Below are 88,040 nucleotides of genomic sequence, written 5' to 3'. Positions count from 1 at the left end.
GCACTGACAGGACACCCCGCCCCGACGTCGGCCACGCCGTGGAAGCCACCAGCATGAGGCTGGTCTGCTTTGACTCCCAGTACGGCAAGCTCAGGTCCTGAGGTGACCCGCGAAATGAATGGACGTACCGCCATGCAGGTGGCTAGGTTCCGTCTGGCCATTCGTCGTCTAGCGGCCTAGGACACGGCACGCGGGTTCGCCCGATGCGGAAACCCCGGTTCGAATCCGGGCGATGGCCACCTCAGCCACACCGCATGTACCGGGGCCGTCTCGCGTGCTGCTCAGCCCGACCCCGGCGGTTCACGGCTCAGCAGTCGTAGCGGTGGGTTGTGGGCCACGTGGGGCAGCTGCGGCAGACGAAGACATAGACGCCTCCACAGTCCCCCATGATCATTTCGTGGCTGCGGTGCTGCAGTTCCAGGTCGTCGGAGGTTTCCCAGCCGCAGCCGGGCCGGGTGCGCTCCTCGACCGGGAGCCAGCGGCCACACGATTCGCTCGCCGAGATGGTCAGCAAGTGTTCCATCCGGGAACCGCACGCACAGTGCGGCCAGTTCGGCGGCTGTGTCCAGCCGGGGTATCCGCCGACCTTGCTCTGCCGGGTGGTGAAGGCGTCGTAGTAGGAGATGCCACAGGACTCCGCCATCTCCTCGCTCAACTCGCCCACGCGCTCGGACAACTCCGCGGGCATGTCCCAGTTGGGGTACTCCACGGTCTCGGTGGGGTGTATCACGCAGGGGCGTGGGACGTACTCGTCATAGAACTCATAAGGCCGCGGCGCCTCGTCCAGCAGTGGCCGATCCGCCAGGTCAGCAACGGATCGCCAACGCAGCACCGGAACCGGCGAGTGCTGGTCGTGTTCGGAATGGATCAGCGGGCACCAGAGCACTTGGAGCACGTCGGCGCCGACCGGGAACACCAGTGCCGGAACGTCGTGGGCGATGAGCTGCAGCACGGGCACCAGGGAGACAGGGGCCGGCCCGACCACCGCGCAACCGCGGGCAGGGTTGTAGTGGTCGGGAGCCGTACACGTCGGCCAGGGCTCATCGGCGGGCCACAAGAGCGGCCCACCCAGCGAGCTCTCATCCCGTTCGGGGCTACCGGCGCGCGGGTACAGGAGTGTGGTTGCCCTCGCATACGGCACGAGGTCTGGAAACACTTCCGCGATCTCGTACGGAGCTGGCGGAACGGTAAGACTCATGATCACCTCCGGGGCGCGCATCGTAACGCGACTGGAGTCAGCCGACACCGCCCGTGCCACCTCGATGCGAACTATGGGCGCCACGGTCGCTGGGGTCTGCTTGGCTGGTCATATGGTCATGCGGGACTGGTGGCGGTTGGGTCCGGTCGCGATGGTTGCTGTACCTCGCCGCTGTACAGCCAGATCACCGGCTCACGATCCCCGCTTTGAAGGACGGCATTGACAGGGCACCCCGCGCCGACGTTGGCCACGCCATGGAGGCCCCCGCAGCTCCCGTGGGACAGGCCAGCACCTCACCGAGAGGCACTGGCTGAGGCCCGGATCCATGCCTGGCGATGGCGAGCAACGCCGTACACCTGCTCGACCTGCTCGGCCGTCAGCACCCCTGAGAGCGGCGCCAATGCCGCCACCTGCCGCTCCTGGTACACGCGCACGCTGAGCTGCGTAGCGACCACCTTCAAGTCGGTCACGCCGACGAAAACGAGCACCGGTTCCACCAGTACAGGAAAGCCGCAATAGCGCTCAAGCACTCGGGCCACCCGCTTGGCCTCCGCCCGGCTCTTGCGCGCGTAGGGCTCCGGCTTTCCGTGATCGACCTTCACGGAGTCGTCGCCGACCCATACAGCCCTTTTGTGGTGGTGCTTTGTATTGATGCTGAACACTCCACCGGGCCCGATCAGCAAGTGATCGACATCCACGTTGTCGGCCAAGGGAATGGAGTGCAGGACCCGCCAACCGCGACGCGCCAAGCGGTTCAGCTCGGCTCCCACCCTCTGCTCCCCCGCCAGGCCCTTCCGCCAGGAGTCCCACTCTGTGGGGCGCCGCAGGACCTGTGCGACGACTCGCTTGATCAGGCCTGGCCCGGATTTGTCGCGGAGAGACTCGCCGGGACGGTTGGCAGACAGGTCGTCGGCTGCCGTCAGAGGCGGCAGCAATGGGGGCGCCGCAGCCTCGGGCATCCTGGGCACCTTCTGTGGCGGGACCGGTTCGGGGTTGTTCCGTAAGTGGTCTGTCAGTACGGCGATCACGTCGTCGCGATACGCGGCGACCAGGACCGTGATGTCCCCCGTCTTCACATCTGCCCAGCCGACCGCTGTGCCATCAGGCAGGTTGGCGTACAGGCGATCATGTCCGTACCGCTTCCAGCGCGTGACCTTCAGCTCCACGAGTCCCCCTCGTCCGCTCTCGGCTCGAAGCGTCGCAGCAGGTAGGGCACAAAACGAGAGAGGCCCCGGACAAGTTGCCCGGGACCTCAGTGGGGTGCAGCGTGTCTCACTCGTACTCGCGAAGCAGGTCCTCAATCCGCCGGTTGGCGACGTCCTGTCGTCCATCGAGGCACTTCGCGTAGCGGGTCAGCAGGACCTCGACGCTGTTGCCGGCACGCTCGGCCACCTCGGTCGGGTCGACACCCGCGTTGAGCCACGTCGACAGTGCCGAGTGCCGGAGGTCGTACGGCCGACTCGCTAGCGGCGAGGAGGCCACGGACGGCGGGAGCGCTAGGAGTCGGGCTTCCTGCCAGACCCGGTAGTAGGTCGAGGAGGGGACGACCGATCCCCTCTCGCTGAAGAAGAGCCGTCCGTCGTCCGCCGTGCCGAAGGTCGCCAGGTGCTCGCGGAGTGCGGCGACCAGGTGGGGCGGGATCGGCACCCGCCGGACGTCCTCGACGGGCCGGTTCTTCAGACCGCGGTCGTCGTGGGTCTCCCCCGAGTCGGTCCACTGCTTGCCGACCGACGGACGCGTCCGGTGGAGCAGCGCCGATCCCCAGCCCTGTCCGGGGAGTTTCAGGTCCGTCTCGACGAGGCCGACCGCTTCAGCCGGCCGGAGACCGCCGAAGTACATGGCCGCGAAGAGACCCACCAGGCGCCGCCCACGGGCCCGCCGGTAGCCGCCCACGTAGGAGACGGCAGCCAAGAGATTGCGAGCCTGCTCGGGGTTCGCGACAACGCGAGGGTCGACCTGGCTGGAGACCTTCGGCTTCTGCCAGCGAACGGCCGTGATCGGGTTCTCGCGCAGCTCCCCCAGGTCGACCGCATAGTTCGCTGCGTTGACGAGGGTCCGCCGCTTACGCCGCACGGTTTCGGCTGCCGCGGCCGTACCGTCGAGCTTGAGTTTCAGTGAGTCCAGCACCGCACGGGCCGTCGCCGGTTCAGCGAGATCGGCTAGTGGCCGCGAGGCCTTCGACACCCAGTGAAGGACGTTCCGCACGTCGTCCGGGACGTCTCGGTCGTCGGGCCCCGGCAGGACGAAGGCCCAGTTGCGCAGCGCCTTGCGGATGGCTTGGTCGGACGGCCGTCCCGCCCGCTCGTCGAGGAGTTCCACCGTCACGCTGGTGAGGGATTCGTTGATGCCGTCGCGCGTATTGGGGGCGGCATGGGGCCACTTCATGGCGAGGTACCTGAGGGCGAAGTCGTACCAGGTCACAGCCGACTTCTTCGGTTCCATCGAGTCCGGAAGCCCGGACGCCTGGTCGAACTCCTCTCCGTCGCGCATCGCCCGCATGAGCTTCGCGCGGTAGTGATCGGCCAGTGCCTTCGTGCGGAAGGAGTCGGAGAAGACGTTGCCTGCCACGGACCACCGGACGCCGTACGAGGGCGTTTTCGTATCTCGTTTCCGTACGGCCCAGACCTTCACGTCGAGAGACTTCACGCGGCGGCCTCCAGCTGCCGCAGCCACGTGGTGAAGTCGCTCCGCCACACCCGGAGCTCCCCATTGGGCAGCTTGAACGCGGCCGGCCCGTACCCTAACTCCCGCCAGCGGTAGAACGTCCGGCGAGAGACCCCACCCAGCTCATCCAAGATCTGGGGAACGGTCATCAGCTCGTCGCGATGAGAGTTCACGTCGGTTCTCCTTCCGTTCCGAGGGCAGGTTCAAGGGACGCGGACAGCCAGGCTTCAGCGGCCGAGAGGCCGATTCCGGCGAAGACCCAGTGCGCGAGGACGTACGTCGTCTCGGGCTCCCGTTCGGGCAGCGCGGCGGCCGCTTGAGCTCGGCGCCAGTCGGCGCGGGCGGTGCGGAGGGCGCCGAGGGTGGTGGAGTAGCGGCGGGACTTGGTGGAGAAGTGGCCGCGGAAGCCGAGCATGTGCGCCCAGGCACGTAAGCGGAGGTGCTCCAGGTCCTTACGGGCGCCGAGGGCCCACGCGGTGCGGATCAGCCGGCTGGCGTGTTCGCTCAGCCTGGCTTGGGCCAGCTCGGCAAGGAACCGGAGCGGGCGGTCGAGGGTGCCGGTCGTGGTCTCGGCGCCCTTGGTGGCGTACTTCGCGATGTACGAGGCGACGGCCCGCTCGGTGAGTTCCTGGCCGTTGTCGAAGTCGGCGGAGCGGATCGGCCGGACGTCGAGCTGTCGGCCGAAGACGAAGGAGTGCCGACGGCCGTCGACCTCCGGACCGTCGACGCGCACGGCCGTCGCGGCGGCGCGTATGGCGTCGGCCAGCAGCTCGACGGTTGCCCAGGTCGGGGGTGGAGTGTCACCGCCCTCGGGGCCGTCCAGGCGGATGACCGCGTGGAAGTGGACCGCGCCGCGCTTCTGGTACTCGGCCACCTTCGCGAAGGAGAGACGGGCGTGATGGCGGAAGGCGCGTTGGGTGAGGCCGGCGCGCTTGGCAACCTCCCGACGGAGATAGATCGAGAAGCGCCGCCAGAGGAGCCCCGCGTGTGCGTTCCAGAGGACGGCGGCCTCGTAGTCGTAGGAGTCGGGAGTGAGTGGTGTTCCCAGGGCGGGGTCCTGCTCGTCGTGGTGGGTGCCGCAGCGGCAGGCACGACCGCCCGCGGGGCGGTTGTGGACCGGGCCGAAGCCGGGAGCGGTGAAGGTGGCGAAGACGCGCGGGTGGGTGGCTACCTGGTCCGAGGTGCCTTTGCCGCCGCGGAGTCCGGCAGTGATCAGGTGGAAGGTGTCGCGGCGGTAGGTCTCGGCGCAGGCCGGGCAGCGGGTCGCGCGTCGGTTGTTGCAGCGGACGAGGAGGTTGCCAGCCGGGAGGGCGGTGGAGTCGAGGTGGTGCAGGGCGCGGCCGATCTCGCCGGTCGCGATGTCGACCTCGTACTCGGTGCGGTGGCCGTCGAGGCGGATGGGGCGGGTGCAGCCGCCCAGGGTGGAGAGTTGGCGGGCCAGCTCGGGCAGGGCGCCCATGGAGGCCAGGGTGGAGAGTTCCGCCAGTGGGGGCGGAGTCTGCCGGGTGATGATGGGAGTTCCTTTCGGCTGTTTCGGCGGTGGGAGGGACGGCCCCGGGGCGGCGGGATGCTTGGCGGCTTGTTGCCGCCCCGGCGGCCGGTCAGCGTTTGTTGGCGCCGGTGACGAGGGAGCGCAGAACCACGGCGGCGATGGCCACCGACACGGCCGTGACGGCTACAGCGGCGAGCAGCGCGGTCAGGACGACTCCGACGACGACCACCGCGGCGATCGCGCCCACGTACGGGCTGAGGGAGTGGTGGCCGGCGGCGGGCGCCGGGGTGTGGGCGTGGTGGGTGCTGAGGGCGTTCGAGCTGGGCAAGGTCGGGACGTCGGGCAGCTTGGGGCGGAACACGGCGTGCCTCCTCCTCAGTCGTGGGTGCCGTTGACGACGTCGACGCCGGAGCGGGTGCCGGAGTCGATGGCCGGGGCGAGGAAGGTCCGGGAGAGCAGGAAGCCGAACAGCGCGATCACGACGACGATCCAGACGCGGACGCCGAGGAACTTGATCGCGGCCCATGCGATGAGCCCCAGGACGAGGACGAGCGGTAGTGAGACGGTCATGGGAGCTCCCTCAGCGGGCGGCACAGCGGTGGGTGCGGGCGGCGAGTTCGGCGGCGGCACGGCTGTCGTAGTCGGTGGAGAAGCCGCAGCGTGGGGCGGTGCAGGCGGCGGTGTGCTTCTCACGGCCGCGACCGTCGTAGTACGTGGCGACCTGGACGGGGCCGATGCGGACGACTCGGCGGAAGCGCGGGTTGGCGGGCATCAACCGGTTTCCTCCTGGTTGTCCGCGGTCTCGTTCGCTGCGGTCTCGTTCCCTCCGGTGAAGTCGGTGACGTGGTCGGCGAGCCAGCGCAAGATCTCGTCACCCTCGTAGCTGTCGGCGGCGAGGATGACGGGCTCGGCGATCAACATGGCTTCGGTGAGGCGGTTCTGTCGGGTCAGCTCAGCGGCGCGGTTCAGCGCGCGGAGCGTGGACGGGCGCAAGGTGGGATGTCCTCCGGGTCAGGCGATTTGGGCGGCGATGGCTTCGGCGAGCGGCAGCGGGACGCCGAGACGGACTCGAAGGGTCGAGGTGTCGATGGCCGTCCCGGTCCGGGTGTGGTGTTCGTCGGCGACCTTGCGGGCCAAGGCGACGAGGGCGGGCGGCACTGCGGAAGTGACGGGTGTGGCGGCCGGTAGCTCAGGGACCGGGGCGATCGGCTCTTCCGAGTCGAGCGGAGTCGGAGTCGTATCCGGTTCCGGGTCCGGTGTTGTCGTAGGGCCGCGGTGGGCGAGCAGGGTTCCGCCGAGGAAGGCGACCGCGGGCCATCCGGCGACGAGGATCCGCAGCCAGCCGGGCACGTCGCCCAGGTCGAGGAGGCCGGCGGTCGCGACGTTGGCGCCGAGCGAGGCCATCAAGGCGACGAGGAACCAGCACCACGCGGCGGCTTTCGATCCCCCGGCGCGGAGCCGGTGCCAGGCGGCGACGAGCAGAAGGTCGACCGAGACCGGATAGGCCCAGGCCTTCCATCCGCTCTGTCCGGCAGCGGCGGCGAGGTCGTGCAGGTGGGCGAAGGACAGGGCCCCGGCGATGACGGCCTGGACGAGGACCGCGTCCGCGCGGAGGGCGGGGCGGGACATCAGTCCGGCTCGCCGGGGTAGTCCGGGCCGTCGTTGGGGTCGTAGCCGGGCGGGAAGATGCCGGGCGGCGGCTCCGGGAGGGACGCGGCCAGAGACACGCCCACGGCTTCGACGAAGGTCTCGTCGGCGTTCGACTTGCCTGCGTACAGGGTGAGTTGTCCCATCAGAACGACGGTTCTGACGAAGTCCTCGCAGTCGGCGCACATGGTGGGTGCTCTCCTCCTTTCGAGCATGGCGGGGTAGGGACTCGGCGCGATGGCACGTCGAGTCAGGAGATGGGTGGGCTTATTCGGTGACCGGCTGCGGGTGGTTCACGGGCCCGGCAGGCTTCGCGGTCGGCGCGGGCGGGACGTAGGGCCGGAAGGGCGCGAGCGCCGGTACGTCGGGGGCGACGTGGGCCGTGTCGCGGCAGGTGGCCGCGGCGTCGGCGAGCGAGATGTACGGGGTACGGATGCGAGACCAGCCGCCGGAGGTGTCGCCTGCGACGGCGAGTCCGGGGCGTTCCGCGGGGATGGAGCAGGCGGCGTACACAGCCTCGGGGGCGATGTCGCCGAGTGCCATCTTGGCGGAGGCTTCGTCGTTGACGCGGTGGGAGACGCGGCCGGTGAGCTGTGCGCGGAGCATGGTGGCGCCCTTACCCAGCTCGGCGCCGAAGCGCTGTCCGCAGACCTCCAGGTAGATGCCGGCCGCGCGGCCGAGCTGGGCGAGCCGGATGAGCTGGGTAACCATCTCGTCCCGCCGTTCCTCTTCCTTGCGCGTCGCGACGAGGAAGAGTTCCGCCACTTCGTCGACGAACAGCACGATGGGTGAGGGCCGTTCGTCTTCCGGCAGGCCCCAGACGTCGGAGGTGATCAGTTCGTCCAGAGTGCCCGGGGCGATTCCCTGCCGGGCCTTGATCAGGTCGTATCGGTCCTCCATTTCCTTCACGAGCACCGGCAGCAGTTCGGCCGCCTGCTCGGGGTCGGTCGCCAGGGCGGAGAGCCGTGCGGCGAACGGCGAGAGTTCGACGCCGCGCTTGCAGTCGATACCGACCAGGACGACGGGCTGTGCGGCCAGGCCGGTGATCAGGTTGCGCAGGTACATGGACTTGCCCGACAGCGTGGCGCCGAGGACGAGTTCGTGAGGTACGGCCCGGTAGTCGCGGACGAACGCGGTCGCGTCCTCCCGCAGCGCCACCGGCACCCGTAAGAGATCGCCCTCTGCCCCGGTCCGGCGCGGCATCCGCACCGTCCGCAGGACGTCGAAGCCGACGAGCCGCAGTTCGACGACTCCGGGCTTGATGTCCCGTACGTACACGGCGTGGACACCCCAGGCGTGCCGGAGACGTTCGGCCGAGGCCGCCACGTCCGCCGGTTCCTGGCCTGGGGCGAGCCGGAGCCGCATACGCAGACCGGTCGAGGTGGGCCGGATGATGCCCCGACGGGGCGGCACCGGCCGGACTTCCCGTCGGGTGGTCGCCCTGATGGCCAGGGCCCGCCAGCGGGGAGGCGCGACAGTCAGGCCGCAGGCCTCCATGGTCGAGGAGTACGAGCCCAGCAGCCGGGCCACCGAGACCGGCAGCCCGACCGTGGACCAGTACGCAGCGGGGTGAGCGTGCCGAAGGTAGGCCGCGCCGCCTATCGCGGCGAGCGACCCGCCCAGCTCGGCCACCGTGACCAGGTCCGTCATGCGATCAGCCCGCCTCAGCCATCGAGAAGGCCCCCGGCATGACGGCGGTGGCCCGGTAGGCGATGCCGTGGCGCTGCTGGCCGTTGAACACGCTCTGCCAGGGGCGAGCCACGAGGCCCGGCAGTGCGACCGGCGCACCGACGGTCAGCCCGTCCGCCACCCCGCTTTCGGGAATAGTGACCTGGATCAGGGCCGACTCGCCCTCGTCGATGTAGACGACGCCCACGGTCATCAGGGCCTCGCCGCTCACGGCGTCCTTTGCGATCTCACCGGTCTGTCGGTCACGCACCTTCGGTGCCGGCGCTTCGGTGAGCAGGATCGTGGCGGCCGAGGCGTCGATACGGATCACACGCACAGAGAGTTCTCCTTCTGAGATCGATCAACCCATCACCTGACAGGTTGACTTAGCAAGTTCGAAATTAGAGTTGCCAGGTTGACTTGTCAAGTGCGAACGGTCATCAACTGCCCCTGTATTTAGCTCAGTTCAGGCGGTACGTGTCTTCGAGCTCCCGCCCATCGGCAGGAAGCAGCACGTCGGACACCTGTAGCGCCTGGCCCGACGCGTCAAAGGCGATGACCAGCACACTGAGGACGGGAACCCCGTCCGGCAGGCCGAGGAGTTCAGCTTCGTCGGCAGCGGGCAACCGAGCGGAGACCCGCTCCGTCACATGGTCGTAGCGGACCTTTTTCCGCCCCTCCAGGTGTTCCCGGACCCCGGAGCCCAGCGGCTCGGAGCTCCCGAGCTCGGTGCCGTCGACGAGGCCGGCGGGGAAGTACGACGAGACGAGCTCGACCGCATCCCCCTCCTCCTCGACCAGGAAGCGGCGCATCAGGACTTCGGCTCGCTTCGGCAGCCCGAGCGTGGAGGCGACACGCGCCGGAACGGGCACTCGATCCACCGCGACCAGCCGTCCCGGAGTCCGCAACTCATCACGCTCCAGCGCTTCACGCCCGCGCCGGTTCTTCTGCTCGACGGCAGCCGGCCGACCGCGCACGATGGTGCCGAAACCCTGCCGGGACTCCAGCCAGCCGTCACGCTTCAGCAGCTCCAGAGCGCGGACCACGGTAGGTCGGGACATCCCGAACGCCTGGACCAGCTGATTTTCACTGGGCACACGAGTACCCGGCGCGTACGTGCCATCCTCGATGCGGCGCTGGATCGTCTGGGCGAGGCGGACGTACTTAGGTGCCTCCACTTCATACGCCATGAACGCCGCCCGTCGAGATTGGCCAAGTCAACTGGTCAACCAGACTAGCGATAAATCCAATTACGCAATACCGCACCACCAAGCCGGCCTCAGTCGGGCCAGGCATCGGCCATCACGAAGGAGACGACTGTGCCACCGAAGCGGCTGGGCCCGGACCGCCAGGACTCCGCGATGGAGTCGACGAGCAGCAACCCACGCCCGTGCGCGTCATTGGCCTCGGGGCACCGCAGTCGCACGTTCGCCGGATACCCCGGATTGTGCACGTCGACTCGGAGGGAGGCTCCTTCACGGAACCACTCGACCTGGACGATCCACGGGTCGTCCAACCGGCCATAGACGACGGCGTTGGTCACCAGCTCGGAGAGCATCAGTACGCAGTCGTCGACCGAGCAGGCCGGGTTGTACGGAGCGATGAACTTCCGGAACCAGCGCCGGGCCCGGGGTACGGACTCCGCAACGGGGTGCAAGGTCATCGCACCGAGCCGCGGTGAGTCCGCAGAGGGATAGCGGTCGATCGTGTAACCCATCCGCGTTCACTCCCTGCCGCTGCCGTCGCAGTCGAGGCAGCGCCGTTTCGATGTGGGACGGACACGGTCGTTGACGGTGGAGAGCGCCAGGGACGTACGTGAGCCGACGCGCTTCCAGCCACGCCCACGACATCCCTGGCAAGGTAAGTGCGCGCCCTGATCCGGCCGCCGACTCGTCACACCGTGCCCCCTTCATGAAGTGGCCTTAGCCACTTACTGGATAGTGGCATTAGCCACCTGTGGCACGCAAGCGGTTCGCCGAAATGGCGAACCGTCAGCCGTCAGGTGAGGGGGTACCCCTGCTCGAACGCCCAGCGATGCGGCGGGTAGGTAGCCTCGGCAAACTCCAACGGCCGGTCCTGGAGATCGAACACCACATGGTTCACGATCAAGACCGCCGACCCCGAGTCCAGTTGGAGGTCCTGCGCCTCCTCGTCCGTCGCCTGCCGAGCGCACATGCGGTCCTCGGCGTAACTCCCCTGCCGTCCCGTCATGTTCTCGACGTACATCAAGGTGCCTTCTTGGATCCGTTCAGGTTCCAGGAGCTTGGGCGCCCGCTGCCCGACGTCCGGCGCGAACCACGAAGTGGACAGAGTGATGGGCCCGTCCTGGTTGTTGGTCACGCGCCGGCGGTGCACGGCCCGACGATCCTTCACCAGGCCCAGCGCCTCAGCGACGTGATCCGGAGCCTCCAGCCAGCCCGCCGAGGTGATCACCGCATACTCGCCAGAGGTGTAAATCTTCCCGGTCTGCCGCGCCCGCCCGTACAACTCTCGCGCCCGCCGGTTGACTTCGAGGCTGCGCACGTACGTGCCCGACCCCTGCCGCTTCTCGACGAGCCCCTGATGGCTCAGCGCCTCCAGAGACCGCGCTGCCGTCGGCCGGGACACCTTCCAGGTGGCCGCGAGTTGCCGTTCCGAGGGGACCTCGTCCCCCGGCCGCAGGTCACCCCGAAGGATCTGATCGCGGATGAAGTGAGCGATCTGGAGATACTTCGGCTGCGCCTCCTCGATCTGAGGCATGTCCCCTCCTCGTTCAAGTGGCTATGGCCTCTAGCCACTATAGGGTGAGTGGCCAGGGGTCGAACCCGTAATGTGGGGCGCATGACGCGGTTGATCGTCGCAGCAGGAGGAGGGGGCGACGCAGTCGCCGCCGCAATGCTTGACGCCGCTCTGTACGGCGACGAGCCCGAGCATGCAGTGATCCTCACGTACGCGTGGGACCGCTTGCTGATCGACCCGGTACCGGGCCCACGAGGCCCCGACAACTTCACGGACCTCGAACCCGTCACCCCCGCAGTCTGGTCGGTACCGGCCGACGCCCACCCGATCCCTCCCGCGGGATCCACACTCCCCCGCCTCGCGGCAGAGCTCCCGCACACCTTCGCCCTGATCGACCCGCGCCACGGCGCCGAGGGCATCACCCGCCAATTGGAAGAGCTGGTCGGCCACTTCAAGCCGACCACGATCGACCTGCTGGACGTGGGCGGCGACATCCTCGCGCGAGGCGACGAGCCGACGCTCAAGAGCCCTCTTGCCGACGCTCTGACGCTGGCAGCGTGCTGCCAGGTAGACGCTCCCATCCGGCTACTGGTCGCCGGCCCCGGCCTGGACGGCGAAGTCCCCGTCGACGACATACGCAGCCTGTTCGGCCCGCTCGTCTACAAGTTCACCGCGGAGAACACGGACCCGATCAGCTCGGTCCTGGAATGGCATCCCTCTGAGGCAACCGGGATGCTCGCCGCAACAGCGCGAGGTGTCCGAGGCATCTGCGAAGTCAGGGACGCCGGCATCCCCATCCCGCTCACAGACGAGGGCCCGACAGTCCACGAAGTGGACCTGGACGACGCCCTGAGCCGCAACGAGTTGGCTCGCGCGGTCCTGTCGACGACCACCCTGGACGAAGTCGAGACACTCAGCCGGGAAGTCTGCGGCTATTCAGAGATCGACTACGAGCGCAACAAGGCAGCGTGGCTCAAGGATCAGCAGGCAGCGAAGCTCGATCCCGACACGGCGCTGTCCCAGCTCGACGCGTTCGAGAGCGAAGCCCGAAGCCGCGGAGTCAGCCACACGACATTCCGCCGCCTCACTGAGGTACTGAACCTCAGCGGGTCACAACGTGGCGATCTGCGCCAACTGCTGATCAGCAACCGCCCGGAGCGATACGCAGCACCTCTGTGGCGAATTGCATGAGGAACGACCAAGTGCCTCCTTCCGCCGCTGATCTACCCGACCCACAACGAACACTCGCCCAAACCACGCGGGCAGGACAGACCGGCATGGCAGAGACAGGAAGATCCAGGAGGCCGCCCAGGCCGCTGAGCGAGCTGGCCAATGTCTATGACGTCCTGGAGGAGGTGCGGCTGCGCCCCGGCATGTGGGTCCGTCGCAGCTCGCTGCAACATCTGGACTCCATCCTGACCGGGTACCGCGTCGCCCTGGAGATCCACGGGGTGGACGAAGAGTTCGACTTCGTGCACACCGGTCCCTTCGCCCAATGGCTGTGGAAGCGGTTGGACATGGCGTATCCCAGCGCCCTGGGCTGGGCAGTCGAGATCGAGCGAGCCGCGGAAGCAGCCGACGTGCCCGCGATGGACCTGTTCTTCGACCTGCTGGACGAGTTCCGAGCCGCCCACCACGGCGCCCTGCCTTCAGCAGCGCAAGCGCATCAAGCGTCTCCCGAGGCCGAGCAACCTCACGCCACCGAGTGAGTTACAACCTTCTCTACTGGTTCAAGGCGGCTCGCTCCGCTCCCCGCGCGCAGCCCGACCCCCGGCCGGACCTGCGCTCCTGTCTCCGCCCCGCTCCAGCCCGGCCGGCGCCCGTGCCGCGCTCAAGGCGATCAGCCACCTGATGCCAGAGAAGGGGTACGTCGTGGCTGGGGCGGTCGGCTCCGCGGCTTTAGGCAGCCACTTTGGGGCGAGCCTCTAAGATCTTGGCCCCAACGTCGTGCTTTACCGGGCAGGTCCGCAGACTGCCCGACGCGCCGGAAGCTTACGGGGCCAAGATCACTCGCCCCAAAGCAGCTCCAGCCCAAAGCCGCTCCACCGACCTTGCACATAGAAGGAACCCGTACGATCAGCGAAACGCGCTTCAGGTCGCCACCTACTCAGAAAGCCAGCAAGCGTCAATGATGCGCTCTCGTATTCGTCTCTCGCTCGGCTTATCGATCTTTGGAGCGCTATATCGGATCGATGAGTGAGCGGGACCCAATTCTTCGTCTTCGTCGTCCGGCGAGTCCACGACACCAGCACCAGATTCCCGCACATCAGACACAAAGATACCGAAGACGTGATCGTCGGCATTCCTTTTAATGTCCTCGGGAGTCAGACTCAAAGACTTGAGCAACTCGTCCCGATAGACGGAAATACCGTCTGCGTCACACTTGAAAGCTCCAGGCGCTGGCGTGGGCGGCCCACCCTCCAGATTGGGCACTATGAAATTCGGCCTCGCCAACACCTTACGGAATACTGCACTTTCACCCGGGATAGCAGGATCATCCCACTGCCACTCTTCCGGCATATTTCACTCAAAGAGAGAGCGCCAGGCGGGATTCACTCTCTCAACCCGCGACGACATCTCGGAGAGTTCACGCCCAAACGTTCTGATCAGCGCGTATGCGTCCTGACTCGCAATCACCCGTTCCGCCAGCACCTGGTCCCCCCTGCAATCGGTGACGTAAAGGTAAGCCTCTCCGCCAGCGTCAACCTCAATAGCAGCCTTCTGTTTTCCCGCTCGCCACTCGGCAGAAATTCCACCCTCATAGTCGGTCACAAGAGTGGGGTAGACCGACGCGCCATCCGTGACCGCACGAAGAAGGCGCATCATGCGCTTGCAGGCCGCCGACGTTGTTGGTGGAGCATCATCGCCATCCCAACCGACAGGAAGAGCGGATAGCTCGTGCATTTTCTGCTCGGCGTACTGCAGCACTTGAGGAGTCGGCAAAACTTCCAGACCGACAGAAGCGCTGGCCGCCCTAAGCGTTGTATCTTCCAAATCTTGGTTCCCACCGGAGAACCGAAGGGTGCGCTCAATCAGTGAGTGCAGCTCTGGCGAAAAGGCTTCGGGCTTATCTACCTCGACTGGGCGCAACACCTCTTCGGACCTAGAAAATAGCGTCGCAAGGATCGACCCTAGGCTCGGGAATCGTTCTTTCGACGAGCGCGCGGAGTAGAGAACCGAGGCACTAGCGGCTTGCATCGAACGCCTCCCTCAGCTTGTCTTGGATCAGCGACTCAAAGGCGACCCTCTGGCGCTCCCTCAGATCGTCAAGGAATGAGGCGACATCCGCATTCCTGATCTCCCCGCGACGGTGCAGGTCGAAGTCCATAATGAAAGCAGCTTGATCAGCCACTTGATCGTCACTCGCCCACGTGAACGCAATCTTCACTGGCGCGTCAGTGTAGTTCACTTCCATTCGATCAAAGAAGGAGGTGAGTTGGCCAGGAAACCCTTCACCTGGCAGACCTTGCACGATAGTGAAGTAGTCCGAGAGGTTCACTGTGGTCTCCGGAAGAATGATCCGGTTCACATACCGCAATCCGAGCCCAGAAATCTCGGCTTCACCAATAACGTCACTGTACGAGCGGAGCGCATCTAGACACCTTCGCCGGAAGGACTCCCACCCTTCGTAAGGCGCAAGCGCGTGAATTCCAAGATTCCTTGGCGCTATCGTGAGAACCTGAGATTTATTTCGAAAGGCAACGCGCGATCCAGTCGAACCCAAACTAACCTGCTCAACACGAGATTCAGGAATCGTGTTGATACTGGCCTGCATGACCGAGCGTTCCTCTGGCTCTTCCGGATATTCGTCACGAACGAGCTCGTAAAAGCGTCCAGGAACTGTCACATTCCAATGCGACTCCGAGGCGAAGGAGAAAGTGCAAACAGCCTCTACGATAGGCGGGTTCTTATAAGTGCGCCGAGGTGTGTCGCCCCCCATGCCTGACCTCCCGGTCGCCTGTTGTCCTTAGTGCAATGCAGTCTGCGCGTAAGGTACAGCAAGCGTACGGCCTCCTCCCTGGGAGGACCATCGTGTTGACCCGATTGATGCCTTGGCTTCAAGTCCTCGAACACCAGCGCCGGCGGCGTGTCCCCGACTCGGTGCAGCTGCAGTCCAGAACAGCTAGCGAGGCCGACTGCGCAAGAGCAACAGGCATCCACGTTCCCAGGCTCTAGCACCGCCCGGAGCTCAGGGCCGCCCTGCCTGAGACCTGAGCAACATCGGCCGACAGTCCAGTGTGCCCTGGTGCGCCCCTCTCGCGCTGCTCCCCCACTTGACCATGTGCCCTCATAAAGGGATTCGGTATCGCAACAACAGCCACGGCGCACTGATGGGCTGCCCGTCAGCACAAATGGCTGAAGATGATCTTCTGGAGCGCTCGGTGGGGACGGCTTCGACAGGAGCTCTTCCAGAACGCGACCACCACTCTGGCGAGCTTGGGCGGCATTCTCGCCGTGACATCCGGGGTCGCGGCGACCCTCCAAGCGTTGTTCGGCGGCGGCTGGTAGTGCAGCACTGAGCGTCCAACTGCGTAAGGACACCAACACACAGGAGCAGGCACCCGAGGTCGCCAGCGGACCGGTACCGCAGGTGAAGCACGCACTAGGTCAGAACCCCGGCGGCACCCACAGTTGCCTCGGGGCGGAGCCGTTGCTCCGTCAACGTTTCCCGCATGACCGCCGAAGCCTCAGCCTGCCCTGAGTACAGCTAGCCCATGAAGTCCGGCGGCTTAGTTGTTTCTCAGGGGGAGGCGATGGCTGGCGGACCTGCCGGACCCTGTGGAGGTGTGCTGGTCGGCATGTCTGGTGACGCTGGGCTGACCGACCGCATGAGCCTTTGCAGGCCTGCCCGGTGCCGGAGCGGGGTGAGTGGTGGACTGCGGTTAGCCGCAGAACTCCTTCAATCGCCCCCATAGCCCAGCCGCGTCCTCGACGTCCTGCTCACCGGCCAGGAGGTACTTCCACGTGACCCCTTGGACCTGCGGGGAGGAGTTGGCTGTGTTGGCCCACTTCTTCGCTGCGCGCCGTTTGGCCTGGACTTCCGCAGTGGGCATGTCCTTGTCGCTCTTCGTCTCTACGAGCCAGCCGAAGCGTTTCCCTTGGATCTCCTCAATGACGACGAAGTCCGGGTTGTAGTTCCGACGGTCCGTGGTCCACTGGATCGGCACGTCGTTGTTGTGCAAGCGTGCCCAGACGACGACGGTGTCGCTGCTGTCGATCAGCCCCGCCGCCTGGAACTCGGGAGTGCTGTCGAACCAGGCGTGGCTGTACAGGTTCTTCTGCCATCCGTTGAACGCCAAGGCCTTGTCGAAGGTGCCGTCTGCGTGTCCGGCTTCCTGTTTCCGCTGCGCTTTGCGGATCTTGTCGATCGCCAGCCATTCGACATCGTCGGTGTACGTGATCTGGGTGGGGTTGAAGTCCCGGAGTGTCTTGCTGATCTGCCTGGCGAGTCGCTGCCCGCATACCTCGACGAAGGCCGACAGCAATTCCTGGGCCTCATCGCCCATAGCCTCGATGACGCAGTCGACGATCCTCTCTGCAGCCCCGAGTTCGTTCTTACGGTTCGGTACATCCTTGGTCGACATGACCCGGCGGATGAGTTCCTTGCGGGTCTCCGAGAGCGGGATATCCAGGGGCAGAGCGGCCTTTATCGAGTCTTGGGCTGTCTCTGCGCGGACCTGGGCCTTTTGCCAGTTGTGGCTCGCGGACAACTTAGTGCGGCGCAGATCATCGGAGTGCTCGGTGGCCAGAGCCCGCCCGAGGCGCTGGAACGGCCCGTACTCCTCAGGGTCGATGTCGTTCAGGCTGACCGTTGTCGGCTGGGATACGGAAATGAGCCGAGGAATCACGATCGGCTCCCGGTCCGGCAGCGGCGGGTACTCGATGATCGTGTCGGACTGCGCGTCCTTCCTCGCCTGGCGTGCCCGGCTCTCCTGATCCACGATCTCAACGATGGGAGGTGCGGTTACTGATCCCGGGGCTGACTTGAGATCGCCCGGCTCTGGCGACAGCAAGAACCCTTCGCTGATTACAGAATCTCCGGTCCGGGCCGGCGCGGAAGGCCGAGCAGCCGGAATGACCGGGCCGGGCGAAGGGATTACCGTCTGGCGGACCTCCAAGCTACCGTCGGCCGCTCTCCGGAGGTGCGCGTAGGTGCCGTAGTCGATGAACGCCTCGTTGAGGACGCTGCGCTTCTTCAGCAGGTCGCCGTACTTCTCGTGAGCCAGGACCTCGAGGGTGTCGAGGAACTCAACCTGTGTATAGCGTCCGAAGGGAAGCCGCATGCCGCGGCCAAGGGTCTGTTCGGTGAGCACCGTGGATACCGAGGCACGCATGGATGCGATGACGTAAACGTTCTTGACGTCCCAGCCCTCCTTGAGCATCCCTATGCTGATGATAATCCGCACGGGCGAGTCGGGTTCCTCCACCGCTTGCAGGTCAGCGAGGGCCTTCTCCTTCTCGTCGCCTTTCAGCTTCGAGTGCACGAGCAATGTCTTGCCGACCCAGGCGCCGGCGTCGAAGGAGCTGGAGTCAAGGACGTCTTGGTACTCCCTCGCCTCTTCAATTGTCCCAGCGATGACCAGCATGACCGGGTTCACCGGCGCCAGGTCATGCTCAGTGCAGTACGCGTCGGCCGCTGCGCCCTTGTACCGCAGAAGGTTGACGCCATCGAGGAGCTTGGTCTCCGTGTCGGCGCGGTCGTCACGGCGCGCAACCATCACCGGGGTCTTGACCAGTTCGTCCGCGATGGCTGCAGCGAGCGGATACCTGAATGCGACCAAGTCCTCGTCGGCCCTTGCCGGTGTGGCGGTCAGGCCGACCACGAGTTCCGGCTTGAGGTCGGTGATGGTCTGGGAGAACGCCGGTCCGCGGTAGCAGTGGTGCTCATCGGCGAGGATCACCAGGTCCTCGAGACGGGCGAGGCGTTCGAAGAACGAGGCGCCTAGGTTCTCGGAGTGGACATGGGTGGCGCGTCCCTCGCCCGTGGACGTGGTCAGTGCCTGAACGGTGAAAATGTACAGCTTGGTGACACTCGCGTCGTCCATGGCAACCCTAGTGGCAGGCGCGTTGAAATTGTCAGCTGTGACGACGTAGGGGGCCGTGCGCATCACGGTTCGCAGTGACTTGGGTTTACCGGGCGTGAAGTTCTGCACCGACTTGTCGCGGATGGTGCGGCCAGGCGCCAGCAGAAGGAAGTTCCTTACCGGACTCTCGGCGCCTGCCAGGTACTCCATGAGCCCAGCCATCACGTAGGTCTTTCCGACACCGGTCGCCGAATCGACGATGCATTCGAAGGGGTCGGAGCTCTCCTGGACGTCGTAGTGATCGGAGGCGCGGAGGATCACCGACTCGATGGCCTTGCGGTTGGGTTCACGCAGGTCGAGACGGTGTGCTACCTCGTCGAGGAGATCGGCCTGGAACCGCAGCTCGCCCATCAGACACTCTCCCTCTCGGCCCCTGCGGGAGCGGATTCCCCCGTCTCCGTGGTGATACGGGGTGGCGGTACGGCTCGGCCAGCCCCGAACGGGGCCTTCGAGGCGGACTTGCGGCGGTAGTTGTCCAAGACCTTGTCTGGGATCAGTTCGAGCTTGGATCCGGGTCGGTCGACCCTCAGTGTCTCGGATGCGTCGCTGTCGATCTGGGTGGCCCAGATCTCGACGACCTCGCCCTCGGGGAGCCGGTCTAGGACGGACGCGATGGTCCCTTTCCCGACCATCCCGTCGATCACGAGATAGCGGGTGCGGCCCTGGCGGCCAGCGAAGATGTCGTCGGGTTCGTAGGGCACGGATAGTTGAGCACACATCGCCTCGGCGAGCGCCCCCTGGGTTGCCCAGTCGGCGAGCACGACAATGCCGGCGACCTCCTCAAACATGGACTCTCCGACGCGCAGGTGCGTGAAGCCGCCACCCCCATGCCAGTTAAGGGTTGTGACGTTCTTGGTCTTGGTGGCGGCCTTCAATACCTTGATGGTCTTTTCGTCGAGTTCGACCGAGTTCGCCTTGGCCAGTTTGCTGAGCACCCGATTGAACTCCTGCGCGTCCTCTGGAGAGACCCCCTCGGGTAGCTCCATGTCGTCTTCGCCGTCACCGGTAACCGCGGCTATTCGCTCGGTGATGGTGGTGACGCCTCCGGGATCCTCTCCGTTAACGACCTTCGTCAGGCGAGGAAGCAGGAACCGGCTCACGTTGGAGGAGGCCAGCTCACAGGTCACCCACCGGCGTCCCATCTTGTGGGCGACCGCCGCCGTCGTGCCGGATCCACCAAAGCAGTCCAGAACGATGTCGCCTGGGAGCGACCCGATATGAACAATACGGGCGATCAGCTGCTCCGGCTTGGGGGTGGCGAACGGGTGCTCGTCCGGGAAGAGGTTCCTGATCTCGTTCTTCCCGCGCAGATTGCCGCCGACCTCGCTGCCCAGCCACAAGGTTTCCGGTACCCGGCCGTTGTCCTCGAGGTGCTTCTTGCGCTGGATCTGCTCCCGAAGGCCGAGCATGACCAGGTCCGGCCAGTGACCGGCGTCGAAGCGCGCTCGGGCTTTCACGGCGGCTTCTTCGAGCGGAACGGACAGCGCGATCGCGGGGACCCCGGGCTTCACCTTGTCCGGTGTCGTTCCGCATATCCGGGCCCGCTCGGCCTCGTCGCCGATGTCACGAAGCTCATATGGGGCATATTCGGACATTTGCTCGAACATCCATGACTGCGCCTTGCCCCAGCAACGACCCGGCGACGGATACATCCGTTTCCCGGTGACCGGGTGCTCGATCGCGTAAACCATCGGCTGGTGCGTAGCGGCGCCGCCCGCAGTTGCGTCACCGTCGCGCCAAGGGACTGGGTCTCCGTCCCGAGACTTGTAGCGGGACGTGTTCGAAACGGCGAGCCTCGGCATGCGGTTCGGGGTCCAGGACTCACTCTTGCGGTAGACGAGAATGGTGTCCTGCGACGTCGAGAGCCCCTTTGTATCGTTCCGGGGCGAGTCAGCCTTCTGCCAGGCGACTTCGGCGACGAAATTGTGCTCGCCCAGCTCCTCATCCAAGACCACGCGGCACCGGTGGGACTCCGTGTGGTCCAGATGAACCCACACGGAGCCGTCCTCGGCCAGCAGCGGCCTGATCTGGCGGATGCGGTCTCTGAGCAGGGTGAGCCAGATCGAGTGCGCGATGCTGTCCTCGTACTGCGAGAACGCCTGACCGGTGTTGAACGGCGGATCGATGTAGACCAGCTTCACCTTGCCGAGATACCTGTCGGCGTAGGCCGGAATCTTCGCCAGGGCGTCAAGGACGTGCATGGCGTCGCCAGTGACGAGGAGATTGCCTTCGGTCGGCTCCGGCAGCTCAGCTGGCCGCTCCTGGGGCGTGGCGGCCGCGACCCGACTGACCTCGTGGAACAACCGGACCTCGGAGACGCGGTAGTCCGACGAGTCGACGAATGAGTAGTCATACCTGCCGTCACCCGTGGACAGGAGAGTCTTGTCCTTGTCCGTCCAGGTGAGTTCAAGCCGTCCCTGGTGACGGGACGTCAATTTTGATGCCATGCAGCGTCCTTGAGGATCGAGTCTTGATCTTATCCTCGCGTACAGATCGTGCTGGGTATACAGGAATCATCGCTTCCTCTCGACGATCTCCGTTCTGCTGATCCGAGTGACCTGTCTCTCGCGTCGAACGTGACTCCGCGCTCAGGTGGGGCGGTTGCACTTCACCAGGACGCTTCTGAGGCTCATCGGCGTCCTTCGAGGCGGTTGTCGACGAGGAGCCTGCGGCCGGTGGCGAGCTGATCGGAGTCGGCGAGTTCGAAGCGGTCATCGGCAAGGCGCCCGTTCCGCACTGGATGCAGTGCGCGACGCTTGCAAGTCCCGGACCGTCTAACGTGAGGCGTCGAAGAGGCCGGCCAACGACGTGAGCCAGGCGAAGCGTTAAGCGGTCTTGGTCCAGGAGACCTACACGCTGTTCAGCGGCACCCCGCACGACGACGCGGGTGCCATCCAACACTTCACCTGGTCGCGGACGGGCGCCGTTATCGCTGTAGCGACAGCTGTCGGGCTACGCGCCCGCGCGGAGGACCTGCCCTAACGGGCACTGCCGCCACCAGGCAACCTGGGACAGGAGCCGCCCTGAACTGTCTGGCGTGCCGCGGACCATCTGTGGACGAGGAGTCACTCGAGAGGCCATGGGGAGACCCGTGACCTGCGAAAATGCTGAACAGTGAAGGGCCCTCCGGAGCCGTGTGCGCAGGTTCGAATCCTGCCGGGGGCACTCTCCTAGGAACAGCAGCAATCAGGTGCTGACCAGGGCGGATGTCGACATGGAAGAGCGGGAGACAGTGTCACTGTCTCCCGCTCTTTCTCGTTGTTGCGCACGGATCCCGGATGAGGGGCGTATGAGTGGCACAAGGGGCCGGTGCGGCAAGGGGAACTTCCTCATAGGGCACCACGCGTGGGGTCGGTTGCCGTACACCTGCTGGGGGTAACCGGTCGAGACGAGAACTGCTCGAACCTCTGCCGGTCGGCAGCGACGATGCGGCGGCCCGCTCTGGCTGCAGTCCGCGCTGGAGGCTCCTACGTGTTCTGGGGCAGCACTACCCCGGCTTAGCCGCTACTGAGGTTTTCGGTTCGGGGTGACTTCACGACGGAGCAGGGATCAGATCAGTCCGGTTTCGGTGATGAAGCCGTCCAGCAGGCCTCGAGTTCGTCGGCGGTGCGCGGGGCGAGGTTGCCCAGACCGTTCTTCAGGTGTGCCCATACGCCGTCAGCCGGGTGCGGATCGGGCGTGTACGGCGGGAAGCGGAAGACGGTCAGGCGTCTGCGGGCTACGAGCAGCTTGCGCATTGCGGCGTCGACGTGATGGGTGCAGTTGTCCCGCACCAGCACAACGGGCCCGCCGAGCTGCTGGTGAGCCGCGTCCAGCGGTCAGGCGGAGTCCTTCCCCCGAAAGCCATTCTTCGCGCCCTTGCCGCCGTGGTGGGCCGGCATCCGGTCCGGGACGACTGCGGGAGCGACGAGGGAGGCCAAGGTGTCGGCGGTGATGCATGTGCGCTGTCCGGACCGGCTGCCGGAGGAGACTCGCCGGCAAGTACTGGAGCGGCTCACGCAGTTGTCGCCGGTGGTCCAGGCGCTGCCGCAGCCGGCGCACCGGGGCGAGCTGCTCGCGGAGGAGGCGGCCGAGGTGGCCGAGGCGTCGCTCACCTCGCCGCTCGACAGCCTCGCCCACGAGCCGGCCGACGTCGGCTGCATCGCGTACGGCACCGCCCTCGTGCACGGCATCGACCTCGACGGGCCTGACGGCCAGGTCGCGCGGCGTGCGGATGGCCAGGTACTCAAGGGCGGGTACTACGAGGCGCTCGACGTGTCGACGGTGCCGCGCCGCCAGGGCTGGGTGCCCGACGGCGCGGCCTGACGCCTGCCGGCTACGGTGTGCCGCCGCCCGCCAGCTTCCACTCCCGGTGCAACGTGCCCAGGGGCAGGTCCCGCTGGAGGACGGGGGTGCCGAAGACGGACAGCTGCAGGCGCAGGGTGCCGCTGAGGTCGACACCTCCGTACACGGCCCATACGGCTTTCGCGTCGAGCCTGCCGTCGCTGCCGGTGACCGTGCCGGTGGCCTCGCCGCGCAGGTAGGGCGCGAGGTCGGCGGCGACGCCCACGGCGCCGTACAGGCCGACGGTCGCCTGTGCGCCGAGCGCCGCCCGTACGGAGCCCGCCGTGGTGACCGAGGTCCGTACCGGCGTGGCCGTCATGTCGGAGGAGCTGACCGGGGTCCACCCCTTGGCGGGGGAGAAGGTGCCGCCCGCCCGGAAACCGCCCTTGACGTCCTGCTCCACGTCGACGGTGACGGTGCCGTCGCCGCTGATCTGGACGTAGCAGGTGAGGTCCAGGTTGACCACGACCGGGACGGGGCCGACCTGGAGCACGGGGTCCGCGTGCAGCTTGGCGAACGGGATGCGCACCGGCGTGGTGGCGCCCGCCGCCCGGCCCTTGAGCGCCCAGCCCGAGGTCCAGTCGCCGGACACGCCCAGGTAGGCGGAGGCGGGCGCGGTCCCGTAGCCCGCGCCGCCGTAACGGAAGTCGACCTGCGGGGCGACCTGGACGTAGCCGGAGACCGAGGCGGCGGCGGAGACGGGTGCGCCCGCGGCGGTGGGCACCTCGGCCCGTACGTCCAGCCGCAGGCTGCCGAGCGGGACCTCGGCGCCCTGCGGGCCCACGTGGACGTCGCCCGCCTTGGTCCAGGAGAGGTCGACGTCGGGCAGCAACTTCTCGACGTCGAAGGCGGCCGGGTCGACCGGCACGGTGCCGCGTGCCGTGTCGTCGCCGAGCAGCGCGTCGAGGGTGGCGGGTTCGGTCTGCACCTCCGTGCCCGCGTCCGTCTCGCCGACCACCTCGGTGACCTTGGCGAGCAGTCCGTGCGGCGCGCCGGGCGCGGGGGCGCTGGCGATCACGTCGCCGACGGCGGCGCGGTGGGGCGTTCCGGAGGGGGAGGGGGTCGACGAGGGCGACGGGCGGTGCGCGGCCTTCGGCGCGATGACCGCGCGTCGGGTTTTGCTGTCGTACGAACTGACGGCGAGCGTCGTGTCGTGGACCGTCTCCGCACCGGAACGTCCCGGGTGGGCGGTGGCGGTCGCGGCGTCCGCCGGGGCCGCGGCGACGGCGAGCGACCGTTCGGAGGAGGAGGCGGTGCCGGTGGTGGCGGTGGCCTGTCCGCCGGCCGCAGCGGCGGGCGGGTCGGCGGACCGCGACGGCGAGGAGCAGCCGGCGGCGAGGAGGAGGGCGGCCGTGGTCAGTAAGGGCATGAGGGCACGCGTGTGCCCACGCCTCGTGCGTCTGCGCAAGGTCAAGTCCTGAGGGGGGTGGTGGGGGGTGGCAAAGGGAAAACCGTCACCGGCGAGTCCTACTGACGAGTACTACCGGTCGGTAATGAGGCATGAGCATGGCATGGGAAGTACATGGGCACTCCACGATCCGGCCACAGGCGGTTGTGATCTGCGCCACGGGATTCGTGTCAGTTCGCCCCCGTGCCCACCGCCCTCCGGCGGTCGCGGCGTCCGACATCAGCCGCGCCCGGCGCAGTCCTGGCGCATCCATTTCCACAAAGTCATCGGGTGGACCCCGAAGTCGGTGACCACCTGCTCCACCGCCACATCCGGACGCGGTTCCTCGCGCCCCGCACGACGTCGTGCAGCGGACCCGACTTCCTCGCCGGCGAACTGTCCGCGTGGGACGTGCAGGCCATCCGTCCAGACGCATTCATCGAGGCGCAGGTCGGTCGCTTCCCCGACCTCTCAGGGCAACGCGACGTCGTACCGCGCTCGGGTGCTGTTTGGATCGTCGGTATGACGGACTGGGCTCGGCTCCACCACGCTCATGGCACCGCAGAAGACATTCCCGGGCTGCTCGACGCAGTGCGTCCGGACCCGAAGGATCCCGGCTGGGACGCACTCTGGTCCCGGCTGTGCCATCAGGGCAGCGTCGGGACGGCGAGTTACGCGGCCTTGCCCGCTCTGACCGAGATGGCGCGCCGGTGGTCGGTCGCGGACCGGCAGATGCCGCTGGCCCTGGCCGGCTCCATCGTGGCCAGCACGGATCATCCCTTCGGCGACGACGATCCCCAAGTGGCCTACGCCTCCCAGATATCCGAACTGGCGCAGCTGACCGAGGAAGCCCTTGGGGCTCCGGAGCACACCGGCGATCCCAGCACTTACGTCCATCTGCTCGGCATGCTGCTCAGTTTCCAGGGCGTCGAGGTCTGGGGCGAGGAGCTCGACGGGCTGAGCGACGAGGAGTACGAGGTGCCCTGCCCCTCGTGCGAGACGGAGAACTTCATCGTCTTCGGCGAACACGGCTTCTTCTCGACCACCGACGGCATGTACATGAAGCCGTCCTCCGCTGCGAAGCAGGTGCCGCTGCGCCCGCGGGACCCCGCGGCTCTGGAAGGAATCGGCCGGAAACTCCACTGCCGCGCGCTCACGGACGGCTACCCGGACGTCGCGCACCAATTGACCTACGTTTTCGGGGACGCCCAGTGCGCCGAGTGCGACGTGACCTTCAGCGTCGAGGAAGCGATCATCTCCCGGCAGTACTGATGGCGCCTTCCTCGAAGACGAAGAACGGCTTGGCGCCGCGGGCGGGGGTTTCGGCCAGCGCGATGGCTTCGGTGAAGCGTTCCAGCGGGAACGGGCGGCCCTCCGGGATGGTCAGGACGCCGTCGGTGACGAGGGTGCGGACCTCGGACAGGGCGTCCAGGGCGTCCGCGGGCGAGGCGGTGCCGAACCAGCGGTTCAGCCAGAAGCCACGGACCGTCTTGGTCTCGTAGATGACCGAGCGTGCGGGCAACGGGATCGTCAGCGCTGCCGGGTCGGTCTGCCGGTGGGTGGAGAGCGCGCCGTAGACCACGACCTCTCCTCCCGGAGCCAGCGCCTGGGACACCTGGGCGCCCACGTCGCCCGCGACACAGTCGAGGGCCTTGTGCACGCCGGCCGGTCCCGCGATCTCGGCCACGCGCTGCACCAGGTCCTCGTCCGCCGTGCAGACGACCTCGTCACCGCCGAGCGCCTTGATCTCCTCGACGGCGTCGCGCCGTCGGACGACATTGATCGTGGGAATGCCCAGATGCCGGGCCAGCTGGATGACGAGCCGGCCGACGGTGGAGCCCGCGGCCGTCTGCAACAGCCACTCCCCCGGCTGTACGTCGAGTTCGCGGGCCACCAGGAGCAGTGCGGTCAACGGGTTGACGGCGAGTTGGCAGGCGTCGGAGTCGCTCAGGCGGCCGGACACCGGCAGGAGCCTTCGCGTGTCGGCGACGAGGTACTCCTGCCAGGTACCGGTCGCGCGTGCCCCGGGTACCGCCGGGATCGCGGCGTGCACCACGCGCTCGCCGATGCTCAGCGCGCCGGCGTCCGGGCCGAGGGCCTCGATCCGGCCCACGCACTCCATGTGGCCGCCGACAGCGGGAAACTCCGGGGAGAAACCGTAGCGGCCACGCAGCACGTGCAGATCGCTGGCGTGGACCGGAGTCGCCTTCACCCGGATCAACGCCTGACCGGCTTCCGGTGTGGGGACAGGACGGGATTCCAGTCGCAGGACATCGCCCGGTTCGCCGACCTTCTCGGCCACGAGCGCGCTCATGGTGGGGGGCATGGGCATGGGATCTCTCCTTCAGCCGGGCTCGGCGTCCGCCGGACAGGGCAGCGGAAGAGTGCTCCTCGGGGCACGATCCCGTTCGGAGCCGAGTCCTCTCGATCGGAGCCGAGTCCTCTCGATCGGAGCCGATTCCTTTCGGTCGGAGCAGGGTCCCTTCGGTCGGAACAGGGTCCTTCCGTTCGGAGCCGGGTCCTCTGTCGTCCCGTCGTCGGTAGCGCCGTACCGCCGATGCCGGTGGCGGGCCGGGGCCTGCCGCGTCGTGTCGCCGCCGCCCGGAGACGTCGGCGTCGTCCTTCAGCCATTATCCGGCCGCTCCGTCCAAGGGCCGACTCCAGCGGCCGGCCCCCTATGCGTCCATGTGTGCTCCGGGGATGGGAATCGCACAGGTTCTCGGCCACAGTGGACGTGCTCGGCCGAGGAGAAGCCGTGGCGGGGGAGGTGGACCGATGACGCAGCCCGGTCTGTTCGAGCGGGAAGCCGTCGTGGTGGAGCAGCCGAGGCGTTCCTGGTGGCGCAGATACACGGGCCCCGACCTGACCGTGTCCTCACTGGACGGGATCCCGCTCGCCCTGGTCACGCACATCGACGACACGCTCTCCGTCCTCACCGAGGTCTCCGGGGAGTACGTCGTCCGTATCGACAGGCGCTCGCGGTCGGGACTGCTGGAGCAGTTCGCGCCGACGCGGTTCCACTTCGTCGACGCGGCAGGCCGGGAGGTCGGAACCGCCGGTGCCCGTGGGCTGGTCAAGACCCGACAGTTGAGCCTGCGGACGGAGCAGGGGCGCCGGCTCTTCCTCACCCGGCTGGGAAATCTGGGCCTCCAATGGCATCTCACGGAGACGGAGACGGATGAGGGTCCGGCGGCGGGGATTCTCGGCCGGGTCACGGTGAGCACCGTCGACAGATGGTTCGGGCTGCAGCGGTACGTGGTCGAAACGGACCCTGGCCTGGACGTCTCCGAACGGCGGACCGTCGTCGCCTCGGTCGTCTGTCTGCACCTGCTCCGCCGGCCACCGGGCGGCAACGGGCCCGCTTGAGGCGCAGGCGGAGGCGGAGACAGAGGCGTAGACAGAGGCGAAAGGGTCGCTGTGTGTGCTTGACCGATCACCCGGCGGGCTCGGGGCGCCTGCCTCGCTCCCCTCAAGAGCGTTGCGGGGCAGGGCGATTGGGTTTTCGGTCCGGGCTGGACTGTCCAAGGGCGTGCGCATGCGCCAAAAGCTGCGATGTGGGGCCCGGTTCCGGTGGACATGCCCGACAGGGCGTCGGAGCATGGAGGAGAGGGACAGCACACCGGTTCACCTGTGACCGCGTGGCCGACGTGCCCTGGACGCATGCGGTGGTGGCCTCCGAGCCCCTGGGCAGTGTGCTCGGGCGCATCCGGGTTCGTACGTATCCCGGTTCGTACGTATCCCGGTTCGTACGTATCCCGGTTCGTCCGCATTCCGGGTCGTCCGCATTCCGGGTCGTACGTATCCCGGTTCGTACGCATTCACCTCGCCCCCGGGGCCGCCACCGCATCCGGCGTGCCCCTTCCCGTTCTGGGAGGAATGAACGATGATCCGCACCCGCCGTCTCGCGCTGCTCGCCCCGATGGTCCTGTCGGCACTGGCCCTCGGGCCGGCCGTCACCGCTCACGGAGCGACAGGGCAGGCACCTGCCCCTGCCCCGGCAAAGGCCAGGTGTCTGCTCACGCAGGACACCGCCAACTCGAAGCCGGACAAGCCGAGGTTCACCCTCTCCGCATCCGGTTTCCGGTCCAAGACGGTGTCGTTCTTCGGCGGCAACGGCGGTGGCGCGGCGACGACCACGAACGGGTCCTTCACCGTCAACAACCTCGGGGCAGGCCGCTACCTGACCGTCGGCAACATGGACGGCAGGGTGAACTGCGGCCGCACGCCCAAGGTCCCGAACGATCAGCAGGACGCCAAGGCCCAGTACAAGCAGGGGTTCATCGACGGCTTCAACGCGATCAAGCAGAGCTGTAGCGGGCCGATGCTGAGGAGCCTCACCGCGGTGAACCCGAACTACGCGGAAGGCTTCAAGGACGGAGCCGCACTGGCTGCCGACAAGTTCTGCGACTAGGAACATGACCTGGCAGTCTCGGGCATACGCGGACACGTCGGGAGTGTGAGGCGGCCTCGTCGGCCGTGGCCCGGTCGGGCCGCGGCCGGCTTCCCGTGCGCCCGCATCCCTGTGAACCCGTACGTGGGGTGCCGTGTTGGTGTCGCGGCGGCCACGGATTGGTTGCGACCGGGACTTCTCGCTGTAAGCCCTTTCCCTCGCGGGCAGCATGACGGTCCATGAGTGATGGGCGGCTGAGGGACGGCAGGGACCGGTACGTCGACTTCCTGCGGGCGTGGGCCATTCTCCTTGTCGTGGGCGGCCATTGGCTGATCACGGCGCTCGTCCGCGAGCCGGGCGGGGAGATCCGTGCGCCCGAGTTGCTGGCCACCGTCCCCTGGACGCAGTGGCTGACCCTGCTGTTCCAGATCATGCCGCTCTTCTTCCTGGCCGGAGGGTACGCGGCGAGCGGCTCCTGGGGGCGGGCCCGGACGGCGGGCGGGACCGTCGGGGGGTGGGTACGGCAGCGGGTGTTGCGGCTGTTGCTGCCGGCCGCCGTCTACAGCGCGATGGTGTTGTGCGCCCTGGGTGTCTGCGAGGCCGTCGGGGTGGACCGGGGCACGCTCGCGCTCGTGGGGTGGGCGATGGCCATGCAGTTCTGGTTCCTTCCGGTGTATCTGCTGCTCAGCGCCCTCACCCCGGCGCTGCACGCGGCGCATCGGCGGTGGGGACTGCTCGTGCCCGTGGGACTGGGGGCGTCGGCTGTGGTGGCCGACGTGCTGGCGGCCGGGCTTCACGTGCCGGTGGTCGGGCTGTTGGACTATCTGCTGGTGTGGGGTGTGGCGTACCAGCTCGGGTTCTGCTGGCGGGACGAGGGGACGGGCGGGGCGCGAAGCGCGGTGCGGGGTGGCCTGTCGGACGGGCGTCGCGGGGTACCGGCGGTCATGGCCGTCTGCGGCACGCTGGCGTTCGTCGCGCTGGTCCGGTTCGGACCGTTCCCGGTCAGTCTGATCCTGGTGACCGGGCAGACGCCCAACAACACCGACCCTCCGTCGGTGGCGATGCTCGCCTGGGCGGTCGCCCAGGTCGGGTGGTGCCTGCTCGCGGCGCCCGCGGTACGGCGGGTGCTGGAGCGCGAGCGGGTGTGGCGGGTGGTGCGGCCCCTGGGTGCTGTCGGGATGACGCTGTATCTCTGGCACATGCTGCCGGTGCTGGTCGCCGCCGCGGCCTTCTATCTGACCGGGATCGCGCCCCAGCCCGCGATCGGGTCGGTGGCGTGGTGGGGGTGGCGGGTGCCCTGGCTGCTGGTGCTCGGGGTGGTGCTGGTGGGGGTGGTGTGGGCGTTGCGGCCGCTGGATCGGGGGCTGGGTCGGGGGCTGGTGACACTCCGCGCTCGGGCCACCACCTCGTACGGCGGTCCCGGCGGAAGTCCGGGCGGCGGTCCCGGCGGAAGTCCAGGCGGAAGTCCCGGCGGTGGTCCGGGAGGAAGTCCAGGCGGCGGCTCCGGCGGCGGCTCGCGTGGGACGGCCTGGCTGCTGTGGCCCGGCCTCGGTGCCGCTGTCGCCGCCCTGGGTTACTTCGCCGGGCATGGCTTCGCGTACGACGGACGGTTCCCGGTGCTGCCCGCGCTGGGACTGGCGGCGGGGGTGGCGCTGGTGACGGCGGCCGGCGGGGCGGAGCCGCAGCGGGGACATGGAAAGGAACGGGAGCCGGACGGCGGGATCCCGATGGGTGCCCGGGGTGCGGCGGGTACGGCGGGTGCGCCGGATCCACAGGGTGCCGTGGACGGAGCTCCCGGCGCGGGACGGGCTCCGACCGGCTGACCGCGCGGCGGGGGCCAGTGCCGCTGGGCGAGAACCTCGGGGCGAAGCTCACGATCGAGCACGTCATGCCCCAGAGCTGGCGCGACAACTGGCCGGCGCCTGCGGACGATCCGTCCGACGGTGCCGACCGCGACGAGCTGGTGCACACCCTCGGCAACCTGACCCTGGTCACCGCGAAGCCGAACCCCGCTCTGGGCAACATGGCCTGGCCGGACAAGAGCCGGTGGCTGAGCGAGCACAGCCTGATGCGCCTCACCCACGGCACGCTGCTCAACCCGCCCCCGGGTACGGACATCGACGACTGGAGGTCCGCCTGGGACGAGGAGCGGATCAGGGCCCGGGGCAGCCACCTCGCGCGGCTGGCCTGCCGTATCTCTGAACCCTGAGCCCTGAGCTCGGCGTCCGGCGGGTCCGGGAAGCGTCAGGCCGTACGTTTGCGGGCTGTCGTCTTCCTGGACGCCGACTTCCCGGCGGTCGCCTTGTCGGCCGACGCCTTGTCGGCCGCCTTCGCAGCGGTCTTGGCGGTCGACTTCCCACTCGATCCCGCGGTCGACTTCCCGCTCGATCCCGCGGTCGATTTCGATGTCGTCCTGGCGGCGGTGGACTTGGCTGCCGCCTTCTTCGCCGGCTGGGCCGACTTGGATGTCGACTTCCTTGCCGGGGCAGAGGTTCCGGACGCCTTCTTCGATGCCGCCGTCGACTTCTTCCCCCCGGTCTCCTTGGGCTGGGACCGTGCCGTCCTGCGGGCTGTCGGAAGCTGTCTGACCTCCGCGTCCGCCGTCTCCTCCGTCTCGCCCCCGGTCTCCCCGGTCCTCGACTCCCGGGCCGCGCGCACGCTCTTCTCCAGTGCCGCCATCAGGTCGAGGACCTTGCCGCCCGTCGCCGGCTCCGGGGATTCCGGTGGCGCCTCCCCGGCCGCCTTCGCCGCGATGACCTGTTCCAGAGCCTCGCGGTACTCGTCGTGCAGGTCCGCCATGTCGACCTCGCCGAGGGTGTCCATGAGGGCGTCCGCCAGGTCGAGCTCCTTGTCGTTGACGGTGACCGCGGTCTCCGGAGCGACGCCTTCCGGGGCGCGTACCTCGTCGGGCCAGAGCAGGCCGTGCATGGCGATGGCGTCCTCGACCACGCGCAGCATGCCCAGGCGCTCACGGCCCCGCAGCGCGAACTTGGCGATGGCCACCTTGTTGCTGCGTTTGAGCGCCTCGCGCAGCAGGGTGTACGGCTTGGCGGCCGGGGCTCCGCTCGCCGCGAGGTAGTACGCGCTTTCGAGGTGAAGGGGATCGATCCGGTCCGCCGGGACGAAGGCCACGATCTCGATCGTCCGCGCGGTGGGGATCGGCAGGCGGGACAGGTCGTCGTCGGTGATCGGGATGATCGTGCCGTCGGTGTCCTCGTACCCCTTGCCGATCTCCGCCGAGGCGACCTCACGGTCCTCCAGCTCGCAGATCTTGCGGTACCGGATGCGGCCGCCGTCCTCGATGTGGAACTGACGGAAGGAGATCGAATGGCTCTCGGTGGCGTTCACCAGCTTGATGGGGATGCTCACCAGGCCGAACGAGATGGCTCCGTTCCAGATGGATCGCACGCGCCACGCCCTTTCGATCACTTCTGTCTCGACGATCGGTCCTGTATCGACGACGGGTCCTGTTTCGGCGACCGGTTCTTCTTCGACTTCGATTTGGCATGGTCTGTCATGAGATGCCAGGTCTCCATGGGATTCTCATCGTATGACGCCAATCACAGAGGTGGAGGGGCGGCGGCTCGCGCTCAGCAATCTCGACAAGGTGCTGTATCCGGCGTCCGGGTTCACCAAGGGCGAGGTGCTGCACTACTACGCGACGATCGCCGACGTCCTGTTGCCCCATCTGCGTGACCGGCCGGTCTCCTTCCTGCGGTACCCGGACGGGCCCGACGGGCAGGTCTTCTTCACCAAGAACGTGCCGCCGGGTACGCCCGAGTGGGTCACCACCGCCGAGGTGCCCAGGTCGGAGGGGCCCGCCCGGATGGTGCTCGTGCAGGACCTGGCCAGCCTGATGTGGGCCGCCAACCTCGTCACGGAGTTCCACACGCCGCAGTGGGTCGTCCAGGAGGCCGAGGCCGCCGACCGGATCGTCTTCGATCTCGATCCTGGCCCGCCGGCCACCGTCGTGGAGTGCTGCGAAGTCGCGCTGTGGCTGCGGGAGCGGCTGGCCGCCGACGGGATCGAGGCGTGCGCGAAGACCTCCGGGTCGAAGGGGCTGCACCTGGTGGCGGGGGTGCGGGGGGCGTCGTCCGGGCGGGTGTCGGAGTACGCCAAGGAGCTCGCCGTCGAAGCGGAGCGGGCGATGCCGCAGTTGGTCGTCCACCGGATGACGCGGAGCCTGCGGCCCGGGAAGGTGTTCGTCGACTGGAGCCAGAACGCGGCGCGGAAGACGACGGCGGCTCCTTACACGCTGCGGGCGCGGGCGGAGCCACTGGCTTCGGCGCCCGTGACATGGGGCGAGGTCGAGGGGTGCGAGGCGCCGGCGCAGCTGACGTTCCGGGCGCCGGACATCGCGCCTCGCGTGCAGGACCACGGTGATCTGCTGGCCCCCGTGCTGGATGCGGAGCGGGCGGGTCCGCTGCCGTGACCTCCCCGTCCGCTGCCGTGACCTCCCCGTCCGCTGCCGTGACCGCCCAGTCCGCTGCCGTGACCGCCGCGTCCGCTGCCTTGACCTCCCGGTCCGTGCTGACTACCCCGTCCGCTGCCCGACCCCCCGGTCCGTTCTGACCTGGGGCCCCTGGAACCCCCTCAGACCCGCGCCCATGTGCGCCGGTCCCGTGCCATCGCGTGCAGGGCCTCCACGTCCGCCGGTTTCAGCACCCCGCCCAGGCGGGCCAGGTTCGCGACTTCGGGGTCCGTCAGGACACGGACCTCGCGGGGCGTGGTGGTGAAGCGCAGGCCGGCCGGACCCACCAGGGCCAGTACCGGGCGGACCTCGGCGGTCAGTGCGTAGGACGCCCGGTCGGCGTCGGCGCGCAGGCGGCGCAGCAGGGGCTGCGGCTCGCGCCGGCCCAGCGCGACCATGGGGTCGGCGACGAGCACCCGCTGCTTGCGGGCGTGCACCGCGTGGACCACGAACAGGCCCGCGGGGCCGATGGTCAGGTGGTGGACCCGGTCGCCGCCGGGCAGCGGGACGGAGTGCAGGGTGCGCCAGCCCGCGCCGTCGAGGTCGTCCAGGATGTCGCCGATCGTCTGTTCCGCCTCCAGCTCGCGGCGGCGCGGGTCCGGGCGCAGCCGGTGGGAGACGGCCGGGCTCCGGTCGAGGGCGATCAGCAGGGCCTCGCCCGGGCGGTTGGGGGCGAGGTCGTCGTCCGGGGGCAGGGAGAGCCGGGCCAGTTCGGCGGGGGTGGGCACCGGGGGCGGGCCCATCGCGACGGGCCCGGTCAGGAAGGGCGCGAGGACATGGAGCACGTCGTCCCTGCGGTCCTCGCTGAGCAGGTTGACCCGGGCCGCCTCGCGGTCGTACCAGGCGATGTTCCGGCCGTCGGGGAGACGGACGTACAGCTGTTCCCGGCCGTGTCGCCAGATCGGTACGACGCGCAGTCCGCTCATGCACCATCACCCCTCGACCATGGGAACAGGCGGGGTGCTCCAGGGGCAAGAACCCGGATACCTTTGAGGGAGTTGGCCTGGCGGTCGGGAGGGCACTGTTGCGGACTCGCGGCAAGCAACCCGGTGTGCCCGCGCCGCAGAACCCGTGGAGCGAGATCGTACCGGGGCTGTGGATGGGCGGGCACGAGTTCCGGAACCGTTCCGGGCACCTGGAACTCGCGGTCGTACGGGACGAGTTCGACCTCGTGCAGACGCTGCTGCGGCTGCCGGGGCACGGTCCCGACGCCGGGGTCGAGCACCATGTGTGGCCCATCCCGGACGGCCCTCTGGACGGGACGCAGCTCGCGGGCGTGATGCGGCTGGCGCAGGCCGCGAGCGAGGCGCTGGACCAGGGGCGCAGGGTCCTCGTCCGCTGCTACCACGGCTACAACCGCTCGGGGCTCGTCGTGGCGCACGCGCTGGTCCGCCGGGGACACTCGGCCGACGAGGCGATACGGCTGATACGTTCCCGGCGCTCGCCCTGGGCGCTGCACAACGAACTGTTCGTCGCGTATCTGCGAGCCGGGCTGCCGACGGCCCGCCTGCTGGAGGACCTCGCCGAGTGAGCACCTCGCGGACGGACCGCAGCGCCGGCGGAGCAGCGCGGGCTCGCTCGGGCCACCGGCCGCGCAAGATGAATTTTCATATGAATAAGGTGTACGCGGCCTCGCCGTCATCAGCCGCAGGAGTGCCGTGCGCCTCAGCCGACCCACCCGTACCGCCCTCGCCGTCCTGGCCGTCGCTCTGTCGGCGACCACGACGGCCTGTGGCGACGCCGGCGGGCTGCGTGCTGCCGGGGCGACCCCGACCGCGAACAGCCCGGCCCGGCTCTGGCCGGATCTGCCGCCGGCCTCGTCGCCCGCGTTCGACTTCGACGAGGCGGAGACGAAGACCGTGAAGGGCGTCGCCGTGCCGGGTGACGACATCCGCAGGGTGGATCCGGTGGCGGTCGTACGGGCGGAGATCACGTCCGACTCCGGCGACTACGCGGGCGCCGGGGCGCGCTACCACGGGACGGCGAGCGCGCTGGCCGACTGCGTCGAGGGCAGGCAGAAGGCGACCTGGGCACAGCCGAAGGGCTGCCCCGTGCTCCAGCCGTACTACCGGGACCTGACCGGCGACGGGCACGACGACCTGACGCTGGGCTTCCGGCTGCTGCCCGGCGAGCTGACCGCCGTACGCGTCTACACCGTCGAGAAGCACCGTCTGGTGCAGGTGATGTCGTACGAGGACGCACTGAGCGCGGTCGAGCTGGCGGGACGGTCCGTGATCGTCCGTTCGCCGTCGGAGGTCGCCGGGTACGAGTACCGCCTCCAGTGGACCTGGGACGCGCAGCAGAAGGCGATGCTGCTGACCCACGACGAGATGCTGCGCACCGGCGGGAGGTCGCCGTCCCCCCGGCACTCCTCGGCCTCGCGGTCCGCCCGGCCGTCGTCCGCCGCGCCGTCCGCCACCCCGCCGGCCTCGCCGTCCACCACCCGCTCCGCCGCCCTGTCGTCGAGTACGCCATGAGTGTGCTGAGCTCGGTGCGGCTTCCGCAGTGGGCCGGGACCCTGGCGGTGAAGGCCGCGGTGTTCATCATCGTGATGTGCTGCGCGCTCGCCGCGCTGCTCGGCGTCCTGGTGCACGTCCAGGTGACGGACCAGACCGTCGGCCAGGCCCGTGAGCTCGCGCTGTCCCGGCTGACGGACGCGACACAGGCGTACGAGGCCGGGGACTCGCTGCTGCCGGGCGCCGCCGTCGACCCCGAGGGGCTGCCCGCGCCGCTGCGGGCGCTGGCGGCGCACGGGGAGCGCGGCACGATGGTCGCCGATCACCGTGGCCGTCCGTCGATGTGGGCGGCGGGGCCCGCCGACGGCGGCCGGGCGCTGGCCGTCGAGGTCGACTACGCCCAGCAGGCGCGCACCATCGAGGGCCTGGACCGGGCGATCCTGTGGTCGTCGGGGCTGGCGATCGGGGCGACGGTGCTGGTGGGGGCGTTCGCGGTGACGCGGGTGGCACGGCGGCTGCATGCCACGGCGCGGGTGGCCCGCCGGATCAGCGCGGGCGACCTGGACGCGCGGGTGGACGACCCCCGGGTGAAGGACCTGACGCGTCCCCAGGACGAGGTGGCCGCGGTCGCCGTCGCGCTGGACACCATGGCGTCGTCGTTGCAGAGCAAGCTGCTGAGCGAGCAGCGGTTCACCGCGGACGTGGCGCACGAGCTGCGCACCCCGCTGACGGGGCTGCACGCGGCGGCCGAGCTGCTGCCCCCCGGACGGCCTACGGAGCTGGTGCGCGACCGGGTGGCGGCGCTGCGCACGCTCACCGAGGACCTGCTGGAGATCTCGCGGCTGGACACCGGGCGCGAGCGACTGGAGGCGGACACCGAGGACCTGGGCGCGCTGGCGGAGCGGGTGGTGCGCGGCTCCGGCACGGTCACGGAGGTCAGGATCGTGCGGGACGCGCGTGTGGAGACCGACCGGCGGCGGCTGGAGCGGGTGCTGGGCAACCTCGTGGCGAACGGGCACCGGCACGGGCGGACGCCGGTAGTGCTGATCGTGGACGGGCCGGTCGTCACCGTGCGGGACCACGGCGACGGCTATCCGGAGTACCTCGTGGCCCATGGGCCCCAGCGGTTCCGTACGGAGGGCGGGGCGAAGGGGCACGGCCTCGGCCTGACCATCGCTCTGGGCCAGTCCGAGGTGCTGGGTGCCCGGCTGGAGTTCACCAACGCCCCGGACGGCGGGGCGCTCGCCCGGCTGACCCTTCCCTGGGCACCGGCACCGGCACCGGCACCGGAGGGCACCGGCCAGGACTGAGCGGACCGGTCAGGACCGGGCGGACCGGCCAGGACCGCATGGGCCCCGGACCGGACGGACCGGGCGGACCAGGCGCATCAGGCAGACCGGCCAGGACGAGGCGGACCGATCAGGACCGGGCTGACCGGTTCGGGGCTCCGAGAGGTCACGCTCATGCGCGCTCCCCGATGGCGCATCGTGACGGGCGCCGACGACACGCCGCTCCTAGTGTGGCGATCAGCGAGTTTCGCGCCTTTTCCCCGCCCTCTCACGGAGGTACCCGGATGTCCGTGCGCCGCGCCCTCGTCCATCCCGCCCTCGTCCGCCCCGCCACGGTCCCCGCAGTCGGCACCCGGGCCGCGGGCCCGGCCCGCCGCATCGGCGACACCGGGTCCGCAGCACGCTGGTGCTGACTCCAGACAAGCCGGGAATCACGTTGCACATAGATATGTTCCGGGCATGACTTCGGCCGGAACAGCGACCGCCGCGCCCACCCGGGACCCCGCCCGCATGGTGCGCCTCCCCCGGCGCCGCGGCATCGAGCTGACCCTCATCGTCGTCGCCGTACTGCTGTCCGTGTACGGCTACTGCGCCGTCGGCCTGGCCCGCAACGGCGCCGTCCCGCCCGGGGCCGCGGGGTACGGCGCCGGACTCGGCGTGCTCGCCCTGCTGGCGCATGTGGCGGTGCGGCTGCGGGCGCCGTACGCCGATCCCCTGCTCCTGCCGATCGGCGTGCTGCTCAACGGGCTGGGGCTGGTGCTGATCTACCGGCTCGACCTGGAGACCCCGGGTGACCGGGCCGCGCCGACCCAGCTGGTGTGGTCGACGCTCGGCGTGGCGCTGTTCATCGCGGTCGCCTTGCTCCTGCGCGACCACCGCGTGCTCCAGCGGTACGCCTACGTCTGTGTCGTCGCCGCTCTCGCCCTGCTCACGCTCCCGATCTTCTTCCCGGCCGTCAACGGCGCCCGCATCTGGATCCGGATCGCCGGATTCTCCATCCAGCCGAGCGAGTTCGCGAAGGTGCTGCTGGCGGTGTTCTTCGCCGCGTACCTGGCCGACAACCGCAACGCCCTCGCCTACACGGGCCGTCCGGTGTGGCGGTTCCGCAGGATCCAGCTGCCCACCGGGCGGGTGCTCGGCCCGATCCTGGCCATCTGGCTGCTGAGCGTGGGCGTGCTGGTCCTGGAGCGCGATCTCGGGACCTCGCTGCTGTTCTTCGGCCTGTTCGTCGTCCTGCTGTACGTCGCCACCGGCCGTACCGGCTGGATCGCGGTCGGTCTGCTGCTCGCGTCGCTCGGCGCGGTCGCCGTCGGCCGGCTGGAGCCGCACGTGCACGGCAGGATCGAGGACTGGCTGGACCCGTTCGCGACGATCGAGGCGGGCCAGGGGCCGAACCAGCTGGCGCAGTCCCTGTTCGCCTTCGCGGCCGGCGGGGTGCTCGGTTCGGGCCTGGGCCTCGGGCACTCCATACTGATCGGCTTCGCGGCCAAGTCGGACTTCATCCTGGCCACGGCGGGCGAGGAGCTGGGCCTGGTGGGACTCTCCGCGATCTTCCTCCTCTACGGACTCCTGGTGGAGCGCGGCTACCGGGCCGGGCTCGCCCTGCGCGAGCCGTTCGGGCGGCTGCTCGCGGTCGGCCTGGCCTCGATCGTGGCGCTCCAGGTGTTCGTCATCGCGGGCGGGGTGACCGGCCTGATACCGCTGACCGGCATGGCGATGCCGTTCCTGGCGCAGGGTGGCTCGTCGGTGGTGACCAACTGGGCGATCGTGGCGCTGCTGATCCGGATCAGCGACTCGGCCCGCAGCCAGTACGACGGCCAGGTGGCGCCATGACCAGGTACATCCGGCACGCTGCCGTCTTCTGCGTGCTGCTGCTGGCCGCGCTGCTCGTCAACGCCCTGCGCGTCCAGGTCTTCCAGGCCGGTCCCTACGACGGCAGCACGGCCAACCGCCGTGCCACGATCGCCCGTTACGGACAGCCGCGCGGTGACATCCTGGTCGGCGGCAAGCCGGTCACCGGCTCCCGGGACACCAGGGAGCAGCTCCGCTACGAACGCACGTACAGCGACGGCCCGTTGTACGCGTCCGTCACCGGCTTCGCCTCCCAGGAGTACGGCACGACACTGCTGGAGCACGCCGAGGACGGGGTGCTGGCGGGCACCGACCCGCTGCTCGCGCCGTTCCCGCTGTGGAGCGACCTGACCCGCGGCCTGCCGCCCGGTGGCAAGGTCGTCACCACCATCGACCCGGCGGCACAGCGGGCGGCGTACGCGGGACTGGCCGGGCGCAAGGGCGCGGTGGCGGCGATCGAGCCGTCGACCGGGCGGATCCTGGCACTGGTCTCCGCACCCTCGTACGACCCGGCGGAGCTGTCGGGCAACCGGCAGGCGACGAAGGCGGCCTGGGAGCGGCTGAACCGCGACCCGGACAAGCCGATGCTCAACCGGGCGGTGCGCCAGACGTATCCGCCGGGTTCGACCTTCAAGGTGGTCACCGCGGCGGCGGCGCTGGACGCGGGCGTGGTCACCGACATGGACGCGTCGACCGACTCCCCCGACCCGTACACCCTGCCCGGGACGCGGACGTGGCTGACGAACGAGGGCGACGGCTGCCAGGACGCCCCGCTGCGGGAGGCCTTCAAGTGGTCGTGCAACACGGTCTTCGCGAAACTCGGGGTGGACGTGGGGGCGCGCGACATGGTGGCGACCGCGCAGGCCTTCGGCTTCAACGACACCGGGCTGCGGGTCCCGTTCTCGGCGGCGACCAGCACCTTCGACACCAGCGTGGACCGGGCGCAGCTCGCGCTGTCGTCGATCGGCCAGTACAACACGCGGGCCACGCCGCTCCAGATGGCGATGGTCGCGGCGGCGGTGGCGAACGGGGGGCTGCTGCGGCCGCCGTATCTGGTGGAGCGGACCACCAGCCGCGGCGGCGGCACGGTGGCGTCGGCGGGTTCGCGCCCGGCACGGCAGGTGATGCAGCCGTCGACCGCGGTACGGATGCGGGAGCTGATGACCGACGTGGTCGAGGACGGCACGGGTACGAACGCGGCGATCCCCGGCGCGACGGTCGGGGGAAAGACCGGCACCGCGCAGCACGGCCTCGGCAACTCCGGTGTCCCGTATGCCTGGTTCGTGTCGTGGGCGCAGGGCGATCGGGATCTGGAGCCGAAGGTCGCGGTGGCGGTGGTGGTGGAGGACGCGTCGGCGAACCGCGGGGAGATCAGCGGGGGCGGGGACGCGGCACCGATCGCGCGGGAGGTCATGCGCGCGGTGCTGTCCGGGTGAGCGGAGTCGGTGAGCGGAGTCGGGATGGGCGGTGTTCGGTGGGTGAGACGGGGGTACTGGCCCGGTACAGGTCCGTCCTACCTTTCGCTCATGACTGAAGCCGCCCGTAACACCGTGTACGAACTCGCCCAGGTCAACATCGCCCGCCTCAAATTCCCGCTGGACTCCCCCGAGTTGAAGGACTTCGCCGACGCCCTCGACCCGGTGAACGCCGTCGCCGACGCAGCCGGCGGGTTCGTCTGGCGACTGGCGAGCGACTCGGGGAACGCGACGGACATCCCGTTCTTCGGGGACGACTGGCTGATCGTCAACATGTCCGTGTGGCGTGACACCGACGCACTGACCGCCTTCATGTACCAGGGGCAGCACCGGGAGCTGCTGGCCCGGCGCCGCGAGTGGTTCGAGCGGGTCGAGGAGGCCATGACGACCCTGTGGTGGGTCCCGTCGGGCCACCGGCCGACCGTCGCGGAGGCGGAGGACCGGCTGCGGCACCTGCGGGCGCACGGGGAGACGCCGTACGCGTTCACCCTGCGGACGACGTTCCCTCCACAGGCGGCGGCACCGCTGCCGGAGCCGGAGGCGGAGCCGGCGGAGCGGGCCCGCACGTAGACACGGAGTCAACAAGTACTGCGCAAGGGATTGACGACCTTGCTGACAGGCAGTCTCATAAGTTCGGTAGACGTGACTCCGGGCAACGAGGTGGGACAGCCATGACGACCCTGACGGAAGCCGACGCGCTCGAGGGTGTGCGCGATGCGCTCGGGCTCCTCAAGGACCGCGAGCAGGTGGCCGAACGCCTGCTCGCGTCGTCCGCCAAGCACTCCTTCGACCCGGACCGGGAACTGGACTGGGACGCGCCCTTCGAGGAGGGCAAGTGGTACTGGCCGCCGGAGCTGCTGTCGCTGTACGACACCCCGCTGTGGAAGCGGATGGGCGAGGAACAGCGGATCCTGCTCTCGCAGCACGAGGCGGCCGCGCTGGCCTCGCTCGGCATCTGGTTCGAGATCATCCTCATGCAGCTGCTGGTCCGGCACATCTACGACAAGGCGGCGACGAGCGCGCACGTGCGGTACGCGCTGACCGAGATCGAGGACGAGTGCCGGCACTCGAAGATGTTCGCCCGGCTGATCGAGCGCGGCGACGCGCCCTGGTACCCGGTCAGCCGGGGGCATCAGCAGCTCGGACGGGTGTTCAAGACGATCTCCACCACACCCGGATCGTTCACGGCGACGCTGCTGGGCGAGGAGGTCCTCGACTGGATGCAGCGGCTGACCTTCCCCGACGAGCGGGTGCAGCCGCTGGTCCGGGGCGTGACGCGGATCCACGTGGTGGAGGAGGCGCGGCACGTGCGGTACGCCCGCGAGGAGCTGCGCCGGCAGATGGTGACCGCGCCGAAGTGGTCCCAGGAGTTCACCCGGGTCACCTCCGGTGAGTTCGCCCGGGTGTTCTCGGTCGCCTTCGTCAATCCCGAGGTCTACACGAATGTGGGGCTCGACAAGCGGGAGGCGATCGCCCAGGTGAAGGCCAGCGGGCACCGACGGGAGATCATGCAGACGGGGGCGAAGCGGCTGACGGACTTCCTCGACGACATCGGGGTGCTGCGGGGCGTGGGACGCCGGCTGTGGAAGTCCTCGGGGCTGCTGGCGTAACGGACGGCCGGCCCGGTGGCCGGTGGCCGGTCCCTGGACGTCGGGGACCGGTGGCCGGGCCGGGAACCGGTGGCCGGGCCGGGCAGCGATTACCCTGCCGGTCATGACCCCCTCAGCGCCCACCCCCGCCTACCGCCGCCTGAGCGTCGAGGAGCGTCGCAGCCAGCTGCTCGACTCCGCCCTGTCCCTCTTCGCGCACCGGGCACCGGAGGAGGTGTCGCTGGACGACGTGGCGGAGGCGGCCGGGGTCTCGCGCCCGCTGGTGTACCGGTACTTCCCGGGCGGCAAACAGCAGCTCTACGAGGCCGCCCTCAGGTCCGCCGCGGACGAGCTGCAACTCTGCTTCGACGAGCCCCGGCAGGGCCCGCTGCTGCCCCGGCTGTCCCGTGCCCTGGACCGCTATCTCACCTTCGTCGACCAGCACGACGCCGGGTTCAGCGCGCTGCTCCAGGGCGGGAGCGTGGTGGAGACGTCCCGTACCACCGCCATCGTGGACGGGGTGCGCCGGGCCGCCGCCGAGCACATCCTCAGCCACCTCGGCGTCGGCGACCCCGGACCCCGGCTGCGGATGACCGTCCGGATGTGGATCACCGCGGTGGAGGCGGCCTCGCTCATCTGGCTCGACGAGAACAAGGAGCCGCCCGCCGACGAGCTGCGGGACTGGCTCGTGGAGCAGTTCGTCGCCGTACTGGCGGTCACCGCCCGGCGGGACCCGCAGACCGAGGCGCTCGTGTCAGCCGTCCTCGGGGCGGATGGCTGACACTGGTGCCGTGAAGAGCCAAGACACCCCCTTCGAGGGCGGCCCCATGGACGGGCGCGTCCTGCCCGTGCTGCTCGGGCCCACCGGGCATCCGCCGAAGACGTACCGCATCCCCGTGCCGGACGCGGCCGGCGGCGCGCCCACCGTGCTGGTGTACCGGCGCGCGCCCCGGGGGCAGGGCAAGCTGCTCGGGCTGCACCAGGGGTGGAAGTACACGTTCGACCCGGAGGGGAAGAAGAGCGGCCGGCCGAAGTGGCCCTGGTCCAAGCCGGACACCGCCCAGGACACCCGGCCGGACACCACCCCGGACGCCTAGGACCTGCGGCTCGCGCGCCGGGCGGGACACTCCACTCCGCCGTGCGCGCCCGCGGCCGTACGCCCGCCCGGCGGCGATCCACACACCACGCCGGACGGCAAGCCGGACGACCCGTACGGGTGACCTCGTTGCGCCGGTCCGCGCATACTCCGTACCGGAAACACGCAGAGTTATCTGATCATCACGGTACGGAAGCGGGCGGATCGGCCGCCTGCCCCGCGCCGGAGGTGATGAGGTGTCAGGAAGGTTTCTGCGCTTGGCCTGTACGGCGGCGGTCGCCGCCCAGCTCGCCCTCGTACCCCAGTCCGCGGCGGCCCTCCCCGGCCCCGGGACAGCCACCGCAGGCACTGGGGCCACCGCCGTAGGTCCCGGAACGACAGCCGCGGGCCCCGGGGCGACCACCGTAGGTCCCGGGACGGCCACCACAAGTCCCGGTGCGGCCACCGCGGCGCCCGGGACGGCCGCCGCAAGCCCCGGGACAGCCACCGCAAGTCCCGGGGCCGCCACCGCAAGTCCCGAGAAGCGTTCCGTCGCCGAGCTGCTGACGGACCTTCAGCAGCTCTACCTTGCGACGGAGAAGGCCACCGAGACCTACAACGCCACCGAGGAGCAGCTGAAGAAGCAGCGCACCCGGGCCGACCGGCTGGACGCCGAGCTGGACCGGGTGCGGCTGTCGCTGGACGAGAGCAGGGACGAGGCGGCACGGCTGGCCCGTCAGCAGTACCAGGGCAGCGCCGGCATCTCCCCGTACCTGCGCCTGCTGCTCGCCCGCGACCCGCAGCACGCGCTCGACGAGGGCCATGTGCTCGCACGGCTGGCCCGCGAGCAGACGCGGACCGTGGGGCGGCTGACCGGGAACGAGCACAGAAGCCGTGAGCTGGCCCGCAAGGCCCGTACCGCCTTCTACACCCAGCGCACCCTCACCGAACGGCGCAAGAAGGAGCGCGACGACGTGCACGACCGGCTCGCGGCCGTCGAGCAACTGCTCGCCTCGCTCAGCGCCGAACAGCTGTCCTCGCTGGCCGAGTTCGAGCGGACCGGGATCGCGAAGGCGCAGGACGAACTGATCACCTCCGGCGCGCTCGGCACCGGCGTCGAGCGGAAGCCGACGCCGGCGGGCGAGGAGGCGGTGCGCTATGCCGTGCGGCAGCTCGGGAAGCCGTACGAGTGGGGCGCGGAGGGTCCGAAGTCGTACGACTGCTCGGGGCTGACCTCGCGCGCCTGGCAGGACGCCGGGACGGTGATTCCGCGCACCAGCCAGGAGCAGTGGGCGCGGCTGCCCCGGATCCCGCTCACCGAGCTGCGCCCCGGCGACCTCGTGGTCTACTTCCCCGAGGCGACCCATGTGGCGATGTATCTCGGCCACGGCATGGTGGTCCAGGCGCCCCGCCCCGGCGCGCGGGTGAAGGTCTCCCCGCTGGCCGCCAACCCGGTGCTGGGCGCCGTACGGCCCGATCCCGCGGGCAGGCCGCTGGTGAGCTACACACCACCGGAACTCCCCGACCACGCCCTCGACGGCACGAACGACGGATACGCCCCGGCAACGGCCCCGCAGCCCTCGGCCTCGCAGCCGGCCGCACCCCGGCCGTCCACCGCGCAGCTGGCCGCAGGACCGCCGGCCGCAGCACCGCCGGTCGCACCCCGGCCATCCGTCTCACAGCCGCCCGCGCCGCAGCCGTCCGTCCCGTAGGCGGCCGAGCGCGGCCGCCCGGGGAGGTGTCGCACAGGTGCGGGTCCCCGACAGCACGTCGGGGACCCGCGGCCGGTGCGTCCGCCGGTCAGGCCCCGGCCACCGAGGCGAGGTATGCGCCCGTCTTCTCCGGGTCGTAGAAGAAGTTCTCGAAGTCGGCCGGGTTGTCGAAGCCGTTGGCGAAGCGGTCGGCGACCGGCTGGAGCTGGCCGGCGGCGCCGATGAGGTTCAGGATGTGCTCCGGCGGCGGGGCGAGCATCGCGTTGGTCCACTTGGTGACGTGCTGGGCGGTGTTCCAGTAGCGGTCGAAGGCCGACTGCATCCACGTCTCGTCGAACGGCTTGTCCTCGTGTTCGAGGATCGCGGCGAGGTACGCGGCCGCGCACTTGGACGCCGAGTTGGAGCCCTGGCCGGTGATCGGGTCGTTGGCGACCACCACGTCGGCCACGCCCAGGACCAGACCGCCGCCGGGGAGGCGGCCGATGGGGTTGCGGACGGTCGGGGCGTACCGGCCGGCGAGCGTGCCGCCCGCGTCGGTGAGCTCGGCCTTGGTGGCCCGCGCGTACTCCCAGGGCGTGAACTTCTCCATCAGCGCCAGGGTCAGGGCGAGGTGCTCGGCCGGGTCCTTGACGTCGGCGAAGGCGTCGAGCGGACCGCCGGGGATGCCCTCCCAGAACAGGATGTCCGCGCGGCCGGAGGTGGTCAGCGTCGGCATGACGAACAGCTCGCCGACGCCGGGGACCAGGTTGCAGCGGACCGCGTCGAACTCCGGGTGCTCCGGGCGCGGGCCCAGGCCGTGGACGTACGACACGGCGAGGGCGCGCTGCGGCGCGCTGTAGGGGGAGCGGGAGGCGTCCCGGCCGAACATCGAGACCAGTTCGCCCTTGCCCGCCGAGACGAGCACGAGGTCGTAGGCGCGGGAGAAGTAGTCGAGGTCGCCGACCGCCACGCCGTGGATGACCAGCTGGCCGCCGCGCTGGACGAACGTCTCCATCCAGCCGGCCATCTTCACCCGCTGGTCGACCGACTGGGCGTAGCCGTCCAGCTTGCCCACCCAGTCGATCGCCCGCTGCGACGGGCCCGGGTCGAACGAGCCGGGGGCCGCGACCGAGACGCCGAGGCCCTCGATCTTCGGGGCCTGCGACTCCCAGAAGTTCAGCTGGAGGTCGCGCTCGTGCTGCAGTGCCGTGTGGAACATGCACTGGGTGGACATGACCCGGCCGGAACGGATCTCGTCCGCGGTCCGGTTGGACATCAGGGTGACCTCGTACCCGTGCGACTGGAGTCCGAGGGCGAGCTGGAGACCGGACTGGCCGGCTCCGACGACGAGTATCTTCCGCATGCGAGTGGTGGCTCCTCTATCACGACTGCTCAGGACTCGGGACGCACGGAACCGGTGTCGGTGCCGTTCGATACTGCGCACAGCGACCGGACGGCCGGACCGTCGGGGGCCGGCCGTCGGGCCGCGAAGAACTGCTCGGGACCGGTCCGGGACCAGTCCGGGACTGTCCGGACCGCTCGGGGCTACTCGGGGGTCTCTTCGAGTGCGTGGCCCACCAGCGCCAGCAGGGTCTCGATCACCGACACCCGGCGGCGCGCGTCCATGATCAGCACGGGGATGTGCTCGGGGACCGTCAACGCCTCCCGGACGTCCTCCGGTTCAAAGCTCTCCGTGTCGTCGAAGTGGTTGACCGCGACGACGTACGGCAGCCCGCAGCTCTCGAAGTAGTCCAGCGCCGGGAAGCAGTCCTTCAGGCGGCGGGTGTCGGCCAGCACGACCGCGCCGATCGCGCCCCGCACCAGGTCGTCCCACATGAACCAGAACCGCTGCTGGCCCGGCGTGCCGAACAGGTAGAGCACCAGGTCGTCGTCGAGCGTGATGCGGCCGAAGTCCATGGCCACGGTGGTGGTCAGCTTGCCGGGCGTGCCGGTGAGGTCGTCGGTCTCCTCGCTCGCCTCGGTCATCAGCGCCTCCGTCTGGAGGGGCGTGATCTCCGAGACGGCGGTGACCAGCGTGGTCTTGCCGACCCCGAACCCGCCCGCGATCACGATCTTCGTCGCGATCGGGGCGCGGGTCCGGTCCGTCTGCCAGGGCTGCGACGGTTCGTCGGGCTCGGCGAACGAGGTGACGCCCGAGGCGGCGGCGTCAGAGACGACGGAGTCCACTCAGCACCCTTTCCAGCAGAGCGCGGTCAGGCCGGCCGACGCCGTGACCGGTTCCGGTTCCGTACACACGGATCTTTCCCTGGTCCGCGAGGTCGCTCAGCAGGACCCGGACCACACCGAGCGGCATGCTCAGCAGTGCGGCGATCTCGGCCACCGTACGCATCCGGCGGCACAGTTCGACGATGGCCAGCATCTCCGGCATGACCCGGGCGCTGAGGGGGCCCGCCCCGAGGCTCAGCGCGTGCGGGGTGCCGCTCGTCAGTTCCTTGCGCTCCTGCGGAGCCTCGATCGCGGCGGTGCTCGCCACGAACGTCTCGACGAGGAGGACATGTCCGAAGCGGGTACGGCCGCCGGTCAGCGAGTAGGGGCGTACGCGGGCGACCTTGCGGTCGCCGCCGCGGACCGGGAGATGCGGCCTGGAGTTACGGGGCGCGGTGCTCATCGGCCACTCCCCGTCGGCTCGCTCTCCAGGGATTTCCGCAACTCGCTGCGGAGTTCGGGGGTCAGGACGTGTCCGGCCCGGCCGACGAAGAGCGCCATGTGGTACGCCACCACGCTCATGTCGCACTCCGCGGCTCCGTGGACGCCGAGCAGCGAGCCGTCGCTGATCGACATCACGAACAGGCTGCCCTCCTCCATGGCGATCATGGAGTGCTTGACCGTGCCGAAGTCCATCAGCTTGGCGGCGCCGACGGTGAGGCTGCCGATGCCGGAGACGATGGTGGCGAGGTCGGCGGAGGAGCCGCGTGGCCCCTTGGGCCTGTCGTCGAAGGCCTCGCGGGCCTCGGCGTTGCGGCCGGGGTCGGAGGACAGCAACAGCAGGCCGTCGGAGGAGACCACCGCGACCGACTGGATGCCTGGCACCTCCTCCACGAGGTTCGTCAGCAGCCAGTGCAGGTTCCGGGCCTCACTGCTCAGGCCGAAGGTACTGGTCGCGGTCAACTGCGTGCCTCCTCGACTGTGCCCCCCGTGGCGTCATCGCCAACTGCGTTCCGTGCGGGTGTCGCTGGTGTCGCTGGTGCGGCCGGTGCTGCTGGTCGGGCAGGCGCTGCCGGTTCCGCGGGTTGCGCGGCCGCCGCGGTCGGGACCTCGTTGCGGCCCGTCTGCTCCGCGATCTCCGCCGCCACCTCGCGGTGGCCGGCCTCCGCCCCCCGGCGGAAGCCACCGAGGCGGCGACGCAGCGCCTCGGCGTCGACGGATCCGCTGCGCTGCCTCGGTCCCGAGACGGGTGCGGTGATCTTCGGGGTGCGCTTGGGCAGCCCCTTGCTGGTGACAGGCTCCTCGGTCTCGTCCGGGGTGCGCTGGTGGCTGTCGGGGCCGATGGCGTAGGGGTCGGCGGGCGGACCCGCGGCGGGCGCCGCCGGGACGGCGGGCGCCGCCGGGACGGCGGGCGCCGCCGGGACGGCGGGCGCCGCCGGGACGGCGGGCGCCGCCGGGACGGCGGGCGCGACGGGCGCGGGCCGCTCGGGTGCCGGTGCCGGCTCCGGCTCGGCCGCGGGAGCCGGGATGAACAGCTCCATCGTGGTCTCGGCGGGGGACTCGGCAGGCATGCCGGGTCGCGCCTGCGCGGGAGCCGGTACCTGCGCGGGAGCCGGTGCGGGCTCCTCCGCCGGGGCGGGCGACGCGTCGGCCTCCGGTGCGGCCGCCTCCGGTACGGCCGCCTCCGGTACGTCGGTGTCGGCGGCCGGGTCGGCGTCCGTGGCGGGTGCGACCGACGTCGGTACGCCCGCCTGCGGTACGCCCGCCTGCGGTGCGTCCGCCGCCGGTGCCTCGGCCTGCGGTGCGGCTGTCTGCGGTACGTCCGTCTGCGGTACGTCCGTCTCGTCGTCCGTGGAGGCTCGTACCGCCTGCTCCGCCAGGCTCACCAGCGGGTCGCGGCCGGCCGAACGGCCGCGCAGGACGTTGGAGTTGGCCTCCGCGTCGGCGCCCGGCAGCGCGTAGCCCTGCGCACCGCCGGCCGATGACCCGGCCGACGGGACGGCGGCCGCCGGGGCCGCGGCGAACAGGGTCTGCGGGAGGGCCACCACGGCCGCGATGCCGCCCTGCTTCTGCGCCCGCAGCTGCACGCGTACGTGGTGCCGGTGGGCCAGGCGGGCCACGACGTACAGGCCGAGCCCGAGACCGTCCGCGCCCTCCTGCTCGTAGGGGGAGGCCGGGTCGAAGTCGGCGAGCCGGGCGTTGAGGCGGGTCAGCCGCTCCTCGGTGGTGCCGATGCCCTCGTCCTGGACGGAGAGCATGACCTCGCCGTTCTCCAGGAGCCAGGCGGAGACCTCCACGGGCACGTCCGGCGGGGAGAACGAGGTGGCGTTCTCCATGAGTTCGGCCAGCAGGTGCGAGAGGTCGTCGGCCGCGAAGCCGGCGACGTGCGCGTTCGGCGGCACCGCGGCGATGCGGACGCGCTCGTAGCGTTCGATCTCGCTGACCGCCGCCCGTACGACGTCCACGAGCGGGACGGGCCCGGCGTGCTGCTGGACGTGTTCGGTGCCGGCCAGCACCAGGAGGTTCTCGCTGTGCCGGCGCATGACCGTGGCGAAGTGGTCGAGCTTGAAGAGGGTGGCCAGCCGGTCGGGGTCCTGCTCGCGCTCCTCCAGGCCCTCGATGACGGCCAGCTGCCGCTCGACGAGGCCGAGGGTGCGCAGCGCGAGGTTGACGAAGGAGCCGCCGATGCTGGTGCGCAGCCGCTCCAGCTGGGCGGCGGAGCCGGTGAGCTCGGAGCGCAGCTCCTCGCGGGCGTCGGCCATCTTCTGGCGCTGGCCGACGAGGTGCTTGCGGTCGGTCTCCAGGGTGGTGATGCGCTCCTGGAGGGCGACCGCGTGCGCGTGCAGGGCGTTGACGGACCGCACGACCTGGGCGAACTCGTCGTTGCGGCCGGTGAACTTGACGGGTTCCTCGGCGGCCGGCTCGGCCGCCCCCGCCAGCCGGGCCGAGCCGCGGCGCAGCACGGACAGCGGCCGGGTCAGGGAGCGTGCCATGCCGGTGGCGATACCGACGGCGACCAGCATCAGCACGCCGAGCGCGGCGACGCGGATCTCCAGCGCGGTGACGTCGTCGTCGCGCAGCAGGCCGAGGTCCTTGGTGCGGTGGTCGTAGAGCGAGGACTCCGCGCCGCGCATCAGCTCGATCCGGGCGGTGAGCGCCGCGTCGAGCTTCTTGATGCTGGTGTTGAGCTCGCTGTCGGACAGCTCCGGCCGGTCGGTGAGGCGGGCGAGGTACTTGTCGGCGCTGTCGACCTCGGGTCCGGTGACCGTCGAGTCGTAGGTGTCGACGGTGGCCTTCGGCGCGGTCTCGTGGAAGTCGGCGAGGGCCGCGTCGGAGCGCACCCGGGCCTGCTGGGCGGCGGCGGTGAGGGCGTCGCGCTGCTTGGTGTCGGCGCCGGAGGAGACCGGGACCGTGTCCGTCAGGCCGGTGGTGGGGTTGTAGACCGACTCGGTGCTGGTCGGCACGTTCAGCGCGGCCAGGAGCAGCCCGCGGGCCGCCGCGGCCTGCTGTACGGCGGAGTCGAGCTCGGCGAGGGCGTGGGCGCCGGAGCCCGCGCGGGTGGGCATCCGGTCGGCGAGGCGCTCGGCGAGACGGTGGAGTTCGGTGATGGCGGCGGAGTACGCCCCATGCGTTTCGAGAGCGCTGCTCTTGCCGGTGAGCGCCGCTCTGCGTACGGCCGCGACATCGTCGAGGTCCGCGCGCAGCGAGGCGGGCACGTCCGGATCGGCGCGCAGTTCCTCCACCAGCCGGTCGACCCGGGCGCTGCGGTCCTCGGCGGGCGCCTTGGACTTGGGCCGCCCGGCCGCGACGTAGGAGGTGATCTCGTCCCGTTCGTCGGCGAGCGAGTGGGCCAGCACCAGGGCGTCCTGGGTCTGGCCGGCCAGCGTCACCAGATCCTGGGAGTCCTTGAGCCGCCCCGAGGCGGCCAGCACCGTCGGGGCTCCGGCGGCGGCTATGGCCGCGGCCACGACGGCCACCGCGACGATCAGCCGGTTACGTACGTGGGTGGGACGGCCCTTGCCGACGGAGGAGCTCTGCGCGCCCCCTTCGGAGGCCGACTTCTTGTCTGCGCGCCGAGGCCGCGTCTTCTGCACCGGTGCTCGCATTCCTGACTCGTGTACCCATGGGTCCGGATGACGTTCCGTCAATCGGCTCGTACAACGTCCCCCGCATTCTCGGCTTCACCCGAACCGGGGGGGCACTCCTCAATCGGCTCCCGACCCTCCCAGTGCCGGTGGGCAGCGGCCCGGCATCACCTGACCCGCCACCCGAAGGAGTGAACATCGGAGGGGAGTTGGTGGGCAAGTTCCCCCGGCGCCCGCGACAGCGGTGGGCGGCGGGCCGGTTGGACGTGGGCGGCGGGCTTTGGCAGTATTCGCCGCCGCACCTTCCCGGAACGTGTCATTCCGCCGCAAATCAGGCGGCTGACCTGCACCGGTGCGCCGATCCGGCGGCCGATGCCCCCCTTTCGCGCAAGTTGTGAAGAGGTGGTGCAGACTGGCTGAATGCGTACGGAACTTGTCTCGGAGCCCGGTCAACCCGACCGCCCCAACGAGGACTTCGCGAGCATCGGACTACCCGCATCCGGGCAAGGTGGCGCACTCGTCGTCCTGGACGGCGTGACACCACCACGGAGCGCGACGGGCTGTCTGCATTCGGTCCCCTGGTACACGGCGCGCCTCGGGGGCGCCCTGACCGAAATGATCATTTCCCTCACCGATGTCCCGCTGACCGGGATTCTCGCCCGCGCCATCGCCCGTACCGCCTCGGCCCACGCGGACACCTGTGACCTTTCTCACCCGCGTACGCCGCAGGCAACCGTGGTCCTCGCCCGCTGGTCGCCGGAGGCGGTCGCGTACCTGGTGCTCTCCGACTCGGCGCTGCTGCTCCGGGCCCCCGACGGGACGGTCACCCCGGTGCTGGACGACCGCATCGCCCGGCTGCCGCGCGCCTCTCTGACCACCGACGCCGTGGTGGACGCGACCGTCCGCAACAAGGAGGGCGGCTTCTTCACCGCGGCGGCCGATCCGTCCGTGGCCGCCCGTGCCGTGACCGGCAGCGTGCCCCGCGCCCAGGTCGGGGCGCTCGCCGCGCTGACGGACGGCGCGACGCGCTGGGTGGAGAAGTTCCGGGAGGGCGACTGGGCGGACTGCCTCGCCCTCGTACGGAAGGAGGGGCCGGGGGCCCTGGTGGACCGGGTGCGGACGCTGGAGAGCGCGGACGTCGACCGCCGCTTCCTGGGCCGCAGCAAGACACACGACGACGCGACGGTCGTGTACGTGGAGTTCTAGACCGTCACAGGGTGGAGCGCAGGGGCGGGCGCGCGGTGGGGCGGGGCCCGCGCGCCCCCGGGCGGGGCACGGCGGCCGTCAGCGCTCCATACCCCGGTTCAGCTGCTGGAGCAGTCGGGCCAGTTCGGCGACCTCGCCGCGGTCCCAGTGCGCGAGCTGGTTCACGTACCGCGCCCGGCGGGCCTCGCGCACCTTGCCGACCCTGCTGCGGCCCTCCGGGGTGAGGTCCACCAGCCAGGCACGGCCGTCCGCCGGGTCGGGTTCGCGGGCGACCAGGCCGAGCTCCTCCAGGGCACGCAGCTGACGGGACATGGTGGCCTTGCCCACGCCGATGTAGCCGGCGAGCTCCGTGGCGCGCAGCCGGCCGCACTCCTCCAGCCGTACGAGGAGTCCGTACGCGGCGGGTTCGAGGTCCGGGTGGACCTCACGGGCCATCTCGCCCTGGTTGGCCCTGGCGCGCCGGAACAGCACCGTCAACTCGCGCTCCAGGGACAGGAATTCCTGGTCCACACCAATTCGCGACGTCTGCGCGTCATCTCGACGCGCGTTGCCGTTTCCGTGCTCATGCACGTCAGCACCCCTGATCCGGTTTCCCGTTCCTGAAAGTTATCGCCAGAATCCGTCATCGCCGCAGCTCCGTCAGTATTTCGCAGGCGTAGACCAACGGCGTCACCCAGACCCCCTTCCAGTACCTCTTCTACGTGCGTAGCGTCTTCGTCAGGCAACGCATGGCATGCCCACGCCACAACTGTGGGTGATCCGGCTCCTCCCCCCGCACCGCCAAGCCTCGGAGGCACGTCATGCCCGTGCACAGACCCGGCTCCATCCCCCCGCGCGCCGCCACCGCCGCCGTCGCGCTCCTGCTCGCAGCCTTCTCCCTCACCGTCCCCGTCTCCGCGCAGGCGGCCGACGTCCCGGCCCGCGGCTCCGCCTACATGGGCATCGGCGTCCTCGGCCACGACGGCGCGCACGGCTCCCCCGCGCCCGGCCTCGCCACCCAGACGGAGGGCGTGGACGTCTCCGGCCACCAGGGCAACGTCGCCTGGTCGACCCTGTGGAGCAGCGGGGTCAAGTGGGCGTACACCAAGGCCACGGAAGGCACGTACTACACGAATCCGTACTTCGCCCAGCAGTACAACGGCTCCTACAACGTCGGCATGATCCGCGGCGCGTACCACTTCGCCACCCCCGACACCACCAGCGGCGCCGCCCAGGCCAACTACTTCGTCGACCACGGCGGCGGCTGGTCCAAGGACGGCAGGACGCTGCCGGGCGCCCTCGACATCGAGTGGAACCCCTACGGCGCCGCCTGCTACGGCAAGACGACCAGCGCAATGGTGAGCTGGATCGCGGACTTCCTGAACACCTACAAGGCCCGCACCGGCCGGGACGCCGTGATCTACACGGCCACCAGCTGGTGGACCCAGTGCACCGGCAACTACGGCGGCTTCGCCTCGGCCGACCCGCTGTGGATCGCCCGGTACGCCTCGGACGTCGGGACGCTGCCCGCCGGCTGGTCGTACTACACGATGTGGCAGTACACGTCGTCCGGCCCGACGGTCGGCGACCACGACAAGTTCAACGGAGCCCTGGACCGGGTGGTCGCGCTCGCCAACGGCTGACCCGCACCCGTGACCGTCCGCACCCGCGCAGGGCGAAGGCCCGGGTCACCCGCACGGTGACCCGGGCCTTCCCCGTCCGGTGCCCGCCGACCGGCGCCCGAGGTCAGGCGGCCACCGGCACCTCCGGCGACGCGCTGCTCGTGGCCGGCGCCAGCGCCAGCTCCAGGACCTGGCGGACATCGGTGACGGCGTGGACGTCGAGCCGGTCCAGCACCTCCGCCGGGACGTCGTCCAGGTCGGGCTCGTTGCGCTTCGGGATGATCACCGTGGTGACCCCCGCCCGGTGCGCGGCGAGCAGCTTCTGCTTCACCCCGCCGATCGGCAGCACCCGCCCGGTCAGCGAGACCTCGCCGGTCATCGCCACGTCCGTACGGACCAGCCGGCCGGACAGCAGCGACGCGAGGGCCGTCGTCATCGTGATGCCGGCGCTCGGGCCGTCCTTGGGGACCGCGCCCGCCGGGAAGTGGATGTGCACACCCCGGTCCTTCAGATCGGCGACGGGCAGTTCCAGCTCGGCGCCGTGCGAGCGCAGGAAGCTCAGCGCGATCTGCGCCGACTCCTTCATCACGTCGCCCAGCTGACCGGTGAGGGTCAGGCCCGCCGCGCCCGTCTCCGGGTCGGCCAGCGACGCCTCGACGAAGAGGACGTCGCCGCCCGCGCCGGTGACCGCGAGCCCGGTGGCGACACCGGGGACGGCCGTGCGGCGCTCGGCCGGGTCCTGCGCGGACTCCGGCACATGGTGCGGTCGCCCGATCAGCGCGCGCAGGTCGGCGTCGGTGACGGTGAGCGGAAGCTCCCGCTCGCCCAGTTCGTGCTGGGCCGCGACCTTGCGCAGCAGCCGGGCCAGGGACCGCTCCAGGGTGCGTACGCCCGCCTCACGGGTGTACTCGCCGGCGAGCTTGCGCAGCGCGCTCTCGTCCAGGGTCACCTCGTCGGCGCCGAGTCCGGCCCGCTCCAGCTGGCGCGGCAGCAGGTGGTCCCGGGCGATGACGACCTTCTCGTCCTCGGTGTAGCCGTCCAGGCGGACCAGCTCCATCCGGTCCAGCAGCGCCTCCGGGATGGCTTCCAGCACGTTGGCGGTGGCCAGGAACACCACGTCGGAGAGGTCGAGTTCGACCTCCAGGTAGTGGTCGCGGAAGGTGTGGTTCTGGGCCGGGTCGAGGACTTCGAGCAGGGCCGCGGCCGGGTCGCCGCGGAAGTCGGAGCCCACCTTGTCGATCTCGTCCAGCAGGACCACCGGGTTCATGGACCCGGCCTCCTTGACCGCCCGCACGATCCGGCCGGGCAGCGCGCCGACGTACGTACGCCGGTGGCCGCGGATCTCGGCCTCGTCGCGGACGCCGCCGAGGGCGACCCGGACGAACTTGCGGCCCATGGCATGGGCGACCGATTCACCCAGACTGGTCTTTCCGACACCGGGCGGGCCCACCAGGGCGAGCACGGCACCGCCGCGCCGGCCGCCGACGACACCCAGGCCGCGGTCCGTACGGCGCTTGCGCACCGCCAGGTACTCGGTGATCCGCTCCTTCACGTCGTCAAGACCGGCGTGCTCGGCGTCCAGGACCGCCTTGGCGCCCTGGATGTCGTAGGCGTCCTCGGTCCGCTCGTTCCAGGGCAGTTCGAGGACGGTGTCGAGCCAGGTGCGGATCCAGGAACCCTCGGGCGACTGGTCGCTGGAGCGCTCCAGCTTGTCGACCTCCTTCAGGGCCGCCTCGCGGACCTTCTCGGGCAGGTCGGCGGCCTCGACCCGGGCGCGGTAGTCGTCGGACTCCTCGCCCTCCTTCTCGCCGTTCAGCTCGCGCAGTTCCTTGCGCACGGCCTCCAGCTGGCGCCGCAGCAGGAACTCGCGCTGTTGCTTGTCGACGCCCTCCTGGACGTCCTTCGCGATCGTCTCGGCCACGTCCTGCTCGGCGAGGTGGTCGCGCAGCTGCTGGGTGGCGAGCTTCAGCCGGGCCACCGGGTCGGTGGTCTCCAGCAGCTCCACCTTCTGGTCGGTGGTCAGGAACGGCGAGTAGCCGGAGTTGTCGGCGAGCGCGGAGACGTCCTCGATGGCCTGCACCCGGTCCACCACCTGCCAGGCGCCGCGCTTGCGCAGCCAGGCGGTCGCCAGGGCCTTGTACTCCTTGACGAGTTCGGTGACATGGCCGGGCAGCGGCTCGGGCACGCTCTCGTCGATGCGGGTCGCCTCGACCCACAGGGCCGCGCCCGGTCCGGTGGTGCCGGCGCCGATGCGCACGCGGCCGCGGCCGCGGATCAGCGCGCCCGGGTCGCCGTCGGCCAGCCGCCCCACCTGCTCGACGGTGCCGAGCACACCGGTACCCGCGTACGCCCCGTCGATCCGTGGCACCAGCAGCACCCTGGGCTTGCCGGGCTCCGAGCGCGCGGCGGCCTGGGCGGCCTCCACCGCGGCCCGCACGTCGGCGTCGTTCAGATCGAGCGGCACCACCATTCCGGGCAGCACGACCTCGTCGTCGAGCGGCAGCACAGGCAGAGTGAGCGGTGTGGACGTCGAAGCCATGATCTCCCCTTCGGCATTCAAGTTGAGCTATGCCGACTCAATGCACCTGAGCCTCCGAATGTTCCCCACCGGGTGTTCGCTCTGAGCGATCGGCTGTGCCGCAACGGGTGACACCCGGCACAACACCACCGGCCTCCGTCTCCTTCCGTCCTCACCTCCCCGTTCCCCCTCCTCCCCGCCGCGGCTCCGCCCGCCTTCCGCTCCCCCGCCCCGCACGCCCCGCGAAAAGGTGTTGCCCGTGCCCGGTCCCCCGCCCGTACGTTCTTTCCCATGACGGAGACCCAGAGCCTGCTCGACGCCTACGACGCCCAGTTGCGCTGCGCCCCGCCGCCCGGAGTCGCGTACGAGTACGACGGCCCGCTGCTCCGCCTCGACCTGGGCTTCCGCGGCTTCGTCAGCGGACCGCGCGATCTGGGCGGCCTGCGAGGGCGCGAGGTCGACGAGCTGATCGCGCGACAGCGGGACCTCTTCGCGGCCCGCGGGCAGGCAGTGGAGTGGAAGGTGCGCGGGCACGACAGCCCGGCCGATCTCACGGACCGGCTGCGCGCGGCGGGCTTCGAGCCCGAGGCTCAGGAGACGGTCCTCATCGGATCCGTGACGCGGCTGGCGGCGGAATCACCCGCCGCACCGGACGGCGTCACCGTGCGCCAGGTCACCGCGGACGCCGACCTGCGCCGGGTGGCGGCCCTGGAGACGGCGGTCTGGGGCCTGGACCTGAGCTCGATCGCCGACGACCTGATCGGACGCGTGGCCCGCGCTCCGGAGGAGATCGCCGTCCTGGTCGCCGAGGCGCGGGGCGAGGTGGTCTGCGCGGCCTGGCTGACCTTCCGCCCCGGCAGCGAGTTCGCCTCGCTGGCGGGCGGCTCGACGCTGCCCGAGTGGCGCGGCCGGGGGATCTACCGCGCCCTGCTGGCCGCCCGCGCCGAGATCGCCGCCGCCCGGGGCGTCCCCTATCTGCACGTGGACGCCTCCGACGACAGCGAGCCCATCCTGCGCCGGCTCGGCTTCCGGGCGGTGACCACGACGACTCCTTACGTCTGGTCACCGCGGTAGGCGGGTCCTTGCGTGCGGCCACCGCGACAGGCGGGTCCTTACGCGCGGCCACCGCGACAGGCAGGGCCTTACGCGCGGCCACCGCGACAGGCAGGGCGGCGGGAGGTCACCGCGACAGGCGGGTCCTCACGCGCGGCCACCGCGACAGGCAGGTCCTCACGCGCGGCCACCGCGACAGGAAGGGCGGCTGGAGGTCAGCGCGCCGCCACCGTGGCGGCGCGGCCGTGGTGCCAGCGGCGCGTCACCGGCCAGGTGGCGCAGCCGACCGCCAGGGACAGCAGGTGCCCCCAGTTCGTCATCGGGTCCGCGAACCCGATCAGGTCGCGCACCAGCATCGCGGCGAACACCACGAGCAACGGCCGGCCCAGCCACGGGGCGAGCAGACCCGTCAGGGCGCCGACACCGGCGGCGACCCCGAAGCTGATGCCGTAGTCGAGGCGGTGCAGGGAACTGGCGGGGAGACGGCCGGCCAGGACGGCCAGTCCCACCGGAACCTCGGTCGCGAGGGTCGCCGTGACATGCCCGAGCAGGAAGACACCTGCCGTGCGCAGTCCTCCTATCCGCCGCTCCAGGGCGGTGAGGACGAGCAGACAGCAGATCGCGTAGACGGACAGGACCCCGCCCGCGATCCACAGCGCGCTGGCCAGCAGGACCAGCACGGGGGTGCGCACAAGGTGCGCCACGTCGGTGCTGGAGCCCTGGTGGAGGGTGTGCACCAGGGCGGGATCGGCGTAGGACGTGATCAGTGAGGTGACGGCCAGCACGGCCGTGAAGGCGAAGGCGAACGGCGTTCCGGTGGGGGTGGGGAGCAGCCGCCAGGGACGCGGGCGCAGCCGCACCCCCGCGGCCGGACCTGCCGCCGAACCCGCCGAACCCGCCGAACCCCTGGCCGGACCCGCCGCCGGACGCGCTTCGGGCACCGCCTCGGGCGCCGCCGCGTACGGGGTCTCGGACGTGGTCGCCACGGCCGGGATCCACTGCCTGGGCATCCCGCCCAGCAGACCGGAGGTGTCCGCGAGCGCCGGGCCCGAAGCCGCGGCATCCGCATCCGGGGCGTTCGGGAGGGAGTCGTCCGGATCCGCCGGGGAGGCGGCGGTCGCAGTCCGTTCCACGGTGAGGCGCTCCTTCCGGTTCGCCCCCACCCTTCGCGCACCACGGGGTCACTGTCTATGACCGGCGCCACGCACACGCCGATTCACAGCAACCTCCAATACAGCCTCCCGCGTCCGGCACGGCGCGGTACGGCACAGGAGCGGTACCCGGTGGCGGCGCCCGCGTACCGAGATGACTCCACGCGGGTGTGCCGCTGCGCCGGAGCAAATCCGTCAACGATCCGTCAGCAAAGTGCCAGGATGGGCCGATGCCCACGTCATACGACACTCCCGAAGTCCTGGACCGCCGCGAGGGCCCGTACGGCGAGGTCGTACTGCGCCGCCAGGGCGGGCTGTTGCAGATCATCGCCAACGGCTGCTTCCTGATGGACACCTCGGACGGCCGCTCGGAGCGGCTGCTCGTCGACGCGGCGCTCGCCGCGCTCGACGGCTCGCGCCGGCCGTCCGTCACCCGCGGTCACGACCGGCCGGCCGTGCTGGTCGGCGGTCTGGGGGTCGGTCTCTCGCTCGCGCACGCCGCGGCGAACCCGCGCTGGGGCCGGATCACCGTCGTGGAGCGCGAGCCGGCCGTCATCGACTGGCATCGCTCGGGCCCTCTGTCCGAAACCACCCGCGAGGCGCTCGCGGACCCGCGCACGGAGATCGTCCAGGCGGATCTGCTCGACTACATCGATGAGGCATTCGACACATTCGACGCACTGTGTCTCGACATCGACAACGGGCCGGACTGGACCGTCACCGAGGGCAACCAGGGCCTCTACGGCCCGGCCGGGCTGGCGAGTTGTGCGAGCGCGCTGAGATCCGGCGGGGTGCTGGCGGTGTGGTCGGCGCAGCCGTCTGCCGAATTCGAGGAAACCTTGCGAAATACCGGGTTCACACAAGTACGTAGCGAAGAGGTACCAGTTGCCCGGGGTGTTCCGGACGTCGTCCACCTCGCCGTCCGACCTGGATAGCAAAGCCGCGGTGACTCCCCGTACGCTGCATCCCTGACGCGGATCATTCAAGCGTCAATCGCAAGCAGGCGCAGACCGAGGAATCACCCCACTGATTCCGGAGAGCACACTCAGGGGCGGGCGATGGAGCAGACACATACCTCCCACAACGGGACGGCCACGGCGACTCAGGGCGCCCAGCGGCGGGTCCTGGTGGTCGAGGACGACTCGACGATCGTCGACGCCATCGCGGCCCGACTTCGCGCCGAGGGATTCCTGGTGCAAACCGCGGGAGACGGCCCGGCGGCCGTCGACACCGCCGAGGCATGGCAGCCCGACCTGCTGATCCTCGACATCATGCTGCCCGGTTTCGACGGTCTGGAGGTCTGCCGTCGTGTGCAGGCCCAGCGGCCGGTGCCGGTGCTGATGCTGACCGCGCGTGACGACGAGACCGACATGCTGGTCGGGCTCGGCGTGGGCGCCGACGACTACATGACCAAGCCGTTCTCGATGCGGGAGCTGGCCGCGCGGGTGCATGTGCTGCTGCGCCGGGTCGAGCGGGCCGTCGTGGCCGCCTCGACACCGCGCAGCGGCATACTGCGCCTCGGCGAGCTGGAGATCGACCACGCGCAGCGCCGGGTGCGGGTGCGCAGCGAGGACGTCCATCTGACGCCCACCGAGTTCGACCTGCTGGTGTGCCTGGCGAACACCCCGCGCGCGGTGCTCTCCCGTGAGCAGCTGCTGGCGGAGGTGTGGGACTGGGCGGACGCCTCCGGCACCCGTACGGTCGACAGCCACATCAAGGCGCTGCGCCGGAAGATCGGCGCCGAGCGGATCCGCACCGTGCACGGTGTGGGCTACGCGCTGGAGACCCCGACGCCATGAGCGACGGACGGTCGGCCGCACGGAAGAGCCCCAGGGGCGAGCCCTGGGGTGGCGTACGCCCGTTCTCGATCAAGACCAAGCTGGGTGCGCTGGTCGTCATATCCGTGCTGATCACGACCGGGCTGTCGATGATCGCGGTGCACACCAAGACCGAGCTGCGCTTCATCACGGTCTTCTCGATGATCGCCACACTGCTCATCACGCAGTTCGTGGCGCACTCGCTCACCGCGCCGCTGGACGAGATGAATACGGTCGCCCGGTCCATCTCGCACGGCGACTACACCCGCCGGGTGAGCGAGAAGCGCCGGGACGAGCTCGGCCACCTGGCGCAGACGATCAACGTCATGGCCGACGAGCTGGAAGCGCAGGACCTGCAACGCAAGGAGCTGGTGGCCAACGTCTCGCACGAGCTGCGGACGCCCATCGCGGGGCTGCGCGCGGTGCTGGAGAACGTCGTGGACGGCATCTCGGTGGCGGACACCGAGACGATGCGCACCGCCCTGAAGCAGACCGAGCGGCTCGGGCGGCTGGTGGAGACGCTGCTGGACCTGTCCCGGCTCGACAACGGGGTCGTACCGCTGCGCCAACGGCGTTTCGAGGTCTGGCCGTATCTGTCCGGGGTGCTGAAGGAGGCCAACATGGTCGCCTCCGCGCGCGCGAGCATGGCCTCCGGCTCCGGCAGCCACACCCGTACGGACGTCCATCTCCACCTGGACGTGTCCCCGCCGGAGCTGACCGCGCACGCGGACCCCGAGCGCATCCACCAGGTCGTGGCCAACCTCATCGACAACGCGGTCAAGCACAGCCCGCCGCACGGCCGGGTGACGGTCCGGGCGCGCCGCGGGGCGCTGCCGGAGTCGCTGGAGCTGGAGGTCCTGGACGAGGGGCCCGGCATCCCCCGCTCGGAGTGGCACCGCGTCTTCGAGCGGTTCAACCGGGGAGCCGTCCGCCGGCCGCACGGTCCGGGCAGCGACGGCGGTACGGGACTGGGGCTGGCGATCGCCCGGTGGGCGGTGGATCTGCACGGCGGCCGCATCGGCGTGGCCGAATCCGACCGGGGGTGCAGGATTATCGTCACTCTCCCGGGACTGTCATCTGTGCCAAGTTGACGTAAAGTGCGAACCGGAGCCACAAGATCCACGGGCGTCCGCGCTGACGGACACGTGTGATCAGGCACAGGCCCACGTCAACGGCGTGCGAGGCCTCCTTCGACGAACCCTGACGCATCACCCACGTAGCGGAACCACATGTGTTTCCCGCCATTTCCAGGGCCGAAACACACTTTCTGATGTGACTTACGCGACGTTGAACCGGCCCGACCTGACCTTCCCGGCCACGGGGGCGTAGCCTTTATTTCCGCTGTCCATCACCTTGTGAAGCGGAAGAGGGCGGTTGCCGCCGTGTCGCCACAGTCCCCCAGTAACGCATCGAGCCTCTCGACCGACGCAGACCAAGCGGGCAAGAACCCCGCTGCCGCGTTCGGCCCCAACGAGTGGCTCGTCGACGAGATCTATCAGCAGTACCTCCAGGACCCGAATTCGGTAGACCGTGCCTGGTGGGACTTCTTCGCCGACTACAAGCCGGGGACGGCTACCTCCCCGGCGCCGGCGGGCACTGCGGCCGCGGGGGCCGCAGGAGCCACCGCCCCGGCACCCGCCGCCCCGGCCCAGGCCGCGCCCGCCGCCGCTCCGGCGGCCCCGGCCGTGCCCGCGCCGGCCCAGGCTCCCGCGAAGCCCGCCGCCGCCGCTCCGGCGCCCGCGGCCGCTCCGGCGAAGCCCGCCGCCGCGGCCCCGGCCGCCAAGGCGAAGGCCGCTCCGGCCGCCGAGGCCCCGGAGGGTCCCGAGTTCGTGACGCTGCGCGGTCCCTCCGCCGCGGTCGCCAAGAACATGAACGCCTCCCTGGAGCTGCCCACGGCCACGTCCGTGCGCGCGGTCCCGGTGAAGCTGCTGTTCGACAACCGCATCGTCATCAACAACCACCTCAAGCGCGCCCGGGGCGGGAAGATCTCCTTCACGCACCTGATCGGCTTCGCGATGGTGCAGGCCATCAAGGCCATGCCGTCGATGAACTGGCACTACGCGGAGAAGGACGGGAAGCCCACCCTCGTCAAGCCCGCGCACGTCAACTTCGGTCTCGCCATCGACCTGGTGAAGCCGAACGGCGACCGCCAGCTCGTCGTCGCCGGCATCAAGAAGGCCGAGACGCTGAACTTCTTCGAGTTCTGGCAGGCCTACGAGGACATCGTCCGCCGCGCCCGCGACGGCAAGCTGACGATGGACGACTTCACCGGTGTCACGGTCTCCCTGACCAACCCCGGCGGCCTCGGCACCGTCCACTCGGTCCCGCGTCTGATGCCCGGCCAGTCGGTCATCATGGGCGTCGGCTCCATGGACTACCCCGCGGAGTTCCAGGGCACCTCCCAGGACACCCTGAACAAGCTCGGCATCTCGAAGGTCATGACGCTCACGTCGACCTACGACCACCGGGTGATCCAGGGCGCGGCCTCCGGCGAGTTCCTCCGGATCGTCGCGAACTTCCTGCTCGGCGAGCAGGGCTTCTACGACGGCATCTTCGCCTCGCTGCGCATCCCCTACGAGCCGGTCCGCTGGCTCAAGGACATCGACGCCAGCCACGACGACGACGTCACCAAGGCCGCCCGCGTCTTCGAGCTGATCCACTCCTACCGGGTCCGCGGCCACGTCATGGCCGACACCGACCCGCTGGAGTACCGCCAGCGCAAGCACCCCGACCTGGACATCACCGAGCACGGGCTCACCCTGTGGGACCTGGAGCGCGAGTTCGCCGTCGGCGGTTTCTCGGGCAAGTCCCTGATGAAGCTGCGCGACATCCTCGGCGTGCTGCGCGACTCGTACTGCCGCACCACCGGCATCGAGTTCATGCACATCCAGGACCCCAAGCAGCGCAAGTGGATCCAGGACCGCGTCGAGCGCCCCCACGCACGCGTGGAGCGCGAGGAGCAGCTGCGCATCCTGCGCCGGCTGAACGCGGCGGAGGCTTTCGAGACCTTCCTCCAGACGAAGTACGTCGGCCAGAAGCGCTTCTCCCTGGAGGGCGGCGAGTCCGTCATCCCGCTGCTCGACGCGGTGATCGACTCCGCGGCCGAGTCGCGCCTCGACGAGGTCGTCATCGGCATGGCCCACCGCGGCCGTCTGAACGTCCTCGCCAACATCGTCGGCAAGTCGTACGCGCAGATCTTCCGCGAGTTCGAGGGCAACCTCGACCCGAAGTCGATGCACGGCTCCGGCGACGTGAAGTACCACCTGGGCGCCGAGGGCACCTTCACCGGCCTGGACGGCGAGCAGATCAAGGTCTCGCTGGCCGCGAACCCGTCCCACCTGGAGACGGTCGACCCGATCATCGAGGGCATCGCGCGCGCCAAGCAGGACGTCATCAACAAGGGCGGCACGGACTTCACGGTGCTGCCGGTGGCGATCCACGGCGACGCGGCCTTCGCGGGCCAGGGCGTGGTGGCCGAGACCCTGAACATGTCGCAGCTGCGGGGCTACCGCACCGGCGGCACGGTCCACGTCGTCATCAACAACCAGGTCGGCTTCACCGCGGCCCCCGAGTCCTCGCGTTCCTCCATGTACGCGACGGACGTGGCCCGCATGATCGAGGCCCCGATCTTCCACGTGAACGGCGACGACCCGGAGGCCGTGGTCCGCGTCGCGCGGCTGGCCTTCGAGTTCCGCCAGGCGTTCAACAAGGACGTGGTGATCGACCTCCTGTGCTACCGCCGCCGCGGTCACAACGAGTCGGACAACCCGGCCTTCACCCAGCCGCTGATGTACGACCTGATCGACAAGAAGCGCTCGGTGCGCAAGCTCTACACCGAGTCCCTCATCGGTCGCGGCGACATCACCCTGGAAGAGGCCGAGCAGGCGCTCCAGGACTACCAGGGCCAGCTGGAGAAGGTCTTCACGGAGGTCCGCGAGGCCACCGCGCAGCCGACCGCCACCGCCCCGTCCGACCCGCAGGCCGAGTTCCCGGTCGCGGTGAACACGGCGGTGTCCGCGGAGACCGTCAAGCGGATCGCCGAGTCCCAGGTCAACATCCCCGACCACGTCACCGTCCACCCGCGTCTGCTGCCGCAGCTCCAGCGCCGGGCGGCCATGGTCGAGGACGGCACCATCGACTGGGGCATGGGCGAGACCCTCGCCTTCGGCTCCCTCCTGCTGGAGGGCGTCCCGGTGCGCCTGGCCGGCCAGGACTCGCAGCGCGGTACGTTCGGCCAGCGCCACGCGGTGATCATCGACCGTCAGACGGGCGAGGACTTCACGCCGCTGCTGTACCTGTCCGAGGACCAGGCCCGCCTGAACGTCTACAACTCCCTGCTGTCCGAGTACGCGGCGATGGGCTTCGAGTACGGCTACTCGCTGGCCCGCCCCGACGCGCTCGTGATGTGGGAGGCGCAGTTCGGCGACTTCGTCAACGGCGCTCAGACGGTCGTCGACGAGTACATCTCCGCGTCGGAGCAGAAGTGGGGCCAGACCTCCGGCGTCACCCTGCTCCTCCCGCACGGCTACGAGGGCCAGGGCCCGGACCACTCGTCCGCCCGCCCGGAGCGTTTCCTCCAGCTGTGCGCGCAGAACAACATGACGGTCGCGATGCCCACGCTCCCGTCGAACTACTTCCACCTCCTGCGGTGGCAGGTGCACAACCCGCACCACAAGCCGCTGGTCGTCTTCACCCCGAAGTCGATGCTGCGCCTGAAGGCCGCGGCCTCGAAGGCGGAGGAGTTCACGAGCGGCCAGTTCCGCCCGGTCATCGGCGACGCGAAGGCCGACCCGGCCGCGGTGAAGAAGGTCGTCTTCTGCGCCGGCAAGGTCTACTACGACCTGGAGGCCGAGCGTCAGAAGCGTGGCGCCTCGGACCCCGCGGTCGCCGAGACGGCGATCATCCGGCTGGAGCGCCTGTACCCGCTGCCGGGTGCCGAGCTCCAGGCCGAGATCGCCAAGTACCCGAACGCGGAGAAGTACCTCTGGGCCCAGGAGGAGCCGGCCAACCAGGGTGCCTGGCCGTTCATCGCCCTGAACCTGATCGACCACCTGGACCTGGCCGTCGGCGCGGACGTGCCGCACGGCGAGCGTCTGCGCCGTATCTCGCGTCCGCACTCGTCGTCCCCGGCGGTGGGCTCGGCGAAGCGGCACCAGGCTGAGCAGGAGCAGCTGGTGCGTGAGGTGTTCGAGGCCTAGGCCCCGCGCATCCGGTCGTCCCGCGGCCCCGTCCCCGGCCCTCGTGGCCAGGGGCGGGGCCGCGTTCGTTCCCCCACCGGGCGGGATAGCCTGGAGGGGTCGTTGACGCCCAGTTCTTTGCGGAGCATTCGTGTACTTCACCGACCGCGGCATCGAGGAGCTCGAGAAGCGCCGGGGCGAGGAGGAGGTCACCTTCGAGTGGCTCGCCGAGCAGCTGCGTACGTTCGTCGACCTCAACCCGGACTTCGAGGTGCCGGTGGAGCGTCTGGCGACCTGGCTGGCCCGGCTGGACGACGAGGACGAGGACGAGTAGACGTCCGTAGGGCTTCTGCCGCTGCCGGGCGGCTGCTTCCGGGTGCCGTAGGGCTTTCCCAGCCGCCGAGCGGCTTCCGCCCGCTGACGTGCGGCTGCTTCCGGGTGTCGTAGGGCTTCCCCAGCCGCCGAGCGGCTTCTGCCTCTGCCGAGCGGCTTCCGCCCGCTGCCGGGCGGCTGCTTCCGGCTGCCGTACGGCTTCTCCCACTGCCGTCCCGGTGAGGCGGCGGGCCGTCCCGCCGGGGGTGCCGGACCGGCGCCCCGCCCTGCGGCCGTCGGCCGTCAGTCGCGTGGCCTGCCCAGGTCGTACAGCAGCCCCAGCGCCCCGTGGGCCAGGAGCAACGTGCCCGAGGTGACCCAGCCGCCGTTGCGGCGCCGCAGGCCCCAGGCGGTGAGCGGGAGGCCCGCCGCCACCTGGGCGAGGGCGAGGACCTGGGCTCCGGGACTGCCCGCATAGGGGAGCAAGGGGCCCGGAAGACCGCGCCCGTCCTCGAGCCCGGCGGTACCGGGCACCCTCGGCTCGGGTTCTGTGACGGTGGCCGCCGGGCGAGGGGTGTCCGGCAGGCCGGGCTCCTGGATCTCCTGTGCGCCGGGGCAGGACCGGGCGGCCTCCCGAAGACGGTCGACGGACTCACCGGGAGTGAGGCCCGGCGGCAGGGCGACCCCCGCCCGGGCGAGAACCGCCAGCAGGCCGCCCAGCCGGGCACGGGCGTCGCCCCCGAAGCCGGGACCGAAGCCGGGGCCGGAGCAGGTCAGGGCTTCCAGGAACGGCAGGTCGGCGACCGGGTCGAGGCCCAGGCGGGCCGCGAAGGTGCGCATGGCCTCCTCCTCGCCGGCCGGGGTGCCGTCCGCGAGCCAGACGTAGCCGACGGGACGGCGGTACCCGGACGCGAGGGTGTAGCCGGCCCGGTCGGCGTCCCACCACAGCGCCAGTACGGGCCAGGGTGCACCGACGGCCAGAGCGGTCGCCCAGCCGGTGGCGACGCGGTCGACCGGTTCGCCCTCCTGCCGCCACGGCCTGCCCTCGGGTACGAGGACGCTCCACGCCTCACCGGCCGACGTGAGCAGGACACGGTCGCGCACCGGACGGGCGGTGGGGGCGACGGAGCCGGGGTCCGCCCGGCAGAGCAGCAGGACTCCCTGGGCGGGGCGGCCCGGCCGGGCACGCGACCCGAAGTCTTCCGTCGGCATGTTCACACGCTATGTCCACGCGTCGGCTCTGTGTGATCGGTGATCGCCAGAACGGGTGCCTTGACATTCGACGGCCGCGATATATCGTGATTGAAGGAGACGCGATATGGCGCGTTCTTGCCGTCCTGGAGGTCCGCACCATGTCCGAGTGGTCCGTCGCAGAGCCGAGGAAGCTCACCTTCGACGAGCCGGTGAGCGAACTGCACGTGCGCATCGTCAACGGAACAGTGAACGTCGTGGGCACGGACGAAGGTTCCGCCCGGCTCGAGGTGTCCGAGGTCGAGGGCCCGCCCCTGATCGTCACCCAGCGCAACGGCACCCTGACGGTGGCGTACGAGGACCTGCCGTGGAAGGGCTTCCTGAAGTGGCTCGACCACAAGGGCTGGCGGCGCAGTGCCGTCGTCTCCCTGGCGGTGCCCGCCCGCACCCGTGTCGAGGTCGGTGTCGTCGGAGCCACGGCCATGGTCTCCGGCATCGACGGGGACGCCGCGGTGAAGGGGGTCAGCGGCGACACCACGCTGGTGGGACTGGCGGGCCCGGTCCGCGCGGACACCGTCTCGGGGAACGTGGAGGCCCAGGCCCTCAGCGGGGATCTCCGCTTCCACTCCGTCTCGGGCGACCTGACCGTGGTCGAGGCCGCCGGGTCCTGTGTGAAGGCCGACTCGGTGAGCGGCTCGATGATCGTCGACGTCGACTCGAAGAACAGCCCCGCGGAGATCAGCCTGACCAGCGTCTCCGGTGAGATCGCCATCCGGCTGCCGCACCCGGCGGACGCGCAGGTGGAGGCGAACACCGCGAGCGGCACCGTCTCCAACGCCTTCGAGGACCTCCGGGTCAGCGGTCAGTGGGGCGCCAAGCGGATCACCGGACGGCTCGGCGCGGGCAACGGCCGGCTGAAGGCGACGACGGTCTCCGGGTCCATCGCCCTGCTGCGCCGGCCCCCCGCGGAGGACGAACCGTGGGAGGGGCGGACGGAGGCGGCACCTTCGCCCGGCGGCCCGGACGAGGACCCTCGCCCGGCCGACGGCACGACCGGTGCCCCCGCGGACGGCACGACCGACGGCTCGACCGACAAGAAGGTGCTCTGACATGCCTCCCGTCTTCGCCCATGGCCGTCTGCGCCTCTATTTGCTGAAGCTGCTGGACGAGGCCCCGCGCCACGGCTACGAGGTGATCCGCCTCCTCGAGGAGCGCTTCCAGGGTCTGTACGCCCCGTCGGCGGGCACGGTCTACCCCCGGCTGGCGAAGCTGGAGGCGGAGGGCCTGGTCACGCACACCACCGAGGGCGGCCGCAAGGTGTACGCCATCACGGACGCCGGCCGCGCCGAACTGGCCGACCGCAGCGGCGAACTGGCCGATCTGGAACTGGAGATCCGGGAGTCGGTCGCGGAACTGGCCGCCGAGATCCGCGCCGATGTGCGTGGCGCCGCCGGTGATCTGCGACGTGAGATGCGGGCGGCGGCCTCGGAGGCCCGGCGGGACGGCTCGGCATCCGGGGAGCACCGGACCGGCGGCGACCACGGCGACTTCGGGGACTTCGGGGACAAGGAGGCGTGGCGGGCCGCCAAGGAGGAGATGCGCCGGGCCAAGCAGGAGTGGAAGGAGCAGGCCCGCCGCGCCAAGGACGAGAGCCGCCGGGCCCGCGAGGAGGCCCAGCGGGCCCGGCGCCAGGCGAAGGAGGCGCAGGACAGGGCCAGGAGCCAGGCGCAGGAGGAGTTGCAGCGCATCTCCCGGCGGGTCCAGGAGCAGGTGCAGGACCACTTCGAGCGGGGCGACTGGCCCACGGGCCTGCGGGAGGGCCTGACCGAACTCGCCAAGGAGTTCGGCGATTTCGGGAAGGAATTCGGTAAGGAGTTCGGCAGGGACCTCGGCTTCGGCCGCACCGGTGGGGGCGGTGGGGGTGCCGGCTCCGAGAAGGCGGCGCCCGGACCCGAGTACGGCCGCACACCGGAGGACTTCCCGGCCGGCTACGAACCGGCCTGGGCCCACGAGGACCTCACCGGCGATCCGGCCCGCGATCTGGACCGGCTGCTCGACCGCTTCCGGGACGACATCCGGGACGCGGCCCGCGACCACGGCGTCACCGCGGACCAGCTCCATGACGCCCGCGGCCATCTCTCCGCGGCGGCGGCCCTCATCGGCTCGGTGCTGCGCACACCGAAGGCATGACAGCGGGCGAGCGCCGCACCGGCGCTCGCCCGCTCTCGCCTTCTCGCCTTCTCGCCTTCTCGCCCTCTCGCCCTCTCGCCCTCTCGCCGGGCGACATTCGCCCTCAGCCGGCCCCTGCCTCAGCCGGCCTTCGCCTCGCCGGTTCCGGCGTCCGTCGCGGGGCCGGGGCCGTACAGCACCCGGGTGAGGGACTCATGGGTCACGCCGTGGTCGGCGAGGACCTCCGCCGGCACACCGGGACGTGCCGTGAGGGCGAGCAGCAGATGCTCGTCGCCGATCCGGCGGTCGCGCCGGCCGAGGGTGATGCGCAGCGACTCGGTGAGCAGATCCCTGGCGCCGCGGTCGAACAGCCGCCGTCCGGTCCTGCGGCCGATGGCACCGCCCCGGCCGGAATCCGCCAACACCCCTTCCCCGTGCTCCTCCTCGATCCGCGCGACGATCTCCGCCAGATCGATCCCCAGCCCGGACAGGGCGTCCGCGTCGGCGCGGGAGAGCCCGCCACGACGGCGGGCCTCGCCCAGTTCGCGTACGACACCGTCCCGGCCCCCCGGCGGAAGGCCGAGCGCCGCCAGCGCGAAGGACCCGCGGCTGCCCTCGCGGTCGAGGAGGGCGAGCAGGACGTGGGTCTCCTCGACCCTTTCCGCGCCTGCCCGTTCCGCATGGGCCACCGCCCCCACCACCACCGCGCGGGCGTCCTGGGTGAAGCGTTCGAACATCACTGCCTCCCGTACTTCTTGTGCACGGCCTGCCTGCTGACTCCGAGTTCCGCGGCGATCTCCTGCCACGACCAGCCCTGATGGCGCGCACTGCGCACCTGCACCGCCTCCAGCTGCTCCAGCAGCCGGCGCAGCGCGGCCACCGCCCGCAGTCCGACCCGCGGATCGCGGTCGCCGGCGCGCTGGGCGAGATCCGTTGCTTCGGTCATGACGTCAACTTACGTTGACACGCGGATGATGTCAACCGAAGTTGACATGCGAACGGCCGGCCCGGGAGCCGGGCCGGCCGTCGGGAGCGCGCGGTCGGAAGATCAGGAGGCGGTCAGCACGATCTTGCCGAACTGGTCGCCCGACTCCAGCCGCTCGAAGCCCTCCCGGGCACGGTCGAGCGGAAACACCTCGTCGATGACGGGGCGCACCCCGGTCGCGGCGCAGAAGGAGAGCAGGTCCTCCAGTTCGTCCTTGGTGCCCATCGTCGAGCCGACGACCTTGAGTTCGAGGAAGAAGATCCGGGTCAGCTCGGCGTGCGAGGGCCGGTCGCCGCTGGTCGCTCCGGAGATCACCAGAGTGCCGCCGGGCCGCAGGGACTTCACCGAGTGCGACCAGGTCGCGGCGCCCACGGTCTCGATCACGGCGTCCACCCGCTGGGGCAGCCGCGCGCCCGACTCCAGTGCCTCCACGGCCCCGAGCTCCAGGGCCCGCTTGCGCTTGGCCTCGTCCCGGCTGGTGGCGAAGACCCGCAGCCCGGCCGCCTTCCCCAGCACGATGGCCGCGGTGGCGACCCCGCCGCCCGCGCCCTGGACGAGCACCGAGTCGCCGGGGCGCACACCCGCGTTCGTGAAGAGCATGCGGTACGCCGTCAGCCAGGCCGTGGGCAGACAGGCGGCCTCCTCGAAGGAGAGCTCCTTGGGCTTGGGCAGCACGTTCCAGGTGGGCACGGCGACCTGCTCGGCGAAGGTGCCCTGGTAGCGCTCGGTGAGGATGGAGCGGGGCTCCTCGGGACCCACTCCGTGGCCGCTCTGGCCGATCACGGAGTGCAGGACGACCTCGTTGCCGTCCTCGTCGACACCGGCGGCGTCGCAGCCGAGGATCATGGGCAGCTTGTCCTCGGACAGGCCGACACCCCGCAGGGACCAGAGGTCGTGGTGGTTGAGGGAGGCGGCTCTGACGTTGACGACGCTCCAGCCGGAGCGGGCCACGGGGGCCGGACGCTCCCCCAACTCCAGGCCGGAGAGCGGCTGGTCACGGTCGATTCGGGCGGCGTAGGCAGCGAACATGAAGCCGACGATAGGTTCCGGGGGCGGCAGGGGGAACCAGGACGCGTTGTGACACACGCCCTCTTGCGCGGAACACGTCGGACGTAGCGGCTGCGGGAACGCGGGCCGGCGTCAGAAGTACGTAGCGGCGGCGCGTACGCGGGCCACCCGGACGCCAGGGCGCAGCAGAACGGCCGGAGACGGAAGAACGACCGGAGACAGAGAAACGGCCTCGCCCGTGCGGGCGAGGCCGTTGTGTGGAACCCGGGGAGGGGCTCAGCGGCGAGCCACGCCCTCCGCCCGCGCCGCCGCCGCGACCGCGGCGGTCACCGCGGGGGCGACCCGCTCGTCGAACGGCGAGGGGATGACGTAGTCGGGGGCGAGGTCGTCGCCGACGACCGCCGCCAGCGCCTCGGCCGCAGCGATCTTCATGCCCTCGGTGATCCGGGAGGCCCGCACCTGGAGCGCGCCCGCGAAGATGCCCGGGAACGCCAGCACGTTGTTGATCTGGTTCGGGAAGTCCGAGCGCCCGGTCGCGACGACCGCGGCGTACTTGTGCGCCACCTCGGGGTGCACCTCGGGGTTCGGGTTCGCCATGGCGAAGACGAAGGCACCCTTCGCCATCGAGGCCACGGCCTCCTCCGGGACCGTACCGCCGGAGACGCCGATGAAGACGTCGGCGCCGTCCAGCGCGGTCTCCAGCGTTCCGGAGATCCCGGCCTTGTTGGTGAACTCGGCCAACTCCCGCTTGACCGGCGTCAGGTCGTCACGGTCCCGGGAGACGACGCCCTTGCGGTCCGCGACCGCGACGTCCCCGATGCCTGCTTCGACGAGCATCTTCGCGATGGCGACACCGGCCGCGCCGGCGCCCGAGATGACGGCGCGCAGGTCCCCGACCGCCCGTCCGCTCAGCCGCGCCGCGTTGCGCAGCGCCGCCAGCGTCACGACGGCGGTGCCGTGCTGGTCGTCGTGGAAGACCGGGATGTCCAGGCGCTCCTGGAGCCGACGCTCGATCTCGAAGCACCGGGGCGCCGAGATGTCCTCCAGGTTCACCCCGCCGAACGACGGCGCGAGGCGCACCACGGTCTCGATGATCTCGTCCACGTCCGTGCAGGCGAGGGCGATCGGAACCGCGTCCACGCCGCCGAACTGCTTGAACAGGATCGCCTTGCCCTCCATCACGGGCAGGGAAGCCTCGGGACCGATGTCCCCGAGGCCGAGCACGGCCGTACCGTCCGTCACGACGGCGACCACGGACGACTTCCAGGTGTAGTCGTCGACGAGTTCCGGGTTCTCCGCGATCGCGGTGCACACGCGAGCGACGCCGGGGGTGTAGGCCAGGGACAGGTCGTCCTTGTCCCGGATCGGCACGGTGGCCTGCACAGCCATCTTGCCGCCGCGATGCAGAGCGAACGCGGGGTCGAAGGAATCGAGGGGCTCCGCACTGTCCCCTTGGTCCGTATTGTTCTTGCTGCGAGGATTGACGATCTCCGCTGCCACTGTGTCTTACCCCTTAGGTGTACATGGTTGAGGGTGGCCACTCCTGGTGAGGGGTGGGCGGGCATCGCGCACGGCCCAATGAGGTGAGGCGTACGGGCACATACGCGTCGGGCGCGCCGCACACGCGCCCTGAGCCCCGGATGAGGGGTGTGAGGATCCTTCTTACCGGACGGACGCGGCCGAGGACGAGTCCATAACGCGAAGGTCACATGTGGTCTCGCGCCAGTGAGATGACTCATGCTCGAAAAAGGGGGCAAATCCTGGACAAAGGGTTGAGGGTGAATCAAGCGTCCGCAACGGGCGCGCCGAGACCGGCCACATGGCGAGACACGCCGCAAATCTTCCGGCCGGAAGCAGAGATTCCCGTAGAAGGTCCGGTCGTGATGTCCGGCCTGATCCAGTTCGAGGGTGTCTCGTTATCCGATTTTGACATGCCGACTCACCTGAATGACTGAATCCGAATGGCAGGATGCCGTAACCACACGAGGTCGCGACACCCGATGGTGTGTGTTCTCGTCGACCCATCGGCAACTCCATCCACCCGCCGGAGGAACCCACCATGACCGCAAGCACCACCCGTCGTACCACCGCCGCGCACACCCGGCTAGCAGCGGTCGGCGCGATCGCGGTCGCCGGCGCCCTGCTGCTCACCGGCTGCGGTGACCAGACCAAGGACAACGGCTCCGGAAGCGGCTCGACCGCCGCGGCCTCGGCCCCGCTGGCCGACAAGCTGCCGCAGGCCGTCCGGGACGCCGGCGTCATCAAGGTCGGCTCCGACATCGCTTACGCGCCGGTCGAGTTCAAGGACAGCTCCGGCAAGACGGTCGGCATCGACCCCGACCTGGCCGACGCGATGGGCAAGCAGCTGGGCGTGAAGTTCGACTTCCAGAACGGCACGTTCGACACCCTGATCACCGGTCTGCGCTCCAAGCGCTACGACATCGCCATGTCCGCGATGACCGACACGAAGGACCGTCAGGACGGCGTCGACTCCGACACCGGCAAGAAGGTCGGCGAGGGCGTCGACTTCGTCGACTACTTCACCGCCGGCGTCTCGATCTACACCCCCAAGGGCAAGGACCAGGGCATCAAGACCTGGGCGGACCTGTGCGGCAAGAAGCTCGTGGTGCAGCGCGGCACGGTCTCCGAGGACCTCGCCAAGGCCGAGACGAAGAAGTGCACCGGCGGCAAGGCGATCGCCATCCAGGCCTTCGACAACGACCAGCAGGCCCAGACCCGGCTCCGCGCGGGCGGCGCCGACGCCGGCTCCTCCGACTTCCCGGTCGCCGCGTACGCGGTGAAGACCTCCGGCGGCGGCAACGACTTCCAGATCGTCGGCGAGCAGGTCGAGGCCGCGCCGTACGGCATCGCGGTGGCCAAGAGCAACACCCAGCTGCGCGACGCCATCCAGGCCGCGCTGGACGCCATCGTCAAGAACGGCGAGTACGCCAAGATCATCCAGAAGTGGGGCGTCGACGCCGGCGCCGTCACCACGGCCGCCGTCAACGGCGGCAAGTGACCGCGCGCGGCCACTGAAAGGCAACACCCGTGACTGTTGAAGACACCACGACGGACGGGCCGGTGGCAGCCCCACCGGCCGCCCCGGAGGCCATCAAGGCCATCCCGGTCCGTCACTACGGGCGGTACGTCTCCGCCGTCATCGCGCTGGCCCTGATGGCCGGTGTGGTCTACGCGTTCTCCCAGGGCAAGATCAACTGGGGTGCGATCCCGGACTACTTCTTCGACGACCGCGTCCTGCAGGGCGTGGGCAAGACGCTCCTGATAACGGTGCTGTCGATGACGATCGGCATCGGCGGCGGCATCCTGCTCGCCGTGATGCGCCTGTCGAAGAACCCGGTGACCTCGTCCATCGCGTGGTTCTACATCTGGTTCTTCCGCGGCACCCCGGTCCTGGTGCAGCTCGTGGTCTGGTTCAACCTGGGCCTGGTCTTCGAGTACATCAACCTCGGTCCGTTCTACAAGGACCAGTGGTCGGACTTCATGACCCCGTTCCTGACCGCGCTGCTCGGCCTGGGCCTGAACGAGGCCGCGTACATGGCCGAGATCTGCCGCGCCGGTCTGCTCGCGGTCGACGAGGGCCAGACCGAGGCCGCGCACGCGCTGGGCATGAGCCACGCCAGGACGCTGCGCCGGATCGTCATCCCGCAGGCGATGCGCGTGATCGTGCCGCCGACGGGCAACGAGGTCATCAACATGCTGAAGACGACCTCGCTGGTGTCGGTCGTCCAGTACTCCGAGCTGTTCCGCGTCGCCCAGGACATCGGCCAGACCTCCGGCGCACCCGCCGAGATGCTGTTCCTGGCGGCGGCCTGGTACCTGCTGCTGACCTCGGTCTTCAGCGTCGGCCAGTACTACCTGGAGCGGTACTACGCCCGGGGCTCCAGCCGCTCGCTGCCGCCCACGGTGTTCCAGAAGGTCAAGAGCAACATGCTGTCCCTGAGCCGTCCGAAGGGAGGCCTGGCATGACCGAGACGCTGAGCGGGGCGGACACGCCCGCGCGCTCCTCCGCCGTCCCGATGGTCAAGGCCGAGGACGTCCACAAGTCCTTCGGCCACGTCGAGGTCCTCAAGGGGATCGACCTGGAGGTGAAGACCGGCGAGGTGTTCTGCCTCATCGGCCCCTCCGGCTCCGGCAAGTCGACCTTCCTGCGGTGCATCAACCACCTGGAGAAGGTCAACGCCGGGCGGCTGTACGTCGACGGCGAGCTGGTCGGCTACCGCCAGAAGGGCGACAAGCTCTACGAGCTCAAGGACAGCGAGGTCGCGCTGAAGCGCCGGGACATCGGCATGGTCTTCCAGCGCTTCAACCTGTTCCCGCACATGACGGCCGTCGAGAACGTCATCGAGGCGCCGGTCCAGGTCAAGGGCATCGGCAAGGCCCAGGCCAGGGAGCGTGCGATGCAGCTCCTGGAGCGGGTGGGCCTGGCCGACAAGGCCGGGAACTACCCCTCCCAGCTCTCCGGCGGCCAGCAGCAGCGGGTGGCCATCGCCCGGGCCCTGGCCATGGACCCGAAGCTGATGCTCTTCGACGAGCCGACCTCGGCCCTCGACCCGGAGCTGGTCGGTGACGTCCTGGACGTCATGCGCGACCTCGCCGAGTCCGGCATGACGATGGTCGTCGTCACCCACGAGATGGGCTTCGCCCGTGAGGTCGGCGACAGCCTGGTCTTCATGGACGGCGGTGTGGTCGTCGAGTCCGGCAACCCGCGCGAGGTGCTGACGAACCCGCAGCACGAGCGGACCCAGGCGTTCCTGTCCAAGGTGCTGTAGCCCGGCGCCGAGGCACGACGGAAGAGGGGCGGTACGGAATCCCGTACCGCCCCTCTCCACGTCCTGCCGCCTGCCGACGGCTGCCTGCTGCCTGCTACTTGAGCGCGAGCAGCAGGGTGTCCGAGGGCGAGCACCACACCGGGCGGGCCTCCCCGAAGCCCTTCTCGCGCAGCACGCGCGCGTGCCATGCGGGGGACGGCATCTCGCCGTCGGCGTGCTCGCCGTAGATCTCGAAGCGGCGGGCGGTCGGCACGGCGAGGACCGGGTCCTGGGCGGCCACCTGCCACCACGCGGCCCAGTCGAGGGCACCGGCGTCCCTGGCCCGCTCCCTGCGGGCGTGGCTCCAGGCGCGCTCCGCCGCGTTGAGCCGGGGTGTGCTCTCGTCGATCATGTGGTCCGCGTTCATGAAGACACCGCCGTCCCGGACGAGTTCCGCGATCCGGCCGTAGAGGACCGCGAGGGGTTCCCGGTGCAGCCAGTGCAGGGCGGTGGCGGTCAGCACGGCGTCGTACGAGTCGTACGGCAGCCGCGCCGGCCAGTCGGGGTCCTTGAGGTCTGCGGTGACGAAGGAGACCCGCTCGTCACCCGCGAAGGTGCCCTCGGCGATGGCGAGGAGGGCCGGGTCGAGATCGACACCGGTGCTGACGGCTCCGGGGAAGCGGGCGAGCAGCCGCGCGGTGATGCTGCCCGTGCCGCAGGCCAGGTCCAGCACGCGCGGGGTGGTGCCGACGAGCGCCTCCACCATGTCCAGCATGATCCGGAAGCGCTCCTCGCGATCCGGCATGTACCACTCCTGCTGCCGGTCCCAGCTCTCCTGCCAGGCCGGCCAGTCCGCGCCGTTCGTCCCGGTGGTACCCGTCGTGGTCGTGTCCGCGTTCGTCACCGCATCCTCCGCCGCGCGCTCCAACGTAATACCCTGCATGCACGACCGGCTGTTACCCCGACCGCATCCAAGACCATAGAGCGCCCCCGTAAGGACTACAAGTGGAACTGGCCTATTACTCGGATTACGCCGTCCGTCTCGTCAACAGCGAGGAACCGGCCCGGGGCAACGACTCGCTGACCTCGGTCGGGGCCGTCCGCGACCTCTTCGGCGGCAACCAGTCGGCGGCACGGCGCGCCACCGACGCGGACGTCACGCGGTTCCGCTCGGTACGCGCCCGGCTGCGCGCGGTCTTCGAGGCGGCGGACGGCGGCGACGAGACCCTCGCGGTGGACCTGCTGAACTCGCTGCTCCTGGAGTTCCCGGTGAGCCCGCAGATCTCCGGGCACGACTTCCGGGACGACGACGGCCGCCCGCTGTGGCACATGCACCTGGCGGACCATCCGTCGAACGCGACCGCCGGCTATGCCGCGATCGCCGCGATGGGGCTCGCCTTCCACCTCACCGAGTACGGCGTCGACCGGCTCGGCCTGTGCGAGGCCGCCCCCTGCCGCAACGCCTACCTGGACACCTCGACCAACCGGTCGCGGCGCTACTGCTCCGACCGCTGCGCGACCCGCGCCAACGTGGCCGCCTACCGCGCCCGCAAGCGCCAGGAGGCGGACCGGTCGGAGAAGACCGGCCTGGCGGCCGACAGCGCCCACCGCAGCAGCGCGAAGGGCGCCCGCTGATCGGGCCTGCGCGGCCGGAAGCGGAAACAGACCCGGCCCAGGATCAGGTCGTCGGGCACCACGCCGTAGTCGTTGCTGTCGTTGCCGGCGAACGAGTTGTCCGCGAGCACCCACCAGCCGCCCTCGCGCCGCTGGGTGGCGCGCTTGACGATGAGCAGGTCCTGCTGGAGGGGATGCCGCAGGACGACGATGTCACCGGGCCTGATCCGGCCCCGGTGACGCACCACCAGCTGGTCGCCGTGGTACAGCGTCGGCACCATCGACGGCCCGGTCACCTCGGCCAGCCCGAACGGCTGCCCCGTCCGCCCGCGCTCGGTCTCCTGCGACAGCTCCGGCATCACCCGGCACCTCCCCGGTCGGTCCTCCACCAGTCCCAGTGTGACTCCGGACTTTTGCCCTAAGCCCACAGGGGCACTCGCGAAAACCCCTCCCTCAGGGAGTAATGTCCCACCTGAGAAGACGATCACGAGGAAGGAACGCTCCATGCTTTCCCGCCTGTTTGCCCCCAAGGTCAAGGTCAGCGCGCACTGCGACCTGCCCTGCGGCGTGTACGACCCGGCCCAGGCCCGCATCGAGGCGGAGTCGGTGAAGGCTGTCCAGGAGAAGATGGCCGCCAACGACGACCCGCACTTCCAGGCCCGCGCCACGGTCATCAAGGAGCAGCGCGCCGAGCTCGCGAAGCACCACGTGTCCGTGCTGTGGAGCGACTACTTCAAGCCCCCGCACTTCGAGAAGTACCCGCAGCTGCACCAGCTGGTCAACGACACCCTGAAGGCCCTGTCGGCCGCCAAGGCCTCGACGGACCCGAAGACCGGTGAGAAGGCTCTCGAGCTCATCGCCGAGATCGACAAGATCTTCTGGGAGACCAAGAAGGCCTGATCCCGTATCAAGCCTCCTGGCCCGCGGCCCACTTGACCGCGGCGCCTCCCCTCCGCACCCGGTCCGCCCGGGACGCCCTGTCAGGCGTCCGGGGCGGACCGGGTGCGGTGCTTCATGGGCCGTGCGCGATGTCGCTCACGGTGCATGTGGTGCGTGAGGTGCGCGAGGTGTCGCAACTGCCACGCACATGACGATTCGGGCACCCCGCTCCTTCGTTGGTTGAACTCTCATATAGCTTTTGTCTGCGTCATACATGTGATGCACACGAGGGGATACGAGGGGACAGGGGCAGGGGCGGGGCATGAGACGTCGTGGGTGGGGTGCGGCCGTTGTGGCGGTCGCGGCAGTGACCGGAACGCTGGTCTTCCAGTGGATCGGAGACGGAGACGGTTCGGGGGACGAGGGGAAGTCCGGGCCGATCCGGACCAGTACGACGACGGCCGCGTTGACGGTGTCCGGAGACGGCACGTCGGCCCGGCTGGACCGGCGCGACACCGCGCCCTTCAGCCTGCTCGGGGTCAGCTGGACCGACCCGGCCACACACGTGACCGGCACCGTCGAGGCCCGGGCCCGGAGCACGGCGAACGGCACGTGGTCCAAGTGGCAGCGGCTCGACGGCAACAGCGGGGACGGCGCGCAGGACGCGTCCCGCGGCGGCACCGCCCCGACGTGGTTCGGCCCGTCCGACGGGGTGGAGGTGCGGATGTCCGGCGGGTCGTCCCGGCGGCTCCCCGAGGGCCTGCGGGTGGCCATGGTCGATCCCGGCAGCAGTACGACCTCTCGGCTGGAGCCGGCGGGCTTCGTGATGGACCCGGTCGATCCCACCGACATCGCGGCCTCGGTCACCCCGGACCCGCCGTCGGAGCCGGCCTCCGCCGATCCGTCCGCGCCCGAGTCCGCCGAGCCCCCGCCGGCCGAGACGACCTCCGCCGCGCCCACGGAGACGGCGGCCCCGGCCCAGAGCCCGAGCGTCTCCCCCACTGTCTCCGCGCCGGCCTCGGCCACGCCGAGCGTGTCGGCGTCGTCGGTGCCCCCGGCCCCGGCGTCCACCGCGCCGCGCCCGCCGATCACCTCACGGCAGGACTGGGGCGCGGACGAGTCCATCAGCCCCGAGGAGCCCGGCTATCTGCCCGGCGGGAAGATCAAGGCGGTGGTGCTCCACCACACCGCCACCTCCAACGACTACACCTGCGCCCAGGCACCGGCCGTCATCCGGTCCGTCTACGCCTACGACGTGCAGGAGCTGACCTGGAAGGACATCGGCTACAACTTCCTCGTCGACAAGTGCGGCACGATCTACGAGGGCCGCAAGGGCGGGGTGGACCGGCCGGTGATGGGCGCGCACGCCTACGGCTTCAACTCCGAGACCACCGGTATCGCGATCATCGGTGACTACAGCACCCTCGCCCCGTCGAAGGAGGCGATGACCTCGGTCGCCCGGCTCGCCGCGTGGAAGCTCGGCCAGTACGGCGTCGACCCGACCGGCACCACCACCCTCACCGCGGGCGCGGCCGGTCCGAACTACTTCCGCCAGACGTGGACCGCGGGCACCAAGATGACCTTCCCGGTCATCCACGGCCACCGGGACGGCTACAACACGGTGTGCCCGGGTGACGCCTACTACAACCTGCTGCCCACGATCCGCGCCTGGGCGGGCGGACCGGTCGAAGGACTCACGCTGGACTCGGTCACCGGCGACGGCATGTCCGGCACCACCGTGCTCACCGGCTCGGCGGTCGCCCTGAAGTGGTCGGCCACCACTCCGGCCGTACTGGTCAGGCAGTACGACGTGCTGGTCGACGGCAAGGTCGCGGCCACCGTCGCCGGCTCCGCGACCTCCGCCCGGGTGGACCTGACGCCGGGCACCCACAAGGTCGCCGTACAGGGCGTCCACCAGTCCGGCTGGGCCGCGGTCAGCACGGACGTCACCGTGCTCGCCGAGCCCGCCCCGGCCACCACGGATGCCACCACCCCGACCGCCACACCCACCACCCCGGTACCGACGACCACACCCACCACGCCGGCGCCGGCCACCACGCCCACCACGAAGCCCAGCGCCACCGCCGACAAGACCCCGCCCGCCTTCTCCACCAAGCCGAACCTCGCCCTGGGGCTCGGCACGGTGAACACCACGGCCGTCCCCCTCGCCCTGAAGTGGAAGGCCACCGACGCGGGCGGCCTGAAGGAGGTCCGTCTCACCGCGCCGGTCGCGAAGACGTACGGCCCGACGGTCCTGAGCGCGAACCTCACCGCCAAGCCCGGTGTGGCGACGACCTGGAAGATGACCGCGTACGACCGGGCGGGCAACACCGCCTCGGCCTCCGTGAGCGGCACCCCCGTGCTCCTGCAGGAGACCTCGGCCACGAGGACGGGCACCTGGACGGCCAAGTCGTCGACCAGCTACCTGGGCGGCAAGTCGTACGGCAGCTCCGCCAAGAACGCGTCGCTGACCTGGACCTTCACCGGCCGTTCGGCGGCCCTGGTGGTCTCGCGCGCCGCGACCTCCGGACAGGTCTACGTCTACGTGGACGGCGTGAAGACCGCCACCGTGGACCTGAAGTCGACGACGACGAAGTACCGCGACGCGATCTGGACGAAGACCTGGTCCGCCAGTGCCAGGCACACGGTGAAGATCGTGGTCGTCGGCACCGCGGGCCGCCCGACGGTCACCACCGACGGGCTGGTCTACCTGAAGTAGCCCGACCCGCGGCCCTTCGGGGGCCACCGTGCCATGCTGGTGCGGTGGCCCTCGAAGATCTGGTCCGGTTGCGGCAGGCGCGCGACCGCATGGACCGTGAGTACGCCGAGCCGCTCGACATCGCCGCGCTCGCGCATACCGCGCTGATGTCCCCCGGGCACTTCCAGCGCAGCTTCCGGGAGGCGTACGGCGAGACGCCGTACGCCTACCTCATGACCCGCCGGGTCGAGCGCGCCAAGACCCTGCTGCGCCGCGGCGACCTCAGCGTGACCGAGGTGTGCCTCGCGGTCGGCTGTACGTCGCTGGGCTCCTTCAGCTCCCGGTTCACCGAGCTGGTCGGCGAGACCCCGAGCGCCTACCGGGCCCGCTCGCACGGCTCGCAAGAGGACCTCGCGGCGATCCCGCCCTGCGTGGCGCGGACCTTCACCCGCCCGAGACGATCGTTAGGTTCGAGACCATGGACCTGAAACTCAAGCAGTGCTTCATCGCCGTGGACGACCACGACAAAGCGCTCGCGTTCTACCGCGACGTCCTCGGCATGGAGGTGCGCAACGACGTCGGCTTCGAGAACATGCGCTGGGTGACCGTCGGCTCGCCGCTCCAGCCGGACGTGGAGATCGTGCTGGAGCCGCCGGGCGCGAGCCCGGACGCCTCCCCGGCCGACAAGGAGGCGATGGCCCGGCTGCTGGCCAAGGGCATGCTGCGCGGGGTCATCTTCACCACCACCGACTGCGAGGCGCTGTGCGAGCGCGTCCAGGACGCCGGTTACGACCTGCTCCAGGAGCCGATGGACCAGCCCTACGGGGTGCGCGACTGCGCGTTCCGGGACCCGGCGGGGAACATGCTGCGGTTCATCCAGCGAAACGACTGACCTGCGCCGTGGGGCCGTTGCCTACGATCCCCGCATGGACATCCGCTGGACGTACGCCTTCGTGGACCGGCCCGCCGCGCACCTGGACCGGGCCCACGCCTTCTGGACCGCCGTCACCGGCACCGAACTGTCGCAACCAAGGGGCGAGCACGGCGAGTTCACGACCCTGCTGCCGAAGGGGGCCGACGCCTGCGTGAAGGTGCAGGGGGTCGCCGGCGGGGACGGCGGCGCGCACTTCTGCCTCTGCGTCGAGGACGTGGCCCGGTTCGCGGCCGAGGCGCTGCGGCTCGGCGCGCGGACGGTCGCCGAGCACGCGGGCTGGACCGTACTGCGTTCGCCCGGCGGGCCGTTGTTCTGCGTGGTGCCGTGGCACGGCGAGGCGGTCCGGCCTCCCGTGGTGCGGGGCAGCCGTCTCGACCAGGTCAGCCTCGACCTGCCGCCGTCGGCGTACGAGGCCGAGATCGCCTTCTGGAGCGCCCTGTTGCCCGGCTGGGAGGCACGGCCCGGTTCGCTCCCCGAGTTCCATGTGATCGCGCCGCCGGCCGGGCTGCCGGTGCGCATCCTCCTGCACCGCCTGGACGAGGAGCGCCCCGCCTCCGCCCATCTGGACCTGGCCTGCGCGGACATCGAGGCGACCGCCGCCGGGCACGAGCGGCTGGGCGCGGTGGTGATCTCCCGTCACCGGCACTGGACGGTGATGCGGGACCCGGCCGGCGGCACGTACTGCCTCACCGGCCGCGACCCGGAGACCGGCGGCCTGCCCCGCAGCGCGGGCTAGGACCCGTCCGGTCTCAGAACTCCGTCACTTCCAGGTCTCCACGTCCACCACGGCGTCCACCGGGATGGGCCCGTACACGTGCGGGAACTCCTCGCCGCCGGGCTCCGGCGCCTCGTACTTCACCGGGGCGCCGAGCCGGTCGGGGTCCACGACCAGGACCACCAGGTCGTCGGGGGCGTCCGGCGCGCCGTACAGGAACGCGGCCACCCGCGGGAGCTGGGCGCGGGTCGAGCAGTGGATGAAGCCCTCCTCGGCGAGGGTGCGGCCACGGGTCGACATGGCGTACGCGCCGGCTTCACGGGCCGCGTCCCACAGGGCGCGTTCGGTGATGTGCAGGAGGTACGGGTACGGGTGTTCGGCCATGGGAGCACGCTAGCCCTTCGAACGGGCCTCGTACGACCGCGTACGGCCGCCCACGGGTCCCGGTACGGCCGCGCACGGGTCCGGTACGGCCGGGGTTTTCTCGCGACCGGTCCGGCACGTCCCGGCCGACGGGTTCAGGGGCCCTCCGCGCGCCGGTTCGTACGGCCGGCCGGGCCGGTCGCCTGGCCCGTCACGGGGTCCGTCGCGGAACGGGTAGCGGGGCCGGTCGCCGGATCGGTGGCGACACCGGCCGGGGCACCGGGTGCCGGGCCCCTCGCGGAGCCGGCCGGGGAACCGGTCGCGGTGCCAGTCGTGGAGCCGGCCGGGGAACCGGTCGCGGTGCCGGGTTCGTCCGCCGGGACGGCGCCGCCACCGGCGTACGCCTCGCAGGCGCGGTTGCGGCACGGGCCGGGGCCCCACACCGGAACCCAGACGCCCAGCGTCTTGTACCGCCGGGCGGCCGTCCGGACGGGCTGTCCACAGACGGGACAGACATGTTCGTCTCTGTCCATGTCATCAGCGTAGGACGGACGCGCGCTCGGCGCTCCCGGCCGCGACCGCCCCACCGGCGGACCGCGGGCCCCGCACCCCGTGGGGAAGTGCGGGACCCGCGGCACCGGAGCCCCCGTGACCGCCTCGGCCCGGCGGGATCGGGAGCCGCGTGACCCGGCCGACTCCGGGTCACCGGACCCGCGCTCAGTCGCTGCGCCGGGTCACGTACTCGGCCAGGGCGAGCAGGCCGCCCGCGCACTCCGGTTCCGGAATCACCCGGGCCAGTTCACCCATCGCCCGGGACATCCGGTCGGCCGCCTGGCTCTGCGCCCAGTCCCGGCCGCCGGCCCGCTCCACGGCGAGCGCGATACGCGCCGTCCCCGCACCGTCCGCCTTCCCGCCCGGCACCGCGTACAGCTCGGCCAGCTCGGCGGCGGCCGGTGTGCCGGAGGTCAGCGCGGCGACCACGGGCAGCGACTTCTTGCGGGCGGTCAGGTCCGCTCCGGCGGGCTTGCCGGTGCGGTTCGGGTCGCCCCAGATGCCGATCACGTCGTCGATGAGCTGGAAGGCCAGCCCGGCCTGGCGGCCGAACGTGTCCAGCGCGTCGACGTCGTCCTCGGCGGCCCCCGCGTACAGCGCGCCCAGGGCGCAGGCACACCCCAGGAGCGCTCCCGTCTTGGCCTCGGCCATGGCGAGCACCTCGTCGAGGGTGACGTCGGCCGGGTCGCGCCCCTCCAGGGCCGTGTCCGCCTGCTGTCCGGCACACAGTTCGACCACACACGCGGCGAGCCGGGCGGCAGCCGCCCCGGCCGCCGGGTGCGGGTCCTCGGCGAGCAGCCCGAGCGCCAGCGCCTGGACGGCGTCACCGGCGAGGATGGCGTCGGGGTCGCCGAACACGGTCCAGGCGGTGGGCCGGTGCCGACGTGTGGTGTCGCGGTCCATCACGTCGTCGTGCAGCAGCGTGAAGTTGTGGATCAGCTCCACCGCGGCGGCCGCCCGCACGGCGCTCTCCCGTGCGCCCGGCCCGCCGAGCGCGGCGGCCGCGGTGAGCACGAGCGCGGGGCGTATCGCCTTGCCCGCGTGGGCCGCCGCCGGTGTGCCGTCGGCGTGCTCCCAGCCGAAGTGGTAGAGCGCGACCCGGCGCATGGAACCCGGCAGCGAGTCGAGAGCCGCGCGCAGCTCGGGGTCGACCGAGGCCCGCGCCCGCTCCAGGATCACCGCCGCCTCGTGCCCGTCGGCCGGAGCGGGCCGCCCGCGCCCCGGGGTCGCGATGGTCGTCCGCTGTTCGAGCGTCTCGGTTCTCCCCTGTGTCGTGAACTCGGTCATGGAATCCCCTTCGAAGCAGCGGCGCACGGCGGCGCGTCGGACGCTTCCGCCCCGGCCGGGCGCACCCCCCTGGCGTGCGCCCGGCCGTACGCGCCGGAACCCGAGGTCCCGGCAGGCGAGTTCACCGCCAGCGGCCGATCTCGACGTTCTCCAGGACGCCGAGGGCGTCCGGCACCAGGACCGCGGCCGAGTAGTAGGCCGTCACCAGGTAGTTGATGACCGACTGTTCGTTGATGCCCATGAACCGCACCGACAGGCTCGGCTCGATCTCGTCCGGGATGCCGGACTGGCGCAGGCCGACGACACCCTGCTCCTCCTGGCCCAGGCGCATCGCGATGATGGAACTGGTCCGGGCCTCGGTGACCGGGATCTTGTTGCACGGGTAGATCGGGACGCCGCGCCAGGTGGGAATGCGGTTCCCGCCGACGTCGATCGTCTCGGGGACGAGTCCGCGCTTGTTGAGTTCGCGGCCGAACGCGGAGATCGCGCGCGGGTGGGCGAGGAACAGCTTCGTGCCGCGCCGCCTGCTGAGCAGTTCGTCCATGTCGTCCGGGCTGGGGACGCCGTCGTGCGGCTGGAGCCGCTGGTCGTACTCGCAGTTGTGGAGCAGCCCGAACTGCCGGTTGTTGACCAGTTCGTGCTCCTGGCGTTCCTTCAGCGCCTCGACGGTGAGCCTCAACTGCTGCTCGGTCTGGTTCATCGGCTGGTTGTAGAGGTCCGCCACGCGCGTGTGGATGCGCAGGACGGTCTGGGCGATGCTCAGTTCGTACTCGCGCGGCCTGGCGTCGTAGTCGACGAAGGTGTGCGGGATCTCGGTCTCGCCGGAGTGGCCGGCCGCGAGGTCGACCGCCTTCTCGCCGTACTTGTTGGTCCGCTGCTCGGGGATGGCGCGCAGCCGCCCGATGTGCTCGCCGAGCGTCTCGGCGCGCTCCGCGATCTGGTCGAGGTCCTGGCGGGACAGGATCAGGACCGTGCAGGCGGTGTCCGCGCGGGCGGTGTACTCCCAGATGGCCTCCGGGTCGACCAGCGCCGCCTCCCCGAAGTAGGCGCCGTCGGCGAGGACGCCCAGCACGGCGTCGTCGCCGTAGGGCCCGGTGCCGACCTTCTCCACCCTGCCGTGCGCCAGCAGGTACACCTCGTCCGTGCGGCTGCCGAACGAGGCGATCAGCTCGCCCGGGGCGTACTCCCGCTGCCGGCAGCGCTGGGCCAGCTCGGCGAGCACCTCCTCGTCCTCGTAGTCCCGCAGGGCGGGCAGTTCGCCCAGCTCGGCGGGGATGACCTCCACCCGGTCCCCCGTCTTCACGAACGTGATGCGGCCGTCACCGACCGCGTAGGTCAGGCGCCGGTTCACCCGGTACGTGCCGCCCTGCACATCCACCCAGGGCAGCATGCGCAGCAGCCAGCGCGAGCTGATCTCCTGCATCTGGGGAGCGGACTTGGTGGTGGTGGCCAGGTTCCGCGCTGCGGCCGTGCCGAGGCTCTGCTGCGGCTTGCCCTGATCCGTGCGGACCTCTTCGCCTACCGACATTCTGAATTGCCCTCCCGTCATGCACCGGTGCCGTTCGCACCGGGCACCGATCTCGCGGACCAGCCTTCCATCACGGAGCGTGGCGGTGCTATTACCCGAAAGAGCGGGAATGGATCACCGGGCGGCGGGGCACGAAGCGCGATCCCGGGCGGCCGCCGCGCCGCCGTGCCCGTGGGGCGGCAGCCCCGATCAGGACAGGTGTCCGACAATGGCGGGGTGACCGGCTCCGATCTCCTCGCCCCCCTGCGGCCCCGGCTGCCCTCGCCGCTCCAGGAGGTCGAGGACGCCCGGTTCGCCCGGCACGGCGTCCGGCTGCTGCTCAAGCGCGACGATCTGATCCACCCGGAGCTGATCGGCAACAAGTGGCGCAAGCTGGCGCCGAACCTCGAAACGGCGGCGGGACGGCCGATCGTCACCTTCGGGGGCGCGTACTCCAACCATCTGCGCGCCACCGCCGCGGCCGGCCGCCTCCTGGGGCTGCGCACGACCGGTGTGGTCCGGGGGCAGGAGCTGGCCGACCGTCCCCTCAACCCCTGTCTGGCCCGCTGTGCGGCCGACGGGATGCGGCTGCACTTCGTCGACAGGTCGACGTACCGTGCGAAGGCGGAGCCGCGGACCCTGGCCGCGATTCTGCGGGCGGTCCACGCCGAAGACGCCCTTGTCGTGCCCGAGGGCGGCAGCAACGCCGAGGCGGTCCGGGGCTGTGTGTCCCTCGGCGGCGAGCTGAGCGGCCTCGCCGACGTGGTCGCCGTCGCCTGCGGCACCGGCGGCACCCTGGCCGGTCTGGCCGCCGGGCTCGCCCCCGGCCAGCGCGCCCTGGGCATACCGGTGCTCAAGGGCGGCTTCCTGACCGCCGAGACACAGGCGCTCCAGGAGCGGGCGTTCGGCCGCCGCCGCGGCGCCTGGTCCCTCGACGACCGCTTCCACTTCGGCGGCTACGCCCGCACCACCCCCGAACTCGACGCCTTCGCGACGGACTTCGAACAGCGCCATGGGCTGCCCGTCGAGCGTCTCTATGTCGCCAAGTTGCTGTACGGACTTGTCGCCCTCGCCGACGAGGGCCGGCTGGCACCGGGAAGCACCCTCGCGGCGGTGATCACCGGCCGCCCGTGACCGGTGGGCGCACGCCCCTCACCGGGCGGCCGACCGAAGCCCCCGTACGTCGCGCACACCCGCTCCCGCCCTTCACGGGCGGCTGCTCACGCCGCCTCCCGGTAGGCCGCCGCCTCCTCCAGGTCCAGCCGGCGCAGCAGGGTGCGCAGCATCTCGTCGTCGATGTAGCGGCCGTCGCGCAGCCTCACGAAGACCTCGCGCTCGGTGCCGATCATCTCCCTCGACAGCCGGCGGTAGGTGTCGTCGACGGTCTCGCCGGTGACGGGGTTGGCCTGGCCGAGCCGTTCCCAGACGGCGTTGCGGCGGCGCTCCAGGACCATGCGCAGACGGTCGGCGAGCGGGGGCGGGAGGGCGTTGCGTTCGTCGGCGAGGAGTTCCTCCAGGTGCCGTTCGGCGGCCCGGGAGGCCTGCGCCTGCGCGTTGGCCTCGGCGAGGGTGGCGGCCTGCGGGTCGGGCGTGGGGAGCTTCAGCAGCCGGATCAGCGGGGGCAGGGTCAGGCCCTGCACCACCAGGGTGCCGATGACGGTGGTGAAGGTCAGGAAGAGGATCATGTTGCGCTGCGGGAACGGCGCGCCGCCGCCGTGCATGGTCATCGGGATCGAGAAGGCGATGGCCAGGGAGACCACGCCGCGCATCCCGGCCCAGGAGGTGATCATCGCCCCCTTCCAGGTGGGGTTCTC

Annotated in this window: 84 protein-coding genes, 1 tRNA gene and 1 pseudogene (1 of these 86 cut by a window edge); 41 read left to right on the top strand and 45 right to left on the bottom strand. The window is 70.3% G+C overall.

What is annotated here, in order from left to right:
* The first annotated feature begins 155 nt into the window (after positions 1-155).
* Positions 156-239, top strand: a tRNA-OTHER gene (locus ACZ7OY_RS27000).
* 68 nt (positions 240-307) lie between these two features.
* Here ACZ7OY_RS27000 and ACZ7OY_RS26995 read toward each other — a convergent pair.
* The 16 genes from ACZ7OY_RS26995 to ACZ7OY_RS26920 form a co-directional block, all read right to left on the bottom strand.
* Positions 308-952 (bottom strand): hypothetical protein, encoded by a 645-nt coding sequence (locus ACZ7OY_RS26995; RefSeq protein WP_471913741.1) that lies wholly within the window; start codon positions 950-952, stop codon positions 308-310.
* A gap of 539 nt (positions 953-1,491) precedes the next feature.
* On the bottom strand, positions 1,492-2,364 hold the full coding sequence (locus ACZ7OY_RS26990) for a nuclease-related domain-containing protein (RefSeq protein ID WP_471913740.1): 873 nt from the start codon (positions 2,362-2,364) through the stop codon (positions 1,492-1,494).
* A gap of 106 nt (positions 2,365-2,470) precedes the next feature.
* Positions 2,471-3,844: a tyrosine-type recombinase/integrase gene (locus tag ACZ7OY_RS26985; RefSeq protein ID WP_471913739.1), complete on the bottom strand. Its 1,374-nt coding sequence runs from the start codon at positions 3,842-3,844 to the stop codon at positions 2,471-2,473.
* Positions 3,841-4,011 carry a helix-turn-helix transcriptional regulator gene (locus ACZ7OY_RS26980; RefSeq protein WP_355803087.1) on the bottom strand — a complete coding sequence of 57 codons (171 nt, stop codon included), beginning with the start codon at positions 4,009-4,011 and terminating at the stop codon, positions 3,841-3,843. Before ACZ7OY_RS26980 ends, ACZ7OY_RS26985 begins: the two co-directional genes overlap by 4 nt.
* 20 nt (positions 4,012-4,031) lie before the next feature.
* The gene (locus ACZ7OY_RS26975) at positions 4,032-5,321 is read right to left on the bottom strand and encodes a replication initiator (protein WP_471913738.1); all 1,290 of its coding nucleotides are present in this window, start codon (positions 5,319-5,321) and stop codon (positions 4,032-4,034) included.
* 142 nt (positions 5,322-5,463) lie between these two features.
* Entirely contained in the window at positions 5,464-5,715 is a 252-nt protein-coding gene (locus ACZ7OY_RS26970; protein ID WP_471913737.1) for a SpdD protein, read from the bottom strand.
* A 14-nt stretch (positions 5,716-5,729) separates the two neighbouring features.
* The gene (locus ACZ7OY_RS26965) at positions 5,730-5,924 is read right to left on the bottom strand and encodes a hypothetical protein (RefSeq protein WP_359562385.1); all 195 of its coding nucleotides are present in this window, start codon (positions 5,922-5,924) and stop codon (positions 5,730-5,732) included.
* A 10-nt stretch (positions 5,925-5,934) separates the two neighbouring features.
* Complete coding sequence (locus ACZ7OY_RS26960) at positions 5,935-6,126, bottom strand: mobile element transfer protein (RefSeq protein WP_079309352.1); 192 nt, start codon at positions 6,124-6,126, stop codon at positions 5,935-5,937.
* Positions 6,126-6,347, bottom strand: coding sequence for an RING finger protein (locus tag ACZ7OY_RS26955; protein WP_471913736.1), 222 nt, complete (start codon positions 6,345-6,347; stop codon positions 6,126-6,128). The genes ACZ7OY_RS26960 and ACZ7OY_RS26955 overlap by 1 nt, the downstream gene beginning before the upstream one ends.
* A gap of 18 nt (positions 6,348-6,365) precedes the next feature.
* Positions 6,366-6,983, bottom strand: coding sequence for a DUF2637 domain-containing protein (locus tag ACZ7OY_RS26950; protein WP_471913735.1), 618 nt, complete (start codon positions 6,981-6,983; stop codon positions 6,366-6,368).
* The gene (locus tag ACZ7OY_RS26945) at positions 6,983-7,189 is read right to left on the bottom strand and encodes a hypothetical protein (RefSeq protein WP_471913734.1); all 207 of its coding nucleotides are present in this window, start codon (positions 7,187-7,189) and stop codon (positions 6,983-6,985) included. Before ACZ7OY_RS26945 ends, ACZ7OY_RS26950 begins: the two co-directional genes overlap by 1 nt.
* 79 nt (positions 7,190-7,268) lie before the next feature.
* Positions 7,269-8,651 (bottom strand): FtsK/SpoIIIE domain-containing protein, encoded by a 1,383-nt coding sequence (locus tag ACZ7OY_RS26940; RefSeq protein WP_471913733.1) that lies wholly within the window; start codon positions 8,649-8,651, stop codon positions 7,269-7,271.
* A gap of 4 nt (positions 8,652-8,655) precedes the next feature.
* On the bottom strand, positions 8,656-9,006 hold the full coding sequence (locus ACZ7OY_RS26935; protein WP_471913732.1) for an SCO3933 family regulatory protein: 351 nt from the start codon (positions 9,004-9,006) through the stop codon (positions 8,656-8,658).
* 124 nt (positions 9,007-9,130) lie between these two features.
* A complete protein-coding gene (locus tag ACZ7OY_RS26930) occupies positions 9,131-9,859 on the bottom strand; it encodes a GntR family transcriptional regulator (RefSeq protein WP_471913731.1) in 729 nt (242 codons plus the stop codon).
* Between the two features lie 89 nt (positions 9,860-9,948).
* Positions 9,949-10,386, bottom strand: coding sequence for an ATP-binding protein (locus tag ACZ7OY_RS26925; protein ID WP_471913730.1), 438 nt, complete (start codon positions 10,384-10,386; stop codon positions 9,949-9,951).
* A gap of 281 nt (positions 10,387-10,667) precedes the next feature.
* Positions 10,668-11,408, bottom strand: coding sequence for a GntR family transcriptional regulator (locus tag ACZ7OY_RS26920; protein ID WP_471913729.1), 741 nt, complete (start codon positions 11,406-11,408; stop codon positions 10,668-10,670).
* An 81-nt stretch (positions 11,409-11,489) separates the two neighbouring features.
* Here ACZ7OY_RS26920 and ACZ7OY_RS26915 point away from each other — a divergent pair, with 81 nt between their 5' ends.
* Complete coding sequence (locus tag ACZ7OY_RS26915; protein ID WP_471913728.1) at positions 11,490-12,578, top strand: DUF1152 domain-containing protein; 1,089 nt, start codon at positions 11,490-11,492, stop codon at positions 12,576-12,578.
* 86 nt (positions 12,579-12,664) lie between these two features.
* Positions 12,665-13,096 carry a hypothetical protein gene (locus ACZ7OY_RS26910; protein WP_471913727.1) on the top strand — a complete coding sequence of 144 codons (432 nt, stop codon included), beginning with the start codon at positions 12,665-12,667 and terminating at the stop codon, positions 13,094-13,096.
* Positions 13,097-13,910: 814 nt separating this feature from the next.
* Here ACZ7OY_RS26910 and ACZ7OY_RS26905 read toward each other — a convergent pair.
* The 5 genes and pseudogenes from ACZ7OY_RS26905 to ACZ7OY_RS26885 form a co-directional block, all read right to left on the bottom strand.
* Positions 13,911-14,585: a hypothetical protein gene (locus tag ACZ7OY_RS26905; protein ID WP_471913726.1), complete on the bottom strand. Its 675-nt coding sequence runs from the start codon at positions 14,583-14,585 to the stop codon at positions 13,911-13,913.
* A complete protein-coding gene (locus ACZ7OY_RS26900) occupies positions 14,572-15,327 on the bottom strand; it encodes a TIGR04255 family protein (protein WP_471913725.1) in 756 nt (251 codons plus the stop codon). The genes ACZ7OY_RS26905 and ACZ7OY_RS26900 overlap by 14 nt, the downstream gene beginning before the upstream one ends.
* Positions 15,328-16,270: 943 nt before the next feature.
* A complete protein-coding gene (locus ACZ7OY_RS26895; RefSeq protein ID WP_471913724.1) occupies positions 16,271-18,823 on the bottom strand; it encodes a DEAD/DEAH box helicase family protein in 2,553 nt (850 codons plus the stop codon).
* The gene (locus ACZ7OY_RS26890) at positions 18,823-20,919 is read right to left on the bottom strand and encodes a site-specific DNA-methyltransferase (RefSeq protein WP_471913723.1); all 2,097 of its coding nucleotides are present in this window, start codon (positions 20,917-20,919) and stop codon (positions 18,823-18,825) included. Before ACZ7OY_RS26890 ends, ACZ7OY_RS26895 begins: the two co-directional genes overlap by 1 nt.
* Before the next feature lie 1,102 nt (positions 20,920-22,021).
* Positions 22,022-22,356: pseudogene (locus tag ACZ7OY_RS26885) on the bottom strand (IS630 family transposase); the annotation flags it as partial.
* Between the two features lie 37 nt (positions 22,357-22,393).
* On the opposite strand from ACZ7OY_RS26885, the gene ACZ7OY_RS26880 reads away from it, so the two are divergent.
* Positions 22,394-22,777: a pyrophosphohydrolase domain-containing protein gene (locus ACZ7OY_RS26880; RefSeq protein ID WP_471913722.1), complete on the top strand. Its 384-nt coding sequence runs from the start codon at positions 22,394-22,396 to the stop codon at positions 22,775-22,777.
* Positions 22,778-22,787: 10 nt separating this feature from the next.
* Here the strand turns inward: ACZ7OY_RS26880 and ACZ7OY_RS26875 are convergent, their stop codons facing one another.
* Complete coding sequence (locus tag ACZ7OY_RS26875; RefSeq protein ID WP_471913721.1) at positions 22,788-24,164, bottom strand: hypothetical protein; 1,377 nt, start codon at positions 24,162-24,164, stop codon at positions 22,788-22,790.
* 309 nt (positions 24,165-24,473) lie between these two features.
* Here ACZ7OY_RS26875 and ACZ7OY_RS26870 point away from each other — a divergent pair, with 309 nt between their 5' ends.
* Positions 24,474-25,454 carry a hypothetical protein gene (locus tag ACZ7OY_RS26870; protein ID WP_471913720.1) on the top strand — a complete coding sequence of 327 codons (981 nt, stop codon included), beginning with the start codon at positions 24,474-24,476 and terminating at the stop codon, positions 25,452-25,454.
* Here ACZ7OY_RS26870 and ACZ7OY_RS26865 read toward each other — a convergent pair.
* Entirely contained in the window at positions 25,435-26,514 is a 1,080-nt protein-coding gene (locus tag ACZ7OY_RS26865; protein ID WP_471913719.1) for a zinc-dependent alcohol dehydrogenase family protein, read from the bottom strand. The two genes, ACZ7OY_RS26870 and ACZ7OY_RS26865, sit on opposite strands and share 20 nt — an antisense overlap.
* Before the next feature lie 443 nt (positions 26,515-26,957).
* On the opposite strand from ACZ7OY_RS26865, the gene ACZ7OY_RS26860 reads away from it, so the two are divergent.
* The 4 genes from ACZ7OY_RS26860 to ACZ7OY_RS26845 all read left to right on the top strand — a co-directional run bounded on the left by ACZ7OY_RS26860 (position 26,958) and on the right by ACZ7OY_RS26845 (position 30,781).
* Positions 26,958-27,548: a hypothetical protein gene (locus ACZ7OY_RS26860; RefSeq protein WP_471913718.1), complete on the top strand. Its 591-nt coding sequence runs from the start codon at positions 26,958-26,960 to the stop codon at positions 27,546-27,548.
* Between the two features lie 517 nt (positions 27,549-28,065).
* On the top strand, positions 28,066-28,593 hold the full coding sequence (locus tag ACZ7OY_RS26855; RefSeq protein ID WP_471913717.1) for a hypothetical protein: 528 nt from the start codon (positions 28,066-28,068) through the stop codon (positions 28,591-28,593).
* A gap of 218 nt (positions 28,594-28,811) precedes the next feature.
* Positions 28,812-30,395 (top strand): acyltransferase family protein, encoded by a 1,584-nt coding sequence (locus ACZ7OY_RS26850; RefSeq protein WP_471913716.1) that lies wholly within the window; start codon positions 28,812-28,814, stop codon positions 30,393-30,395.
* Positions 30,396-30,412: 17 nt separating this feature from the next.
* Positions 30,413-30,781: an HNH endonuclease family protein gene (locus ACZ7OY_RS26845; protein ID WP_471913715.1), complete on the top strand. Its 369-nt coding sequence runs from the start codon at positions 30,413-30,415 to the stop codon at positions 30,779-30,781.
* Positions 30,782-30,816: 35 nt separating this feature from the next.
* Here the strand turns inward: ACZ7OY_RS26845 and ku are convergent, their stop codons facing one another.
* Entirely contained in the window at positions 30,817-31,980 is a 1,164-nt protein-coding gene (ku, locus tag ACZ7OY_RS26840) for a non-homologous end joining protein Ku (RefSeq protein WP_471913714.1), read from the bottom strand.
* A gap of 142 nt (positions 31,981-32,122) precedes the next feature.
* Here ku and ligD point away from each other — a divergent pair, with 142 nt between their 5' ends.
* On the top strand, positions 32,123-33,004 hold the full coding sequence (ligD, locus tag ACZ7OY_RS26835; RefSeq protein WP_471913713.1) for a non-homologous end-joining DNA ligase: 882 nt from the start codon (positions 32,123-32,125) through the stop codon (positions 33,002-33,004).
* A gap of 161 nt (positions 33,005-33,165) precedes the next feature.
* Here the strand turns inward: ligD and ACZ7OY_RS26830 are convergent, their stop codons facing one another.
* On the bottom strand, positions 33,166-33,969 hold the full coding sequence (locus ACZ7OY_RS26830; protein ID WP_471913712.1) for an NERD domain-containing protein: 804 nt from the start codon (positions 33,967-33,969) through the stop codon (positions 33,166-33,168).
* A gap of 98 nt (positions 33,970-34,067) precedes the next feature.
* On the opposite strand from ACZ7OY_RS26830, the gene ACZ7OY_RS26825 reads away from it, so the two are divergent.
* The 11 genes from ACZ7OY_RS26825 to ACZ7OY_RS26775 all read left to right on the top strand — a co-directional run bounded on the left by ACZ7OY_RS26825 (position 34,068) and on the right by ACZ7OY_RS26775 (position 44,490).
* Positions 34,068-34,574 carry a protein-tyrosine phosphatase family protein gene (locus tag ACZ7OY_RS26825; RefSeq protein ID WP_471913711.1) on the top strand — a complete coding sequence of 169 codons (507 nt, stop codon included), beginning with the start codon at positions 34,068-34,070 and terminating at the stop codon, positions 34,572-34,574.
* A 127-nt stretch (positions 34,575-34,701) separates the two neighbouring features.
* Positions 34,702-35,520: a hypothetical protein gene (locus tag ACZ7OY_RS26820; protein ID WP_471913710.1), complete on the top strand. Its 819-nt coding sequence runs from the start codon at positions 34,702-34,704 to the stop codon at positions 35,518-35,520.
* Positions 35,517-36,809: an ATP-binding protein gene (locus tag ACZ7OY_RS26815; RefSeq protein WP_471913709.1), complete on the top strand. Its 1,293-nt coding sequence runs from the start codon at positions 35,517-35,519 to the stop codon at positions 36,807-36,809. Before ACZ7OY_RS26820 ends, ACZ7OY_RS26815 begins: the two co-directional genes overlap by 4 nt.
* Before the next feature lie 263 nt (positions 36,810-37,072).
* Positions 37,073-37,201, top strand: coding sequence for a hypothetical protein (locus ACZ7OY_RS26810; protein ID WP_471913708.1), 129 nt, complete (start codon positions 37,073-37,075; stop codon positions 37,199-37,201).
* A gap of 46 nt (positions 37,202-37,247) precedes the next feature.
* Positions 37,248-38,621 (top strand): FtsW/RodA/SpoVE family cell cycle protein, encoded by a 1,374-nt coding sequence (locus tag ACZ7OY_RS26805; RefSeq protein WP_471913707.1) that lies wholly within the window; start codon positions 37,248-37,250, stop codon positions 38,619-38,621.
* Positions 38,618-40,075 (top strand): penicillin-binding transpeptidase domain-containing protein, encoded by a 1,458-nt coding sequence (locus ACZ7OY_RS26800; protein ID WP_471913706.1) that lies wholly within the window; start codon positions 38,618-38,620, stop codon positions 40,073-40,075. The genes ACZ7OY_RS26805 and ACZ7OY_RS26800 overlap by 4 nt, the downstream gene beginning before the upstream one ends.
* Before the next feature lie 90 nt (positions 40,076-40,165).
* The gene (locus ACZ7OY_RS26795) at positions 40,166-40,684 is read left to right on the top strand and encodes a DUF3291 domain-containing protein (protein WP_471913705.1); all 519 of its coding nucleotides are present in this window, start codon (positions 40,166-40,168) and stop codon (positions 40,682-40,684) included.
* A 101-nt stretch (positions 40,685-40,785) separates the two neighbouring features.
* The gene (locus tag ACZ7OY_RS26790; RefSeq protein ID WP_471913704.1) at positions 40,786-41,724 is read left to right on the top strand and encodes an AurF N-oxygenase family protein; all 939 of its coding nucleotides are present in this window, start codon (positions 40,786-40,788) and stop codon (positions 41,722-41,724) included.
* A gap of 103 nt (positions 41,725-41,827) precedes the next feature.
* Complete coding sequence (locus ACZ7OY_RS26785) at positions 41,828-42,484, top strand: TetR/AcrR family transcriptional regulator (RefSeq protein ID WP_471913703.1); 657 nt, start codon at positions 41,828-41,830, stop codon at positions 42,482-42,484.
* Complete coding sequence (locus tag ACZ7OY_RS26780) at positions 42,477-42,800, top strand: hypothetical protein (RefSeq protein WP_471913702.1); 324 nt, start codon at positions 42,477-42,479, stop codon at positions 42,798-42,800. Before ACZ7OY_RS26785 ends, ACZ7OY_RS26780 begins: the two co-directional genes overlap by 8 nt.
* Before the next feature lie 235 nt (positions 42,801-43,035).
* A complete protein-coding gene (locus tag ACZ7OY_RS26775) occupies positions 43,036-44,490 on the top strand; it encodes a C40 family peptidase (protein WP_471913701.1) in 1,455 nt (484 codons plus the stop codon).
* A gap of 88 nt (positions 44,491-44,578) precedes the next feature.
* Here ACZ7OY_RS26775 and ACZ7OY_RS26770 read toward each other — a convergent pair whose 3' ends face one another.
* The 5 genes from ACZ7OY_RS26770 to ACZ7OY_RS26750 all read right to left on the bottom strand — a co-directional run bounded on the left by ACZ7OY_RS26770 (position 44,579) and on the right by ACZ7OY_RS26750 (position 50,729).
* Complete coding sequence (locus tag ACZ7OY_RS26770; RefSeq protein WP_471913700.1) at positions 44,579-45,832, bottom strand: styrene monooxygenase/indole monooxygenase family protein; 1,254 nt, start codon at positions 45,830-45,832, stop codon at positions 44,579-44,581.
* A gap of 182 nt (positions 45,833-46,014) precedes the next feature.
* Positions 46,015-46,656, bottom strand: a complete 642-nt coding sequence (locus ACZ7OY_RS26765) for a GTP-binding protein (protein WP_471913699.1) — start codon at positions 46,654-46,656, stop codon at positions 46,015-46,017.
* Positions 46,637-47,098: a DUF742 domain-containing protein gene (locus ACZ7OY_RS26760; protein ID WP_152893806.1), complete on the bottom strand. Its 462-nt coding sequence runs from the start codon at positions 47,096-47,098 to the stop codon at positions 46,637-46,639. Before ACZ7OY_RS26760 ends, ACZ7OY_RS26765 begins: the two co-directional genes overlap by 20 nt.
* Positions 47,095-47,598: a roadblock/LC7 domain-containing protein gene (locus ACZ7OY_RS26755; protein WP_384732142.1), complete on the bottom strand. Its 504-nt coding sequence runs from the start codon at positions 47,596-47,598 to the stop codon at positions 47,095-47,097. The genes ACZ7OY_RS26760 and ACZ7OY_RS26755 overlap by 4 nt, the downstream gene beginning before the upstream one ends.
* Positions 47,595-50,729, bottom strand: a complete 3,135-nt coding sequence (locus tag ACZ7OY_RS26750; protein ID WP_471913698.1) for a sensor histidine kinase — start codon at positions 50,727-50,729, stop codon at positions 47,595-47,597. The genes ACZ7OY_RS26755 and ACZ7OY_RS26750 overlap by 4 nt, the downstream gene beginning before the upstream one ends.
* A 411-nt stretch (positions 50,730-51,140) precedes the next feature.
* Between ACZ7OY_RS26750 and ACZ7OY_RS26745 the strand changes: the two genes are divergently transcribed.
* A complete protein-coding gene (locus ACZ7OY_RS26745) occupies positions 51,141-51,926 on the top strand; it encodes a protein phosphatase 2C domain-containing protein (protein ID WP_471913697.1) in 786 nt (261 codons plus the stop codon).
* A gap of 78 nt (positions 51,927-52,004) precedes the next feature.
* Here the strand turns inward: ACZ7OY_RS26745 and ACZ7OY_RS26740 are convergent, their stop codons facing one another.
* The gene (locus ACZ7OY_RS26740) at positions 52,005-52,496 is read right to left on the bottom strand and encodes a MarR family winged helix-turn-helix transcriptional regulator (protein WP_471913696.1); all 492 of its coding nucleotides are present in this window, start codon (positions 52,494-52,496) and stop codon (positions 52,005-52,007) included.
* Between the two features lie 230 nt (positions 52,497-52,726).
* On the opposite strand from ACZ7OY_RS26740, the gene ACZ7OY_RS26735 reads away from it, so the two are divergent.
* The gene (locus ACZ7OY_RS26735) at positions 52,727-53,548 is read left to right on the top strand and encodes a lysozyme (RefSeq protein WP_471913695.1); all 822 of its coding nucleotides are present in this window, start codon (positions 52,727-52,729) and stop codon (positions 53,546-53,548) included.
* Positions 53,549-53,651: 103 nt separating this feature from the next.
* Here ACZ7OY_RS26735 and lon read toward each other — a convergent pair whose 3' ends face one another.
* Positions 53,652-56,066, bottom strand: coding sequence for an endopeptidase La (gene lon, locus ACZ7OY_RS26730; protein ID WP_471913694.1), 2,415 nt, complete (start codon positions 56,064-56,066; stop codon positions 53,652-53,654).
* Between the two features lie 270 nt (positions 56,067-56,336).
* On the opposite strand from lon, the gene ACZ7OY_RS26725 reads away from it, so the two are divergent.
* Positions 56,337-57,119 carry a GNAT family N-acetyltransferase gene (locus tag ACZ7OY_RS26725; protein ID WP_471913693.1) on the top strand — a complete coding sequence of 261 codons (783 nt, stop codon included), beginning with the start codon at positions 56,337-56,339 and terminating at the stop codon, positions 57,117-57,119.
* 194 nt (positions 57,120-57,313) lie between these two features.
* On the opposite strand, the gene ACZ7OY_RS26720 is transcribed toward ACZ7OY_RS26725, so the two are convergent.
* Positions 57,314-58,231, bottom strand: coding sequence for a rhomboid-like protein (locus ACZ7OY_RS26720; RefSeq protein WP_471913692.1), 918 nt, complete (start codon positions 58,229-58,231; stop codon positions 57,314-57,316).
* Between the two features lie 248 nt (positions 58,232-58,479).
* Between ACZ7OY_RS26720 and ACZ7OY_RS26715 the strand changes: the two genes are divergently transcribed.
* The 5 genes from ACZ7OY_RS26715 (at position 58,480) to ACZ7OY_RS26695 (ending at position 65,577) form a co-directional block, all read left to right on the top strand.
* The gene (locus ACZ7OY_RS26715) at positions 58,480-59,184 is read left to right on the top strand and encodes a spermidine synthase (RefSeq protein WP_471913691.1); all 705 of its coding nucleotides are present in this window, start codon (positions 58,480-58,482) and stop codon (positions 59,182-59,184) included.
* A gap of 123 nt (positions 59,185-59,307) precedes the next feature.
* Positions 59,308-60,048, top strand: coding sequence for a response regulator transcription factor (locus ACZ7OY_RS26710; protein ID WP_351610455.1), 741 nt, complete (start codon positions 59,308-59,310; stop codon positions 60,046-60,048).
* Positions 60,045-61,157 (top strand): HAMP domain-containing sensor histidine kinase, encoded by a 1,113-nt coding sequence (locus tag ACZ7OY_RS26705; RefSeq protein WP_471913690.1) that lies wholly within the window; start codon positions 60,045-60,047, stop codon positions 61,155-61,157. The genes ACZ7OY_RS26710 and ACZ7OY_RS26705 overlap by 4 nt, the downstream gene beginning before the upstream one ends.
* 291 nt (positions 61,158-61,448) lie before the next feature.
* The gene (locus tag ACZ7OY_RS26700) at positions 61,449-65,264 is read left to right on the top strand and encodes a multifunctional oxoglutarate decarboxylase/oxoglutarate dehydrogenase thiamine pyrophosphate-binding subunit/dihydrolipoyllysine-residue succinyltransferase subunit (protein ID WP_471913689.1); all 3,816 of its coding nucleotides are present in this window, start codon (positions 61,449-61,451) and stop codon (positions 65,262-65,264) included.
* Positions 65,265-65,394: 130 nt separating this feature from the next.
* Positions 65,395-65,577, top strand: coding sequence for a DUF6104 family protein (locus tag ACZ7OY_RS26695; RefSeq protein WP_003961784.1), 183 nt, complete (start codon positions 65,395-65,397; stop codon positions 65,575-65,577).
* 281 nt (positions 65,578-65,858) lie between these two features.
* On the opposite strand, the gene ACZ7OY_RS26690 is transcribed toward ACZ7OY_RS26695, so the two are convergent.
* The gene (locus tag ACZ7OY_RS26690; protein WP_471913688.1) at positions 65,859-66,767 is read right to left on the bottom strand and encodes a hypothetical protein; all 909 of its coding nucleotides are present in this window, start codon (positions 66,765-66,767) and stop codon (positions 65,859-65,861) included.
* Positions 66,768-66,907: 140 nt separating this feature from the next.
* Here ACZ7OY_RS26690 and ACZ7OY_RS26685 point away from each other — a divergent pair, with 140 nt between their 5' ends.
* Both ACZ7OY_RS26685 and ACZ7OY_RS26680 read left to right on the top strand, forming a co-directional pair.
* Positions 66,908-67,855 (top strand): DUF4097 family beta strand repeat-containing protein, encoded by a 948-nt coding sequence (locus tag ACZ7OY_RS26685; RefSeq protein WP_471913687.1) that lies wholly within the window; start codon positions 66,908-66,910, stop codon positions 67,853-67,855.
* Between the two features lies 1 nt (position 67,856).
* A complete protein-coding gene (locus ACZ7OY_RS26680; protein WP_471913686.1) occupies positions 67,857-68,936 on the top strand; it encodes a PadR family transcriptional regulator in 1,080 nt (359 codons plus the stop codon).
* Between the two features lie 119 nt (positions 68,937-69,055).
* Here the strand turns inward: ACZ7OY_RS26680 and ACZ7OY_RS26675 are convergent, their stop codons facing one another.
* The 4 genes from ACZ7OY_RS26675 to ACZ7OY_RS26660 all read right to left on the bottom strand — a co-directional run bounded on the left by ACZ7OY_RS26675 (position 69,056) and on the right by ACZ7OY_RS26660 (position 72,408).
* The gene (locus ACZ7OY_RS26675; RefSeq protein WP_471913685.1) at positions 69,056-69,652 is read right to left on the bottom strand and encodes a Clp protease N-terminal domain-containing protein; all 597 of its coding nucleotides are present in this window, start codon (positions 69,650-69,652) and stop codon (positions 69,056-69,058) included.
* The gene (locus tag ACZ7OY_RS26670) at positions 69,652-69,861 is read right to left on the bottom strand and encodes a helix-turn-helix domain-containing protein (RefSeq protein WP_152892126.1); all 210 of its coding nucleotides are present in this window, start codon (positions 69,859-69,861) and stop codon (positions 69,652-69,654) included. Before ACZ7OY_RS26670 ends, ACZ7OY_RS26675 begins: the two co-directional genes overlap by 1 nt.
* 102 nt (positions 69,862-69,963) lie before the next feature.
* Positions 69,964-70,929 (bottom strand): zinc-binding dehydrogenase, encoded by a 966-nt coding sequence (locus ACZ7OY_RS26665; RefSeq protein ID WP_471913684.1) that lies wholly within the window; start codon positions 70,927-70,929, stop codon positions 69,964-69,966.
* Positions 70,930-71,184: 255 nt separating this feature from the next.
* Entirely contained in the window at positions 71,185-72,408 is a 1,224-nt protein-coding gene (locus ACZ7OY_RS26660; protein ID WP_471913683.1) for an NAD(P)-dependent malic enzyme, read from the bottom strand.
* 559 nt (positions 72,409-72,967) lie between these two features.
* Between ACZ7OY_RS26660 and ACZ7OY_RS26655 the strand changes: the two genes are divergently transcribed.
* Genes ACZ7OY_RS26655 through ACZ7OY_RS26645 form a run of 3 tightly spaced genes read left to right on the top strand, consistent with a single transcriptional unit; the run spans position 72,968 to position 75,698 of the window.
* Complete coding sequence (locus tag ACZ7OY_RS26655; protein ID WP_471913682.1) at positions 72,968-73,927, top strand: ABC transporter substrate-binding protein; 960 nt, start codon at positions 72,968-72,970, stop codon at positions 73,925-73,927.
* A 29-nt stretch (positions 73,928-73,956) separates the two neighbouring features.
* Entirely contained in the window at positions 73,957-74,895 is a 939-nt protein-coding gene (locus tag ACZ7OY_RS26650) for an amino acid ABC transporter permease (protein ID WP_471913681.1), read from the top strand.
* 50 nt (positions 74,896-74,945) lie between these two features.
* On the top strand, positions 74,946-75,698 hold the full coding sequence (locus tag ACZ7OY_RS26645) for an amino acid ABC transporter ATP-binding protein (protein WP_471913753.1): 753 nt from the start codon (positions 74,946-74,948) through the stop codon (positions 75,696-75,698).
* 94 nt (positions 75,699-75,792) lie between these two features.
* Here ACZ7OY_RS26645 and ACZ7OY_RS26640 read toward each other — a convergent pair whose 3' ends face one another.
* Positions 75,793-76,581 (bottom strand): class I SAM-dependent methyltransferase, encoded by a 789-nt coding sequence (locus ACZ7OY_RS26640; protein ID WP_471913680.1) that lies wholly within the window; start codon positions 76,579-76,581, stop codon positions 75,793-75,795.
* Between the two features lie 101 nt (positions 76,582-76,682).
* On the opposite strand from ACZ7OY_RS26640, the gene ACZ7OY_RS26635 reads away from it, so the two are divergent.
* On the top strand, positions 76,683-77,312 hold the full coding sequence (locus ACZ7OY_RS26635) for a CGNR zinc finger domain-containing protein (protein WP_385538054.1): 630 nt from the start codon (positions 76,683-76,685) through the stop codon (positions 77,310-77,312).
* Here the strand turns inward: ACZ7OY_RS26635 and sodX are convergent.
* Positions 77,216-77,650, bottom strand: coding sequence for a nickel-type superoxide dismutase maturation protease (sodX, locus tag ACZ7OY_RS26630; RefSeq protein ID WP_152892134.1), 435 nt, complete (start codon positions 77,648-77,650; stop codon positions 77,216-77,218). The two genes, ACZ7OY_RS26635 and sodX, sit on opposite strands and share 97 nt — an antisense overlap.
* A gap of 145 nt (positions 77,651-77,795) precedes the next feature.
* Between sodX and sodN the strand changes: the two genes are divergently transcribed.
* The 5 genes from sodN to ACZ7OY_RS26605 all read left to right on the top strand — a co-directional run bounded on the left by sodN (position 77,796) and on the right by ACZ7OY_RS26605 (position 82,538).
* Positions 77,796-78,191: a superoxide dismutase, Ni gene (gene sodN, locus ACZ7OY_RS26625; RefSeq protein WP_020130742.1), complete on the top strand. Its 396-nt coding sequence runs from the start codon at positions 77,796-77,798 to the stop codon at positions 78,189-78,191.
* Positions 78,192-78,492: 301 nt separating this feature from the next.
* Positions 78,493-80,889, top strand: a complete 2,397-nt coding sequence (locus tag ACZ7OY_RS26620) for a peptidoglycan recognition protein family protein (protein WP_471913679.1) — start codon at positions 78,493-78,495, stop codon at positions 80,887-80,889.
* A gap of 44 nt (positions 80,890-80,933) precedes the next feature.
* Entirely contained in the window at positions 80,934-81,356 is a 423-nt protein-coding gene (locus ACZ7OY_RS26615; RefSeq protein WP_471913678.1) for a helix-turn-helix transcriptional regulator, read from the top strand.
* The gene (locus tag ACZ7OY_RS26610; RefSeq protein WP_471913677.1) at positions 81,347-81,760 is read left to right on the top strand and encodes a VOC family protein; all 414 of its coding nucleotides are present in this window, start codon (positions 81,347-81,349) and stop codon (positions 81,758-81,760) included. The genes ACZ7OY_RS26615 and ACZ7OY_RS26610 overlap by 10 nt, the downstream gene beginning before the upstream one ends.
* A 34-nt stretch (positions 81,761-81,794) precedes the next feature.
* The gene (locus tag ACZ7OY_RS26605; protein WP_471913676.1) at positions 81,795-82,538 is read left to right on the top strand and encodes a VOC family protein; all 744 of its coding nucleotides are present in this window, start codon (positions 81,795-81,797) and stop codon (positions 82,536-82,538) included.
* A 24-nt stretch (positions 82,539-82,562) separates the two neighbouring features.
* Here the strand turns inward: ACZ7OY_RS26605 and ACZ7OY_RS26600 are convergent, their stop codons facing one another.
* The 4 genes from ACZ7OY_RS26600 to ACZ7OY_RS26585 form a co-directional block, all read right to left on the bottom strand.
* The gene (locus tag ACZ7OY_RS26600; RefSeq protein WP_471913675.1) at positions 82,563-82,901 is read right to left on the bottom strand and encodes a DUF952 domain-containing protein; all 339 of its coding nucleotides are present in this window, start codon (positions 82,899-82,901) and stop codon (positions 82,563-82,565) included.
* Between the two features lie 134 nt (positions 82,902-83,035).
* Positions 83,036-83,413, bottom strand: a complete 378-nt coding sequence (locus tag ACZ7OY_RS26595) for a hypothetical protein (protein WP_471913674.1) — start codon at positions 83,411-83,413, stop codon at positions 83,036-83,038.
* 184 nt (positions 83,414-83,597) lie between these two features.
* On the bottom strand, positions 83,598-84,719 hold the full coding sequence (locus ACZ7OY_RS26590) for a family 2 encapsulin nanocompartment cargo protein polyprenyl transferase (RefSeq protein ID WP_471913673.1): 1,122 nt from the start codon (positions 84,717-84,719) through the stop codon (positions 83,598-83,600).
* Between the two features lie 121 nt (positions 84,720-84,840).
* Positions 84,841-86,247, bottom strand: a complete 1,407-nt coding sequence (locus tag ACZ7OY_RS26585) for a family 2B encapsulin nanocompartment shell protein (RefSeq protein WP_471913672.1) — start codon at positions 86,245-86,247, stop codon at positions 84,841-84,843.
* 216 nt (positions 86,248-86,463) lie between these two features.
* Here ACZ7OY_RS26585 and ACZ7OY_RS26580 point away from each other — a divergent pair, with 216 nt between their 5' ends.
* Positions 86,464-87,360, top strand: a complete 897-nt coding sequence (locus ACZ7OY_RS26580) for a 1-aminocyclopropane-1-carboxylate deaminase/D-cysteine desulfhydrase (protein ID WP_471913671.1) — start codon at positions 86,464-86,466, stop codon at positions 87,358-87,360.
* Between the two features lie 86 nt (positions 87,361-87,446).
* On the opposite strand, the gene ACZ7OY_RS26575 is transcribed toward ACZ7OY_RS26580, so the two are convergent.
* A protein-coding gene (locus tag ACZ7OY_RS26575; protein ID WP_471913670.1) for a Na+/H+ antiporter crosses the window boundary here: on the bottom strand, positions 87,447-88,040 show its 3' end. 1,005 nt of this gene lie beyond the right edge of the window; 594 of the gene's 1,599 nt are visible here — the last part of the coding sequence; its start codon lies beyond the right edge, outside the window — the gene reads right to left on this strand; it ends in the stop codon at positions 87,447-87,449.

It is taken from the genome of Streptomyces sp. NPDC107559 (genome assembly GCF_055657365.1).
Note: the sequence above shows the minus strand (reverse complement) of the source record. Positions and strands in the feature narration are given on the sequence as shown.

Coding starts and splice junctions, on each gene's coding strand:
- ACZ7OY_RS26585 (WP_471913672.1), bottom strand. CDS start 86,247: ATGTCGGTAGGCGAAGAGGTCCGCACGGATCAGGGCAAGCCGCAGCAG.
- ACZ7OY_RS26655 (WP_471913682.1), top strand. CDS start 72,968: ATGACCGCAAGCACCACCCGTCGTACCACCGCCGCGCACACCCGGCTA.
- ACZ7OY_RS26900 (WP_471913725.1), bottom strand. CDS start 15,327: ATGGGGGGCGACACACCTCGGCGCACTTATAAGAACCCGCCTATCGTA.
- ACZ7OY_RS26895 (WP_471913724.1), bottom strand. CDS start 18,823: ATGGGCGAGCTGCGGTTCCAGGCCGATCTCCTCGACGAGGTAGCACAC.
- ACZ7OY_RS26685 (WP_471913687.1), top strand. CDS start 66,908: ATGTCCGAGTGGTCCGTCGCAGAGCCGAGGAAGCTCACCTTCGACGAG.
- ACZ7OY_RS26875 (WP_471913721.1), bottom strand. CDS start 24,164: ATGCCCTTACTGACCACGGCCGCCCTCCTCCTCGCCGCCGGCTGCTCC.
- ACZ7OY_RS26855 (WP_471913717.1), top strand. CDS start 28,066: ATGATCCGCACCCGCCGTCTCGCGCTGCTCGCCCCGATGGTCCTGTCG.
- ACZ7OY_RS26830 (WP_471913712.1), bottom strand. CDS start 33,969: ATGAGCGGACTGCGCGTCGTACCGATCTGGCGACACGGCCGGGAACAG.
- ACZ7OY_RS26675 (WP_471913685.1), bottom strand. CDS start 69,652: ATGTTCGAACGCTTCACCCAGGACGCCCGCGCGGTGGTGGTGGGGGCG.
- ACZ7OY_RS26915 (WP_471913728.1), top strand. CDS start 11,490: ATGACGCGGTTGATCGTCGCAGCAGGAGGAGGGGGCGACGCAGTCGCC.
- ACZ7OY_RS26905 (WP_471913726.1), bottom strand. CDS start 14,585: ATGCAAGCCGCTAGTGCCTCGGTTCTCTACTCCGCGCGCTCGTCGAAA.
- ACZ7OY_RS26665 (WP_471913684.1), bottom strand. CDS start 70,929: ATGTTCGCTGCCTACGCCGCCCGAATCGACCGTGACCAGCCGCTCTCC.
- ACZ7OY_RS26975 (WP_471913738.1), bottom strand. CDS start 5,321: ATGGGCGCCCTGCCCGAGCTGGCCCGCCAACTCTCCACCCTGGGCGGC.
- ACZ7OY_RS26770 (WP_471913700.1), bottom strand. CDS start 45,832: ATGCGGAAGATACTCGTCGTCGGAGCCGGCCAGTCCGGTCTCCAGCTC.
- ACZ7OY_RS26920 (WP_471913729.1), bottom strand. CDS start 11,408: ATGCCTCAGATCGAGGAGGCGCAGCCGAAGTATCTCCAGATCGCTCAC.
- ligD (WP_471913713.1), top strand. CDS start 32,123: ATGACGCCAATCACAGAGGTGGAGGGGCGGCGGCTCGCGCTCAGCAAT.
- ACZ7OY_RS26605 (WP_471913676.1), top strand. CDS start 81,795: ATGGACATCCGCTGGACGTACGCCTTCGTGGACCGGCCCGCCGCGCAC.
- ACZ7OY_RS26945 (WP_471913734.1), bottom strand. CDS start 7,189: ATGTGCGCCGACTGCGAGGACTTCGTCAGAACCGTCGTTCTGATGGGA.
- ACZ7OY_RS26860 (WP_471913718.1), top strand. CDS start 26,958: ATGACGCAGCCCGGTCTGTTCGAGCGGGAAGCCGTCGTGGTGGAGCAG.
- ACZ7OY_RS26960 (WP_079309352.1), bottom strand. CDS start 6,126: ATGCCCGCCAACCCGCGCTTCCGCCGAGTCGTCCGCATCGGCCCCGTC.
- ACZ7OY_RS26705 (WP_471913690.1), top strand. CDS start 60,045: ATGAGCGACGGACGGTCGGCCGCACGGAAGAGCCCCAGGGGCGAGCCC.
- ACZ7OY_RS26815 (WP_471913709.1), top strand. CDS start 35,517: ATGAGTGTGCTGAGCTCGGTGCGGCTTCCGCAGTGGGCCGGGACCCTG.
- ACZ7OY_RS26795 (WP_471913705.1), top strand. CDS start 40,166: ATGACTGAAGCCGCCCGTAACACCGTGTACGAACTCGCCCAGGTCAAC.
- ACZ7OY_RS26980 (WP_355803087.1), bottom strand. CDS start 4,011: ATGACCGTTCCCCAGATCTTGGATGAGCTGGGTGGGGTCTCTCGCCGG.
- ACZ7OY_RS26790 (WP_471913704.1), top strand. CDS start 40,786: ATGACGACCCTGACGGAAGCCGACGCGCTCGAGGGTGTGCGCGATGCG.
- ACZ7OY_RS26805 (WP_471913707.1), top strand. CDS start 37,248: ATGACTTCGGCCGGAACAGCGACCGCCGCGCCCACCCGGGACCCCGCC.
- ACZ7OY_RS26925 (WP_471913730.1), bottom strand. CDS start 10,386: ATGGGTTACACGATCGACCGCTATCCCTCTGCGGACTCACCGCGGCTC.
- ACZ7OY_RS26865 (WP_471913719.1), bottom strand. CDS start 26,514: ATGCCCATGCCCCCCACCATGAGCGCGCTCGTGGCCGAGAAGGTCGGC.
- sodN (WP_020130742.1), top strand. CDS start 77,796: ATGCTTTCCCGCCTGTTTGCCCCCAAGGTCAAGGTCAGCGCGCACTGC.
- ACZ7OY_RS26910 (WP_471913727.1), top strand. CDS start 12,665: ATGGCAGAGACAGGAAGATCCAGGAGGCCGCCCAGGCCGCTGAGCGAG.
- ACZ7OY_RS26850 (WP_471913716.1), top strand. CDS start 28,812: ATGAGTGATGGGCGGCTGAGGGACGGCAGGGACCGGTACGTCGACTTC.
- ACZ7OY_RS26735 (WP_471913695.1), top strand. CDS start 52,727: ATGCCCGTGCACAGACCCGGCTCCATCCCCCCGCGCGCCGCCACCGCC.
- ACZ7OY_RS26930 (WP_471913731.1), bottom strand. CDS start 9,859: ATGGCGTATGAAGTGGAGGCACCTAAGTACGTCCGCCTCGCCCAGACG.
- ACZ7OY_RS26680 (WP_471913686.1), top strand. CDS start 67,857: ATGCCTCCCGTCTTCGCCCATGGCCGTCTGCGCCTCTATTTGCTGAAG.
- ACZ7OY_RS26690 (WP_471913688.1), bottom strand. CDS start 66,767: ATGCCGACGGAAGACTTCGGGTCGCGTGCCCGGCCGGGCCGCCCCGCC.
- lon (WP_471913694.1), bottom strand. CDS start 56,066: ATGGCTTCGACGTCCACACCGCTCACTCTGCCTGTGCTGCCGCTCGAC.
- ACZ7OY_RS26710 (WP_351610455.1), top strand. CDS start 59,308: ATGGAGCAGACACATACCTCCCACAACGGGACGGCCACGGCGACTCAG.
- ACZ7OY_RS26725 (WP_471913693.1), top strand. CDS start 56,337: ATGACGGAGACCCAGAGCCTGCTCGACGCCTACGACGCCCAGTTGCGC.
- ACZ7OY_RS26610 (WP_471913677.1), top strand. CDS start 81,347: ATGGACCTGAAACTCAAGCAGTGCTTCATCGCCGTGGACGACCACGAC.
- ACZ7OY_RS26810 (WP_471913708.1), top strand. CDS start 37,073: ATGTCCGTGCGCCGCGCCCTCGTCCATCCCGCCCTCGTCCGCCCCGCC.
- ACZ7OY_RS26950 (WP_471913735.1), bottom strand. CDS start 6,983: ATGTCCCGCCCCGCCCTCCGCGCGGACGCGGTCCTCGTCCAGGCCGTC.
- ACZ7OY_RS26620 (WP_471913679.1), top strand. CDS start 78,493: ATGAGACGTCGTGGGTGGGGTGCGGCCGTTGTGGCGGTCGCGGCAGTG.
- ACZ7OY_RS26670 (WP_152892126.1), bottom strand. CDS start 69,861: ATGACCGAAGCAACGGATCTCGCCCAGCGCGCCGGCGACCGCGATCCG.
- ACZ7OY_RS26780 (WP_471913702.1), top strand. CDS start 42,477: ATGGCTGACACTGGTGCCGTGAAGAGCCAAGACACCCCCTTCGAGGGC.
- ACZ7OY_RS26745 (WP_471913697.1), top strand. CDS start 51,141: ATGCGTACGGAACTTGTCTCGGAGCCCGGTCAACCCGACCGCCCCAAC.
- ACZ7OY_RS26595 (WP_471913674.1), bottom strand. CDS start 83,413: ATGGACAGAGACGAACATGTCTGTCCCGTCTGTGGACAGCCCGTCCGG.
- ACZ7OY_RS26800 (WP_471913706.1), top strand. CDS start 38,618: ATGACCAGGTACATCCGGCACGCTGCCGTCTTCTGCGTGCTGCTGCTG.
- ACZ7OY_RS26600 (WP_471913675.1), bottom strand. CDS start 82,901: ATGGCCGAACACCCGTACCCGTACCTCCTGCACATCACCGAACGCGCC.
- ACZ7OY_RS26590 (WP_471913673.1), bottom strand. CDS start 84,719: ATGACCGAGTTCACGACACAGGGGAGAACCGAGACGCTCGAACAGCGG.
- ACZ7OY_RS26760 (WP_152893806.1), bottom strand. CDS start 47,098: ATGAGCACCGCGCCCCGTAACTCCAGGCCGCATCTCCCGGTCCGCGGC.
- sodX (WP_152892134.1), bottom strand. CDS start 77,650: ATGCCGGAGCTGTCGCAGGAGACCGAGCGCGGGCGGACGGGGCAGCCG.
- ACZ7OY_RS26890 (WP_471913723.1), bottom strand. CDS start 20,919: ATGGCATCAAAATTGACGTCCCGTCACCAGGGACGGCTTGAACTCACC.
- ACZ7OY_RS26940 (WP_471913733.1), bottom strand. CDS start 8,651: ATGACGGACCTGGTCACGGTGGCCGAGCTGGGCGGGTCGCTCGCCGCG.
- ACZ7OY_RS26645 (WP_471913753.1), top strand. CDS start 74,946: ATGGTCAAGGCCGAGGACGTCCACAAGTCCTTCGGCCACGTCGAGGTC.
- ACZ7OY_RS26715 (WP_471913691.1), top strand. CDS start 58,480: ATGCCCACGTCATACGACACTCCCGAAGTCCTGGACCGCCGCGAGGGC.
- ACZ7OY_RS26965 (WP_359562385.1), bottom strand. CDS start 5,924: ATGACCGTCTCACTACCGCTCGTCCTCGTCCTGGGGCTCATCGCATGG.
- ACZ7OY_RS26785 (WP_471913703.1), top strand. CDS start 41,828: ATGACCCCCTCAGCGCCCACCCCCGCCTACCGCCGCCTGAGCGTCGAG.